Below are 114898 nucleotides of genomic sequence, written 5' to 3'. Positions count from 1 at the left end.
CGGGCCAACGGCGAGCCCACGTATTTTGCTGCCGATGCCGCGTACTACCTCTCCAAGAAGGACCGTGGCTTCATCGAGAAGATCTACCTCCTCGGTGCCGACCACCATGGATACATCAACCGGCTCAAGGCGATTGCGGCGTGCGCCGGCGATGATCCGGAGGTCAACATCGAGGTGCTGATCGGCCAGTTGGTGTCCATCAACGGTGCCAAGTTGTCCAAGCGCGCAGGAAACATCATCGAGCTCAAGGACTTGATTTCCTGGCTTGGCAAGGACGCCGTCCGGTATTCGCTGGCCCGCTTCCCGGCCGATTCGCCGTTGACGCTGGATCCTGAACTGCTGAAGAAGCACAGTAACGAGAACCCGGTGTTCTACGTGCAGTACGCGCACGCCCGGTCCCGCGGCACGGCCAGGAATGCAGTGGCCGCAGGTGTGGAGCGCGTAGTTAACGGAAAAGATGCGTTCGACGCCGCACTACTGGACCATGCGACCGAGAACGAACTGCTCTCCTACCTGGGCAGTTACCCCTCCATCGTTGCCAAGGCTGCGGAGCTGCGCGAGCCGCACCGGATTGCCCGGCACCTGGAAATCATCGCAGGCGCCTACCACCGCTGGTATGACGCCTGCCGGGTAGCGCCGATGGGCGAGGAACCTGTGACCGACCTCAACCGCACCCGCCTGTGGCTCAACGACGCCACCAGCCAGGTGTTGGCCAACGGACTGGACCTGCTGGGCGTTTCGGCGCCGGAACGGATGTGATTCCCGTGAACCCTGAGGGCGCCGCAAACACAGGACACCATGCCGCCGGGGCATCGCCGCTGGCTCCGGAATGGCTGGACCTTCCCGCAGACCTGAACGCGTTGCATTCACCCATGTGGGCTGCGGGGGTTGAAAGGAACAGCGCCGGTGTCCTGACGGTGGACGGCGTGTCCGTGGACGCCTTGAAGCAGCAGTTTGGTACGCCGCTGTTCGTGATGAGCGAATCCGATTTCCGTGCCCGGGCCCGGTCCTTCAAGGATGCTTTTGATGAGGCATTCGCGGACATCTGTGGGGGAGTGGACGTCTACTATGCGGGCAAATCGTTCCTCTGCACCGCCGTCGCGGCTTGGGTTGCCGAGGAAGGCCTCCGCCTGGACACGTGCTCCGGCGGCGAGCTTGCAGTGGCCGAACGCGCCGGCATTCCGGGCGAAAACCTGGGCCTGCACGGCAACAACAAATCAGACGCCGAGATCAACCGCGCCCTGGACCTGAAACTGGGCCGGATTGTGGTGGATAGCCTGGAGGAACTGGAGCGGGTGGCAAAGATCGCCTCCAGCCGCGGCGACAAAGCCAACGTGATGCTGCGGCTGACTCCCGGAGTCCACGCCCACACGCACGAATTCATCGCCACTGCCCATGAGGACCAGAAGTTCGGTCTCTCCATGGCAGAAGACTCCACCGAGGAAGCAGGCCTGTCTGCGGCCGAGGAAGCGGTAGCGGCCGCCACATCCTATGACAGCGTGGAATTGCTGGGGCTGCACTGCCACATCGGGTCCCAGATATTCGAGCCCGACGGGTTCGCCGTAGCCGCGGACAAACTGCTGCGCTTCCTTGCCCGCATGCAGGAGCAGTACGGCATCGTCCTGCCTGAACTCGACCTGGGCGGCGGCTATGGCATCGCCTACACCCCCGTAGATACCCCGCGCCCGCCAGCGGAGATCGCACAGGCTATGGCCGCCGTCGTGCGTTCCACGTGCGCCGAGCTGGGGCTGGTGCCGCCGCGGATCTCGATCGAACCCGGCCGGGCGATCGTGGGCAGCACCACCTTCACCCTGTACGAGGCGGGAACCCGTAAGAGTGTCCGCGTGGACGTGGGCGCCCCTGAGGGCGCAGACGCCGGAAACAACGTTACGTATCCGCGCCGGTATGTGTCGGTGGACGGCGGCATGAGCGATAACGCCCGACCGGTGCTCTACGACGCCGATTATTCGGCCGTTCTGGCCTCCCGGACATCGGATGCCGATGCCGTGCTGTCCCGAGTAGTGGGCAAACATTGCGAGAGCGGCGACATAGTTGTTAGAGATGTATATCTGCCCGAGGACGTGGCAGCCGGTGATCTGCTTGCTGTACCGGGTACCGGCGCCTACTGCTGGGCCCTGTCAAGCAACTACAACTATCTGGCCCGGCCGGGCGTCGTTGCTGTGCGCGACGGTGCCGCCCGGCTGATTGTCCGCGGCGAAACCGAACAAGACCTGCTCAACCGCGACATGGGAGTCTGAATGACTGGAATGCGAACCCTTAAGGTGGCCCTGTTGGGCTGTGGCAATGTAGGGGCCCAGGTTGCGCGGATTCTGATTGATGACGCTGAAGCCCTCGCTTCGAGGACCGGTGCACGCCTGGAACTGAGCGGCATTGCCGTGCGCAACGTTGACGCCCCCCGCGACGTCGAACTTCCGAGGGAACTCTTTACTACCGACGCCGACACCCTGGTCAAGGATGCCGACCTGGTGATTGAACTGATGGGTGGCATCGAGCCGGCCCGCTCGCTGATCCTCGCCGCCTTCGAAAACGGCGCCTGCGTGATCACGGGCAACAAGGCGCTGCTGGCCCAGGATGGTCCCTCGCTGTACGAAGCTGCCGACAAAGCCGGCGTCCAACTGTCCTACGAGGCTGCTGTCGCAGGCGCCATTCCCATCCTGCGGCCTATCCGTGACAGCCTCGCCGGTGACCACATCACGCGTGTGCTGGGCATCGTCAACGGAACCACTAACTTCATCCTCGACCAGATGGACTCAACGGGGGCCCAGTTCGCGGACGCCCTCGCCGAAGCCCAGCGCCTCGGGTATGCGGAGGCGGATCCCACGGCCGACGTCGAAGGCCACGACGCCGCTGCCAAGGCCGCGATCCTGGCATCCCTGTCCTTCCACACGCGGTTCGCGCTCGAGAACGTCCACTGCGAAGGCATCAGCTCCGTCAGCGCGGCGGACATTGCCGCCGCCAAGGACGCCGGCTTTGTCATCAAGCTGCTGGCCATCGCGGAAAAGCTCAAAGACGCTGACGGCACCGAGGGCGTCTCCGTCCGCGTGCACCCCACGCTTCTGCCACGTGAACATCCCCTGGCAGCTGTCCGTGGCGCCTTCAACGCAGTATTCGTCGAAGCGGAAAACGCCGGCGAGCTGATGTTCTACGGCCAGGGTGCCGGTGGCACGCCCACGGCGTCGGCAGTCCTGGGCGACCTTGTCTCCGCCGCGCGCCGTCTGGTCCTGGGCGGCCCTGGCCGGACCGAGACCACCACTGGCCAGGTCCCGGCACTCAGCATCGACCTCGTCAACACCAGTTACTACATTGGTCTGGACGTGGCCGACCAGCCCGGCGTCCTGGCCCGGATTGCCCAGCTCTTCGCCGAGCACGGGGTGTCCATCGAGATCATGCGGCAGACCATCCACCGGGAAGCCGATTCCACTGTGGAATCTGCCGAACTGCGGATTGTTACGCACCGCGCCACCGAGGCTGCACTCGCAGCCACCGTCCAGGCCGTGAAGCGCCTGGATGTCATTAATTCAGTTACATCCGTTCTGCGGGTAGAAGGAGTCTAAGTGGCTCACCAATGGCGCGGCGTCGTCCGCGAATACGCCGACCGCCTGCCTGTCACCGAATCCACCGAGATCATCACGCTGGGCGAGGGCGGGACACCGCTGGTGCATGCGCAGAAGCTGTCTGAACTGACCGGGTCCACCGTGTATCTCAAGGTGGAAGGCATGAACCCCACAGGTTCCTTCAAGGACCGCGGCATGACCATGGCAATGACGGCGGCAGTAGCCGCCGGGGCCAAGGCCGTGGTCTGCGCGTCCACCGGCAACACGTCCGCGTCGGCGGCTGCCTACGCGACCGCTGCCGGCCTTAAGTGTGCGGTGCTGGTTCCGGAAGGCAAGATCTCCATGGGCAAGCTCAGCCAGGCAATCGCCCACGGCGCCACGCTGCTGCAGGTGGACGGCAACTTTGACAACTGCCTGGACATCGCCCGCAAGCTGGGAGAGTCCTACCCGGTATTCCTGGTGAACTCCGTGAACCCCGCCCGCATCGAAGGCCAGAAGACCGGCGCCTTCGAAGTAGTCGACTCCCTGGGCGATGCCCCGGACATCCACGTACTTCCGGTGGGTAACGCCGGTAACATCACCGCTTACTGGAAGGGCTACAAAGAGTATGCCGCGCCATTTGAGTCCCTTACCGCAGGCACGCTCCCTGCCGTTTCCACCAAGACTCCGGTCTTGTGGGGCTTCCAGGCCGCGGGTGCCGCCCCGTTCGTTGCCGGCCATCCCATCACGGACCCGGACACCATCGCCACTGCCATCCGCATCGGCAACCCGGCGTCCTGGGACGGTGCCGTTGGCGCGCGGGATGAATCCGGGGGGTTGATTGAAGCCGTGACGGATGACGAGATCCTTGCGGCTCACCGCTGGCTGTCCGCCCGTGAAGGTGTGTTTGTGGAGCCTGGTTCGGCTGCCGGCGTTGCCGGCCTGATCAAGAAGCACGCTGCCGGCGAAGTCCCCACAGGCAAGACCATCGTCATCACGGTGACCGGTCACGGCCTCAAGGACCCGCAATGGGCGCTGCGCACCGAGGACGGCTCGGATGTCCAGCCGGTCAAGGTCTCCAATGACGTCGTCACTGTCGCTGCCGAATTGGGACTGGAAGACAAATAACAGTGGAAACCACCATGTCCACGTCGGTCGAGCTTCCGCTTGTTGCCTCCGGTCAGAGGGTCACCGTCCGGGTGCCGGCCACCAGCGCCAACCTCGGCCCGGGCTATGACAGCCTGGGCCTTGCTTTGGCAATGCATGACGTCTTGACCATCGAAACCCTCGCCGGCGGGGAGCTTGAGTTCGAGCTTTCCGGCGAGGGCGCTGATACGTTGCCCCGCGACGCCGGACATTTGGTGGTCCGCGCGATGGAGGTTGCCTTCGAACGGTTGGGTTACCGGCGGTCCGGGCTGAAGATTATTGCGGAAAACGTCAACCCGCATGGCCGCGGCCTGGGGTCGTCGGCATCGGCTGTTGTTGCTGCCGTATCCGCCGCCAACGCACTGGTTCCGGAAGAGTCACGGCGCGGCAGGGACTGGATCCTGCAGGTCACCAGTGAAATGGAAGGCCACCCGGACAACGTGGCACCGGCTATTTTCGGCGGGCTGGCCCTGTCCTGGCAGGACGGTGAGCACTACAGCAGCACGGCAGTGCCTGTTGCTCCGGAGGTTATTCCGGTTGTTGCCGTTCCCGACTACGAACTCGCCACCGAGGCCGCCCGGGCGCTGCTTCCGGCGTCGGTGGGCCATCACGCTGCGGCAATGAACTCCGGCAGGGCAGCCCTGCTGATCCACGCCTTGACGGCGCAGCCGCAGTTCCTGCTGCCAGGCACCGAGGATTACCTGCACCAGAGCTACCGGGCCGCCGCCATGAGACCCAGTGCCAACCTCATTGCGGCGCTGCGGAATGCGGGCCATGCCGCTGTGGTTTCCGGCGCCGGTCCCACCGTGCTGGTCCTCGCCAATGGGGCAGAAGCAGCAGACCGCGCGGGGCAATTCATCACCACTTTTGCGGCCGCCAACACGCCGGGAGCCGGGTGGCGGGTGATGAAGCTGGCAGTCGACGTCGAAGGTGCTAAAGTGGAAGTGCACCGGCGGTAATTCCGTACTGGATGTTGGCCATTGTTGCCTCTCAATTCTCCTACTGCGCAATAGTTACCGGTGCCGCCTGCTTGGTCTGACGCAGGAACCCGCAGAAAATTCCCTGCCCGTGAACCGTCAGCCTTCGCTCCGCTCATTTACGGGGTGAGGTGTATCAGTATCAGGCTGTCCTGGCCCTGGCCGTCAGTTCCGCCGAAATGTGGCCGCAGATCTGAACTGCGGCCCAGATCAAATCATCGCGTCCAGCTCCCAGTCTGGACGCCGTCGAGGGGGAAGGATCCTTCGTGACCGAAACCACTGAGCTGTCGCCAGCTGTGGAAACACTATCTTCTGCAGCCGCTGCAACGGCTGCACCCGCAAAGAGCAGCGGCCTTGCAGGCCTGAAGCTCGCCCAGTTGCAGGCTCTTGCCAGCCAGCTGGGAATTTCGGGCGGATCCCGCATGCGGAAGGGCGATCTGGTCTCGGCCATCTCCGCCCACCGTGCCGGTACGCCTGCCACCAAGGCCAGTGCACCTGCCAAGGTCCAGTCGGCCGTGGCACCTGCCAAGGCCGAGGCTGCTGTTCTTGTAGCGGCACCGGAAAAGGCCGCCCCGGAAAAGGATGAAGCGCCTGCCGCCGACACCTCCCGGGCTCGTACCCGCGGACGCAGCCGCCGCGCTGGAAGCGACGGAGTCGTCTCCACGGGCGCCGCAGCGCCTACCGGCACCGGGACTGCTGAGGCAACTGCCCCGGCTCCCGCCGTCGAAACCGTTCCTGCAGCCGCTGAAGCTCCGGCCGAAGCTGCTACGGACCGCCGCCAGCCCCGCACCCGCAACCGCCGCCGGGGCGAAGCTGCGGCCGCATCGCCGGAAGAAACTTCTGCTCCTGAAGCGGCAGCAGAACAGCGTGTTGCCGAATCGCGTACCGCTGAGACGCGCACTGACGACGCCGATCAGGGCCAGCGCAACGAGCGCCGCGACAACAGCCGCACCCGTAACGCTGACCGCGCTGCCGGTAACGCAGGTGCTGTGGATACAGACCGCCGCGACGATTCCCGTAACGCCGGCAATACCCAGGACGACGCCGACGGCGGCAACCGTCGCAACCGTCGCAACCGCCGTGACCGGAACGATCGCAATGACCGTTCGGGCGGCCAGGACAACCGCGACAGCAGGGACGGCCGGGACAACAACTCCCGCAACGACCGCTTCCGTGACCGCAACGACCGTCGCCGCGGACGCAACCAGGGCCCTGACGTCGACGATGTCGAGGTCACAGACGACGACGTACTGCTGCCCGTGGCTGGAATCCTGGACGTCTTGGAGAACTACGCGTTCATCCGTACGTCCGGCTACCTGCCCGGACCCAACGACGTCTACGTCTCGCTCGCCCAGGTCAAGAAGTACAACCTGCGCAAGGGTGACGCCGTTGTCGGAGCCATCCGCGCACCCCGCGAGGGTGAGGACCGCAGCCAGCAGTCGGCCCGCCAGAAGTTCAACGCCCTGGTTCGTGTCACCTCGGTAAACGGCAAGACGCCCGAAGAGCTCAAGGACCGCGTCGAATTCGCCAAGCTGGTCCCGCTGTACCCCTCGGAACGCCTGCGCCTCGAAACTGATCCGAAGAAGATCGGCCCGCGTGTCATTGACCTCGTGGCCCCGATCGGCAAGGGCCAGCGTGGCCTGATTGTCTCGCCACCCAAGGCCGGCAAGACGCTCATCCTGCAGTCCATCGCCAACGCGATCACCACCAACAATCCTGAGGTCCACCTCATGATGGTTCTTGTTGACGAGCGTCCTGAAGAAGTTACGGACATGCAGCGCACCGTCAAGGGCGAGGTCATTGCCTCCACCTTCGACCGTCCCGCTGACGACCACACCACCGTGGCCGAGCTTTCCATCGAGCGTGCCAAGCGCCTCGTGGAAATGGGCATGGACGTGGTGGTCCTTTTGGACTCCATGACCCGCCTGGGCCGTGCCTACAACCTGGCAGCACCGGCCTCCGGCCGCATCCTGTCCGGTGGTGTTGACTCCGCAGCGCTGTACCCGCCGAAGCGCTTCTTCGGTGCAGCCCGCAACATCGAAAACGGTGGGTCCCTCACCATCCTGGCAACCGCCCTCGTGGAGACCGGTTCCAAGATGGACGAGGTCATCTTTGAGGAATTCAAGGGCACCGGCAACATGGAACTGCGTCTGTCCCGCCAGCTGGCGGACAAGCGCATCTTCCCCGCCGTTGACGTCAACGCCTCGGGTACCCGACGTGAAGAGAACCTGCTTTCCCCTGAAGAAGTCAAGATCATGTGGAAGCTGCGCCGCGTCCTCTCCGGACTCGAGACCCAGCAGAGCCTGGAACTGCTCACCAACAAGATCCGGGAAACCCAAAGCAACGTCGAGTTCCTCATGCAGGTCCAGAAGACGACGCTGGGTGCAAAGTCGGATAACGACAAGTAGCTGCGCTTACCGCTCAAAATATGCCGGCCCCGCCTACGGGTGGTGCCGGCATATTTTGAGCGGTTTGTCGTTAAGTCCCTTTCGCGTTAAGTCCCTTTCGCGATAACTAGACTTGGAAAAGTCGAAAGAGGTTTTAAATGTTTGATTCCGTACAGGGCCTGCTTGATGAGCACGATGCGATTCAGGCGCAGCTGGGGGATCCTGCTGTTTACGCCGACCAGCGCCTTGCCCGGAAACTGGGGCGGCGCTCTGCCCAGTTGAATGGCATTGTTGAGGCCTATCACCGGTGGGAAGCCATTCGCGACGATCTCGCTGCTGCCAGGGAAATGGCAGCCGAGGATCCTGAGTTTGCGGCGGAAGTTCCCGAGCTCGAAGCGTCCCTGGAAGCGGCAGCTGCGAAGCTGCGCCGCCTGCTCATCCCGCGCGATCCTGACGATGCCCGCAACGTGATCCTGGAGGTCAAGGGTGGCGAAGGTGGCGATGAAGCTGCCCTTTTTGCCGCTGACCTGCTGCGGATGTACACCCGCTACGCGGAATCCCGCGGCTGGAAAACAGAGATCATTTCCGCCACCGAGTCCGACCTCGGCGGCTACAAGGATGTGCAGATGGCCGTCAAGGGCAACTCGAATGATCCTGCAGAAGGAGTGTACGCCCGCCTCAAGTTCGAGGGCGGCGTCCACCGCGTGCAGCGTGTTCCCGTGACTGAGTCCCAGGGCCGTATCCATACCTCTGCTGCGGGCGTGCTGGTACTTCCGGAGGTGGACGAGCCCGAGGAACTGGAAATCAACCAGAACGATCTTAAGATTGACGTCTACCGGTCCTCGGGACCCGGCGGTCAGTCCGTTAACACCACTGACTCGGCAGTCCGCATTACCCACCTGCCCACCGGCATTGTCGTAGCCATGCAGAACGAAAAGTCGCAGCTGCAAAACCGGGAGGCCGGCATGCGCGTTCTGCGGGCCCGTATCCTGGCACACCAGCAGGAGCAGATTGACGCCGAAAACTCCGCCCAGCGTAAGTCGCAGATCCGGACCATGGACCGTTCCGAGCGCATCCGCACCTACAACTACCCGGAGAACCGGATCGCAGATCACCGCACCGGTTACAAGGCGTACAACCTGGATCAGGTGATGAACGGCGATTTGGAACCTGTCATCCAGTCAGCCATCGAACTGGACGAACAGTCCCGACTCGACGCTATCGGCGAGTAGTCCGATGGCTGGCCGGACACTGGGGGAAGCTGTGCAGGCGGCTGCCGCTTTACTGTTGGAAGCCGGGGTGCCCAGCCCCAAGGTCGACGCCGAAATCCTCGCCGCCCATCTGCTCGGCATCGGTCTGGGGGAGCTCCGTGCCCGGATGCTTGGAACGGCCGAGGCACCTGACGGTTACGATGAGCTCGTTGCCGAGCGCGCACAACGTATCCCTCTCCAGCACATCACCGGCGTGGCCCATTTCCGTTACTTGGAACTCGCCGTCGGACCCGGTGTTTTCATACCGCGGCCTGAGACTGAATCAGTGGCCCAACTCGTGATCGACCACGTTACTGGGATGACCCGTCCGCGGATCGTGGATCTCGGCACCGGATCGGGGGCTATTGCAGGTTCGATAGCCCACGAAGTCCCCGGAGCTGAAGTGCACGCCGTCGAATACAGTCCCTTCGCCCATGCCTGGGCGGAGAGGAATCTGGCGCCGCTGGGCGTCAATCTGGTACTGGGGGACCTGCGCAACGCGTTGCCCGAACACAACGGAACCTTCGACGTTGTGGTGTCCAATCCGCCCTACATACCTGCAGAAGCCGTCCCGCAGGAACCTGAAGTGGCGCTCCACGATCCGCCGGAGGCTCTATACGGCGGGGGAGCGGACGGCATGGAACTTCCGACGGCGGCCGCTGCCTCTGCAGCCCGGCTGTTGGTGGACGGGGGCTACTTCGTGATGGAGCATGCCGAAGTCCAGGCAGGCTGGATTGCTGCCATGCTCAAACGGTCAGACTGCTGGACCAGAGTCACCACCCACCAGGACCTCAACGGCCGGGACCGCGCCACGAGCGCCGTGTTTACGCCCGGCCTTGCCAAAGCATCCTCCCAAGTGATGAAAGAATAGGCCAGTGACCACGAGCTACGACTGTACTTCCGAAGATCAACGGGCCAAAGCGCTTGAGCATGCACAGCGCGCCATAGCCGAAAAGAAATGCATAGTTTTCCCGACCGACACGGTCTACGGGATAGCGGCTGACGCTTTTTCCCCGCAGGCGGTCACTATGCTCCTCGTCTCCAAGGGCCGCGGCCGGCAGATGCCACCGCCGGTCCTTATTCCACGGCTGAATGCCCTGGACGGACTGGCTACCGACATTCCCGCGGAAGCCCGCGCGCTGGCCGAAGCTTTCTGGCCGGGCGGGCTGACCTTGATCCTGCACACCCAGCCATCGTTGGACTGGGACCTCGGGGATACAAAGGGCACTGTTGCGTTGCGGATGCCGGACGACGAGATCGCCCAGGAAATCCTGACCCTCACCGGGCCGTTGGCCGTTTCCTCCGCCAACCGCAGCGGACAGCCTGCAGCGCGCACAGCCGCGGAGGCTTACGGGCAACTCGCCGAATCTGTAGAGGTCTACCTTGAAGGCGGGGAGCGGCCACTTGGCGGCGGAGAGGCGTTGGCTTCCACCATCGTGGATGCTACCACCACACCGCTGCGCGTTGTCCGCGACGGTGCCATCAGCCTGGAGAAGCTCCGCGGCGTCGTCCCGGGCATTTTGGGTATAGGCGAGGTCCCGGAAGCCGGAGAAGAAGCCGGATCAGACGAACCTGTTGCTGAGCCGGCCAAGGCCGGCGCCAATCCTGCGGCCGAACCTGAAGCGGCGGAAGCGGCTCCCGGACAGGTCCCGGGCCCCGCGCATCCGGGCGACGGGACCGGTTCCGGCGCCGTGGAAGGCGGCGAGCCGCCCGCGGACACCGAAACCGCCGCTGATTTGGAACCACGCAACACATGAGCCTGCAGCGGCAGGCAATCCCGGTGCTTGACGTTGATGCCACGCCGTTGGACGTTGACGGCCTGATGGAGGTTCTGCAGGGCTTCGTTGACGGCGGCGCTGCACCTGGTGGGGTCCATGGCAGCGGGGCGCGGCATCTGGTGCTGGGCCACAATCTGCACAGCGTGACCCTCTGCCACTCAGACGAACGGTTCCGTGCGCTCTACGACGATGCCGACGTCGTACTCATCGACGGCGCTCCGGTGCTGTGGCTCTGGAGCCGCGGACGGGAGCTGGAACGGCCGGCGATGGATTACCGCCTGGGCTCAACTGACTGGATTCCGGCACTGGGCAGGCTCGTTGGGCTGGACCGCATTGCAGTGATCGGAGCGGGCCCGGAAGCCAACACAGGTGCAGTCCGCCGGCTGCGGGAAATCGTTCCAGGGGCCGAAATAGTTGGGATCGCCGGCGAAGGTTGGGACAGCGCCGTTGAATCAGCCGCCCTCAAACGCCTGCACAGCCTACGGCCCCAGATAGTGTTCCTGGGCCTGGGAATGCCGTTACAGGAAGAAGTGCTTCAGCGCTGGCTGCCCACCCTGCCCCCGGCAACGTACTGCACTGTGGGCGGAGCCATTGAGCAATTGGCCGGGGTGCAGAAGCTGGCGCCGCGCTGGTTGGGCCGGCTGGGCCTTGAATGGGCCTGGCGTCTGCTGCTTCACCCGCGGCGTGTGGCCTACCGGGTTTTCGGCGAGCCCTGGGTCCTGCTGGGGCTTCTGGCAAAGCGTCGCCTGCGCAGAGGCTGATACGTCCGGTCCCTAAATTCCTAGAACTTCTGGTCCTCCAACGGGGCGAAGCCCTTGCCGCGCAGGCCTTTACTGAAGGCACGGGCCCATTCGGACAGTCCTTTGATGTCACCCCGGCGCAGAAAATACCCAAGGTAGCCTCCGACGTCGGCCACGAAGGACTTCAAGCGGAAGTAGCGGCGGATCATGTAGCCGCGGTTCCGGTAGTAGTAGAAGCGCTTGAAGGCCGACTCCGGAACGATCACGTGCCAGCGGGCGCCGAACACGTGTTGGGTCTCGGTGAAGGCATGCGGGTGCGTAATTGCAGTGCTGGTGACCGTGCCGAAGCGGATTCCCGCCTGCCGCAGCCGGAGGGTGAAATCAACCTCGTCACCGCGGATGAACAACCGCATGTCCGGCAGGCCCACCTTGAAGAACACGTCAGAGCGGATCAGGGCACCGTTAAAGAAGTGCCCGTCGTCGGGCAGGAAGCCGAGGCGCTCGACGGCGGCACGATCGTGGGTCACTTTTCCGTCCAGCCGGAAGAAAAAGGACAACTTCTCAGGATGTCCGGGAGCTACTACCAGCGGCAGCACGGCTTCAAGGTCCCGGGCCTCCGCCTCCCGCAGCAGGGTGGCCAGGCATTCCGGATCCGCTGGTTCAGCATCATCGTCCATCATCCAGATCCAGCGGGCGCCGCTGGCCAGTGCCTTGAGGGTGGCCAGAGCAAAGCCGCCGGCACCACCCAGATTCGCTTCCGACCGGACATAGTCCACATTGCCGTGCCCGGCCGCCACGTCCTGTGCAGGCCTGGTGCCGCTGTCTACCAGGCAGATGGTGTCCACCACGGCCGTCTGCGCATTAATGGCGTCCAGCAGGGTTGCCAACTCAACGGGCCGGTCAAAAGTGACGGCGGCGACTGCAACCGGGTTCTGCATGGATTTCCCTTCAGAGACCGCCGGCAGATTCCCGGACGGCAGTGTGGCGCGGAGGGTGAAGGCCCATGGGCGCTAGTATCTTGACTAGAGTCCACTGTAATACAGCCCTGTTTGGCACCTCGCACTGCCTGCTGTGAGCCCGGCGACGGAGATCTTTCATCCAACCTTCCACACGAACACCCAGGTCAAGCACATGATCATGTACTTGCTGATGGCGCTCACTGCTGCCATCGTTTCCTACGCTGCAACATGGGGGGCGAGGCTGGTAGGTAACCGCCTTGAGTTGTTCCTGCCGATCCGCAGCCGGGACATGCATGCCGTCCCGGTCTCCCGGCTTGGCGGAGTAGGCATCTTCCTCGGCGTGGTGGTGGCTTTGATTGTGGCCAGCAAGTCATTTTTTGTGCAGGACATCTACCGCAACAACGACGCGCCGTGGGGCGTGCTGGCAGGAGCAGCGGTCATCGTCCTGGTGGGCGTAGTGGACGATCTGGTGGACCTGCGGTGGTGGATCAAGCTCATCGGGCAGGTTGCGGCTGCCATGGTGGTGGCTGTCTGGGGCGTGCGGATGACCATAGTTCCATCATTCTTTTCGGAGCCAATCGTCCTCGAAAACGAGACGATGAGCATCTTGTTGACGGCTTTTCTCATCGTCACCACCATGAACGCCTTCAACTTCATTGATGGTCTCGACGGGCTGGCCGCCGGCGTGGCAATCATCGGCGGCACCGCCTTCTTCCTGACGGCGTACTGGGTGCACCGAACGGCCACCATTCTTGACAAGTCGGACCTGGCCACGCTCTTGACGGCTGTCCTGGTAGGCAGTTGCGTCGGCTTCCTGCCGCACAACTGGTTCCCGTCCAAGATTTTCATGGGCGACTCCGGAGCCATGCTGATCGGCCTGGTGATGGCCGCCGCCGGCATCGTTTCCACTGGCCAGATCACGTCGGGGTTGTATGACCGCGCCAACGGTATCCCCACGATCATCCCCATCCTCCTGCCCTTCGCGGTGGTGTTCCTGCCGCTCCTTGACTTCGGCCTCGCGGTGATCCGCCGGACAGCGAAGGGCCGATCACCCTGGTCCGCAGACCGGGGACACCTGCACCACAAACTGATGGACATTGGCTACTCGCACCGGGCTGCGGTGATCCTCTTATACCTGTGGACTGCTGTGCTGTCCTTTGGAGGCCTGGCGCTGGCAATATTCCCGTGGCAGATCGTGCTTCCGGTGGACATCCTGGCCGCGGTGGCAATGACGGTTGTTACCGCATGGCCCTATCTCCGGCGTGGCAGTGACGACGTCGTGACGTAGCTTTCTGAATTATTTCTATCTCGTGTAGAATTCAGGTGCGGCCCTTCGCCGCGTGACCTTCCCGCCTGCACACCCCGACGATTGGGATCTCCATGACCTCCAACGCCGATTCCGGACGCACGTCCGGCAACGGATCCGTTGGAGTTGCCGGACCCACGCCATCGCTGTGGCTGAGGCTCCTGAAGATGAGCACGCTGGCCGCTGCGGCGGGGCTATTGGTGGCCGCGGTGCCTGCAGTGCTCCTGAATGGGGCCACGGGCGCAGTATCCAGCACTTTCGCGGGTCTGCTCGTCATGCTGTTTTTTGGCATCAGCCTGCTGGTGGGCCACTTTGTGGGACGACGGAATCCATCGGGAGCCATCGGGCTGTTCGTCGCCACGTACTTCGTCAAGGTTGTCGGATTTGCCGTGGTGCTGTTTGTCCTCGGCAGGCCGGACTGGCTCCACGCCAGGTGGTTCCTGATCGGAGCTGTCACAACCGTTGTTCTATGGCAGGCTGCTGAGCTGTACGGCTTCAGCAAGGCCCGCCTGCAGATCTTTAACGACCCCACTCAGGACCAGGGGAGCCAGAATGCCTGAACGTAACCCCGACCCCAAAAACCCCAGCCCTGACAACGGAAACGGTGGCGCCGGATACAACGACGGCATGGCCGTCTTCAGCTACATCATTGGCGGAATCATCGTCTGGAGTTTGATAGGGTGGGGTCTGGATAATCTGTGGGATACCCGCTGGATTGTGCTCGCAGGCGCTCTGCTTGGAGCTCTCGGAGGATTTTACCTGTCCTACATGCACGGCCTCACCAGTAGCAAAAAACGAACTGGTGGCCGCAGTGCTGCCAGCGGACCGTCGAAGGACGGACCCAACAATGCCAAATAATTTCACAAGGGGACCAGCAGGCCAGACTGCTGCAGGAACCCGACCAACGCCCAACGATGGACACTGCAGAGAGGAAACGCGTTGATCGCGCTTGCGCTCCCGGCCCAAGATTCAGGAGAGTTCACTCCTCCTGGTATTAACGAAATGCATCTGCCGGCGGTCCTGCCGTGGGGTGCCGCAGATGGCTTCTCCAAGCAGATGCTTCTGGTGATCCTTTCGGTCGTCATTATTGCCACGTTCTTCGTGCTTGCTGCCCGTAAGCAGCAGCTCGTTCCCGGCAAGCTGCAGTTTGCAGGCGAGATGGCCTACGGTTTTGTCCGTAACGGCATCGCCAAGGACATCATCGGCGGCAGGGACTTCATGAAGTACGTCCCGCTGTTGTTCAGCCTGTTCTTCTTCATCCTGGTGAACAACATCTACGGCGCAATCCCGTTGATCCAGCTTCCCAGCTTCTCGCACGTCGGCGGCGCCTACGTCCTCGCGGGCATCGTCTACATCACCTGGATCGTCATCGGCATCAAGAAGAACGGGCTTCGCTACTTCAAGCTGGCCACCGTTCCTTCCGGAGTGCCGGTCTACATCCTGCCGCTGATCATTCCGATCGAAATCATCTCCAACTTCCTGGTCCGCCCGGTTACGCACAGCCTCCGTTTGTTTGCGACCATGCTGGCCGGCCACCTGATCGTGATGATCGCCGGGTCGGGCATTGAGTTCCTCGTCATGCAGGAGAACATCCTGCTCCAGGGCACGTCCCTCCTCGTCCTGGTCGGTTCGATTGCCATGTACATGCTGGAAGCCCTGATCATGGCACTGCAGGCATACGTCTTCACCCTCCTGACGGCTATCTACATTGAAGGCGCGCTCCACGCCGACAGCCACTAGGCTCCCCTAAAACTTCCCCCATAGCGGGGATGAAGCAACCCAAACAACCTGCCACAGAGTTGGCATCTTGAAAGGAAGAAAAATGGAAGGCTCCATCAACGGCTCTCTGAACCTCATCGGCTACGGTCTCTCCGCAATCGGCGGTGGTATCGGTGTTGGTCTCGTGTTCGCGGCTTACATCAACGGCGTAGCACGCCAGCCGGAAGCCCAGCGCGTCCTGCAGCCGATCGCATTCCTGGGCCTCGCCCTGACTGAAGCCCTCGCCATCCTCGGCCTGGTCTTCGCCTTCGTTCTTGGCTGATCTCAGAACAAGCGAATATCCAGAACCGAGTAGAAAAGGACGGGTGAAATATGAATCAGCTGATCATCTCAGCCGCCACTGAGGGCGAAGTTAATCCTCTCGTTCCCAACGTCTGGGAAATGGGCGTTGTCCTCATCAGCTTTGCCGTGCTCATGTACATCGTGGTCAAGTACGTTGTCCCGATGTTCGAGAAGACGTTTGCAGAGCGTGCCGAAGCCATCGAAGGCGGCATTGCCAAAGCTGAGAAGGCCCAGGCTGAGGCATCTGCTGCACTCGAAGAGTACAAGCAGCAGCTGACTGACGCCCGCGCCGAAGCCAACCGCATCCGTGAGGAAGCGCGCGCCGAAGGTGCACAGATCCTGGCGGACCTGAAGGAGAAGGCGGGCGCAGAATCGGCCCGTATCACCGCTCAGGCCTACACCCAGATCGAAGCCGAGCGTCAGGCGGCAGTTGTGTCCCTGCGCTCGGAGGTGGGCACCCTCGCCACCACCCTGGCAGGACGCATTGTTGGTGAAGCACTTACCGATGATGAGCGTGCAGCACGTGTTGTTGACCGCTTCCTGGCAGATCTGGAGAGCCAGAACGCAGGTGCAGCTAAGTAATGGCAGGTGTATCGAGCGAATCGCTGACCACAGCGCTGACAGAACTGGAAGCCAAGCTTTCAGATGCGTCGCTGCAGTTGGCTACGGAACTCTTCGGAATCCTGGGAACGCTGGACAGTTCGGCCGGCTTGCGCCGTGCCCTGACTGACCCGTCCCGCAGCGGTGAGGAAAAGTCTGCGCTTGTCAGGCAGCTCGTTGGCGGAAAGGTTTCCGCCGATGCTGCGGATATCGCAGCCGGATTGGCCAGCCTGCGCTGGGCCTCGGCACGCGATATTGGCGATGCACTCGAGACGCTTGGGGCAACGGTTGCAATAGCCGTTGCTGAAAACAAGTCGGCCGTTTCTGCCTCCGGAATCACCGGCCTGGAAGAGCTGGAGAATGATTTGTTCTCCTTCAACCAGGTTGTGGCTTCCAGCCACGAGGCACAGCGTGCTCTGTCTGAGCCGCAGGCCAGTGCAGCTGCAAAGATCACTTTGGCGCACAAGCTTGTGCCGGGTGCCTCCGAGGAAGCAAGGGTCCTCATCGCGCAGGCCGTATCGAACCCGCGTGGGCTCAAGCCCGGCCGCCTCGTGAACCGTTTTGCAGAGCTTGCCGCCAAACGGCAGCAGCGCTGGATTGCGACCGTCACTGTGACGCGTTCCCTGACAGACACCCAGTTGGGCCGGCTTCAGTCGGCACTCAACGCCCTGTACCGCCGTGAGCTGAAGATCAACGTTACCGTTGATCCCGCGCTTATCGGAGGTATCCGGGTGCAGGTGGGCGACGAAGTACTGGACGCCTCCGTGGTGGCCCGGCTGGGTGAACTTAACCGCCAGCTGGCCGGCTAGCCGGACAAGCACAACTTAACGAAACGAAACCCCGGTCATCGTGAGCAACGATGATCACGAAAACAGGAGAGCAGGGACTGCAGATGGCCGAATTGACCATCAACGCCGACGACGTCCGTAATGCGCTGAACGAGTTCGCGGCGTCCTACGAACCCGGAAACGCAGAACGCGTAGAGGTCGGCCGCGTAACCACCGCAAGTGACGGCATCGCCCGTGTTGAGGGCCTTCCCTCGGTCATGGCGAACGAGCTGCTTCGCTTCGAGGACGGCACCCTGGGCCTGGCCCAGAACCTCGACGTCCGCGAGATCGGCGTCATCGTACTCGGTGACTTCACCGGCATCGAAGAAGGCCAGGAAGTCCACCGCACCGGGCAGGTTCTGTCCGTACCCGTGGGCGACGCCTTCCTCGGCCGTGTTGTCGACCCGCTGGGCGTGCCCATCGACGACCTCGGCGAGATCAAGGCTGAGACCACCCGTGCACTGGAACTCCAGGCCCCGGGCGTAACCCAGCGTAAGTCGGTCCACGAGCCGATGCAGACGGGTTTGAAGGCCATCGACGCGATGATTCCGATTGGCCGTGGCCAGCGCCAGCTGATCATCGGTGACCGCCAGACCGGCAAATCCGCCATCGCGATCGATACCATCATCAACCAGAAGGCCAACTGGGCTTCGGGAGACGTGACCAAGCAGGTTCGCTGCATCTACGTGGCTATCGGCCAGAAGGCGTCCACCATCGCCGCTGTCCGCCAGACCCTCGAGGACAACGGCGCACTGGAATACACCACCATCGTGGCTTCCCCCGCCTCGGACCCCGCCGGCTTCAAGTACCTTGCACCGTACGCCGGTTCGGCTATCGGCCAGCACTGGATGTACGGCGGCAAGCACGTCCTCATCGTGTTTGATGACCTGTCCAAGCAGGCTGAGGCTTACCGTGCAGTATCACTGCTACTGCGTCGTCCGCCGGGACGCGAAGCCTACCCCGGCGACGTCTTCTACCTGCACTCCCGCCTCCTGGAGCGTTGTGCCAAGCTCTCAGACGAGCTGGGTGCCGGCTCAATGACCGGACTGCCGTTGATCGAGACCAAGGCGAACGACGTTTCCGCCTACATCCCGACCAACGTGATCTCCATTACCGATGGCCAGATCTTCCTGCAGTCTGACCTCTTCAACGCCAACCAGCGCCCCGCTGTTGACGTGGGTGTTTCCGTCTCCCGCGTTGGCGGTTCGGCGCAGGTGAAGTCCATGAAGAAGGTCTCCGGTACGTTGAAGCTGGAGCTTGCCCAGTACCGGGACATGCAGGCATTCGCCATGTTCGCCTCGGACCTGGATGCGGCTTCCCGCCAGCAGCTGACCCGTGGTGCGCGCCTGATGGAACTGCTCAAGCAGGGCCAGTACTCACCGTTCCCGGTCGAGAACCAGGTCGTGTCCATCTGGGCCGGTACCAACGGCTACCTGGATGACGTTCCGGTTGAAGACGTCAACCGCTTCGAGACTGAGTTCCTGGAGCACCTGACCCACAAGTCCTCGATCCTCACCACGCTGGCACAGACCAACGTCATGGACGACGACACCGCAGAGGCACTGAAGACCGCGATCGTGGACTTCAAAAAGGGCTTTTTCGGCGAGGGTGACAACCACCTGGTAGGAGCCGGCCACGAGGAGCACAACGCTATCTCTGACGCCGAGGTCGACCAGGAAAAAATCGTCAAGCAGAAGCGCTAGTTCCGCTTTCCTGATGTGCCGGGCCGCCCAGGTCCGGCACATCGGGTTTACGGAATCTTAGGAAAGGATAAGTATGGGAGCCCAGATTCGGGTCTACCGCCAGAAGATCAGCTCGACCACGTCGATGCGCAAGATCTTCAAGGCGATGGAACTGATCGCTACCTCGCGCATCGGCAAGGCCCGTGCGCGCGTAGCAGCTTCACTGCCTTACGCGAACGCGATCACGCGTGCCGTTTCTGCTGTCGCAAGCCAAAGCGAAATCGACCACCCGCTGACCACTGAGCCGGAGCAGATCCGCCGCGCCGCCGTCCTGGTAATCACCTCGGACCGTGGCCTTGCAGGTTCTTACTCGGCAAGTGTGCTCAAGCAGGTGGAAGGTCTCAATGAGCTGCTCCACGCCGAAGGCAAGGAAGTTAAGACCTACCTCGTCGGCCGTAAGGCGCAGGCGTATTTCGACTTCCGCAACCGTCCGTCCGAGCAGGTCTGGACCGGCGGAACGGATGCTCCGGAGTTCAAGACCGCCCGCGAAATCGGCGAAGTGCTGCTGGCCGAGTTTGCCAAGGACTACGAGGACGGGGGAGTGGACGAGATCCACGTCGTCTACACCCGCTTCAAGTCAATGGTGACGCAGGAACCGACAGTCATCCGCCTGCTGCCGCTTGAGGTCGTGGAGGAGGAGGCTGCTTCGGAAACGGAGCTGCTGCCCCTCTACGAGTTCGAGCCGGAATCCGAGCGGGTTCTTGATGCCCTGCTTCCGCGGTACATCGAGTCCCGACTCTTCGCAGCCATGTTGCAGGCAGCAGCTTCGGAGCTTGCCGCACGCCAGCGGGCCATGAAGTCCGCGGGCGACAACGCTACGGACCTCATCAAAAAGTACACGCGTCTGCGCAACACGGCCCGCCAGGCTGAAATTACGCAGGAGCTTTCCGAGATTGTGGCCGGTGCCGACGCCCTCGCGTCGTAGCCCCCGCTTCGGGCACAGCTAGTCCTGCACCAAAGATAGAACTTAACCCCACGCCATCTACTGAGTGAAGTGAGAGAGATGACTGCCACTGCTACCGAACACGTAGCCGCCACGTCCGGTGCTACCGGCCGTATCGCCCGTGTTATCGGCCCGGTTGTCGACGTCGAATTCCCGGCTGACGCAATCCCGTCGATTTACAACGCCCTCACCACCGAGATTACTCTCAACGGTGAGACCAAAACCATCACGTTCGAGACCTCCCAGCACCTGGGTGACAACCTCATCCGCGCCATCTCGCTTCAGGCAACCGACGGACTCGTCCGCGGCACGTCGGTCGTCGACTCCGGCGCTCCAATCTCCGTGCCTGTTGGCGACGGCGTCAAGGGCCACATCTTCAACGTCCTGGGCCAGCCCCTGGACGTTGCAGAGTCGGAACTGGACATCAGCGAACGCTGGCCCATCCACCGCAAGGCTCCGGCCTTCGCGACGCTCGAGGGTTCCACCGAGATGCTGGAAACCGGCATCAAGGTCATCGACCTTCTCACCCCGTACATCAAGGGTGGAAAGATCGGCCTCTTCGGCGGCGCCGGCGTGGGCAAGACCGTTCTGATCCAGGAAATGATCACCCGCGTTGCGCGTAACTTCGGTGGTACTTCCGTCTTCGCCGGTGTTGGCGAGCGTACCCGTGAGGGCAACGACCTCTGGGTTGAAATGGAAGAGGCAGGCGTTCTCAAGGACACTGCCCTTGTATTCGGCCAGATGGATGAGCCGCCGGGAACGCGTCTGCGCGTTGCACTGTCCGCACTGACCATGGCGGAGTACTTCCGCGATGTGCAGAACCAGGACGTGCTGCTCTTCATCGACAACATCTTCCGCTTCACGCAGGCAGGTTCTGAGGTTTCCACCCTCCTCGGCCGTATGCCGTCAGCTGTGGGCTACCAGCCGAACCTGGCAGACGAGATGGGCCTCCTCCAGGAGCGCATTACGTCCACCAAGGGCCACTCCATCACCTCGATGCAGGCCATCTACGTTCCCGCAGATGACTACACGGACCCGGCTCCGGCAACGACCTTCGCACACCTCGACGCGACCACGGAACTTTCCCGTGAAATCGCCTCCCGTGGTCTGTACCCGGCCGTTGATCCGCTGACATCCACCTCCCGCATCCTGGATCCCCAGTACATCGGCAAGGATCACTACAACACCGCTGTGCGCGTGAAGCAGATCCTGCAGAAGAACAAGGAACTCCAGGACATCATTGCGATCCTCGGCGTGGATGAACTGTCTGAGGAGGACAAGATCGTCGTGTCGCGTGCACGCCGTATCCAGCAGTTCCTCTCGCAGAACACCTACACCGCCAAGCAGTTCACCGGCGTCGAAGGCTCCACCGTGTCCATCAAGGACACTGTTGAAGGCTTCACGGCGATCTGCGACGGCGATCTCGACCACGTGGCAGAGCAGGCGTTCTTCAACGTTGGTGGACTTGATGACGTCGAGCGCCAGTGGGCCAAGATCCAGGAACAGACTAAGTAATATGGCTGAGCTTGAGGTTGAGATTGTCGCGGCGGACCACTTTGTGTGGTCCGGAGCGGCCAAGATGGTGAAGGCCCGTACCAGCGATGGTGAAATTGGGATCCTCCCCGGCCACTCGCCACTGCTGGCGATCCTGGCCGAAGGTGAACTGGCCATTGAGCCGGTTTCCGGTGACCGCCTGTCGGTAGCTGTAGACGGAGGATTCTTTTCCGTAGACAACGACCGGGTGGTTATTGTTGCCGACAACGCCCAGTTGGGTGAAGCGGCTACTGCAGGGATCCGCTAGTACCACCTTGATGGACGCACCGGGTTTTCCGTTCATCGCCATAGCAGTAGCTCTGGGACTGCTGATTATTGCACTGTGCCTCTCCGGGGTGCGCCGCATAACATTGCGGCGCGCCTTGGGCACCGTGGACGCCTCCATTTGCCTGTCGGGAGACCGCTGGCAGATGGGGGTTTGTCGTTACCAGGACAACGAGCTGGAATGGTTCAAGCTGCTGTCACTGAACGTGCGGCCGCGGTATACCTTCAAACGCAGCTCCCTGGAGCTGCTGGGCCGCCGGGCACCCACTGAGGGTGAACTGGTGAAGGTTCAGCCCGGGGTCGTGATTGTAGATCTTCGCTATGAAGGCCGCGAGGTCCGGCTCGCCATGAAGTTCGACGCCTACACCGGACTGTCGTCCTGGTTGGAGGCAGGGCCGGTCATTGGAGTAGGCACCTGGCGTTAGGCGCCGGCAACGGACCCCGGCGCCGCCACCGCAACGCCCAAAAAATGATCCCCGGTATATATACCGAGGATCATTTGGTAGTGGCTGCCAGCGAACTGCTGGAAACCGCCGAGGCTAGACCAGCGTTACACCGGTGGCCTGCGGACCCTTGGCGCCCTGACCGATTTCGAACTGAACCCGCTGGTTCTCATCGAGGGTCTTGAAGCCGCCCGTCTGGATTTCGGAGTAGTGAACGAAGACGTCTCCATCGGAGTCGTCCGGCGTGATGAAGCCGAAACCCTTTTCAGCGTTGAACCACTTGACGGTTCCCAGTGCCATTTATTTCTCCTCATTGTGGAACTAATTTCAGTCCAGCACACTGCGTGCTGCCCTGGTTACTCCGCGAGAAGAATCCTGACCTGCTGTCCCCCAAAGGTTCCGGCGTTGCAGGAGCTTCGCGCTCGCAACATGTCTTGCGAGCATGAAAAACACCTACACAAAGACTGCTCTAAGAATTCCACGGCAGATGCTTCCGGGTCAACGGTTTCGGTGGCCGTAAGGACAAATTTTCCGTAAAAAACAGGTAAACCCGGTGGTCAGGGCCTGATGGGCTAACTGTGTGCCCCGGCGGACGGCTCAGGCTGCGGGCGCATAAGCCACTTGCCATGCCGGAGAACGCTGCAAAGCTCCAGCCCCTCGCGAACCACAACTGCGTCGGCGCGAAGGCCGCGGCGCAGCCCGCCTGCTTCATCTGAGAGCCCCAGGACAGCGGCCGGCACCGCGGTGGCGGAAAAGACCGCATCGGGCAAGGGGATCCCGGCTGACACCGAGCGACGGACTACATCGAGCAGGGTTGCCGTACCCCCCGCGATCGAGCCCGTGGCATCGAGGATGGCGACACCGGAAGTCACAGTCACGGGAGACGGTCCCAGCATGTACCTTCCGTCAGAAAGCCCGGCGGCCGCCATCGAATCCGTCACCAGGGCGATGTTGGCACGCCCCACCAGCCCAAAAACTGTGGCGACCGTCTCCGGAGCAAGATGGGTGCCATCGGCAATAAGTTCCACAATGGCGTGGCCGGCGGCAGCGCTGCGAAGGCACGCAGCGACGGGACCGGGTGAGCGGTGATGGAGCGGAGGCATGCCGTTGAAGAGATGGGTGACGGTGGGCAGAGGACTGCTGCCGTCAAAACCGGCGGCGGCGAGTCCGTCCCGAGCAGCGGCCAGGGATGCGGCGGTTGTAGCGTCGTCCGCATCGGTATGTCCCAGTGAGGGGATAACACCGTGGGACGTCAGTAGATCCACGAGGTCGCCTGCCCCGGGCAATTCGGGGGCATAGGTCATAGTGGCCAGCTTGCCGCGGGCGGCTGCCAGCAGGTCCGCGGTGAGCTCAAGGTCCGGATTCAGGAGGTAGTGAGGATTCTGGGCGCCGCAGCGCGCATGCGAGAGGAAGGGGCCCTCGAGGTGGATCCCGGCGAGGAGGCCCTCTTCCGTGAGCCTGCTGAAAAGCTCGACTCCCTGCAGCAGCATCTCTCGCGGCGCAGTGACCAGGCTGGCGAGCAGGGTCGTCGTTCCGGAGCGGTGCAGGAAGTCGATCGCGTGCCGCGCGGATGATTCGTCACCGGCCGGGAAATCGCCGCCATTGCCGCCGTGGCAGTGGATATCAATAAGCCCGGGGAGTAACTGGCTGCCCTCGGGCAGGAACGTCGTTTCCACTCCGGCAAATCCAGTGGCTTCCGCCGGGAATCCCTCCCTGGGGCCGGCATAGGCAATCCGGTCACCGTCCACAGCCAACAGGGCGTCCGGGATGGACTGACCGTCCGTGACGATACTCCCTGCCAGGATAAAGCGTGAAGACGCGGGTGGGACAAAGGACGCCGGGCTGGAAGTCATGGACTGATTCTAGAGGTGCCTTACCTTAGAACAGCCGGGACCCGCTGTCGTCAACACCCCGCATGGCGTCGTAGTCCAGGGTGATGCAGTCGATGCCGCGGTCGGCTGCCAGGACCTTCGCCTGCGGTTTGATCTGCTGGGCTGCAAAAATGCCGCGGACCGGTGCCAGCAGAGGGTCGCGGTTGAGCAGTTCCAGATACCGGGTGAGTTGTTCGACGCCGTCAATGTCGCCCCTGCGCTTAAGCTCGATGGCTACAGTGGAACCGTCGGCGTCCCGGGCCAGGATGTCCACTGGCCCGATCGCCGTGAAGTACTCACGGCGGATGAGTGAGAACCCGGTACCCAGGGTTTCAATCTGTTCGGCCAGCAGGCGCTGCAGATCCGCCTCCACACCGTCCTTGATCAGGCCGGGATCAACACCAAGATCGTGCGAGGAATCGTGCAGCTGTTCATGGATGTTGATGATCAGCCGGTCGTCGGTTTTGGTGGACTGGACCGTCCACTGCTCCATTACGCCCGTTTCCAGCTCCACGTCCTCGGGGGAGGCCACGCGGAGCGTGGCAGGCGGGCTCATCCAGTTCAGCGGCTTGTAGGAGCCGCCGTCGGAATGGACCAGGACGGAGCCGTCGGCCTTGACCACCAGCAGCCGGGTGGCAAGCGGGAGGTGGGCCTTCAGACGGCCGACGTAATCAACTGAGCAACGGGCAATGACTAGACGCACGCGGACAAGACTACCGGGTTGTACCGTAGAGGAATGCCACGTTCGAACCGACCACGCCGGCCCGGTGTATGGAAGAATAACCCCCTGAACACCGTGCCCGAGCTGGATCTGGAGCGCGCACGTTCCGGCATTGCGCGGCGTGAGAGCGCTCCGGACGGCGACTGGATAGTCCGTACCATGACCGCACGCAACGCCGAGAAAACCTACATCTGCCCCGGTTGCTCCCGTCAGGTCCCGCCCGGAATCGCCCACCTGGTGGTGTGGAAGGACGACCACATTTTTGGCAGTTCGGTCGGCTTGGCCGAGCGGCGGCACTGGCATGCAAACTGCTGGCAGGGCCGCACCTACCGCTACCGCTAGGCCCTGCCAACAGCGCGGCAGCCGCGGACTGTCGCTAAGCCCTGCCGCTGAGCCATGCGGCACCCGGCTAAGCTGTAAGGCATGACTTTTGACCCGTCGTCGTACGTTTTCCAACAGCCTTCCGCCGCTGCCCCCATCCGGGCGGCCACGGTCCTTCCGGCCAAACGGGAGAACGTAGAGCTGCATACGGAAGACGGCCTCACCCTGGTGGGGGAGCTGGCGATGCCTGAGTCGGGAACCGTGACGGCCACCCTGATCACTCTTCATCCGTTGCCCACCCATGGCGGCTTCATGGATTCGCACGTGTACCGAAAGGCCTCCTACCGGCTGCCTGCGCTGGCCGGAGTGGCAGTGCTCCGGTTCAACACGCGTGGCACCTCCTCGCCGCGTGGAACCAGCCAGGGCGAGTTCCAGGACGGCAAGGGCGAAAGATACGACGTCGAGGCTGCCGTTCAGTTTGCCGTCGACCGCGGGCTGCCGAACCGCTGGCTGGTGGGCTGGAGCTTCGGCACGGAGCTGGCGCTGATGTACGGGGCTGTGGAGCCGGTGGCCTCGCAGACGGAAGGCGCCGTGCTGCTTTCCCCGCCGCTGCACCGGGCCGGCGACGGGGACCTGGATGCCTGGGGCGTTTCAGGGAAGCCGTTGACTGTGCTGGTGCCGGAGCACGACGACTACCTCAAACCGGACGAAGCGCAGGCGCGCTTCGGCAAGGTGCCGCAGGCCCGGATCCTGGGCGTCAATGGTGCGAAGCACCTGTGGGTAGGGGAGAAGTATGCGGCGCGGGTCCTCAACGAGATCGTCGACGACGTCACGCCCGCCGGTGCCGGCCCCACAGGCCTTCCCCAGGAGTGGTCCGGACCGATGGCCACCGCACCCGCCTGAGCCGCCCAACGTTCGAGCTGGCGCCGCCCACCGGATGGAAAGGCTGTCCGCTAGTGGCTGTCCTGGCGGACGATGAAGACTTCCTTGACCAGCAGCAGGACGGCCGCTGCGGTGGGGATGGCGATCAGGGCACCGAGGATTCCCAGGAGGGACCCGCCGGCAATGACTGAGATCACGGCAACGGCGCCCGGGACGGCCACTGCCTTCTGCATGATGCGCGGCGAGATGAAGTAGGCCTCAAACTGCAGGTAGGCGAAGTAGCAGACGGCGTAGATGACAGTGGTTTGCCAGCCGACGGTCAGCGAAATCAGGAGGACGACTACGGCTGCTATCAATCCGCCCACCAGCGGAATGAAGGCCAGCAGGGCAACCACAAACGCCAGCAGAACGGCGAACGGTATGCCCAGGATGGACATCACGATGAAGGCGAAGGTGGCGTTAAGTACGGCAACGCACGCCTGGCCGATGACGTAATTGCCCACCGAGCGGGTGATCTGCTCCGACAGTACTTCCACCCGGGCACGGCGGGACCGCGGCGCGAGCCGGTAGCCCCACCGTTTCATGGAGGGCATAGCCGCCAGGAAGTACAGGCTCAGGACCAGCACGATCAAGGTGCCGAAAAGGCCGTTTGCCACCGTTGACCCAAAACCCACCACGCCGCCGAAGATCCCGCTCATTGCCTGGGGATCATTGGCGAACTTTTCGAGTTCTTCGTTGATCCGGTCACGGATGCCGAACTGGTCGTCAGCACTGCGGAAGAGATCGGAGTTGATAAAGTCCCGGATCCAGGTGGGCGCCTGCTCCACGACTTCCGTGACTTGTTCCACGATGGTGGGAATGAGGATGGCGATAAATCCGGCCACCGATGCAGCCAGCACACCAACGGACACCAGGATGCCGGCCGGCCTGGGAATCCTGCGCCCTTCCAGCCAGCGGACCACCGGATCCAAACCAAGCGCGATAAACAGGGCGGTGACGATCCAGAGCAGCAGCTGTGTGATGTTGCTCCCGATCCAGAAGAACAGGAGCGCACAGCCCACACCCACTGTTCCCATAAAGCCGAAATACAGCGGGTGCTGGAACGGCGTCCGTACACCGGCCGGGACGAGGGCGGTGTCCGGTCCTTCAGCAGCGGGATCGCTCCCGGAGGACGGGCCAGCCGGACGCTGTTCCGGCGGCATTTCGAAGCGCCGCCGCGGCTGGGCGCCGGGGAGGGGCTGCCGCAGCTTTTGCACCAGGGCCCCGAACGCCGCCTGCGGGAAAGGACGCCTCCCGGCGGCCTGGGCAGCGGCCGGAACGGCAGGCTCGGGTTGTTCGGGCTCGGTGGCTGTTGGGCCTGCCACGAAGTCGACTGAAGAGTCTGCCGAGGAGTCGGATTGCGGGTTCACCGCGGGCGATTCCTGATGTTCAGTCACTGGAGTTTAGTGCCCTTACCGTGCATGGCACCGCTGCCGCGGGCCTGATGTGATGATCATCGCAAACACTATCAGCAGCCTTGCCATCGGCGGGATGGAACGTTTTCACGGACCCTGCCGCGAGCCATGTTTGGCTCGCCGACTGAGGTATTAGTAATAAAACCGTTACCATTGAAGATAAACCCCCGCTGATGATAGGTGATTCCTTGCGTTTCAAGACTGCAGCCGCACTCGTGCTGCTCGGCCTCCTTACTCTCCTGGCCGGAATCGGACAGAAGACCATCTGGGCTCCTTCGGAGACTTTCACCGCCTCGGTAGCGGGTGAACCGGCCGCCGCTCCGCTGACAGTGATCGACGAGAAACTCCGCACCATCCATGGTGGAACCGTCAAGATCAACGTCAAGGGCGACGGCGGCTTCCTCCTCGCTGTAGGCCGTCCGGGCGACGTTGATGCCTGGGTTGGCGGGACAAGCCATAACACCATAAGCGGTGTCTCCGAAGACCAGAAGTCACTGCAGGTGGAACACACTGACGGCGAGGCCACAGCGCCGACGCCCGCCGGATCCGATTTGTGGGTATCCAGCGAAAACGCCAACGGGCAGCTTGACTACACCTGGACGGCTCCGGCCGACGGCGAGTGGTCCCTGCTCCTGGCCGGCGACGGTACTGCCGCCGCACCCACGGAGATTTCCATGACGTTCCCCAATGACACCTCCACCCCGTGGGCAGTTCCACTGATTGTTGCAGGCTCGCTGATCCTCTTCGCCGGGCTCGTTCTTCCGGCCCTCGGCTTGTTCCGTGGCAAGGGCGGCGGCCGGGGCACGAAGGACTCCGGGAAAAACGGCGACGGCGGCAACAAGACCCGCAGCACTGCCAAGTCGCCTTTCGTTCCCCATGATCCATCCGCTGCGGGTACCCATGTCCCCGCCGCTGGAGGCACCGAAAACCCGGACGCCGGGAAGCCCGGCGCCCGCCTTCGCTTGGTGGTCGCTGCCGTGACGGCCGCCGTTGTGGTAGGAACCGGCGCTCCGGCTCTTGCTGCTACTCCGGCGCCCACGGACTCCACCGGAGCGCCATCAACGGAAGCCGCAGGGGCGGCTGCTGCCCCGGTGCTGCTCGAAGCGCAGCTGCGCCGCGTCCTGGAACAGGTGGCCAGCACCGTTGACGCCGCCGATGCCGCGAAGGACGCCAGCAAGCTCGGACCGCGGGTGGCGGAAACGGAACTTGAAGTACGTACCCAGAACTACAAGATCAGTGCAGCCGTCGGCTCCTATGCCGCCCGGACGCCCGTCCGCTCCACCAAACTGCTGACCAGCGTCGTGACGGAGCAGCCGCAGTGGCCACGCTCCGTGCTGGCAGTGACCCAGGGCGAAGGAAATGCTGTTCCCCAGATTCTGACGTTGGTCCAGAACTCGCCGCGTGAGAACTACAAGCTGACCAAGACCACGCTGCTCCAGCCAGGCGTCACCCTGCCGTCCCTTGACCGCGACGGCGCTGCGCAGACGTTGGCTCCCGCCGACAAGTCCGGGCTGCTCTACAGCGGCGATGAAGCCCTCGCCGGCCTGGCCGACCGCCTGACCACTGCCGAATCGGCGTTCAAGGACAAGCTGGTGGACGGAGCCGCCTCGCCGTACATCGCGGACACGCTGTCATACCAGAATGAGGTTGTCACCGCCGGAACCAACGGTACGTTTGCCTTCACCCACAAGGTTGACCCGGAGAGCACCACTGTGTTCCGGACCGGCGACGGCGGTGCGCTGGTGCTCGGCAGGCTCACTTTTGCCTTCGATGGCACGCCCAAGGCCGAAGGTGACAAGCTGACCATCGGTGAAGATGCTGCTGTCCTGGCCGGCGGCACAGAAACTACAACAGGTATGGTGCTGAACTTCGCGGAGTCCGTAGCCGTCTACGTTCCGCCGGCTGGTTCCGCGGATCCCATGCAGCTCATTGCCGCAAACCGTGGACTGGTAGGGGCCAGCTTCAAGTAGCGGCAGTTGTGCGCGTCATGCGGCGCAGTGCCCCAGTGGCGCCGGCCGGGCATGGAGTGGCTAAAGTGGGAGGCATGAGTTCGCCTGCTTCCCGTCCAGTCCAGCCCGCCGGCGCCAGCCAGCTTAACCTCCGTGGCGCCGTCGACCTTTCCTCCCTGAAACAGCGGCCTGCACCTCCGGCTGCACCGCCCGGTGCATCGTCTGTCCAGAGCAGTGCTGGAGCACCGGGAGGTGAAACTTCAGCAGGTGCCGGCGCCGCCGGCCGCGCGCCCGGTGCGCAGCCCTCGCTGAGGGTTGAGGTTACCGAACAGAACTTCCAGGGCCTGGTGGAACTCTCTGCCCAGGTTCCCGTCGTCTTTGTCCTGTGGTCGACGCTTGCGCTTGAGTCAGCAGGCCTGCGTGACACCCTGGGAATGATCGTGGACAGCTACGACGGCAGGCTCGTGCTGGGCGCAGCCGACATCGACTCCTTCCCGCAGCTGGCTCAGGCCTTCCAGGTCCAATCCGTGCCAACCGCCGTTGCAGTACTCAAGGGCCAGCCCGTCCCGCTGTTCCAGGGTTCCGCGGATGAGGGCCAGATCCGGAGCCTGCTGGACGAACTCCTCAAGGTCGCCGCGGCCAACGGCGTCGCCGGCAACGTGGGCGGGGGAGCTGCCGAAGCCGACCAGCCTGCACCACTGCCGCCGCTGCATCAGGAAGCCTACGACGCCATCGAGGCCGGGGATTTTGCCGCCGCAGCAGCTGCCTACCGCCAGGCCCTCCGGGAGGCCCCGGCGGACACCCAGGCGAAGGAAGGCCTGGCCCAGGTGGAACTGATGGCCAGGCTGCAGGTCCTGACTGCCGAGGACAGCGAGGCTCTGCGCACCCTTGCAGCCAACGAACCGGACAACCTTGATGCCCAGCTTGGCGTGGCTGACCTGGACATCGCCGGCGGGCACGTCGAGGACGGGCTCAACCGGGTGGTTGCATTCATCGGCCGGAACTTCGGCCCGGACCGCGAGGCCGCCCGCGTCCGCCTGCTTGAGCTCTTCGACGTCGTGGGTGTGTCCGATCCGCGGGTGGTCGCGGCCCGCCAGGCCCTGGCACGCGTGCTGTTCTAGTGGCAGATCCGCTGCTCTTCGCACCGCTGTCCTTGCGCTCGCTGGAACTGCCCCACCGGGGCTGGGTGTCGCCAATGTGCCAGTACAGCTGTGAGCCCGAAGCGGAGGGAGTTCCCACAGACTGGCACCTGGTGCACCTCGGTTCCTTCGCGATCGGCGGCGCTGCCCTGATCCTTACGGAGGCTGCCGCGGTTAACCCAGCGGGCAGGATCAGCCCCAGGGACGCCGGGATCTACAACGATGCCCAAGTGCAGTCCTGGCGCCGGATCACCGATTTCGTCCACAGCAACAGCAATGCCAAAATCGGTGTCCAACTGGCGCACGCGGGGCGGAAGGCCTCTACCTATTGGCCGTTCTCGGGCAGTACGGGCAGCGTCGGAGCTGCCGACGGCGGCTGGGAGACAGTAGGCCCGTCGCCGGTGGCATATGACGGCTACGCAACACCCAGGGAAATGACCGAAGAGGACATCCTGGCCGTTATCGACGACTTCAGGTCGGCCGCCCTGCGCGCGGTGGAAGCCGGGTTCGACACCGTGGAGATCCACGGCGCCCACGGCTACCTGCTGCATCAGTTCCAGAGTCCCCTCATCAACCAGCGCAGCGACTCCTGGGGCGGCAACGAGGCCAGTCGCAACCGATTGATGCTGGCCGTGGTGGACACCGTCCGCGAGGCCATTCCGGACGGCATGCCGTTGCTGCTCCGGATATCCGCAACGGACTGGGCCGACGGTGGCGTGGACATTGACGCGTCCGTGCGGCTTGCGGCTCAGGCAGCTGAGCGCGGCGTTGATTTAGTTGACGTTTCCAGTGGCGGCGCCGTTGCCCACCAGAACATCCGCCCGGGGCCTGGCTACCAGACCGCGTTTGCGGCGAAAATCCGGGAACAGGCCGGCGTCGCTACCGGGACTGTCGGCATGATTACCACGGCCGAACAGGCAGAACACATCCTCGTCAGCGGCCAGGCCGACGCCGTGTTCCTGGCCCGCGCGGCCCTGCGCGATCCGCACTGGTGGCAGCGCGCCGGCGTCGAGCTCGGCTTCCGGCAGGACTGGCTTCCGCAATACCAGCGGGCGTATCCCCGGCGTTCGTTTTAGGCGTTTGTTATTGCCCTGAATTTACTGCCCAGGTACTGCCGATGTTCCTCCGGAACCGCCGGCTCACCATCCTCCGTACGCCTGAAGCGCTACTCCTCCGGGAGGACTCTCCCAAGGGATGGAGCGGACTAGGCTGGCACCATGACAGCTCAATACCCGCTACCGGACCTGCCCACGCCACCGCCGGACGGTGGCTCCGTACCCGCCCTCGCTATCCGTGGACTGGCCAAGCGCTTCGGTGACAAGGTCGCCGTCAACGGCATCAGCCTGGATGTTCCCGCCGGTTCATTTTTCGGCGTCGTCGGCCCTAACGGGGCCGGCAAGACCACCACACTGTCGATGGCTACCGGCCTGCTGCGTCCGGACCTCGGATCGGCGGCTGTCCACGGAGTCGACGTCTGGCAGCGGCCGATCGAGGCCAAAAAGCTGCTGGGTATCCTCCCCGACGGTGTCCGGCTGTTTGACAGGCTCACCGGCGAACAGCTGGTCACCTACGCCGGCCTGCTGCACGGTATGGACAAGGACACCGTAGCCGCCCGCGTTGCTGACCTGATGGCTGCCATGGACCTGGTCAAGGACGCCGGAACCCTTGTGGTTGATTATTCCGCCGGCATGACAAAGAAGATTGCCCTTGCCTCGGCGCTGATCCATGCGCCGCGTGTGCTGGTCCTCGATGAACCCTTCGAATCGGTGGATCCTGTGTCCGCAGCGAATATCCGCTCAATCCTGGATGGCTACGTGACGTCCGGCGGCACCGTTATTGTTTCCAGCCACGTGATGGACCTGGTCCAGCGGATGTGCGACCGCGTTGCCGTCGTGGCCGGGGGCCGGCTTCTGGCGTCAGGGACCATTGATGAGGTCCGGGACGGTGCTTCCCTGGAAGACCGGTTCGTGCAGCTGGTAGGCGGCCGCCACACCACGGAAGGGCTGGAATGGTTGCGCACCTCCTAAGGCTCAAGCTCACCCTGCTGCGCAACGGACTGCGGCGCAGCCCCTGGCAGCTGGTGGGCATCGTCATCGGCGCCCTGTACGCAGTGGGGATCGTCGTCACTCTGGTGGTTGGCCTGGTGATGCTGCGTCAGGCAGATATCGCCCTTGCCCAGACAATCATCGTGCTCAGCGGTTCCGCTGCAGTGCTGGGCTGGGCCGTGATTCCGGTAGTTCTTTCCTCCGTGGACCTTACCCTCGACCCATCACGCTTCACCACCTACGCCATCCCCATGCCCCAGATGCTGGTTGGACTTGCGCTGGGTGGGCTGATCGGGATTCCCGGGGCCGTCACCGCTCTGACCTCACTCGGCACCGTGGCCACATGGTCGCATGGTGTGTTGCCGGCCGCAGGAGCCCTTGTTGGGGCGGTGCTCGGAACCATGACGTGCATCGTCATCGCCCGGGTGACCACCACTGCCACGGCAGGCCTGGCGTCTTCACGGAAGTTCAAGGACGTCAGCGGCGTCATTGCCTTCATCCCATTGATGCTGCTTGGCCCCATCGGCGTCGGCGTGACACAGGGGATCAGCAGCTCGGCAGGGTTCCTGCCGGTCCTGGCACAGGCACTTTCCTGGAGCCCACTAGGGGCGGCATGGTCCGTCGGGGGCGATCTCGCCGCCGGGGATGCCGGGGCGGCCGCGCTCAAATTTCTACTGGCCTGTGTGTACCTTGCCGTGCTTGCCTGGGCCTGGAATGGCCTGCTGGCCCGGGCCCTGGTGACACCCGCTTACTCGGGAGGATCTACTAAACGTGGCCGGAAACTTGGTTTCTTCAGCTTGATGCCGGCCACACCGGCCGGAGCTGTGACGGCCCGGGCACTGACATATTGGTTCCGCGACCCGCGGTACGGCGGCTCCCTGGTGGTTATCCCCCTGCTGGCCGTTGTGCTGTTCTTCCAGTCCGCGCAGAACGGTGGCGCCGGAAGCCTGGTGATCATGGGTCCGCTCACGGCATTCCTGATGGCCTGGTCCATTTCGGCCGATATCTCCTACGACAACACCGCCTTTGCGCTGCACCTGACCACAAGCGTCGGCGGCCGGGCAGACCGGCTGGGCCGCGCACTTGCCTGCCTCATTCTGTCGATTCCCCTGGTGGCTTTCTTTGTCGTCTTCCCGTTCGTCATGAGCGGCGACTGGAGCTGGCTGCCGGGCATCCTGGGCTTGTCCTGCGGCCTGCTGTTGACCGGCCTGGGGCTGTCTTCAGTGGTGTCGGCCCGCTACAACATCGCCGTCCCGCTGCCGGGTGACAGCCCGTTCAAGAAACCCCCGGGCAATGCTGCCCAGACCATGTTGGTGCAATTTGGCGGCATGTTGGTCCTGGTGGTGCTGGCGCTGCCTGAGATCGGGTTGATCATTGCGCAAAGCGTCACGGGCGATGCCGTGTTCGGATGGATCAATCTGGCCGTGGGACCGATACTTGGACTGGCGCTCTTTGTGGCGGGCATCAGGCTTGGTGGCCGCTGGCTGGATGCCCGCGGCCCCGAACTGCTGGCCGAGCTCAGCGTGAACCGTTAGCCCCAACGCACCAGGACAGAAGGAAAGTGAATCGTGGAGGTTGTCATCCTGCCAGGCAGCAAACAGATCGGCAGGCTTGCTGCCGATGCCATCGAAGCGTTGGTCCGCCGCAAGCCCGATGCTGTCCTGGGGCTGGCCACGGGATCCTCCCCGCTGCCTGTTTACGATGAGCTGGCCTTGCGCCATGAGCGGGACGGCCTGGATTTCAGCCGTGCCCACGGCTTCGCGTTGGATGAGTATGTCGGACTTCCCGGCGGGCACCCGCAGTCCTACCGCGAGGTGATCCGCCGGGAGTTCACCAACCGGGTGAACATTGCGCCGGAGAACGTCCATGGTCCAGACGGTGCCGCAACCGATATCCCCGCGGCATGCCGGGCCTACGAGGACGCCATCAAGGAGTTGGGCGGGGTCGACCTGCAGATTCTGGGCGTTGGAACGGACGGCCACATCGGGTTCAACGAACCAGGGTCGTCTCTGGCGTCGCGCACCCGGATCAAGACCCTCATCGAGCAGACCCGGCGCGACAACGCACGCTTCTTCGACAGCATTGCGGAGGTCCCGCACCACGTCATAACACAAGGGCTGGGGACCATTATGGATGCAAAGCACGTAGTCCTGGTGGCTACCGGCGCGCAGAAGGCGCAGGCCGTGCGGGACTTCGTGGAAGGGCCGGTAGCTGCCATTTGCGCAGCCTCCATCCTGCAGTTCCACCCGCACGCCACCATCCTGATCGACGAGGCCGCTGCGTCCTCCCTGCGGCTGGCCGACTACTACCGGCATGCTTACGAGGACAAGCCCGACTGGCAGGGGCTCTGAGTCAAGCGGCTAAGATGGAAGGCATGACCAGCATGACGGACCCCCTTGAAAACGACCCCATGCGCGAGCTGTCCGGAGCCGGCACGTCCACGGCAACCATAGAGCGCGAGGAACTGCGCCAGGAAGTCGAACCGGGCGACCGCGAGCGCTTCGCGCACTATGTCCGCAAGGAAAAGATCATGGAATCGGCCATGACCGGAGATCCTGTGATCGCACTTTGCGGCAAGGTCTGGACACCGGGAAGGGACCCGAAGAAGTTTCCGGTTTGCCCGGAGTGCAAAGAGGTCTATGAAGGCCTCCGCCCCGGCAAGGACGGCGGCAGTGGTTCAGGAGATTCGGGCAACAAGAACTAGTGGCTGACACTCTCTTTGGCGGTCCCGCTCTTCCCCCTGCTTATCCGGAGCGGGCAGCGTGGGGCACCGCCCCGAAGCTGCGTGCCTGGCAGCAGGAAGCACTCGATCTCTATTTCAGCCGCAATGCGCGTGACTTTCTTGCGGTGGCTACTCCCGGAGCAGGCAAGACCACCTTTGCGCTCCGGGTGGCCTCCATGCTCATCGAGTCCGGCGTCGTTAACCGCATTACCATCGTGGCACCCACAGACCACCTCAAGCGGCAGTGGGCTGACGCTGCAGCCAGGGTTGGCATTGCCATCGATCCCAACTTCAAGAATGCCGACGGCCAGCATGGCCGCGGTTTCATTGGCGTCGCGGTAACTTATGCCCAGGTTGCCAGCAAGCCGTTGTTGCACCGGGCCAAAACCGAGGCGGCGCGGACCCTGGTGATTCTGGATGAGATCCACCACGGCGGCGAAGCCATGTCCTGGGGTGACGGCCTGCGTGAAGCATTCGATCCTGCCATCCGTCGGCTTGCCCTCACCGGGACGCCGTTCCGGTCTGATACGTCACCCATTCCGTTTGTTGACTACGTGGAGGACCGGGACGGCATCAGGCGCTCCAAGTCCGATTACACCTACGGTTACGGCAATGCGCTGCGGGACCATGTGGTCCGCCCGGTAATGTTCATGGCCTACTCAGGGCAGATGCGCTGGCGCACAAGCGCGGGTGAGGAAATGGCCGCCTCGCTGGGCGAAGCGGCAGTCACCAAAGACATCACCTCGCAGGCCTGGCGCACAGCACTGAATCCTGCTGGCGAGTGGATCCCGGCGGTACTGGCGGGAGCAGACAGGCGGCTGAGCGAAGTACGCCGGACGGTTCCTGATGCCGGGGGACTGGTCATTGCCACGGACCACGAGGATGCGCGGGCCTATGCGGGGCAGCTGAAACGCATCACGGGCGAATCACCCACCGTGATCCTGTCCGACGACGCCAAGGCCTCAAGCAAGATCGAAGAGTTTACGGTCAGCGACAAACGCTGGATGGTAGCCGTTCGCATGGTGTCAGAAGGCGTTGACGTGCCTCGCCTGTCTGTGGGTGTCTACGCCACATCCACATCGACGCCGCTGTTCTTCGCCCAGGCCGTGGGTCGCTTTGTGCGTGCCCGCAAGCGCGGTGAGACCGCGTCGGTGTTCCTTCCGTCCGTGCCCCAGCTGATGGCACTGGCGAACTCCATGGAAGCCGAACGCGACCATGCCCTGGATCGGCCGGAGAAAGACGACGACGGCCTGTTTACTCCAGAGGATTCGTTGATGGCCGAGGCCAACAGTGAGGACAAGGCCTCGGATTCGCTGACTAAGGGCAAATTCGAGGCCCTCGATTCGCAGGCGTCCTTTGACCGGGTACTGTTCGACGGCGGCGAGTTCGGCACCGGGGGAGAAGTGGGCTCGGAAGAGGAACTGGATTTCCTCGGCATTCCCGGCCTGCTGGACGCCGAACAGGTGGGCACCCTGCTGCGGCAGCGCCAGCATGAGCAACTGAACCGGAGGAAAGGCCGCGCCCCGGCACAGGAGGCCGCCCCGGCTGTGCCCGATCACCGCATGCTCATGGACTTGCGCAGTGAACTGGCCAAGAACGTTGCCGCGTGGTCTGCCCGCACAGGCACCCCCCACGGAGTAATCCACACCAAGCTGCGAACCATCTGCGGGGGTCCGCCCGTGGCCCAGGCAAACGAGGAACAGCTGCAGAAGCGGTTGCGGAAGCTGCAGGACTGGTTCATCGGCCGGACCTAGGTGTCCGGCGGCGCAGGCCGCATAGCTGCGGCGTTAGATCAGTTCGACTCCGCCCAGCTCCATCTCGGCATAGGCGTCAGAGGGGTCCTCAGCAATGCTGGCCGTGAGTTTCCGGACCACGGCCACACCATAGCCGGCCTGCACGGCATCCAACGCAGTGGACATCACACAGTAATCAGTGGCCAGGCCCACCACTACAACATCCTCGACGTCATGGCTCTGGAGCCAGTCATCCAGCCCGATAGCGTCTTCCAGGTCCTCGGCGGACACGGCGGCCGGCGAAGAGCCGGATAGCGAACCGGCAGGCCGCTCGCCAACCGGAACCTCGTCCTCGGGTGCCATGAGTCCTTCGAAGCCGGAGTATGCGGCGGCGTACTGGCCCTTGCGGAAGAACGCCTGGATGTATTCGGTGTCCAGGTCCGGATGGAAATCGGCGCCCTTAGTGCCGGCTACGCAGTGCGGCGGCCAGCTGTCCACAAAGTCCGGCGTGTCCGAGAAATGTGCACCCGGATCGATGTGCCAGTCCTGGGTGGCCACGACGTGGTCGAATTCGATGCGATGACGGTCAAGGTATTCGCTGATGGCTCCCGCGACTGCGGCGCCACCGGAAACCGGCAGGCTGCCGCCTTCGCAGAAATCATTCTGGATATCAACGATGATCAGTGCCTTGGACATCAGTCCTCCTCGTAGCTGGTGGGAATAGCGGCTTCGCCACGCTGCAGCCGGTTGACGACGGCGGGAAGTTCCCGCATCGAATCCGCATGGCGCCGGCGGGCACGCTCAACGCCCTCCGGACCGGTCCAGCCCGGGACCACCTCACCGTTTTTGACAAAGTGCTGCAAGAGCTCACGGTCGTTGCCGTCGTTGTCCGGCCGCTGGCCGATGCCCACGATCTCATGTGTGGCCACGCCGCGCTCATTCAGCCGGCGCAGGGCATACTTTCGTCCGCCGACGCTTGCCTTGTTCTTGGCTGACTTTGCCACTGAGACGAAAGTGCCGGCGTCATCCTGGCGGCTGACCAGCTTGTAAACCATGCTGGCCGTGGGGGCGCCCGAGCCGGTCACCAGCGACGTGCCCACGCCGTACGCATCAACCGGTGCCGATGCGAGCGAGGCGATGGCAAATTCGTCGAGGTCGGAGGTCACCACGATTTTCGTGTTCTCGTTGCCCAGACTGTCCAGCAGTTGCCGCACCCATTGGGCCTGTGCCACGAGGTCGCCGGAGTCCAGCCGGACCGCACCCAGCTTGTCGCCGGCCAGTTCGACGGCGGTACGCACCGCTGTTTCGACGTCGTACGTATCCACCAGCAACGAGGTTCCCGCGCCCATCGAGGCGATCTGCGCCTCGAATGCGTCACGTTCGGTGTCGTGCAGCAGCGTGAACGAGTGCGCCGCGGTGCCGACAGTCTTGATGCCGTAGCGGAGGCCTGCCTCCAGGTTGGAGGTGCTTGCGAAACCTGCGATGACGGCGGCGCGGGCGGCGGCGACGGCAGCTTCCTCATGGGTACGGCGGGAGCCCATCTCGATGCACGGCCGGTTGCCGGCGGCGCTGATCATCCGGGATGCCGCGGATGCGATGGCGCTGTCGTGGTTCAGGACGGAGAGGATGAACGTCTCCAGGATGCAAGCCTCGGCGAAGGTGGACTCAACAATCAGGATGGGGGAGTTGGGGAAATAAGCCTCGCCCTCCGCGTAGCCCCAGATATCACCGGAGAACCGGAAGTCGGCCAGGAACTCAAGGGTTTCCTTGTTGACCACGCTCGTGGCCTCCAGGAATTCAAGTTCCGGCTTGGTGAACCGGAAATGCGCGAGGCCTTCGAGCAGTCGTCCCGTTCCACCAACAATCCCGTAGCGCCGGCCGTCGGGAAGGCGACGCGCGAAAGCTTCGAAGACCGACTTGCGGTGCGCGGCTCCGGAGTGGAGGGCTGCCTGCAGCATGGTCAGCTCGTAATGGTCGGTATACAAGGACGCGCGTGGGTGGTTCCAGCCGGCTGATGTACTCACAAATTCACTCTAGTCCCCGCCGGCTCCCACGTCTCGCTGCGCTCAACGCGGGACCCTCGCCGGCATGGGCACAGCGCCACCATAGAATGAACAGATGAGCTTAAGCGTTGCGATCGACCCCCAAACCCGGGAGGGGACCCGGGCCGGAACAGAAGAGTCCACCTCCTCCCTGACGGCTCCGGACATCCCTTGGAACCTGGTGGTCTGGAATGATCCCGTGAACCTGATGAGCTATGTCAGCTTCGTCTTCCAGAGCTACTTCGGCTACCCGGAAAGCAAAGCGAACAAGCTCATGATGGAAGTCCATAAGAAGGGCCGGTCCATCGTTGCCCACGGCAGCAAGGAACAAGTGGAACGGCATGCCGTGGCAATGCATGGCTTTGGCCTCTGGGCAACGGTGGAGAAGGCCGGCGGCGGATCCGGCAAAGGCAAGAGCGGTTCCGGAGATGATGCCGGAAGCAATTCCGGGAAGGGTAAGGGAAACCGTGGCTAAGGCGTTCAAATATGGAGTCAAAGGCATTTCCGGATATTTGGAGCCAGCCGAACGTGAACTGCTCCGCGGCCTGATCGGTGATGTCATTTCCATGCTGGAGCCGCACGACGCAGCGCACGAAGACCCGCTGGCCGCCATGATCGGGCTGGATATGCAGGTGCGTGAACCCACTGATTCCGCTGTGCGGAGGTTGCTCCCCAATGTCAGCAGGGATGACAGTGCTGCCTCCCTGGAGTTCCGTCAGCTCACTGAGCGGTCGCTGCGGGAAACAAAGATCGGAGCACTCAAGGCTGCAGCCCTTGACCTGGACAAGGATGAGATCCTGTTGAGTGATACCGGTGCCCGGCACTGGTCAATGGCGCTCAACGATATCCGGCTGGTCCTGGCCGAGCGGCTCGATATCCGGGATGAGGAAGATGCCGAGCACGTCCACCTGATGCAGGACTGGTCCCAGGCTGAAGATGTGGGAAGCTACCTGGCCCTCGTCTATAACTTCACTACATGGCTGCAGGAATCATTGGTCCAGGCGATGCTCCAATCGCTGGGCACCTCACGCTGACCGGGCCTGCTCCGGCGTTGGCTATCCTCCCGCAATGTGACAAACGAGACAGAAGTAGCGACGCAATGTGATGGCCGCACCCGCAGCGAAGACCTATCCTCGAATAACAATGACTACAGCCTCGAATACGGATCTGTCAGCCGCACCCGCAGCGAAGACCGAGTCCACAGCCAGCAGCACCGCCGGCGGCCGGATGGCGTCCCGTCCCATTGGCGTGTTCGATTCAGGCGTGGGAGGGCTGACTGTAGCGAGGTCGATCATTGACCAGCTGCCCCACGAATCCATCCTGTATGTAGGAGACACCGCCCACGGGCCTTATGGTCCTCTGCCCATAGCGGAAGTCCGTGCGAACGCGTTGGGCGTGATGGACGAACTGGTGGATTCCGGGGTGAAGCTGCTCACCATTGCCTGCAATTCGGCGTCGGCGGCTGTTTTGCGGGACGCCCGGGAGCGCTACACCGCGAGGTACGGCATCCCCGTGATCGAGGTCATCCAGCCGGCAGTGCGCCGTGCCGTGGCAGCAACGCGTCGCGGCCGCGTAGGCGTCATCGGCACTTCGGCCACGGTGGGGTCCCGGGCCTACGAGGATACCTTTGCCGCAGCGCCTGACCTTCGCATCACCTCGGTGGCTTGCCCTGAATTCGTGAACTACGTCGAGGCGGGCATAACCACCGGACCCGAACTCCTCGCGGTGGCACAGGAATACCTGGCCCCGCTCAAGGACGCCGGCGTGGACACCGTCGTGCTGGGCTGTACACACTACCCGTTGCTGACCGGCGTCATTTCCTACGTCATGGGCGAGGACGTCACGCTCGTGTCCAGTGCGGAGGAGACCGCCAAGGATGTGTACCGCGCCCTGGTTAACAATGGACTCCAGCGCACGAATCCTGCCGCGCCCGAGCACCACTTCATAGCAACCGGTGACGCCAGCCACTTTGAAGCCCTGGCGCGCCGGTTCCTCGGCCCGGAAGTCTTGTCCGTCCAGCACGTGGACCACGTCTCAGCCCAGTACCCCACCGGCAGCCTGGCCCGGATCACCCCGGAGATGATCGCTGCCGCGCAGGACGCCTCACCACGCAGGCGCACGTCTAACTTTGTGCGGAGCTCCGGGTTCGCCGCGGACACGGGCGGGGGGATCCGGCGGTGAAACTCACTATTGTTGGCTGCACAGGATCGTTCCCGGGACCCGGATCGCCGGCGTCCTGCTACCTCCTGACCGCTACGGATGGCGAACGTACATGGAAGATCGTCCTTGACCTGGGCAGCGGGTCCCTGGGGGCGATCCAGCGTTACACGGACCTCGAGGACATCGATGCCATCCTGTTGACCCACTTGCATCCGGACCACTGCATGGACCTGTGCGGGCTGCACGTGGCCGTCCGCTGGAAGCCCGGAGGTTGGGATGCCGGGCGGATTCCTGTGTGGGGGCCGGCGGCGACGGCAGACCGGATGGCCACTGCCTACGGCTTGGAGCTGGACCCCGGGATGCACGACGAATTCGACTTCACGAACTGGGCCGAGCGTAAACCTGTAGTGGTGGGCCCGTTTACCGTCACGCCTTATGCCGTAAACCATCCCATCGAAGAGGCCTACGCCCTGCGCGTGGAGGTCACCGAACCGGGGAAGGACGGCGTTCCCGTCTCGAGGATCCTCACATACTCCGGCGACACGGATTCCTGCCAGGGGTTGGAGGATGCCGCGCGCGGTGCCGACCTTTTCCTCTGCGAAGCAGCCTTCGAAGAGGGACGCGACGACGCCGTAAAGGACGTGCACCTGACCGGGAAGCGCGCCGCGGAGGCGGCAACCGCAGCGGGCGCCAAGCGATTGCTCCTGACCCACCTTCCGGTATGGACTTCCGCAACCACGGTGATGGCCGAGGCCCGGCCGGCATTTGCCGGAGATGTGGCCATCGCTGTCGCCGGTGTCCACTACACCGTCTGAGCCGGCTGGACACCCAGGGCGGGCCGTGGCGACCGGGCCGGTCCGCCGGATGGATATGCTGGAGCCATGACTTTTGAAGCAACAACCGCTCCGGTGACGCGCGCCGACGGCCGTACCCCTGACCAGCTCCGTCCCATCAGCATCACCCGCGGCTGGTCAAAACAAGCCGAAGGTTCGGCCCTGATCGAGTTCGGCAACACCAGGGTGCTGTGCACAGCTTCATTGACGGCGGGCGTCCCGCGCTGGCTCAAGGGTGAAGGCCGCGGCTGGGTCACCGCAGAGTACGCGATGCTTCCCCGGGCCACGAATACCCGTTCCGACCGCGAATCAGTGAGGGGCAAGATCGGCGGCCGCACGCATGAAATCTCCCGGCTGATCGGTCGTTCCCTCCGGTCCATCATCGATACGAAAGCGTTGGGGGAGAACACCATCGTCCTGGACTGCGACGTTTTGCAGGCCGACGGCGGCACCCGCACCGCCGCGATCACCGGCGCCTACGTGGCACTTGCCGACGCTATCCGCTTCGCGCGCGACAACAAGCTGATCGCCAGGAACGCCCAACCGTTGATCGACACCATCGCCGCCGTCTCCGTGGGCATCATTGACGGTATTCCCATGCTTGATCTGCCCTATGTGGAGGATGTACGGGCAGAGACCGACATGAACGTTGTTGTCACCGGATCAGGCAAGTTTGTCGAGGTACAGGGAACTGCCGAAGGCGCACCCTTCGACCGCGATGAACTCAACAAGCTGTTGGACCTCGCGCTGCTGGGCACCAGCCAGCTTGCTGCCATCCAGCGCGAGACGCTCGCGGATTCGCTGTGACCGGCTCGGGTCCACGCCTGGTCCTTGCCACCCACAACCAGGGCAAGTTGCGCGAACTGCGTGAAATCCTCCGCGGCCAGGTGCCAGGGCTCGACGTCGACACCCAGGTGGTGGACGCTGCTGTTGCAGGTGCCCCGGACGTCGTCGAAACAGGTACCACCTTCGCCGAGAATTCACTGCTGAAGGCACGGGCCGTCGCCGAGGCCACCGGATTGCCCGCCATCGCTGATGACTCCGGCCTGGCCGTCGATGTGTTGGGCGGAGCTCCGGGAATCTTCTCGGCCCGTTGGTCCGGCCGCCACGGTGACAACCACGCAAACCTGCAACTGCTGCTGGCTCAGCTGGCCGACATTCCCGACCCCCACCGGCATGCGGCCTTCGTATGCGCTGCCGCGCTCGCAGTGCCGGGCCCTGGGAATGGCCGCGAAGTGGTGGAGTATGGCCAGCTGGAAGGCCTGCTGTTACGGGAACCCCGCGGGGAGGGCGGCTTCGGCTACGATCCCATCCTGCAGCCCGCCGGCGAGTCGCGCAGTTGCGCGGAGCTCAGTGCTGAGGAGAAGAACGCCATCAGCCACCGCGGCAAGGCCTTCCGGGCGCTCCTGCCGGCCATAGCCGAGGTGCTTACTCCCGCGGTTACGGCCTGACAGCGGAGCACCCACACATAACAGGAGAGGCTCCCTGCGCACCGTTACCGGTGGGCAGGGAGCCTCTACTGTTCGTGCGTCAAGCCTGTGCGGGCCGCTACACGTCCCGCGGCGTCTTGTGCTCGTCCTCTGGCCTGTGCTCTTCAATGAATTCGTGGACCGGGTCCGTGCCGTAAGCCTTGGCCTGGCGCTTGGCGGACATACCGCGAAGTACCTCGACGCCGATGGGCATTACCGAGACGAGCACGATCGCGATGAAGATGATGTCAATGTTGTCCCCGACCCAGGCAAACTGGCCAAGCCAGGCACCCAGCAGCGTGACGCCGCCACCCCAGAGGAGCGCACCGATGACGTTGTAGAGAAAGAATTTCCGCTTATCCATCTGGGCTACACCCACAATGACCGGCACGAAGGTGCGGATGATGGGCACGAACCGGGCCAGGATCAGGGCCTTGCCACCGTGCTTTTCGAAGAAGGCGTGTGCGCTCTCCACGTTCTCGCGCTTAAACAGCCGGGAGTCGGGTTTGTTGAAGATGGCGGGACCGGCCTTGGAACCTATGAGGTAGCCGGTCTGGTTTCCCAGGATGGCAGCGACAATGATGAGCCCGCACATGGCCCAGAGATTGAACTGGATGGCTCCGGTGGCAACCAGCAGCCCCGCCGTGAACAGCATGGAATCGCCCGGGAGGAAAAACCCCACTAACAGGCCCGTTTCAGCGAAGACGATGGCGCAGACCAACAGCACGACCCACGGCCCCAGCGGCGAATCACGGAGGAAAACATCCGGGTTGAGCCAGTCAGGCAAAAACGAGGCCATTTGCGGCTGGATCGGTCCGGCACCGCCGATCATGGCTACGGCAAGGTCAGTCATCACAGGAAAGTTCACCTTCCTAGGGTACTTGACCTGCTCTGGCCCGTTAGTCGTTCGGCCGTCCCGCGACCTGGTTCAGGTATGTCGTGAGTGCTTCCACCACCAGCTCGTGGTCGGCCTTCTGGGGCAACCCGGAAACGGTGACGGTCGCGACAGGACCGGTTCCCTTCACGCACAGCGGGAACGCTCCACCGTGTGCTGCGTACAGAGACTGGTCGAACCAGGCATTGTCTTCCATGCGCCCGCCTCCCACGCGGCCCCGCAAGCCAACCAGCAGCGATGGCTCGCAGTAGCGTGCAGCGGTGCGGCTCTTTTTCCCGATCCAGATCCCGTTGTCAGGAGTAGCTCCCGGCAAGGACGCGTGAAAGAGGACATGCCCGCTCCGGCGGATGTCAATGGCGATGGGCAGGCCGCGCTCTGTGCCGAGGTTCACAAGCAGCAGCCCCAGGGCAAGGGCGTCGGCCTGGTTGAAACTACTGAATTGAAGAGCCTGGATCTCGCCCTCAATACGTTCTATCAGCGACTGCAGGATGGCCTCGGGCTGTTCCAGGTGCGAGTCCGGGTCGAATTCCGCCCCGGGGGTGATGTCGGGGCCGGTGTGCTGGTCTGCCATGATTACCTGCCTTCGTTCGTGCCGTGGGTCGGCCATCCTGGAGGGGCGCCACTCCATGATGGCTGACTCTACCAATATGCATCTCGCGGCAACGGCGGCTGGTCGGGTTCCTTGGGTCCGGCGATTCGCGCCATACATGGGCCGGGGGCTTTTGTGCCGGCGGTAGGGTGGAGCCGTGGCTTTGGACTTTACGGCGATTGACTTTGAGACTGCGAACGGATTCCGGGGCTCACCGTGCGCTGTTGGGTTGACCAAGGTCCGCAGTGGCAAGGTAGTGGAGGAAGCCTCCTGGCTGATGCGCCCGCCCGCAGGCCACGACCACTTCGATCGGCAGAACATTGCCATCCACGGCATCGAGCCCGAAGTCGTAGCGGGGATGCCGCGGTTCGGTGAACTTTTCGGTGAGATTGCACAATTTATCGGCACTGACATCCTGGCGGCCCATAACGCAGCGTTTGACCTCGGCGTTATCAGGTCCGGGCTGGAGGTCTCCGGAATGCCGGGTCCGGGTTATGAATACGTCTGCACCGTGATGCTTTCCAGGCGCTGCTATTCGCTGGTCTCGAATTCGCTTCCGTTTGCCGCTGAGGAAGCCGGCGTTCCGCTGGTCAATCACCATGATCCAGCAGAGGATGCGCGCGCCTGCGCGGGGATCCTCGTGGACATCGCCGTCCGCAACGGGGCGAACAGCATCGCTGAGCTGTACTTGTCGCTGGGGCTGGACATCCCTCGCCAGCCGGCCTTCCACCCGGCAATGGACAAGCTGTCCAAGGCAACCCTCGCAACACTGCGCGCAGGCACCCGGGCGGGTTCCGGCGTCGTACGCGCCGGCGGCGGGTGGCCTGAGGAAGGCCCCAACCCGGCACCCAACCCGGCAGCAGATCCTGGCCACCCGCTGTTCGGGCAGACAGTAGTGTTCACCGGCCAGCTGAAAGAGCTTGGCCGCCCGGAAGCAAAACTGCTGTCCGCGGAGGCAGGGGCAACCACCGAAAGCCGGGTGACCGGCCGCACTACGGTGCTGGTGGTCGGGGACGGCTTTGTGGCCTCTGATCTGCGGTCCGGACGGATCACCGGCAAGGCACGCAGGGTCCTGGAGCTACATGAGCGGGGCCAGCACGTCGAGGTCCTGTCCGAGGGAGAGTTCCTGCAGATGGCGTCAAGGGCCCCCGGAACACTGGAACCAGCGTCCTAGAGTTCACGCGGCGCAATATAACTGTTCCTGCAGCGTCTGCGCTCCTACCCTGACTGGATGGGAACACAGCAAGCACCGGAACCGCTGCAAACACTGGAACGAACGGATACTGCGTCCGGACTGCGCAGCCTTTTCGCATTTCCCAACCCGGTCAACGAGTATGCGGCGCGCATTACGGCGGGGCTGGTGGTCCTCGTGGCCCTGTTGGCCCTGGCTACCGGATCCGGCTGGTTCGTGGGCCTGATTGCTGCCGGGTTCTGGTTGCGTGTTCTGTTCGGCCCCAGGGTCTCGCCGCTGGCGCTGTTGTCCGTCAAAGTCCTGGCGCCGTTGCTGGGCAGGACGAAGCTGGTTCCCGGTCCGCCCAAGCGATTTGCCCAGGGGATCGGTGCGGCGCTGTCCACGGTTGCGGCAGTCCTGCTGGCGTTGGGGGCCGCTCCGGCGGCCTGGATCCTGATCGCCGTGCTGGTGGTTGCGGCGTCGTTGGAGGCGTTCGCCGGCTTCTGCCTGGGTTGCAGGATCTTCGCCTTGCTGCAGGACCGGGGCTTGATTCCGGACGATGTCTGCGAGGCCTGCAACAACATCAATCAGCCGCGACGGTGACCTTAAGCAGCTGATCCACCATGGTGCGGAGGACATCGCGTCCTTCCAGCGCCTCAAGCCACTCCGCCGGAAGGCACTGCTCGCCGTAGCGGGCCCCCAGCATGGAACCTGCGATGCTGCCGATGGCCGGGCCGGCTTTTCCGTAACCGGCAGCAATGGACAGGGAAGCACGGAAATGCTCCTGGGGAGTATGCGGCCCGTCAGCACCTTCTGCGCTGGTCAGCACGGCATAGAGCCCGACGGCGAGGGCTTCTTCGGCGCTATCTCCCTCACCCAGTTCCTTCAGCACCCCTTCCCGCGGCAGCTGCGGCGATTCCGCCAACCGCCGGGCGGACTCCAGGCGCTCGACCAGTTCCGGAATCGGCTTGTCCGTTTTCCTGGCAGCGTCAAGGACCATGGCCGCTGCCTCAATCAGCCCCGTGCCTGCGCACAGGTGATGGATAAGGCTGCTGAACAGCCCGGCGGCCTGGCGCGCTGAAGGATGCCCGTGGGTCAGTGATGCGGCGTCGGTGCTGATTTTGAACACCATGGGCGACTCGATGTGCGGAATTAGCCCGAACGGGGCGGAACGGCTGACCGTCGCGGAGCCCTTCGCTTCCGGGTTGACCGGGCGGAAGGACGTGCCCATGTCGCCGGTGGCCAATCCACTAAGGGACGTCCCGTCCGGATCGCGGCGCTGCTGCAGGAGCTCCTGGCCGTCGATCCATCGGGGCTGCGGGGACGGAGCCGACGGCGGCAGCGAACCTTCCTGCGCGAGGTACCAGCGGAGATAGGCAAGCCAGATGCAGGCGTTGACGTCCGCCCCTGTTCCCGCGTTGGCCCATTCGAGGGCGTCCAGCAGCCCGTCCAGCGAATACAGCGCCAGCTGGGTTGTTCCGGAAAAATGGAGCAGGCCATCTCCGGCAGGGGCAGAACCCAGCGCATCACCCAGCGCCCCGCCCAAAAGAGCGCCGTAGGCGCGGGAGGATTGGTCAGGGGCGGAGTGTTGGGGCTCAAAGCTCATGCGCTTTAACTTACCGCGCCCCGAATGACGCCCGTGGCATCCGGCGGGAAGCAAGAATGTCAGCGGCAGCCGATACCGTAAGAGCATGCGGTTGCTCCATACATCTGACTGGCACCTTGGCCGGTCCTTCCACGGCGTCGGGATGCTTGCTGCCCAGAAGTCCTTCGTGGACCAGCTCATTGCCACCGTTCGCGACAAGGCAGTAGACGTTGTCCTGATTGCCGGTGATGTGTACGATCGCGCCCTGCCAGGCGTCGACGTCGTCAATCTTCTGGACGACGCCCTGGTGCGGCTCACCCAGGCGGGAGCCAGGGTGGTCCTGACCAGCGGGAACCATGATTCGGCCATCCGGCTGGGGTTCGCTTCCCGGCTCCTGGAGCATGGCGGCGTGCACGTCCGCACCCGGGTAGCGGAACTGGACCAGCCGTTGGTCCTGCCGCTTGCCGGTTCCGGGACCTCCGCCGCAGATGACGCGCCGGTGCTCGCCATCTACGGAACACCCTGGCTGGAGCCGCGTCTTGTTGCCCCTGCGCTGGGAGTTGAAACCGCAAGCCACTTTGAGGTGACCCGGGCGGCCATGGAGCTGATCCGCGCCGATCTGGCCCGTCGAAGTGCCGGCCGGAGCGTGCATTCAGTGGTGCTTGCGCATACCTTTGCCAGCGGCGGCATCACCTCGGACAGCGAACGGGACCTCAGCATCGGCGGCGTTGGTGCTGTTCCCCTGGACCTCTTCGATGGTTTCACTTACACAGCGCTGGGCCACCTTCACGGTCGCCAGGCATTGTCGCCTTCCGTCCGGTACTCAGGATCACCACTGGCTTATTCCTTTTCGGAGGCTTCCCATCGCAAGGGCGCGTGGCTGGTGGATATCGGCGTGGACGGCCTCGAAACCATCGAAGAAGTCTCCTGGGAAGCGCCACGCAAGCTGGCAGTGCTTCGCGGACGCCTGCATGAGTTGCTGGAGTCCGAATCCCATGCCTGGGCAGAGGATGCCTATTGTCAGATCACCCTGACAGATGCACAGCGCCCGGCCCAAGCCATGGAAAGGCTGCGGGCCCGTTTCCCGGACACGCTGGTGCTCGGCTTCGATCCGGTGGGCGTGGCCGCCGTCGAATCAAAAAGCTACAGCAGCCGTCTTGCCGAGGCCGTTGATGATTTATCGCTTTGCTGCGGCTTCCTGGAACACGTCCGTGGCCGTTCAGCGGATGAGGCTGAGCGCAAGGCACTGGCCCTGGCCCTGGACAACGTCCGTCTCCAGGAGGCATCGCTGTGAGGATCCATCGGCTCCGGATGTCCGCTTTCGGCCCCTTTGCCGGTACTGAAGAAGTGGACTTTGAAAGGCTCGGTGCGCACGGGCTTTTCCTGCTGAACGGTGCAACCGGCGCCGGGAAAACCAGCGTGCTGGATGCCATCTGCTTCGCACTCTACGGTTCCGTCCCGGGCGCACGCCAGGAGAGCAGGCGGCTGCGCAGCGACCATGCCGAGGCTGCCACTGAACCGGCCGTGAGCTGTGAGTTCACGGCTCAGGGGCGGCATTTCGAGGTCACGCGGTCTCCGGCCTGGGAGAAGCCCAGCGCCCGCGGCAAGAATGGCTTCACCACCCAACAGGCCAAGACGTTGCTGCGCGAGCGGGTAGACGGTGCGTGGGTGGAAAAGACCTCGCGCAATGATGAGGCCGGAGCCGAGATCACCGCGTTGCTTGGTATGGACCGCGAACAGTTCACCAGGGTGGTCATGCTGCCGCAAGGTGATTTTGCCGCTTTCCTGCGATCCAAGGCAACGGAGCGGTCGGAGCTGCTGCAGAAGCTGTTCGGCACCCATCGGTTTGAAGCAGTGGAAAAGGAGTTGGCTGTCCAGGCACAGGCAGCCAGGGCCGCCGTCGAACGCTATGCCGACCGCACGGCGATGCTCGTGGCACAGGCCCGTTCGGAAGCCGCATCCCTCGCCGTGGACGGTGGGCCTGCCCACCACGGCACAGACAGCGATGTCGAGCCGGACGCCGGCAGTGCGGCCCTGCAAGGAACAGCCGCGTCCCTGGTCGGGGGTTTGCACGTTGTTGCCCTCGAGGCTTACGCCGCCGCTAAAGAACGGGCTGTTGAAGCGGAAGCGGGACGGGCCGGCAAAGCCGCCCTGCTGGCTGACATCACCGCCCGGGCCGAGCGCCAGAGCAGGCTGTTGTCCGTCCTCGAACGGCAGGCGCTCGCCGCCGCAGCGGCTCCTGAATTGGAAGCGGCCGCACAACGCCTGGCTCAACATCGGATGGCTGAGGTCCTGGCCGGGCAGCTGGCAACGCTTGAGGCAGCAAGGACGGGAGATCACCATGCCGCCATGTCGCTCGCGGAAGCCATGGGAATGCTCAGGATGGATATTAGCGATGATCCTGAGCTTGCCGGGATGGACGCTGAGGTGCCCGACGTCGAAGCTGAACTGGAGCGGTTGAAGTCACAGCAGGTGGTGATTGAGGCCCGTCTTCCGGATGAGCAGCGGCTGGACGATCTCAGGGCGCGGGAGCAGGAACTGGACCGCACGAAGGTCAGGCTCCGGGAATCAGTTGCAGGACTGAAAGAACAGGCTTCGGTGCTGACGGCAGAACTGGCTGTGCTGGTCACACGCGTGGCCTCGCTCGAGGAGCCGGCAGCGGAGGTTCCCTTGCGGCTCAAGGAAGCGGCGGCTGCCCGGGACCTGGTGGCGGTGGTGCGCAGCCATGAGGCCGCCACGGTTCAGCTGGCGAAGGTTCAAGAGCGGCACCGGACTGCTTTGGACCATCATTTGTCCTGCCGTAAGGACTGGCTGGACCTGCGGGAGCAGCGGCTGGCCAATGCCGCTGCCGAACTTGCCGGGCAGTTGCAGGCGGGGGAGCCGTGCCCGGTGTGCGGCAGTGAAGATCACCCGGCGCCGCCGCCTGCAGCGCGGGCGGCTTTGGAACTTGCCCGTGAGGAAGAGCAGGCACAGCAGCTTGCGGACACCGCTGAACGCGCCCTGGAAACCGTAGCCGCTGAGCTCATGCATGCCCGGCAGCAGCTCGCTGTACTTGCCGGGCAGGGCGGCGACACTCCGTTGGAAGCTGCCACTGAGGCGGAGGCCGGCGCTGCAGTGGCCGCCCGGCGGGCCGAAGAGGCAGCGGAGCAGCTCGCCGTCCTTCGCCGGCGCAAGCAGGACTGTGAGGAATCTCTTGCCGGTATTTCTGCCGCCTCAAACGAGGCGGCGGCAAAGTTCGCCGAGACGGACGCTGCTCTGGCGGAAGTCACCCGGCAGATAGCCGAGATCGACCCCGCTCTGGCGGAGCTGAGGGGAGTCCACTCCGGGCTGGGGCAGCGCCTCCGGGCGCTGCGTAAGTCCCTGTCCACCCTCGACGCAGCCCATCGCGCCCGGGTGCAGGCTGAGGCCGCTGCTGCACGGCTGGCCGAAGCCGAACAACAACTCGAAGCGGCCTTGCCCGGTTCCGGCTTCAGCAGCGAAGGGGAAGCTGCAGAAGCCCTGCTGCCGGCTCCTGAAGCCGCAGCTCTTCAAGCCAGGATCCGCGCGGGCCAGGACGAGGAGGCCCGGCTGGCTGAACTGCTGGACAGCGCAGACCTTGTCCTCGCCCGTACTGAAGTGGACAGCGGCCACGTGGTTGATGCATCAGACCTTGAACAGGCTAGAACACTGGCCGGAGAGGCCGAGGAAGGAGCCCGGGAGGCCGGACTCGCGGCAGCTGTAGCAGCCCGCAGTGTGTCCTCCCTGGAACGGATCCGGACCGAGCTTGAATCCCTGCTGGAAGAATCCCTGGAGCCCCAGGAGAAGGCCCGTACCCTCACGGCGCTGGCGGATGCAGCGGCAGGGCGGGGAGAGAACTCCTACCGGATGAGCCTCAACAGCTACGTTCTGGCAGCGCGGCTCGAACAGGTGGCCGCTGCCGCTTCGGAGCGGCTCGTCGCCATGAGTGATGGACGTTACCTCCTGAAATACACGGACGCGAAAGCTGCGCGGGGAGCCAAATCAGGCCTTGGCCTGGAGGTTGTGGATCAGTGGACGGGCCATCGCCGCGACACTTCAACATTGTCCGGCGGCGAATCCTTTATGGCTGCCCTGGCGCTGGCCCTGGGCCTCGCGGACGTCGTCCAGCAGGAGGCAGGCGGGGTGGACATCGAAACCCTCTTTGTGGACGAAGGCTTCGGCAGCCTTGATGAGCAGTCACTGGAACAAGTCATGGATGCACTCGAAGGGCTGCGGGACGGCGGTCGCGTTGTGGGGCTGGTGAGCCATGTGGCGGAGATGAAGCAGCGGATTGGCGTTCAGCTGCAGGTGGTGAAGGGAAGGACCGGCTCCACGCTCCACATTTCCGACACCGTTGCCGCCTAGCGCCCTTGCCCGGCTATCGGCATAGAATGGGGTAGTTACCGGGTCGCGCGCATCGGGAGGAGGGACGATGCGCAGAATGAAGCGAGCCCGGAACCTTGATTTTCTCTCCAGATACACCCACTCCGCAGAATCCGGAGACTGTAGCCGAACGCAGGCAAGTCACCGAAGCCGAACCCCCGCGTAGCCAAAACCTGAGCAGTGCAGTTGCTGACAGTGAACCTGTAGCCGGCTGCAAGCCCTTAGTTGGCAAGGGTCCGGGTAACCGTTTCGGCCGCCTGCAACAACTGGCCGGCCGCAGCTTCATTCCCATCGGGCTGGTAGCCCGGCTGCCACTGGCCATGCTGACAATCGGCGCCCTTACCCTTGTAACCTCGGCTACGTCCTCGTACGCCCTGGGCGGCGCGGCAGCCGGCGCCGTCGGCATCGGCTCCGCCATTGGTGGTCCCGTGGTGGGTTCCATGGCCGATCGGTGGGGACAGCGCCCCGTCCTGCTGCTGGCAGCGGGCTTGAATGCGCTTGCCGTAACGGTCCTCCTGCTGAGCGTCCAGTTGGTTGCCGGTTCAGCCCTGGTTATCCTGGCAGCATCCTTTGCAGCCGGCGCCTCCTGCCCCCAGGTAGGTCCGCTGGCCAGGGTGCGGTGGATGGTCCTGACGGCGGAAAAGCAGTCGAATGCGCCCGGCGGGCAGGTGCAGAACCGCGACCTGGATACGGCGCTGTCCTACGAAAGCACCGCCGACGAACTGACCTTCGTCCTCGGGCCGGCCTTAGTGGGCATCCTCGCCAGCCTGGTAGCGCCCTGGCTGCCTCTGGCTCTGGCTGCAGTGCTCACACTGGGCTTTGTGCCCGCCTTTGCCCTCCACCCCACTGTCCGCAAGATTCCCCGCCGTCAATCGGCCCGTCGTCCAAAAGGCAGCTCCCGTCAAGGTCCTGGCAAAACGGCAGATGGCAGCCGCCTGATAGCCGCGCTGATTCTGCCGGTAACCGGGATGGTGTGTATGGGAGCCTTCTTCGGAGGTACCCAGGCTTCCCTGGCCTCCTTCGCCGACCGCTTTGGCGGCTCCGAGCTGGCCGGGCTCCTGTACTCGGTGATGGGTGTCAGTTCGGCTGTCACTGCCCTTTCGGTAGCCTACTGGCCACCGTCGTTCCTCCTCCGGTTCCGTTGGCCGGTCTGTGCTGCGGCGATGGCGGGCCTGTCATTGCTGCTTCCGGTCGCCCACGACGTAGGGTCGATGCTGCTGATTCTGCTGGTGCTTGGACTCCCGGTGGGCCCCGTGATGGTTACTGTTTTTGCTATTGGCGGCCGCCTTGCACCCCCGGGCCGCCTGGGAACGGTCATGACTTCCCTGGCCAGCGGAGTGGTTGCCGGGTCTGCTGCCGGAGCAGCCAGCGCCGGCGTCCTGGCGCAGGGTGCAGGCAGTGCGCAGGCATTCCTGGTCCCGGTTGTGGCGGCAGCGGCTTTGGCGGCGGCCGGTGTACTCTGTGCGCTGCTTCTGGCGAAGTACCGGCCAGAAAAGTCCTGATCCACCCAGGCACGCGTGCTGTCAGCCCAGCTGGCTCTCAATCCGTGCGGCACTGGCCGCGACCGTCGCCCCTACTGTCCCTGAATCCTGCGTTGAGCCGATGTATACCACTGCGAGGGCGGCAGGGCGTCCGGACGGCACGCGGATGGGTGCAGCCAGCGACGAAAGGCCGGGGATCACTTCATCGTGGCTGGCAGCGTAGCCGCGGGAGCGGGCTTCCGTTGCTTCACGGCGGTACGGGACGGTGGGTGCCAGCCGGTGCCATTCCTCCTCGGTGAGGGCCGACTGGATGGCGATGCCCGGCGCTCCGGTATGGATCGGATGACGGGTACCGGGGTGCTGGGCAACGGCCCCACCGGTGTGCCGGGGTTCAACGGTTACAAGGGTGATGCAGTCCTGGTGGTCCCATACTGCAATGAAGGCCGTCATGTTCAAGACGTTTGCCAGTTGCGTCAGCTCCGGAAGTGCCGCCTGCTGGAGGTTGCGGGAAACGCCGCGGGCAAGCACTGCCAGGCCAGGGCCAGGCTGCACGCGGCCGGCATCGTCGCGGACCAGCAGCGAATGGTCTTCCAGGGTGCGCAGGATCCGGTAGGCCACGGAGCGGTGGACGCCTAAAGCTGCAGACAGTTCGGCAATGGTCAGCGGATGCCCTGCCGCTGCGAGGATTTCGAGGGCCCGGATTCCCCTGGAAAGGGTCTGTGAGGGGGAGGCGGTACTTCCGGCTGCCGGCGTCGTTCCCATGGCGGATGGCTTCATGGCTCCATCGTAGGCCGGACCAACGCAGGGGCAGATATCGAAAGTAAAGCGCAGGGCGACGTATTGAGTGCGCTGCATCACATACCGTAGTACAGTTTTATCCGACTGACCGTTCTGTCGGTAATGTCCCAGCCGGTCGCACTTCGGTCGGGGCACTGTGGATGGACGGGAAGGTTCCCGGCCGCACAAAAACAATGGAGTTCAAATGACCGCGTCAACAGTTGACTCAGAAGCAGGGCCAAGCACCAAGCGGGAAGAACGCCGGGTCCTGGCGGGCACGCTGGTTGGCACCACCATTGAGTGGTACGACTTCTTTATCTTCGCCCAGCTGACGGCGACGCTTCTGTCGCCGCTGTTCCTGACCCCGCTGCAGGAGTCCTCCCCGGGCCTGGCCCAGATCCTTTCCTTCGCGCTGATCGGCATCAGTTTCCTGTTCCGGCCGCTCGGCGCCATTGTTGCCGGACACCTGGGCGACCGGCTGGGACGCAAGTCCATGCTGGTCTTCACGTTGGTCATGATGGGGGCGGCCACGTCACTGATCGGCATGCTGCCCACCTACGCCACGATTGGTGTCTGGGCGCCGATCCTGCTGATCACCCTGCGGGTTATCCAGGGATTCTCCGCCGGCGGCGAGTGGGGCGGAGCTGCCCTGATGGCCGTTGAGCACGCACCCCGGAGCAAGCGCGGTTTCTTTGGTGCATATCCGCAGATCGGCGTTCCCATTGGCATGATCCTGGCTACCGGCCTCCTGTACTTCCTCAACAGCAGCATGTCCAGGGAAGACTTCGCCGCCTGGGGCTGGCGCGTACCGTTCCTGCTCTCCGTTGTGCTGATCGTGGTTGGGTACCTGATCCGCCGCGCAGTGGATGAAAGCCCTGTCTTCAAAGAGCTTGCCCAGCGCAAGGCTGAAAGCAAGGCGCCTCTTGGTGAACTGTTCCGCCACAACACCAAGGAAGTCGTCTTCTCGGCCATGATCTTCATCGCGAACAATGCCGCGGGCTACCTGCTGATCGCCTTCTTCATCTCCTACGCCACCAGGACCCTGAAGATGGAGACCCCCCAGGTGTTGCTGGCCACCACCCTGGCATCATTCGGCTGGCTCATCTTTACCCTGTTCGGCGGCTGGCTGTCGGACCGGATCGGTCGTGTCAAAACCTTCCTGACGGGCTACGGCATCATTTTTGTCTGGATGATTCCCCTGTTCGCCCTGATCGACACCGCTAACATCTGGCTCTACGGGCTGGCCCTCTTTGTCCTGACCATCGGTCTCGGCCTGTCCTACGGCCCGATGTCCGCCATGTATGCCGAGATGTTCCCGGCCAACGTCAGGTACTCCGGAATTTCGATCGGTTACGCCTTGGGCGCCATCCTGGGTGGAGCATTTGCCGCCACCATCGCGGAATGGCTGCTGCAGAGCACCAAATGGTCAGGTTCAGTCGGTATCTACATCATGGTGCTGTGCGTCATTTCCTCCGTCGGCGTCCTGCTGGCGAAGGAGACCAAGGGGCGGCCGTTGGGTGTGAAGGCACCGGCATCAACGGCTAAGTAGGCTGATGGCCTCGTCGTCGCCAACCTGGTCGAAGTGGTGGTAAAAGCTGCCCACCGCGCGGAACTTTCCGGGCAGGTGCAGGCAGAGGACGGCGTCACTAACCCTCGCCAGGGAAGCTTCGGCTTCGACTGACCCCACCGGAGCGGCGACGACGACGGCGGCAGCGCCTGCGGAGCGCACGGCCTCAATGGCCGCCCGCATGGTCGCTCCGGTGGCCAGTCCGTCGTCCACCAGCAGGACGGTTTTGCCCCGGACATCGCTGCTGATTCCTGGGTAGCTGCCTGCGCGCCGGGCAAGTTCCGCCCGCTCGCGTTCCTCCACCTGATCCAGCCATTCCGGGCGGACGCCGTGTTCCAGGACCCGGTCCACGAGTGGCTTGTTGAGCAGTTTGACCACGTGACCGTCCCACCAGGCAAGGGCGCCGTAGGCTGTTTCGTCGTGTCCGGGGATGCCGAGCTTGCGGACCAGGACCGGGCCTAAGGGCAGGTACAGGTCGCGGGCAACGGCAGCTGCAACGGGAATTCCGCCACGTGCCAGCCCCAGGACAACGGCGTCCGGGCGTTCGCGGAACTGGGTCAGGACGGCGGCCAGCCTGCGGCCGGCATCGTCACGGTCCTCGAAGCGCGTGCTCATGGCTGCCTCGTTACGTGGTTGTACACGTCATCCAGCCTACCCGCAGGCTGCCGCCATGACGGGCGGCACCCCGCTACCGCCAATGACGGCGGACAGCCGGAAGCCCGCCGGAATCTATGAGGCTGCCAGGAACTCGATTGCCGCCTGCTTGAATGCCCGGCTGGTGATCGTGTTGTTGTGGTTGCGGCCCGGAATCATTAACTGCTCCACCATGGAGCCGGCGCCCCTGGCGAGTTCGGCCAGTTGCGGCATGCTGACCGCCCGTTCGTCCTGATCTCCGGCCACCAGCAGCATAGGCATGTGCGGCACCGCTTCGGCGGGGTCGTAGGGTTCTGCCTTGATGGCTTCAATAAGGGAGAGCATGGCAAAGGTGTTGTTCCCGGGAACCATTTGGACCATCCGGAAAAGGCCGGCCGTGGACTCATCGGCAATAGGCGTTCCGTCTGCCAGGTAGCGCTGCGCTGCGGAGAGGTCGAAGGCAGCCAGCGGATCGGCGACGTTCGGTCCGCCCAGGACCAGGCGATGCACCAACTCCGGCTGGGTGGCACCAAATTCCCAGGCGAGCCGGGACCCCAAGGAATAGCCGATCACGTCCAGGCCGCTTTCGGGATGGCCACCGAGCAGGGGCCGCGCTCCGGCGTCGAAAGCTATCTGCAGAAGATCCGCGCGGATGCGGCTGGGGGAGTAGGAGTCAAGGTCTTCGGGCACGCCGCTGCGGCCATGGCCCGGCAGGTCCACGGTGATGACAGTGCGTCCTGCCTCCCGGAGTGCGCCAAGCCAGCCCGTGTTCTCCCAGTTGAGTTTGCTGGAGGAGGAGAAGCCGTGAATCAGCAGGACCGGCCGTGTTCCGGCGTTGATTTCGGGCGTGTGGACTTCGAAGTAGAGCTGGGGGTCAGTGCCCTCCACTGTGTGGGGATGCTGCCCGACGCTGTGCCTGCCGCTCATGATGCTGTACCTCCGGTTGCCGCTTGGAGCGCTGTGGTTCCGTCCCCAACGCTGGGGTACCGCTCACTTTACCTGCCGCCGTCATACTGGCGTCGGGATTTTGCGCCGTGCCGCGCCACGCGTAACCTTAGTTCAGGTCAATATGACTATAACTAATGGTAAGCTGGGCCGACAGGCGGGAACACGGATGGACCTCCCCGCGATGTTGCCCAAACACCGGATGGACGGAAGGCAGGTGATCGTGTGTATACGAGTTCTGCGAACGTTTCCGAACGCCTTGCAGCCCCGCCGTCATTGGCCATTTCCACAGTGATTTTTGCCTTGCGTCCCAGCGCGGCATCCGGCCGCCCCACCCTCTGGATGCCGTTGGTCCGGCGCATCCGGGAGCCCTTCAAAGGGCAATGGGCTCTCCCTGGCGGCCCGTTGAGCCACACCGAGTCCCTGCAGGACGCCGCCTCCCGGAACCTGCGCGACACCACCGGCCTGGCACCCAGCTACCTCGAACAGCTCTACGCCTTCGGCGGCCTGCACCGTTCTCCCACCCAGCGGGTCGTCTCCATCGTCTACTGGGCATTGGTCCAGCCCACTGAGGCCGCGCTCGCTGCGGAATCAGAAAACGTGAAGTGGTTCCGCGCCGACCGCCTGGGGGAGCTGGCCTTCGACCACAACGACATTGTGGACTACGCACTGGGCAGGCTGCGCAGCAAGGTGGCCTACGGATCGGTGGCCTACCATCTGCTCGGCGAGTACTTCACCCTGGCTCAACTCCGTGAAGTCTACGAAGCGGTCCTTGACCGTGAACTGGACCCCGCCAACTTCCGCCGCCAGGTCAAAGCCACCCCGGAAATCCAGGAAACCGACAGATACCTGCAGGGCGGCAAACACCGCCCTCCACGCTTGTACCGCTTCACCGGCCGTCCCGGCCTTGACCAAGACAACAGGAGCACACCATGAGCAGCGTCAACACAGCGATCCAGCTGATCACGCGCGAGCAGGCTGAAAAAGCCGTGCCTGCAGGGAAGAGCGCCGGGGGCACCTGCAGCCCGGACCTTTCCCGTGGTCCCTGGGACTACGACCTCGCCGAGGCGCTCGCCGGGACACCCGCTTACGGGCCCGGCGCCTCAAGCTCCGATGTTGCTCCCGCCACAACACCGAGGCAGGGCCAGCTTCCGGAAAAATACAAGGCAGCCAGCGACGCCGAACTGGATACCTTGATCCGCTCGGCCAAGGAACGCCTGGGAAACCGGGCCGTCATTCTGGGCCACTTCTACCAGCGGGACGAGGTGATCCAGTACGCGGACTTCGTGGGCGACTCCTTCCAACTGGCCAACGCAGCGCTGACCAGGCCTGACGCCGAGGCCATCATCTTCTGTGGTGTGCACTTCATGGCCGAAACCGCTGACATCCTCTCCACCCCTGAGCAGGCCGTGATCCTGCCCAACCTGGCTGCCGGTTGCTCCATGGCGGACATGGCGGATGAAGATTCAGTGGAGGACTGCTGGGAACAGCTCACCGAAATTTTCGGGACAGAGCCCGACGCCGCGGGCCGGGTTCCGGTCATCCCCGTCACCTACATGAACTCCTCCGCAGCACTGAAGGCGTTTTGCGGCCGTCACGGCGGTGTGGTGTGCACGTCCTCCAATGCGCGAACGGTGCTGGAAGAGGCCTTCGAACGCGGACAGCGGGTCCTGTTTTTCCCGGACCAGCACCTGGGGCGCAACACTGCCAAGGCCCTGGGGGTCCCGCTGGAGCAGATGCCCATGTGGAATCCCCGCAAAGAGTTGGGCGGCAACGATGAGCGGGCAATACTGGACTCGCGGGTGATCCTTTGGCACGGCTTCTGCTCGGTGCACAAGCGCTTCAACGTGGCCCAGATAGACAAGGCGCGGGCGGACTTCCCCGGCGTCAACGTCATCGTCCATCCGGAATGCCCCATGGAGGTGGTGGACGCCGCGGACTCCGCCGGTTCCACCGACTTCATCAAGAAGGCCATCGCGGCGGCAACTGAACCCACCACGTTCGCCATCGGTACCGAGATCAACATGGTCAACCGGTTGGCCGCTGAATATCCGCAGCACACCATCTTCTGCCTCGACCCGGTCATCTGCCCCTGCTCCACCATGTACCGCATCCATCCCGGTTACCTTGCCTGGGTGCTGGAGGAACTCGTGGCAGGGCGCATCGTCAACCGCATCACTGTGGATGCAGCGGTACAGGCCGATGCAAAGGTGGCCCTGGAACGCATGCTGGCGGCGAAGCCGAAATGACTGGCCGGCAGAGCTGGAAGGCGCCTCCCGGGAAGGCGGCAAGAGCCATGGCACCGCGGCTCATCGTCGTAGGCAGCGGCGTGGCGGGACTCTACGCCGCCCTGCTCGCAGCTGATGCCGGCGTGGAGACCGTGCTGCTGAGCAAGGGCGCCCTGGCCGACAGCAACACCTCCCATGCCCAGGGTGGGATTTCCGCCGTGCTGGAGCAGCCGGCCCCGGGCGATACCGTGGCGGCCCATATTGCTGACACGCTGAGGGCCGGAGCCGGGCACTGCAACGAGGAAGCCGTCCGGATCATGTGTACAGAAGCGCGCCATGACATTGCCGGCCTACGGCGTTTTGGCGTCTCCTTCGACCTGGAGCCCGACGGAGATCCCTCCCTTGGCCTTGAAGGAGCCCACTCTGCCCCCCGAATCCTGCACTCCGGCGGTGATGCCACCGGCGCAGGCGTGTCCTCGGCCCTCATCGCCAGCCTGCTGGACGCCCAGTCCCGGGGCAGCCTCCGCGTGATCGCCCACGCCCAGGTCACTTCGCTCCTGCTCGACGGCGGCAGGGTCACCGGGGTGAACTACCTCTTCGGCGGCCGGACGGCATCACTGGAAGCCGATGCCGTCCTGCTCGCCACAGGTGGCGCTGGCCGGTTGTTTGCCCAGACCACCAATCCTGCGGTGGCCACAGCTGACGGGCTGGCGCTCGCCTGGCGGGCCGGTGCAGCCGTTACGGACCTCGAGTTCTTCCAGTTCCATCCGACCTGCCTGGTCCGCCCAGAGGAAGCATCCGCCGGTCTCTACCGCCGCGGCAACGAGCCCCTCCTCATCTCCGAGGCCGTCCGCGGTGAGGGCGCCATCCTTGTCGATGCCCACGGAACGCGGTTTCTTCCCGGGTACCATCCGGATGCCGAACTGGCGCCCCGCGACGTGGTGTCCCGCAGCATTGCCCTGCACCTGGCCGCTCTGGGCGACCCCACCGGCCATGTGTTCCTCGACGCCCGAATCATCGAGGAAACTCGTGGCACCGGCTTCCTGGAACACCGTTTCCCCACCCTCAGCCGGCGCACCCGCGAAGCCGGCGTCGACTGGACCCGCGAACCCGTTCCCGTTGCCCCTGCCGCCCACTACTGGATGGGCGGTGTCGCTACCGATCTCAACGCCCGCACCAGCCTTCCCGGGCTGTACGCTGCCGGCGAAGCGGCCTGCACCGGCGTCCAGGGCGCAAACCGGCTTGCCAGCAACTCGCTTCTTGAAGGGCTTGTCTTCGGGCGCCGGGCAGTTGCCGATTTTCTTCGTTCCTCTTCCGGCGCTAACTCCGTGGTTGCCTCCGGGTTGGCGGTACCCTGGGCGCCTGCGCTCGGCTCTCGCGCCGGCAACCCCCTCGCAAGCTCGGCGGCCGGCGCGGATCCTCACGCAACAACGGCGCTTTCGGGAGCCGCCAAGCCTCTCCGGGAAACCGATCAAGCGCCTCCCGGGAGCACCGAAACGTTCTCCCGCGATGCCCTGCGCTCGCTGATGACGGCCAAGGCCGGGGTGATCCGCGATAGCCGGTTGCTGCGGGAGGCGGCCGACGAACTCACGGTGTGGGCCGGCGTCGTTGTTCCTGAAGCCGTTCCTGACTCAGACGATCCCCAGGTGCACGAGGACGCCAACCTGCTCCTGGCTGCGCAGCTGCTGGTGGATGCTGCCCGGCAGCGGCGCACCTCACTGGGTGCGCACTACCGGAGCGACTTCCACCCCGGACCCGCTGCCGCCGCCGTCGAAGAATATGACCAGCGCTATACCCTAAGCCGGAAGTGAGCCTGCGCATGACCAACCCGATGACCAGACTGACCCTCCCCGCGGCACCCGTCCGCGAAATCCTGGAACGCGCCTTCGCAGAGGATGCGCCCAGCGGAGACATCACCTCGCAGCTGCTGATCCCTGCCGACGCGAAGGCCAGTGCGGTGCTCAACGCCCGGGTGCCCGGCGTCTTCAGCGGCGGGACCGTCTTCCGGGACGCCATGGAACTGATCGATCCGCACACCGTCGTGGACCTCCTGGTGCCCGACGGAGCCACGTTCGACGCCGGGACGCACCTCGCCAGGGTCAGCGGCAACGCCCGCTCGGTGCTCCTGGCCGAGCGCGTGGCGTTGAACCTGGTCCAGCGGATGAGTGCCATTGCCACCAGGACCGCTGAATTCGTCAGGCTCGTGGAAGGCACTGCCTCCCGTATCACCGATACCCGCAAGACCACGCCCGGGCTGCGCGTGCTGGAACGGTATGCGGTGCGATGCGGCGGGGGAGCGAACCACCGCTACAGCCTGTCCGACGCCGTCCTGGCCAAAGACAACCACCTGGCAGTGATGACCGGCGGGGATTCCGCCAGACTTACCGCGCTCCTGGCTGCCGCAAAGGCGCAGTTGGGCCACACCACGCACTTCGAAGTGGAGGTCGATAGCGCGGAACAGATCGAACCCGTGCTTGCCGCCGGCGTGGACACCATCATGCTGGACAACTTCTCCCTGACTGCGCTCCGGGCGGGTGTGCAGCAGGTGGCCGGCCGTGCAGTAGTGGAAGCCAGCGGGAACGTAAGCCTGGAGACTGTGGCGGCTATCGCCGCAACCGGCGTCGACGTCATCTCGATCGGCGCCCTGACCCATAGTGTGGCCGCGCTGGACCTGGGGCTGGACGTGGAGCTTGTTGTCGACGCCGCCGAACCGATGGTGGCAGTCGCAGGGGCAATTGCCGGCACGGGGGACTGAGCGCCGTGATTTTCCTGGACGCCGCTGCCACCACCCCCGTCCGCCGCGAGGTGATTGAGGCCATGTGGCCGTACCTGACCGGCGAGTTCGGCAATCCATCCAGCCATCACACACTGGGCGAGGCTGCGGCCGCCGCGCTCGGAGAGGCCCGGAAAACCACGGCAGACTTCCTGGGCTGCCGGAGCAGCGAGATTACGTTCACCTCCGGCGGGACGGAGGCGGACAACCTGGCCGTCAAGGGCATCGCGCTGGCCAGGCAGGCTGCCGATCCCACCCTGGACAGGGTGGTCATCAGCGCGGTGGAACATCCCGCCGTGGAGGAATCCGCCCGCTTCCTGGAGAGGTTCCACGGTTTCCACGTGGACGTGGTAGGTGTGGACCGGCACGGCCTGGTGACTGTCGAAGCCCTGGAACGGGTTCTCCGGCCGGAGACGGCGCTGGTGAGCATTATGTACGCCAACAACGAGGTGGGCAGTGTCCAGCCCATCCGGGAGCTCGCCGGCATCGCACGCGGGCACGGGGTTCCGTTCCACAGCGATGCTGTGCAGGCAGCGGGCTCGGTCCCCCTCGACGTCAAGGGCCTGGGTGTTGATGCCTTGAGCCTGTCCGGTCACAAGCTGGGTGCGCCCAAAGGCTGCGGCGTACTGTTTGTCCGCGGCCGGCTGGGCCTGGAGCCGCTGATCCACGGCGGCGGCCAGGAACGCGGCCGGCGCTCGGGCACAGAGAATGTTGCCGGGGCGGTGGGCGTTGCCGCGGCGCTGAGCCTGGCCGGTACCGGCGTGGACATCGCAGCCAAAGCGGCCGGACTCGCGGAACGGCGGGATGGTTTTATTGCCCAGGTGCAGGCCGGCCTGCCGGAAGCCCTGCCCACCGGCCACCCCGTCAGCCGCCTGCCCGGACTTGCCTCATTCTGTTTCCCGGGCACCAGCGGCGAGTCCCTGCTGCTGGAACTGGAACGCGCCGGGGTGGTGTGTTCCAGCGGTTCCGCCTGCGCCGCGGGTTCCGATGCACCGTCGCCGGTCCTGCTTGCCATGGGTATCAGCCGTGAGGTGGCGCAGACAGCCGTGCGTTTCAGCTTCGATGCCACCACAACAACTGCGGAACTTTCGACGGCGGCACATGCGGTAGTTGCCGCCGTCGGACGTGTCCGGGGACTGGGTGTCCCTACCTGACGTCAGGCTGTAGCCACCAGCTCGCCGGCGGGGATTTCGACTGCCAGCCGGTTCGCAGGGCCCGGCAACGGGCACGCCCACGCTTCGTTGTACGCACAGGACGGGTTGTAGGCGAAATTGAAGTCCAGCACGAAGCTGGCGTCCGGCCCTGAACCGCGGACGCCGTGGAAGGCGCCCTTGATGGTGTCGATGAGGTACCTGCCCCCGCCGTAGCTGCCGCCCGCCTGGCCCGCAGTGGCGTCACGGAACGGGACAAAGATCCCGCCGCCGTAGCCCCGGACCTTCCAGACGGCCAGCTGGCCCATCTCCGGGAGATCGAAGGTGCCCAACCGGACGAAAGGAACAGCACCGTCTGTTCCTGTCTCCACGGTCATCTCCCGCCCGGCGCCTTCCAGCGTCAGCGGCACATGGAACCGGTAGATGGGATCGTAGTGGGCGGTCCTGAGGCCGGAAAACTCGGTCTTGTCCTTGGCCGACAGTGCCGAGGCCGGGTGGGTGGCGAACATGCGGTCGCGTTCGTGCCGCCAGTAGCTGTGCGCTTCTGCGGGATCCGCGGCAGCCAGCGTGCGCACTCTGTCGTACAGGGCAAAGGTCCGCAGCCGCCAGTCGGCAATATCCAGGGCAGACATACCCGGAACTGTCTCGTCGACTGCGACGCCGTGCTCTTCCGTCATGCTCCCACCCTAGCGCCGGAATGACCAAAGAATGTCCCCGGCGGGCGGGCCGGCGCGATTAGGCTGAATCCATGAACTGGACAATATCCACCAGCTCGGCCACCTGCCGGAGGGCACCTGCCACGCGATCGGCTGCCGCACTTGCCGCCGTCGCCGTCCTCGTACTTCTTTCAGGATGCAGTAACGACGGCGGCGGGCAGCCTTCGTGGACCGCGCAGCCCGATGCCACCGGCACCGCCTCAAGCCAGCCGCCGTCGTCGGCTTCTGAAGGGCCAACGGGCACGACGGAGACACCCGGCCCTTCGGCAAGTACCGGAACCTCTGACACTCCTACGGCAGCGGCATGGAAGACATATACCGATCCCGGGCGGAAGGTGAGCTTCGATCTGCCGGCTGACTGGATCGCGCAGTCGGTGCCGCCGGATGCCGGTGCGCTTCCTGGTGCTTTGAAGGTGGAGGTCAAGACAGCGGACGGTACGGTACTGGCCACCTTGAAAACCGGCCTGCCGGAAACTCCTGCTCCGGAATGCCCGGACCCGGAACGGAAACCCTACATTGTGCTCAGCAGCGACCCGGTGGAACTCCCGTCCAGCGATGCGGCAGCCATCGACCCGCGGGTGGTGTTCCGGGTCATCCAGGGGTACCGGTACTTCGGCTCGTACGGGATAACCAACATGGCCGGCGGAGCGGACGGAAGCGCCTGCACCCTGGTAAACGTGGTCAGTGGCCCGGCGGGCACGGGCAATTACTCCTTCGGCGACATGGACACCTTCAAGGCCTTTGCCCCGGATGAAAAGGTAGCTCCCGCCAAGGCGTTCGACACCTTGGACCAGGCCGAAAAGTACGTCAGCCAGGGGAGCGAATTTGCCAACGTGCAGCGGATGCTAATGTCGCTGGTGATCAACACCTAGCCCCCTTCGGAGATTCATGGAACGCTCTGTTTCAACAAGCCTTGTTTTCAGCACCATCGCAGACACGAAAATTGCGCTGGCAGTCGCTGCTGCGCGCAACCCGGGCTATACCTCGTTCTCGGAAGTGCTTACAGTCAGGGCGAATGAAACAGAGGTGCCGGTCCAGGAGATTACGGATGACCATGGTGGCAGAATCCATTATCTCGAGATAGCGGAACCAGCTGAGGTGACCGTTGACTACTCAGCAACTCTTGCCGGTCAGGCAATGCCAGCGGAGGTTATGGCGGTGGACCTCATCCGCTACGTCCGGCCCAGCCGGTATGCGGAGTCGGACCGGATTCTGCCTACCGCCTACGCCGAACTCGGCGCCCTCACGGGCAAGGACCTCATCCTGGGCGTCCGTGACTGGGTGGCGAACGAACTGGCGTATGTCAGCGGTTCATCACGCGTGACGGACGGCGCAGTGGAAACCCTGCTGCACCGCCGGGGCGTGTGCCGTGACTTCGCGCACCTGGCTATCGCCCTGCTGCGGGCACGGGACGTTCCGGCCAGGCTGACCGCTGTATACGCCCCGGGGCTGACGCCCATGGACTTCCACGCCGTCGCCGAGGCCCATGTGGACGGGCAATGGCACGTCATCGACCCAACCGGCCTTGCTCCCCGTGCGTCCATGGTCCGGATCTCAGTTGGCCGTGACGCCGCTGACACCGCCTTCCTCTCCACGGTGGGCGGGCGGCTCACCCTGAAGAAGATGCAGGTGACAGCGGTGGTCAACGGCGACCTGCCCGTGGAGGACTACTCCCGCCTGGAGGTACTGGGCTGATACCTAGCGGGTCTTGATGGAGTCCCGCAGCTTGTCCGTCAGGCGTTTGAGCTCGCGCTGCTCCGCCGTAGTCAGGGCAGGTTTCACGATTCCCGCAATGTCCCGCACGTGGCTGAGGCCGACTTCCCTCTGCAACGCCCTGCCGGCCTCGGTCAGCGACAGGAGGACACCGCGGCCGTCTTCGGGGGCGGTGGTCCGCTCTACCAGCCCGCGCTTCTCCAGCCGCTCCACCATCCTGCTGAGACTGGACTGGCTCAGCAGGACGTGGTGGTTGAGCTCATTGAGCCGAAGCCAGCCGGACGGACACTGCGAGAGCGTGAACAGCACGTCGTATTCGTTCACCGGGATGGTCTTGAAAGCCGCCCCGGCCTGCAGTTGGCGCATGACCGCCACCTGGGCCCGGAACAGCGATTCCCATGTCTCGGCAGCCAGCCGGGTAGCCGATTCCTGAGGTCCGGTACCCACTAGGAATCCGTTCCGGCTGCCTGGGTTGCGGGTGCAGTTTCCTGTGCCTGGTCCTGGCGCGCCAGCAGCGCAGCTACGCGTCCGGCATGGGTCGGCGGGTCCGGCACATGTGCCGGCTTCTTTGCGGCGTATTCCTTGCGGAGGACGGGCAGCACTTCCTCGCCAAACAGGTCCAGTTGCTCCAGCACCGTCTTCAGCGGAAGTCCGGCATGGTCAATCAGGAACAGCTGGCGCTGGTAGTCACCGAAGAACTCGCGGAAGGTAAGGGTCTTTTCAATGACTTCCTGCGGGCTTCCGACGGTCAGCGGCGTCTGCGAGGTGAAATCCTCCAACGACGGTCCGTGGCCATACACCGGCGCGTTGTCGAAGTAGGGCCGGAACTCCTTGACGGCGTCCTGGGAGTTCCTGCGCATGAAGAACTGGCCGCCCAGGCCTACAATCGCCTGGTCTGCCTTGCCGTGGCCGTAGTGCTCATAGCGCTCGCGGTAAAGGCCGATCAGCTGCTGGTAGTGCTCCTTGGGCCAGAAGATGTTGTTAGCGAAGAAGCCGTCCCCGTAGTAGGCAGCCACTTCGGCGATCTGTGGCGTCCGGATGGAGCCGTGCCACACAAAGGGGGCGACGCCGTCCAACGGCCGGGGCGTGGAGGTGAAGTTCTGCAGCGGGGTGCGGAACTTGCCGGACCAGCTGACGGTGTCTTCGTCCCAGAGGCGGCGGAGCAGGCTGTAGTTTTCGATAGCCAGTTCGATACCGTCCTGGATGTTCTTGCCGAACCAGGGGTAGACGGGGGCGGTGTTGCCGCGTCCCAGGACCAGGTCAACCCGGCCGTCAGCCAGGTGCTGCAGCATGGCGAAGTCCTCGGCAATCTTCACAGGATCATTGGTGGTGATCAGCGTGGTGGCCGTGGAGAGGGTGATGCGCTCGGTCTGGGCGGCAATGTAGGCAAGGGTTGTGGTGGGTGAGGAGGAGAAGAACGGCCGATTGTGGTGCTCACCGATGGCGTAGACATCCATGCCGATCTCTTCGACTTTTTTGGCGATTGCCACGGAGGCCTTGATGCGTTCGTTCTCTGTGGGGATGCGGCCCGTGGTGGGGTCCGTGGTGATGTCGCTGACACTGAATACGCCGATTTGCATGATTTGCCTCCCGTTATGTGGCTGTGGCTTGCTTCCACTCTACACCAATATAGATGCATTTGCATCTATTGCCCGGTGTAAGCTCCGGGACGGAAGATATTCCCCCTGTCAGTGCTGGGCGCGGCGGCCGGTGGTCTTGGGAATCATGCCGGTGGTCCAGTCCGCGGATTCAGGGCTATCCCGTGAACCGTTGGTGGACGGTACCTGCTGCAGGTCGGCCAGGAGCTCACGGCGTTCCCTTCGGCCCTCCACCAGCCGGTACAGCACGGGCACCAGCACCAGGGTCAGGGCAGTGGAGGAAACCAACCCACCGATGACGACGACGGCCAGTGGTTGGGAGATGAAGCCGCCGCCGCCTGTCAGCCCCAAGGCCATTGGCGTCAGTGCAAACACCGTTGCCAGGGCTGTCATGAGGATAGGCCGAAGCCGCTGGCGCGCACCGTGGCGGATCGCCTCGGCGACGTTCATGGCGGCGCGGCCTTCATGGGGCAAGCGATACTGGTTGATCAGGTCGATCAGGACGATCGCATTAGTCACCACGATCCCCACCAGCATCAACATGCCGATCAGGGACGGCAAGCCCAGCGGGACTCCGCTGATCAGAAGCATCGCCACGGCGCCGGTGGCTGCAAACGGAACGGAAACAAGCAGGATGAGCGGCTGGATCAGCGATTTGAACGTCGCCACCATAATCACGTAGACAATGGCGATAGCTGCCAGCAACGCGAGCCCCAGTTGCTGGAAAGACTCCGCCTGCGCGGTGGTGGCGCCGCCGATTTCCGCGGTCATTCCCGCGGGGAGCCTGACGCCGTCAAGGCGTTCCTGGACGGCGGCACTCACGGCGCCAAGATTGGAGCCCGACGGCGTCAACGACACTTTGGCGGTGCGCTGGCCATTGGTGGAGGTAACGGAGACGGGCACCGCCACCTGCTCCACTGCGGCGATGGAAGCGAGAGTCCCTGCCCCGCCGGGCAGCGGCAGGTTGCGGACCCCGTCGATGCTGGTGAAGTCAGTGCCCCGGCCAATGCGCACCGGGAAATCGGTGGTATTAAAACGGACGGTTCCTGCCGGAAGCGGGCTGATGGTGGAAGCCAGTATCCCGGCTACCTGTTCCTCGTTCAGCCCTGCCGCAGTGGCTTTGGCCCGGTCGATCCGGACCTGCACCACGTCCTGGCTTGCCGCCAGGTTGCTGGCCACCTCGGTGGTTCCGGGCACCCCGGTCATGGCGCTGACCATTGCGTCACTGGCCTGCTGCAGGTCCGCGGACGTGGCAGCCTTGAGCGTGATGTCGACTGTGTTGGAGGCGCCGAAGCCACCCTGCTGGGTGCCCACGGTGATCTTGCCGGCCCCGGACAGCGCGGTCAGCTGATTCCACACCGTGTCCTGAAGCTCCGCCTGATCAGCTTGCTCGTCAGTGACTATCGTGAACGTGGAGTTGGACGCTCCAGTCGACGTGAGAGCGGCAAAGCCCGTCTGCGCATTGCCGGAGGTCACTTGTACGGTTTCTACACCGTCGATCCCGCGCAGTACCTCCTCCACCCGGATCGCCTGGGCATTGGTGTCGGCCAAACTGGTACCGCCAGGAAGCACCTGGCGGACGGTGAGGCTGTTCTGGCCGGACTGGCCCAAGAGATCGGTAGGCAGCAGCGGCGTCATGGCAGCGGTGGCACCCAGTACCAGGCCGGCCGCCACCAGCGTCCAGACAGGATGCTTCTGCGTCTTGGCGAGGATGGGAAGGTAGCCGCGTTGAAGGAAGCTCTTCTCCTCTGCGGCCTCCGCCCGCCGGCGCGCCTCAGCGGCCGCCTCACGGACTTCAGCCGCCGAAAGCCCTGTCTGCGCAGGTGTCTTCAGAAACCAGTAGGCCAGCACCGGCACGATCGTGAGTGAGACCAGGAGCGAGGCCAGCAGTGCCATGGTTACGGTCAGGGCGAAAGGCCGGAACAGCTCACCAGACAGCTCGCCCACGAAGGCAATAGGAAGGAAAACGGCCACGGTTGTCAGGGTGGACGCAGTGATGGCGCCCGCCACCTCGCGGATTGCCGTCAGGATCGCCGGGACTTTGTCCTCGCCGTAGTTCAGGTGCCGCTTGATGTTCTCAATCACCACGATTGAGTCGTCCACCACCCGTCCGATGGCAATGGTCAGGGCTCCGAGGGTGAGGATGTTCAGTGAGTAGCCGGTAGCGGCCAGGCCGATGAAAGTGATGAGCAGGGACAGCGGGATGGAAACCGCCGTAACCAGCGTGGAGCGCGCGGACATCAGGAAAACCAGGATGACGGCCACGGCGAAGCCCAGCCCCAGCAGCCCTTCGGTGGTGAGGTCCTTGATGGACTTCTCAATGAACGGCGCCTGGTCGAACACGGCGGTGAACCTGGCATTGGAACCGAGCTCGGCCTCCAGCTCCGGCAGGATGCCGTTGACAGCATGCGAGATTCCTACGGTGTCGCCGTCTGGCTTTTTGGTCACTGACACAGCGAGCGTTTCTTCGCCGTTCGTGCGGGTAATCGAGGTGCGTTCATCGTCCTTGACGGCGGTGTCGGCAACGGAACCGATGGTGGTGGGCTGGTTGGTGCCGGCCAGCGGCAGGGCCTGGATTGCCTCGAGCGAATCGACCGGGCTGCCGATCTGCAAGGAGAGCGTCCTGCCCTGGTCCTCAATGGTGCCGGCAGGAATCAGATCGCCGTTGTTCGCCAGGGCATCGTTGATGGCGCTCAGGGTGGCACCGCGGGCCGCCATGGCGTCGGCGCGGGGAAGGATCTCCACGTGTTGGGTGGCCCCGCCCGTTACATCGGCGCTGCGGACGCCGTCGAGCTTCTGGAGGCGGGGAACGCTCAACCGCTGCAGGTCAGCGTTTAGCTCGCTGAGCGGCTTGTCCGAGGAGACGGCCAGGAACACAATGGGGAAGTCGCTGATGCTGCCGGCTACTGCCTGCGGTTCCACGTCCCCGGGCAGGATCCGTTTGGCATTGGAGATGGCGCGGTCGATCTGGTTGCGGGCGCGGTCCAGGTTGGTCCCGTACCGGAAGACGAGGCTGACCTGGGAGACACCGCTCCTCGAAGTTGACGACGTCGATTCGAGCCCCTCAACGCTGTTAAGCGCCGTCTCCAGCGGGGTGCTGACCTGTTTATCCACCACTTCGGGCGATGCGCCGGGCATAGAGGACAACACGGTCACCTGCGGGAACTCGATGGAAGGGATGAGTTCCTGTTTCAACGATGACATGGTGATCACGCCGAAAACCGACGCGAAAACAGTAACCAGCGCGATCAGTGCCCGGTTGGCCAGTGAAAGTTGTGCCAGGCGGAACATCCCGCGACTCCTGTGGTTTTGCGATGCGTGGAAATGGACCCCGCCGGGCGGCCGGCGGATCAGCGGGCCGTTGAAATGCTTTCCAGCTCGAGGGTGTCAGCAGTGTACTTCTCAATCTTCGCGGCGAGCTCAGGGTTTTCATCGAGCTTCACCCCGTAGCCGGGCATCATGTCCTTCAGCTTGCCCTGCCAGCCCTTGAAGTTCTTGGGGAAGGACTTTTGCAGCAGCTCTATCATGATGGGAACAGCCGTGGATGCTCCGGGGGAGGCGCCCAGCAGTGCGCCGATGCTGCCGTCCCGGCCAGCGATGACCTCGGTGCCGAACTGCAGCACACCGCCCTTTTTGGGATCCTTCTTGATGATCTGGACCCGCTGGCCGGCGGTGATGAGCTCCCAGTCCGTTTCCTTGGCCTCCGGGTAGTACTCGCGGAGGGACTCCACTTTGTCCGAATGGCTCTTCGCCACCTCCTTGATGAGGTAAGTGGTGAGGTCCATGTTGTCTTTGCCCACCGCCAGCATGGGGATGATGTTGTGCGGACGGATGGACAACGGGAGGTCAAGGTAGGAGCCGCGCTTGAGGAAGTTGGTGGAGAATCCCGCGTAGGGGCCGAACAGGAGTGACCGCTTACCCTTCACATAGCGGGTGTCCAGGTGCGGAACGGACATGGGCGGCGCACCAACAGAGGCCTGGCCGTAAACCTTGGCGCTGTGCTGGGCGGCAAGCGACTCATCCGTGCAGCGGAAGAACTGGCCGGAAACCGGGAACCCGCCGAAGCCCTTGCCCTCCGGAATCCCGGAAGCCTGCAGGAGGTGGAGGGCTCCGCCGCCGGCGCCGACAAAAACAAACTTGGCATGAATGGAGCCGCGTTCGCCGGAAGCGGGGTGCTTCAATGACAGGTCCCAGCCGCCGTCGGAGGCCTTGCGGATCCCGGTGACCGTGTGTCCGTAGTTGACCTCAACACCGTTGGCGCCGAGGTATCCGGTGAGTTCGCGGGTCAACGCCCCGAAGTCGACGTCGGTGCCTTCCGGAGCATACGTGGCGGCCACGCTCTGCTTGGGGTCGCGGCCCTTGACGATCAGCGGAGCCCATTTCCCGATCTGGCCCTGTTCCTCGGAGTACTCCATGCTGCGGAACAGCGTGTGCGGCTTCAAGGCTTCATAGCGCCGCTTCAGGAACGCGCTGTGCTCGTTGCCGATGACGAAGCTCATGTGCGGAACGGTGTTGATAAAGCCTTTGGGGGAGCCGATCAGGGAGTTCTTCACCAGGTGTGACCAGAACTGGCGGGAGAGCTGGAACTGTTCGTTGATGAGCAGCGCCTTGGTGGGGTCCACCGAGCCGTCTTTGGCTGCGGGGGAGTAATTCAGTTCACAGAGAGCCGCGTGGCCGGTACCTGCGTTGTTCCAGGGATCCGAGCTCTCCAGTCCGGCCTGGTCCAGCTTTTCGAAGAGGGAAATGTTCCAGTCCGGCTCAAGCTGCTTAATAAACGCACCGAGGGTGGCACTCATGATTCCGCCGCCGATCAGGACGACGTCGGTGCGTTTGGTTTTGGATATGAAAGTCACAATCAGTCTCCGATAGCGGCGGCGGCTCTGGCTGTCACAGAATATCCCCGCCACGCCTACATACTGAAATTGGTCAGCTCCGTCAAGGCTTCAGGCGAACCATTGTGAAAACTTCATTCAGCACCGGCGAAGCGGGGTATTGGAGCACCCGGTCGGACAATGCCAGAGCGGAGATGGGGAAGGCAATGGGGACGGCCGGGATGGCGGCAGCGACTTCCTTATTGATGGTGTGATAAAGCTCATCCCGCTCGTCGCTCTCCGGAAGCCCGCGGGCCCGGTTGATCTTGGCAATCACCTGCGGGTCCTGGAAGCCGAATTCACCGGTCTTTGAACCAAACAGCGGGCCAACAAAATTGTCAGCGTCCGAATAGGATCCGTTCCAGCCCAACAGGTGCAACGCGTGATCGCCCGGTGTGGTGATTTTCTGGAGATAACCGTCCGCCCAGTCGACCGGCACCGGTTTGATATTGAACCCGACGGCGGTCAGTTGGCGGCTCAGCTCCGCGTACACCTTTTCCGGGGTGGGAAGGTAGGTGCGGGTGGCGTTGAGGGGGTAGTAGAACTTAAGCTCTTCGCCCTTGTAACCGGCCTCAGCCAGCAGTTTGCGCGCGTCCTCCGGGTTATAGCCCAGCGAAGGCGCGTTGTTGTTGAAGCCGCTGATCTTGGGCGGCACGAACTGCGTGGCCGGGGCGGTGTTGTCGATGAAGAACTCCCGGATGAGGGTTTCCTTGTCGATTGCCATTTCCACGGCCTGGCGGATCTTAATGTCCTTCAGCAGCGGCACTTCCTGGTTCAACCCCAAGTACATGACGGAGAAGGGATCGCGCTGGACTATCTGCATGCCGCGCCTGATCAATTGGTCGAAGTTCCCTACGGTGACGCCGTCAAAACCGTCAATCCTTCCGTCCAGCAGGGCTTGCAGCCGGGTCTCGGGATGGTCGTATGTGACAAAGCGGATGGTCCCGATTTCGCCCCTGTCCGCCCAGTACCCGGGGTTGCTGAGAAGGGTTATCCCGGTGTCATCCCATGTGGACAGCGTAAAGGGGCCGGTCCCGATCGGCTTCGATGCGTATACGGAAAGGGGCTGGCCTGCGCGCATTTGATCAAGGACATCGGCCCGGCCTGCTTCGAGCGCGGCGGGGGAGGAGATGGCGAAGGCGGGCAGGGTCAGGGCCTGCAGGAAGCCCGTGAAGCGTTGGGTGAGCTCGATCCGGACGATGTTCGCCGCCACCGCTGTGCAGGACTTGAAGATTGAGAGCTCCGGCTGGTCGGCATGGGCCTTGAAGACGCTCTTGAAGGAACTACCAGGTGTCTGGGAGCGAAGTTCCTCAGGGAAATTGAACCAGCGGTTGAAATTGACGCACACAGCGTCGGCGTTAAAGGGGGTTCCGTCATGGAAGGTGACACCGTCCCGCAGCGTGAAGGTGTAGGCACGGCCGCCATCCGATTCTTCCCACTCCGTGGCGAGCAGCGGGGTGGGATTGCCGGTGGTCTGGTCTACGCCCACCAGTCCCTCGAGGATTTGCCGGGACACGCGGTAGGACTCGAGGTCGCTGTTCAGGGCCGGGTCCAGGCCCAGGGGCCCTGAGGCGGTACCGAAGGTAAAAAGTGCCTGGGGCTCTACGGGGGTGCTGGGACTGCCTGTGGACGTGGACGTGGATGGTGATGGTGCGGGATTTCCGGTGCAGGATGTGACTGCCAAGGCCAGCAACGCGGTGCCGGAAGCAATGACTGCTCGTCGGGAAGGACTGCTGGGCACTCGTTTTCACCTCTGGCTGCTGGCCGGCGCCACTGACTGCGGACTCGGAACAGTCTAATTGACAGCCCGGCTGATTTTCCTGCGAAAAGGAACACCCCCGGCCCGCCGGACCGGGGGTGTGGAAGTGCGCAAGGGGGGACTTGAACCCCCACGCCCGAAGGCACAGGAACCTAAATCCTGCGTGTCTGCCAATTTCACCACTCGCGCCTGCACCGCTCCGAGGCCATGAAGGCCCGGGCGCTGATGCCAGCATTCATTGTACCTGTCGCTGTGTCCACTGATCGCTGTGTCCACTGGGCGGTATCCGTGAAAGGAGTCAGTCCAGCTTCAAGTCCCGCCGGAGCTTGGCAACGTGGCCTGTGGCGCGCACGTTGTACTGCGCCAGGACGATTTGGCCGTCCGGGTCAATGACGAACGTGGAACGGATGAGTCCCTGGTAGGTCTTTCCATAGTTCTTCTTCTCACCCCATGCTCCGTAGGCTTCCGCCACCGCATGGTCGGCGTCGGAGAGGAGTGGAAAGGTCAGGCCCTCTTTATCGGCGAAATTGGCCAGTTTAGGCACCGGATCCGGCGATATTCCCAGGACGTTATAGCCGGCGGCCTGCAGGGATGCCAGGGAGTCGCGGAAGTCGCATGCCTGCTTGGTGCATCCCGGCGTAGACGCCGCGGGGTAGAAGTACAGCACGGTGCTGCGGCCTGTTTCGCCGGGCTGGGACTGCAGTGAGACGTTGGCGCCAGTGGAATCAGGGAGGGTGAAGTCCGGTGCCGCAGTTCCTGGCGAGAGTCTGTTAACCAAGTTTGTACTCCTTGTTGGCTTGTTGAACAGCTCAGCTTAGTAAGATCGCCCGCACCGAAACGAATCTCGGCTTGGTTATACTGGATGCTATGCCTGATATGGAACGCTGGCCCACGGGACGTCTCTTGTCCACGGCGGCCCGCCTCGTCGAACACTCCTGGAATGAAAAGCTGGGAGCTATCGGCCTGACCCATGCCGGGGTGATCGCCATTGAGGTCCTGGCTGCCAACGGGCCCATGACCCAGGCCCAGCTGGCCCAATTGGTGCGCGTCCAGGCCCAGACCATGGGGAAGACCCTCAGCCGTCTTGAGAGCCATGGCCACATTGCCCGAGTCCGCAGCAGCACAGATCGCCGCAGCCATGTGGTCTCCCTCACCGAACAGGGGAGGGAAGCCGTGGCTGCCGCCGTCGATATGGAACGTGCCGTATTGGCTGCCGCGTCGATCGATCCGGATATCCTCCGGCAGGAGCTGCAGTCAGTGGTCCGCGAGCTGGCAAACCGGTATTCCTCGCCCATGACTAAAGCAATGGTTGAAAACAACAACTAGCAACTACTGAAGAGGCCGCTGGTTAGCGGCCTCTTTTTTGCGTGGTTTCCAGGCACAAAGTACGTCCGGACAAAACCAAAAGCCGGCCCAGGCTCAGCATTTCTGCTTTGCCTGGACCGGCTTTCTGATGGGTGCACCCCCCGGGACTTGAACCCGGAACCCATTGATTAAGAGTCAATTGCTCTGCCAATTGAGCTAGAGGTGCAGGTGTTGATTAGCCGCCATGGGCTTTTTCTTTCCCTCGGCGATCTCCGCAACGACATGTAACTCTACACGAAGTTTCGGTCCAAGTGAAATCCACATTCCCCAGCAGTTGACGCCTAACCAGCAGGGCGGACAATCAGCGCAAAATCGGGGTTCTGACCATTACTGAGCACCCAGATTTCACCGCCAGGGGCCCTTGCAACGTCACGCAGCCTGCCGTACTCGCGGGTGAAGTGGCTCACAGGCTCACCTGCCGATTCGCCGTCCAGCGGGACCGTCCATAGCCGTTGGCCGCGAAGGGCACCCAGGTAGGCGGTGGTTCCGATGATCTCCAGCCCGCTCGGCGAGGATTCGGCGGTCTCAGGCCAGACAACCTTGGCATCCATGTAGGGGCTGCGGCCGGGCGCGCCCGTGACAACCGGCCAGCCGTAGTTTCCACCGGGCACAATGAGGTTCAGCTCGTCATCCACAGTGGGGCCAAACTCGCTGGCCCACAGGCGTCCGGTGTTGTCCCACGCCAGGCCCTGGACGTTCCGGTGACCCAAGCTGTAGACGGGGTTGTTGCCGAACGGATTGCCCGGTGCCGGTGTTCCATCCGGGGTGAGGCGCAGGATCTTGCCGCCCAGTGCTTCGCGATCCTGGGGCTGGTCCCGGCGCTGTGAATCCCCTGTAGCCACGTAAAGCATTCCGTCTGGGCCGAAGCGGATCCTGCCGCCATTATGGGTGGTCGCTTTGGGAATGCCGCTGAAGATCACCTCCGGGGCTCCGGCAGTCAGTCGTCCGTTGTCATCAGCCTGCAAGGCCAGCCGGGCAATCCGGTTATCGCTACGGGAGGTGAAATAGGCGTACAGGTAGCTGTCCGTGGCAAAGTCGGGGGAGACCGCCAGGCCCAGCAGCCCGCCTTCACCGCCGGGAACGACGCCGGGCACCTCGCCGACGGTGCTTGCCCGGCCGTCCTTCACGGATTTGAGAAGGGCCGTGTCCCGCTCCGAGATAACGGCGGTACCGTCCGGCAGGAAAACCACTGCCCAGGGAGTGTCCAGCCCAAGGTCCAGGCGCCGCAGCAGCTGCGGTTCCCCTGCCGCCGTCGGAACCGATTGTTGCTGGCCTGCAGTGGGATTTGCGGCGGGAGTGGAAAGTGGTGCAAGGGGAGAGGACGGATCCGGGAGCGGTGAGCTGCCGGTGCACGCCGCCAGGGCGGTTGCCGAGGCTATGCCAAGTCCCACGGTAGCGATCCACTTGCGGAAATTCATGGTGAGGCGGTGGACGGGGCGGCACTGTCCTGGCGGAAGAACCGGCGGGCCGGTGCCCATCCCGCCCGGCGCGCTCATCGCCGCATGCGCCTCGGCTCGCGGAAGCCCGCTGCCTCAGCATGCGCGGCCGAAAGGAACCACACGTTGCAGGCTGCTTCCTCGTAGCCGGGATCGGTTTCGTCGTAGTAGACCATTGCGGATGCGTCACCCTTAACCGAGTAGCCGGAAGGCGGTCCGCCATCGGGTCCCGGAGACGCCGATCCTTCACCATACGGCTGCTCGGCGGCCAGGTGCCCGATGGATTGCGCTGGCCCCGCCGGGTCCTGGCCCGGCGAGCCCTGGGTAGGCTCAGCAGCGCCCGTTTCCACGTCGGAAAGTGTTGGGGCGTGCGGCGTGGTGTGTTCACTATGGTGATCGGACGGTGGCAGGGTGGGCTTTCCCTCGGCATCAGACCATTGCGCTTCCCATTCGGCCTGGTCCTCAGCCGCGCGCTCCTCGGTCGCCCGCCGTTCTGACTCGCGGTCCTCCTCCCTGTGCTCCCCGGCGGTGCTTGTGGTTATGGTGCTGGAATCTACGGCGGTCTGCGCTTCCGGGGGTGCCATTTCCAGCGGGCTGGCACCTGCGGGGTCGGGCTCTGGACGGAGTTGCCGGTCGGGTACGGCCGTTGACCCCGCTGCCGTCGCGGTGGACGCAGGAGTTCCGGCCGTCCAGTCGTCCACGTCGCCCTCTCCGGCGGAACGTTCCGCCTCGGCACCCGAGGAGGATGACATCATGTCCGGGCGGCCCGCGTTCTCCGCAGGAGCGCTGCCCGCTCCTGCGCTGTAGGCGACGGCGGCGTCATGTTCGTCCTCTGGCGTGACGGGCGGGGTGGAGGACGAGGCTGAACCGTATCCAGCCGTTCCGGGAATACCGGCCCTGGCCGCCGCTTCCGCAGAGGGACTTGCAAGGCTGCCGGGAGACATTGCTCCTCCAGGGGACTCGCGCTCACCGGCAGGCCGGTCCTCGGACGCCGGGGGCTGGTTGTTCGGGCCTTCCTGGCCCGAGCGCCTGCGGTTGACCAGCCACCAAATAATGGCGACTGCCAAGACAATGGCAATAAGCCCGATAACAATCTCCATGGCAGAGCCCTCTCTTCGCCAGGCATGGTTGCCGTGCAATGACCGTACGTCCGTGCGATCTGGCCTGTCCAGCATCCGGGCGGTCCGGACGTACCGCTGTGTCCCACATTGTGAGACGCCCGTCCATGATTCGATCGAAATATTCTCTTATTTGGGCTTCCATAGCCGGTTAAGGTCGTTCGCTGCCGCCGGGGAGCCATAGACTTTGAACCATGAGTCAGGACACCCAGATCGCTACCACCACCTCGCCGGACATCAAGCCACGCAGCCGTGTTGTCACGGACGGAATCCACGCAGCGCCCGCGCGCGGCATGTTCCGGGCCGTCGGCATGGGCGATGACGACTTCGCCAAGCCGCAGATCGGCGTCGCCAGTTCTTGGAACGAAATCACCCCCTGCAACCTTTCCCTCAACCGCCTTGCCCAGGGAGCCAAAGAAGGCGTCCACGCGGGCGGAGGGTTCCCCATGCAGTTCGGCACCATTTCCGTTTCCGACGGCATCTCCATGGGCCACGAGGGCATGCACTTCTCACTCGTCTCCCGCGAAGTCATTGCTGACTCCGTGGAAACCGTGATGCAGGCTGAGCGCATCGACGGCTCGGTGCTGCTGGCCGGCTGTGACAAGTCGCTTCCCGGCATGCTGATGGCCGCTGCCCGCCTGGACCTGGCCAGTGTGTTCCTCTACGCCGGCTCGATCATGCCCGGCTGGGTCAAGCTGGAGGATGGTTCCGAAAAGGAAGTCACCCTGATTGACGCCTTCGAAGCCGTCGGCGCCTGCGCCGCGGGCAAGATGAGCCTGGAAGACCTCACCCGCATCGAAAAGGCCATCTGTCCCGGTGAAGGCGCCTGCGGCGGCATGTACACGGCCAACACCATGGCATGCATTGGCGAGGCGCTGGGCATGTCACTGCCGGGTTCGGCAGCTCCGCCTTCAGCAGACCGCCGTCGTGATGAGTTTGCCCGTAAGTCCGGTGAAGCGGTGGTTAACCTGCTCCGCCTCGGCATCACCGCCCGTGACATCATGACCAAGAAGGCGTTCGAGAATGCCATCGCAGTCACCATGGCTTTCGGCGGTTCCACCAACGCCGTGCTGCACCTGCTCGCCATTGCCCGCGAAGCTGAAGTTGAACTGACGCTGGACGACTTCAACCGCATCGGCGACCGCATCCCGCATCTGGGCGACCTCAAGCCGTTCGGCCGTTACGTCATGACCGACGTCGATAAAATCGGCGGTGTGCCTGTCATCATGCGTGCACTGCTCGACGCAGGCCTTCTGCATGGCGACTGCCTCACCGTCACCGGTAAGACCGTTGCGGAGAACCTCGCCGCCATCAACCCGCCGGACCTCGACGGCAAGATCCTCCGGGCGATGGACAACCCCATCCACAAGACCGGCGGCATCACCATCCTGCACGGCAGCATGGCACCTGAAGGCGCCGTGGTGAAGAGCGCAGGGTTCGACGCAGACGTTTTCGAGGGCACAGCCAGGGTCTTCGAACGCGAGCAGGGCGCCCTCGAGGCCCTCGATAACGGTGAGATCCACAAGGGCGATGTAGTGGTCATCCGCTACGAAGGACCCAAGGGTGGTCCCGGCATGCGCGAGATGCTGGCCATCACCGGCGCCATCAAGGGTGCGGGGCTGGGCAAGGATGTCCTGCTGCTGACCGACGGACGGTTCTCCGGAGGCACTACGGGCCTCTGCATCGGCCACGTTGCCCCGGAAGCGGTCGACGGCGGTCCCATTGCCTTTGTGAAGGACGGCGACCGGATCCGGGTAGACATCGCAGCTCGCAGCTTCGATCTCCTGGTGGATGAGGCCGAGCTCGAATCCCGCAAAGTCGGCTGGGAGCCGCTCCCGGCCAGGTACACCAAGGGCGTGCTCGCCAAGTACGCCAAGCTGGTGCACAGCGCCTCCACGGGTGCATACTGCGGGTGATTCTTTCCCTTGTGGCGCTGCGCGGGGCGCCGCGCCACAAGGGGCCCTCGGAATCGCCTTTATTTAGCCCTTCCGCCAGAGGCGGTAGGGGAGCCTTCCGCTTCAGCCGGGCAGTGGGTTCTCAAACGGGCGATGGACCAGTGGGTGGACAATGGTGTCCACATGGTGAGACGTTGAAGGGGTCGCGTTGACACGTTTCCCACCAGAGGGAAAACTGATCGCATGATCAGTTTCGTTACCGTTGGCGTCGTCCTTACCAGGCGCGTGGCTCAATAGCCCGACTGGTAACGAACCGTCACGCGCAACCCCTCGCAGAGCCTTTCGGCTGAGGGGTTTTTTTATTTTCCGCAGTTTCCAGGCAACACCCATGATCCACAAGGAAGAGTCCGATGAGCAAAGGATCGCCGATCAGCCCCTCGCTGATGGCTACAAAGTCCACAGGAGCCCCCAAGGCTCCGGAACGTGCCGATCGAGCGGCTGGCACCGCCGTCGTCGTCACCGATCTTGCTGCTGTCTCTCCTGTACTTGGGCCGAACAACGTCGTACCCCCGACGGTGATGACCGGCTCACAAGCAATCGTCCGCTCGCTCGAAGAACTCGGCGTCGACGACATCTTCGGTTTGCCCGGTGGCGCGATCCTGCCCACCTATGACCCCTTGATGGCATCCAGCATGAATCACGTGCTGGTGCGTCACGAACAGGGAGCCGGCCACGCCGCGCAAGGCTACGCCATGGTTACCGGCCGGGTAGGCGTCTGCATCGCCACCTCCGGCCCCGGAGCCACCAACCTCGTCACCGCCATCATGGATGCCCACATGGACTCCGTACCGATGGTGGCCATCACCGGCCAGGTCTCCAGCGGGGTGATCGGCACCGACGCCTTCCAGGAAGCGGACATCGTGGGCATTACCATGCCCATCACCAAGCATTCCTTCCTGGTGACCGATCCCAATGACATTCCGCACGTGATGGCAGAGGCCTTCCACCTTGCGTCGACGGGCCGCCCAGGCCCGGTCCTGGTTGACGTTGCCAAGGACGCACAGCAAGGCCAGATGACCTTCTCCTGGCCGCCGCGGATTGACTTGCCCGGCTACCGCCCGGTCACGCGCGGCCACAACAAGCAGGTCCGCGAAGCCGCCAAACTGATTGCTGCGGCCAAGAAGCCGGTCCTCTACGTGGGCGGCGGTGTTGTTAAGGCCCATGCCTCCGCGGAGTTGCTTGAACTGGCCGAAGCAACCGGAGCCCCCGTGGTCACTACCCTGATGGCCAAGGGAGTGTTCCCGGACTCGCACCCTCAGCACATGGGGATGCCAGGTATGCACGGCACCGTCTCCGCCGTAACGGCGCTGCAGCAGTCCGACCTCCTGATCACGCTGGGCGCCCGCTTTGATGACCGGGTCACCGGCGTGCTGAAGACCTTTGCGCCGCTGGCCAAGGTCATCCACGCTGACATCGACCCTGCGGAAATCTCCAAGAACCGGACGGCCGACGTTCCTATTGTCGGCTCGGTCAAGGAGATCATTCCGGAACTGACCGAGGCCGTGAAAGCCCAGTTCGGAGCCACGGGTACTCCGGATCTGGGTCACTGGTGGACCTTCCTGAACAACCTGAAGGAAACCTACCCGCTGGGCTGGACCGAACCGGATGACGGCCTGACCGCTCCGCAGAAGGTCATCGAGCGCATTGGTGCGCTGACCGGACCGAAAGGCATTTACGTTGCCGGCGTGGGCCAGCATCAGATGTGGGCAGCCCAGTTCATCAAGTACGAGCGCCCGCACGCCTGGCTCAATTCCGGCGGCGCCGGGACCATGGGCTATGCCGTGCCGGCAGCAATGGGCGCGAAGGTGGGCGAGCCGGACCGTGTGGTCTGGGCCATCGACGGCGACGGATGCTTCCAGATGACCAACCAGGAACTTGCTACCTGCGCCATCAACAAGATCCCCATCAAGGTCGCCGTCATCAACAACTCATCGCTGGGCATGGTCCGGCAGTGGCAAACCCTCTTCTACGAGGGCCGCTACTCCAACACCGACCTCAATACCGGTCATGACACCATCCGGATCCCGGACTTCGTCAAGCTGGCCGATGCCTACGGCTGCGCATCCTTCCGGTGTGAGCGCGACGAAGACATCGACGCAACCATCCAGAAGGCGCTGGAAATCAATGACCGTCCCGTGGTTATCGATTTCGTGGTCAGCCCCAACTCCATGGTGTGGCCAATGGTGCCCGCCGGCGTCAGCAACGACCAGATCCAGGTTGCCCGCAACCTGACCCCGGATTGGGAAGAGGAAGACTGAACATGCCCCGCCACACACTCTCCGTCCTGGTTGAAGACAAACCCGGCGTACTGACCCGGGTAGCCAGCCTCTTCGCCCGCCGCGCCTTTAACATCAACTCGCTGGCAGTAGGCCCCACCGAAGTCCCGGGCATGTCCCGGATGACAGTAGTGGTCGACGCCGACGGAGACCTGATCGAACAGGTCACCAAACAGTTGAACAAGCTGGTCAACGTCATCAAGATCGTTGAGCTGACCTCCGAATCTTCCGTGCAGCGGGACCACATCCTGGTCAAGGTGCGTGCGGATGCCGGAACACGCCTGCAGGTGACCCAGGCTGCAGACCTGTTCCGCGCTTCAGTTGTCGACGTCTCCACCGAGTCCGTCGTCATTGAAGCCACCGGCCACCCGGATAAAATCAATGCACTCCTTTCGGTGCTTGAACCGTTCGGTATCCGCGAAATTGTGCAGTCCGGCACCTTGGCTGTTGGACGGGGATCCCGCTCCATGAGTGACAGGGCCTTGCGCAGCGCTTAGTACCGCTTCATGCACAGGGAAGGGCCATAGCCCTCCGGTGACGCAAATCCCGCGCAGTACCAAGAAACCGCAACACCACAGAACTAATTACCTAAGAATCCACTCAAGAGGAGAAACCCCAAGTGACTGAAATGTTCTATGACGATGACGCCGACCTGTCGATCATCCAGGGTCGCAAGGTCGCAATCGTCGGCTATGGCTCACAGGGTCATGCCCACGCCTTGAACCTCCGCGACTCCGGTGTCGAGGTTGCCATCGCCCTGAAGGAGGGATCCTCGTCGATCGCCAAGGCCGAAGAGGCGGGCTTTACGGTTAAGAACGTTGCCGACGCTGCTGAATGGGCCGACGTCATCATGATCCTGGCGCCGGACCAGCACCAGCGCTCGATCTACAACGACTCCATCAAGGACAAGCTGACGCCGGGCAAGGCACTGGCCTTCGCACACGGCTTCAACATCCGCTTCGGCTACATCGAGGCGCCGGAGGGCGTTGACGTCATCCTCATCGCACCGAAGGCCCCCGGCCACACCGTGCGCCGCGAATTCGAAGCCGGCCGTGGCATCCCGGACATCATCGCCGTCGAGCAGGACGCCTCAGGTTCCGCCTGGGAACTGGCCAAGTCCTACGCCAAAGCAATCGGCGGCACCCGCGCCGGCGTCATCAAGACCACCTTCACCGAAGAGACCGAAACGGACCTCTTCGGCGAGCAGGCTGTCCTGTGCGGCGGCGTCTCCCAGCTGGTCCAGTACGGTTTCGAGACCCTGACCGAGGCCGGTTACCAGCCGCAGATCGCCTACTTCGAGGTACTCCACGAGCTCAAGCTCATTGTTGACCTCATGTGGGAAGGCGGCATCGCCAAGCAGCGCTGGAGCGTTTCTGACACCGCGGAGTACGGCGACTACGTCTCCGGCCCGCGCGTCATCACCCCCGAGGTGAAAGAAAACATGGAGGCTGTCCTCGCCGACATTCAGTCCGGTGCATTCGCCAAGCGCTTCATCGAGGACCAGGACAACGGCGGCGTTGAGTTCAAGGAGCTGCGCGCCAAGGCAGAGCAGCACCCGATCGAGGCCGTTGGCCGCGAACTGCGCTCCTTGTTCTCCTGGCAGCAGCAGGACGTGGACTACGTGGAAGGTTCAGCAGCCCGCTAAGCTGCGTCCCACCACCTTCGCAACCCTTACGCAAGACTGAGGCCGGGTTCACACTTAACAATGTGGGCCCGGCCTTCGTGTAAGCCTAGACTTTAATTTATCCCCCGGACTGCAACGCAGAGGATCACCGTGTCAAAACCTGTAGTACTTCTCGCTGAAGAACTTTCGCCCGCCACCATTGAGGCCCTTGGCCCGGATTTCGAGATCCGCCAGACCGACGGCGCGGATCGTTCCCAGCTGCTGGCGGCCATCGTCGACGTCGACGCCATCCTGGTCCGCTCCGCAACACAGGTTGATGCCGAGGCCATTGCAGCAGCCAGGAACCTCAAAGTCATCGCCCGCGCCGGCGTAGGCCTGGACAATGTGGACATTAAGGCAGCCACCCAGGCAGGGGTCATGGTGGTCAACGCCCCGACGTCGAACATCGTCTCGGCGGCGGAACTGACCGTGGGCCACATCCTGAGCCTGGCCCGCCACATCCCGCAGGCCAGCGCAGCGCTCAAGGGCGGCGAATGGAAACGCTCCAAGTACACAGGCATTGAGCTCTTCGAGAAGAAGATCGGCATCATCGGCCTGGGGCGGATCGGCGCGCTCGTTGCCGCACGCCTTCAGGGCTTCGACACCGAGATCCTTGCCTACGACCCCTACATCACCTCGGCCCGCGCCGCTCAGCTGGGCGTCAAGCTGGTCACGCTCGATGAGCTCCTGAGCCAGGCTGACTTCGTCACTATCCACATGCCGAAGACCCCGGAGACCGTCGGGATGCTGGGTGCTGATGCCTTCACCAAGATGAAGCCCAGCGCCTACGTCGTCAACGTCGCGCGCGGCGGCCTGGTGGACGAAGCCGCATTGTTCGAGGCCCTGCAGGACCGCCAGATCGCCGGTGCCGCCGTAGACGTCTTCGTCAAGGAACCCAGCACAGACCTGCCGTTCATGAAGCTGGACAACGTGATAGTCACCCCGCACCTGGGTGCATCCACTGACGAGGCGCAGGAGAAGGCCGGCGTTTCGGTGGCCAAGTCCGTCCGCCTGGCCCTGGCCGGTGAGCTGGTCCCGGACGCCGTCAACGTCGCCGGTGGCGTCATTGCTCCGGACGTCCGACCCGGCATACCGCTGATCGAAAAACTGGGCCGCATCTTCACCGCCATGACCCACGCCTCCCTCACCCAGGTGGACGTAGAGGTGGCCGGAGAGATCTCCACCCTTGACGTCAAGGTTCTTGAACTGGCAGCGCTCAAGGGCATCTTTGCCGATGTTGTGACCGAGCAGGTCTCCTACGTTAACGCGCCGGTGATCGCGGAGCAGCGCGGAATCAACGTCCGGCTCATCACCACACCGGACACCGAGTCGTACCGCAACGTTTTGACCCTGCGCGGCGCCCTCAGCGACGGCAGCCAGATCTCCGTTGCCGGTACCTTGACCGGTCCTAAGCAGATCCAGAAGCTGGTGGGAATCAACGGTTTCGAGATGGAAATCCCCATCAGCGAGCACCTGGTGGTGGTGGCGTACTCGGACCGCCCCGGCGTCATCGGCACGATCGGCCACATCCTGGGCATGAACAACATCAACATCGCAAGCATGCAGGTTGCCCGCCAGGCAGAAGGTGGCCAGGTTCTTGCGCTGCTGACCATCGACAGTTCTGTGCCGCAGCAGGTTCTTGACGCGATCAAGGCCGGCATCGGCGCTGACATGGTCCGTGAAGTGGACCTCGAAGACTAGATTCACGACGCGTGTTCCTCCGCTTTGCGACGCGCCCATGCGACGCGCCAGGGCGAGGCACGTATGATTGGCCGGTCTGCTTACAATGGCATCGTCCCTTTGCGGGACCATGCCGGGCAGGCCGGCCGATACCTTTTGCACCCCCGCCAGGGACACGACCCTTCACTTCCCCCGGAGGGTTGTGGCGTGCGTACGCAATCCAGCTTTCAGGAGCCCAATGAACGCCGTCCAGAGGTTCATCAGAAGCCGTGTGCTGCTGTTGACCGCGGCCATTTTGATCATCGCCATGGGACTCTCCGTCCTGGTCCAGGGACAGTCGCAGGCCGCGCTGGACCGGACAGTGGATGAGAATTCCCGCGGACTCTACGACATCCTCGTACAGCCGAAAGCGGATTCCGGAGTACTGCTGCAGCCGGACATCGCCAACGGTTCCGGGGGCATCAGTTTTGAACAGCTGGAAAGCATCCGTGAGCTCGGCGGCACCTCGGTGGCGGCCCCCATCAGCCTTGTCTCCCGGGTCACACAAAACGTGCAGGCACCGCGGCTGGACGCCATGGACTACCTGGGTTACAACCCCGGCCTGGTGGGCACCGCGACAGTTGAGCAGCCCGGCGGGACGAGTCCGTCATCGTGGCCCGCTGCCGAGTCCGTACTGACGGACGAAGCCAAGAAGTACCGGTTGACGGCCTCTGCCGTCAGCTCCGACGGATCCAGCCAGCAGACCCTGTTTGAGACATCCGCTGAGGGCTCGCTGGGCAAGGCCCGCATCGTGGAGACCACCACCCCCGGCGGCACCAGCATCCAGATTGCTCCCGCCGAAAGCGAGACCGGCATCAAGTTCCCGTCTCCGGCCGGCGGCTCCGTCCACAACCTGTTCAATCTTTCAGTGTCGCTGCCCACGGCGCCGGAAATCACCGAATCAGTTGTGGCCGTTGACCCCATTGCCGAGCGTGCACTGCTCGGTACGGCCGGCGATTTCCTGGCTCCGCTGGAAAAAGCGCCTCCCGCCGATGCCCGTAACGCCGGTGCAATCGGCCGCCACTTCGAAAGCCTCTTCACCAGTGGCATCACGCCCAAGGAACTGGAAGAAGGCCCTGATTTCCTGGGCGTCAAGCTCAAGTACTGGGCCCCCCTGATGTCCCAGTACCAGCAGGCCAAAGCCAAGGGCCACATCACTGCAGACTCTCAGGCCATCCCGTTGATTGTCCGCTCCGGGACCACCCTTGACCTGACATACAACGTCAAGATCGAGGAACTCGACGCGGCCGGAAACGTGGTCAAGGACATCGGCACTGCGACCAGATCGCTCGGAGAAGGCTACCTGCCGTTCGTATCCGATGATCCCTTCGCCTTGTCCTGGCCTGGATCCAAGGACCACTCCGGCCTCTTGGGCGCCGGCGGAAACTTCAACCAGGGCCTTTACGAGCCGGCCAAGTGGAGCACCGACTTTGCCGCCGCCCCCGACTACACCGATTCCGGGACTGCGCCCAACGGGGCAGTAGCGAAAACCGCAGTTCCCCGCGATTGGGTCACCGTCAACCGGCTCCCGAGCACGGGAGTGGATGGTTCGCCCGTGGATCAAACCCAGCGCGATCCGGTGGACGAGCGCGCCTACCGTGAAGACCTCGAGACAGGCGGGAAGCTGGCGGCACCGCTGCCCATGGTCTATGGCACTTTTGATCCCGCTGCCGTCCAGGAAGCCGCCGGCGACGTCAACCGCCTGCCGTTGGGCGGCTACGATCCCACGCCGCTGACGCTGACGCGTGATGCGGACGGCAACACTGTAGAGGCCACCACCCTGAAGCCGTCGCTGAGTGCGACGGGGCTGGCCAGCCAGTCGGCGGGCGCCATCACTGACTACTACGGCCTCGCGGCTGCCCGCGGCTACGCTGAGAACGCGGACGTCATCGACGCCATCCGGGTACGTTCCTCCGCAGGCGGCAGCTGGAAGCAGGCCCAGCCTGAGGTCGAGGAGCTGGCGGACCAGATCCGCGGCCTCGGCCTGGAGGCCACCGTCGTGGCCGGTTCAGCCCGCGAGGACGTGAGCATCTTCGTTCCGGGGTACTCCAAGGATGACGCCGGCAAGGAGTCCGCGCTGGGCACCGTCGAGCAGTCGTGGGTCAGGCAGAACGCCGCAGACGCAGTGTCCGGTTCCTTGACCAGCACAAACATCACCTTGCTGTTCCTCACTCTCTGCGGCGCAGCGTTGCTGACCGGTGCCTCCACCGTCAGCTATGTCCGGAAGCGCCGGACAGAAGCGGGCATCCTGCGTGCCATGGGCTGGACACAGGCAAGGATCCGCTCCTGGGTCCTCGCTGAGTTCGGTGTGGGGGCAGGCATGCTCGCCCTGTCCGGCCTGATCCTGAGCCTGGTCAGCTGGAGCCTGGTGACCGCCGTCGTCTCTGCTTCCGTCCTGGTCCTGTACGCCGCCGCGGCCTTCTTCGCCGCCCAGCAGCTGCGCCACCGCGACGTCATCGACCAGGAGCCGCAGCATGATGAGCGGCTTATTCCCGTCGACTCCGCGCTGACGTTTGCCAACCGGCAGCTGAGTACCAACAAGTTCAACACCGTGGCGCTTGCCGTGGCCGTTGGCGTCTTTGGAGCGGCAGTCGGTGGTCTGATTGCGCTGCTTATCGATATTCCCAGGGCGGCCGGTGCCAGCGCCCTGAGCGGCCTGGCGGCGGCGAGCATCGCCGCTCCAAGCGTTATCCTGGCCCTCGCCGGGGTCCTGGTGGGACTGGTCCTGACGCTCGTCACGGGTCGGTTTGAACTCCAGGCCAAACGCCAGTACCTTTCCATTTTGGAAGCGATGGGCTGGAACCCTGACATGCTCCGCCAGGTGCGCCTTTTCGAAAATGCCCTGGTGGGAACCGTGGCCGTTCCGCTGGGCGTTCTGGGAGCGCTGGGGATCGGCCTGCTGGTGGCCCCGTACGCTGTCCTGTGGGCGGGCCTGGCCGGCCTGGTCGCCGTACTTTGCTGGATTCCAATTGCAACGAAAGTGGTCCAATGACACACGAGCCCAATCTTCAACGGACCCGTCGGGGCGCCAACGGCGATGTCGCCCTGCAGACCAGGGCCAACACCATAGTCAAGTCCGCCGACCACGCGACCCCGATGGAATTGGACGGCATCACCATCCGCTACGGCGGCGGCAAGGGCGGCTCCGAAGCCGTCTCGGTGGTCGAGAACTTCAACCTGACACTCCACGCCGGTGAGATGCACTGCGTCGCCGGCCGCAGTGGCTCCGGCAAGACCAGTATCCTGACGGTCGGCGCCGGACTGTCCCTGCCGACGTCGGGCAGGGTTTTCTGGGAAGGCGATTCCCTCGAAACAATGGGCGACGACGAAATTGCCGACCGCCGTCGTGCCCTGATCGGGTATGTGGACCAGGGCGGCGCGCTGATCGACGGAATGAGTGCGCTGGAGAACGTGCTGTTGCCTGCGGTTCCCGACGGAGAGGTCAAACAGCGCCACGACATGGCAAAGGACCTGCTGGACCTGGTGGGGCTGGGCCGCCGCATGCGGCACCGCCCCGCGCAGCTGTCCGGTGGCGAACGCCAGCGGGTGGCCATTGCCCGCGCGCTGATCCTCGGCACGCGTGTCCTGGTGGTGGATGAGCCCACGGCCAGCCTCGACCGGGCCTCGGCCAACCGCATCATCAGCATCCTGAAGGACACCACCAACGACGGCATCGCCGTCCTGGTGGCCTCCCACGATCACGAGCTGGTCCGCCAAAGCGACACCCTCACCGAACTGATTTAGTTCCCCCTCTGCACACCGAAGGTAATCTCCGCCCGTGACTTCCCCCGCAAAAACGCCGTTCTACATCACCACCGCCATTACCTACCCCAATGGCGTGCCGCACATCGGCCATGCCTACGAGTACATCGCCACGGACGCCATGGCCAGGTTCAAGCGCCTGGACGGCTACGACGTGATGTTCCTGACGGGTACCGATGAGCACGGGATGAAGATCGCCCAGGCCGCGGAGAAGGAGGGCATTACGCCCAAGGAGCTGGTGGACCGTAACGCTGAGGTGTACAAGGCTGCGCATGCCGCCCTGGGAATCACGTACGACCGCTTCATCCGCACCACGGACGCCGACCACTACGCGGCGTCCCAGGCCATCTGGAAGAAGATGGAGGAGAACGGCGATATCTACCTCGATAAATACGAGGGCTGGTACTCGGTCCGCGATGAGGCGTACTACGTCGAGGACGAGACCGTGGTCAAGGACGACGGTGTGCGCTACTCGAAGGAGACGGACACCGAGGTGACGTGGACGGCTGAGGAGAGTTACTTTTTCCGGTTGTCCTCCTACCAGGACCGGCTCCTGGACCTCTACGAGGCGCACCCGGAGTTCGGCGCCCCGCAGTCCCGTTTCAACGAGGTCATCAGCTTCGTCAAGCGCGGCCTGGATGACCTCTCGATCAGCCGCACCACCTTTGACTGGGGTGTCCCGGTGCCCGGCAACGACAAACACGTGATGTACGTCTGGGTCGATGCTTTGACCAACTACCTGACCGGCGTTGGCTATCCGGATGTTGAGTCGGCATCATTCCGGAAGTACTGGCCCGCAGATGTCCACGTGATCGGCAAGGACATCTCCCGCTTCCATGCCATTTACTGGCCTGCGTTCCTGATGAGCGCAGGGCTGGAGTTGCCCAAGCGCGTGATGATCCACGGCTTCCTGCACAACGCCGGTGTCAAGATGTCCAAGTCGCTGGGCAACGTGGTGGCACCGGCCGACTTTGTGGAGCAGTACGGCCTGGACCAGGTCCGCTACTTCTTCCTGCGTGAAGTACCGTTCGGAGCGGACGGCAGCTACCACCATGACGCCATCGTGGGCCGTATGAACGCAGACCTGGCCAACAACTTCGGCAACCTTGCGCAGCGGTCGCTGTCCATGGTCGCCAAGAACTGCGGCGGTCAGGTGCCTGCCCCGGGGGCTTTCAGCGCCGCGGATGAGGCGCTGCTGGCACAGGCCAACGGGCTGCTTGAGGCATCCCGGGCCGCCTTCGAAAAGCAGGAATTCAGCCGCGCCCTCGAAGCCATCTGGAGTGTCCTCGGCGACACCAACGCCTACTTTGCTGAGCAGGCGCCCTGGGTGCTGCGGAAGACCGACGTCGAACGCATGAACACGGTCCTGTACGTCACGCTGGAAGTTCTTCGGATCGTTGCCATCCTGGTCCAGCCCGTGATGCCCGGTGCGACCGGAGCCGTATTGGATGCGCTGGGCCAGCCGAAGGGCGATGCCCGTCAGTTCGCAGCGCTGGGGACGCCGATTGTTCCGGGTACTGCCCTGCCGGCTCCCACGCCGGTGTTCCCGAAATACGAAGAGCCTGCCGAGGCCTGATCAAGCCGGGCAGCCCAATCGGGCGGCAGCAGGCGTCTCTCATGAGTGCGCCTGCTGCCGCCCGATGGCGTCCTACGCCGTCGCCAGTCCCGCCACCGGGGAGAGCCGCGCGGCACGCCGGGCCGGAACTACCGATGCCAGCAGTCCCGCCACCACTGCCACGGCCAGCACGGCCAGGAGCTGCAGCCAGGGGATCGACGGCGCCACGGTGGCCACGCTGCCCAGAGCGGACATGGCGCCCAGCCAGCCATAGATGCTGCCAAGTGTTGCGCCGATCAACGCCGCAACTCCGGCAACCAGGACCGCTTCCAGTGCCAGCATGGCGCGCAGCTGGCCGCGGGTCAGCCCCAGGGCCCGGAGCAGCGAGTTCTCCCTGGTCCGCTCCAGGACCGACAGGGACAAGGTGTTGGCCACCCCGATCAGGGCGATGACTACCGCCACGGCAAGCAGCCCGGTGACTACCAGCAACAGGACGTCGATGATTTCGTTGAAGGTGACCCGCTCCAGGGCGGCACCATTCACAGCACTCTCCGGCATGCCCAGAGCCTGGGCTACGGACGCCTGGATGTTCCGGACGTCGTCGCCGGACAGCTTGTTGTCCGATTCCCCGAGGCTGATCCACATTGCTTCTCCGGAGGTGGGCGAGGCGCCTTCCAGCAGCGGCTGGGCCGTCTCCGTGCTGATGAACGGCGGCAGGCCGCGGGCTTCGAGGACGACGGCGTCGAGGTCCAGTGTGGCCGTGCTTCCCTTCACGGTCGCTGGCCCGGCGGCGGAATCTTCCGGAAGGTAGATCTTGCCGGGCTCAACTGCCATCGACTGGTCGAGCAACAAGGCGGCTGCGCTGTCCGCGGGAATCGCGTAGACCGGCGTGCTGGCGCCATCCACGTCCAGCTGACCCACAATGGGCAGCAGTTCCGCTTTGGAGACACCGGAGATGGCACGGACCGCGTCGCGCTGCGCCACCGTCATGGCCGGGGCGGCGGGCTCTGTGCCTTCCGATGTGGCCGGGGAGGAGAGCGATACGGCGAGGTCCACCGGGTAGTTTTTGGCCAGCATCTGGTCAAAAGCGGTCCGTGACGAAGCCGCTCCGGTCATCATCAGCGTCACCAGGGTGACGCCGATCAGCAGTGCGGCAGCGGTCACGGAAGTCCGCCCGGGGTTCCGGACGGAGTTCAGCGCTGCCAGCCTGCCGGGAACTCCGGCCGGGGCAGCCAGTTTGCCCACCAGGGAAACCAGGCGCGGAATGAACAGGGTGGAGCACATCAGGACACCGAGGAATGACAGCAGGCCCCCGCCAAAGCCGATCACCAGCTGGCCCAGCAGGGCGCCGATCACCAGCAACGGAACGCCCAGAACAATGGCCAACAGCCCCAAGACCAGCCGCAGCTTGCCCTTCGTATTGCCCAGGCTGGCATCGTCGGCTGGCCGGAGCGCGGCCAGGGGCGCCACGGCAGTCGCCGCCCGTGCAGGGACATAGGCTGCTGCCACCGTCAGCAGGACGCCTGCCAGGAGGCCAACAATAATGGCCGACGGCGGGACGGCCAGCGTGGCAAACTGCCGGTCCGGCTGGGCTGCGGCCCATGACACCAGGCCGGCCATGAGCCCTGTTCCGGCGAGCACACCCAGCACGGAGGCCACGAAGCCAACCACCAGGGCTTCGGCCAGGACGGAGTTGCGCACCTGGTTCCGGCCGGCGCCGAGGCAGCGGAGCAGGGCAAGCTCCCGGGTCCGCTGTGCTACCAGGACGGCGAAGGTGTTGCTGACAACCAGTCCGGAGACCACCAGGGCGACAGCTGCGAAAGCCAGCAGGATGCCGGTCAACTGGTCCTGGCCCCCGGTCATTGAGGCCACTTGGTAGGTGACCTGTTCCGCGGCGGTCCTGACGGTGACGCCGGACTGTCCGGTGGCGCCGATGGAAGAAGTAAGTGCGTCTTTGAGTTGGCCGGTGTTGGTTCCCGGCAGTGCCGTGAGCTGGATGCTGTCCAGGGAAGTTTCACCGGCCGCGAGCGTCCCCACCGTGGGGGACAGTGCCAGAAGCTGGGGCAGCGCGGCACTGAACGGATCGGCGCTGGGCCGCAGCAATCCCGTGACCTGTAACGAAACGGTGGTTGGACCGTCCAGGGCCTGGAGCGCCAGGGTGTCACCGGTCTTGATCTCCAGCCGTTGCGCGGTGGTTGCGTCGACGGTGATGTCCGACGGCGTAGCCGGATAGGTGCCTTCGATCAGGACGGCGGTCTCAAGGCCTTCCGGGGCAAGGTTCCGGACCATCCCGACCGCTTCCTCACCCTTGGCGGTGAAGGCGGCGGGAGTGCGCTGGCTGCCATAGGTGGAGTCCACGCCTGCGGTGCCGGTTACGGCATCTAGAGCATCCTGGTCCAGGCTGTCGCCGTTGGGAACAATAACGAGGTCCGCTTTTTTGTAGGCCTCGCCGAGACTGGCGCCCAGCGAGGCGCTGGTGCTGGCGTTGACCATCAGTGTGGTGGAGAGGAATGCCACGGCAAGCATGACCGCGAGCCCGACGGCTACGAACCGCCGGCTGTGGGCGGTGAACTGGGAAAGTGCAACGCGAAGCATTGGCTATGCCCCCAGCTTGCCGAGGGCGGTCAGGACCGAGGCAGCGGTCGGCTCCAGTACCTCGCCCACCAGTTTTCCGTCACTCATCAGGACCACGCGGTCGGCGTAGCTGGCTGCCACCGGATCATGGGTCACCATGATGATGGTCTGGCCCAGCTCCCTGCTGCTGCGGCGCAAGAGGGCCAGTACTTCGCCGCCGACCGTCGAGTCCAGGTTTCCCGTGGGTTCGTCACCGAAAATGACGTCCGGGCGGGTCAGCAGGGCACGGGCCACAGCTACCCTTTGCTGCTGGCCGCCGGACAGTTCGTGCGGGCGGTGCTTGAGGCGGTCCTGCAGGCCCAGGGTGGTGACCACGTAGTCCAGCCACTCAGTGTCGCTGCGGCTGCCCGCCAGTGCCAGCGGCAGGGTGATGTTTTGTTCGGCAGTGAGGGTGGGAACCAGGTTGAACGCCTGGAAGACAAAGCCGATGCGTTCACGCCGCAGTGCCGTGAGTTCTTTGTCCTTGAGCCCGGTAATGTCTGTTCCGCCAACCAGGATGCTGCCGGTATCTGCGGTATCCAGGCCGGCAAGGCAATGCATGAGTGTTGATTTTCCCGAGCCCGATGGGCCCATAATCGCAGTAAAGCGGCCTGTATCGAAGTTGACGGAGACATCGCGGAGGGCGGTGACCCGCGTTTCGTTCCGGCCGTAGGTCTTTGAAACGGAAATGGCTTGGACGGCGGGTCCGGCGGCTGGTGCCTGGACGGGCCCGCCGTGGCTTGTGGGGGACTGTTGAACATTCGCGGAAGTGGTCATGATTCCACGCTATGTACCGCCGCCCGCACGGGAATCCTTCCGGGGGCCTGCTTTCGCGGACGCCGCCTCATACCGGGGTCTGAGACTGTACGCGGCCCGGGGTGTAAACGCTCCAGGCGGCACTGTCGGGTCCAGTGCCGGCGTCGCAGAACTCCGCCGTCCCTGGCCCGGTTTACGTCTTAGACGATGCTCCTTTGGCTGCTGTCCTTATGTTGTTGAGCGGGATCGTTCCGCGGCCGTTGTAGGGTCGTGGCTACCCAGGGGAGGCGGGTATGGCTTTGGTTGCCGTGCCGGACGGCTCGTGCGTGATGGCTTTGAAAGATGAATTCCGCGATTTCGTCCGCGGCGACTTCTTTGCAGCGCTGGCCGATGATGGCGCACAGTTCGGCTTCAAAAGTCACCTCTGAGGAGAATTTCAGGAGCATGGCCGGTTCATTCGGTCCGACTATGGCGGTGTTCGGTTTTGTAGCGGGAAGTTGTGGGGTTTATCCCTTCAAGGAAGGGGTCACCGTCGATGGCGGTGATCTCTTCGTGCCCCGCGGGGCCTTCGGCGACGCCGAAGAAGGGCTCAGCGCCGCCGGTTGAGAATCTGGCAATACGCGCATGCAGGTCCTGTTTACGTGTCGGCCGTGGCCGGGAAGCGGCTGGGTGCTCCGCTTGATTGGCGGGGGATCAGCGTTGGCAGTGACTTCCTGACCCGGGGTTCTTTCCCCGGATCGATGATGAGGTCGATGGCTGCTGTGGCGATTTGGTCGAGATGGACGTGGACGGAAGTCAGGGGAGTGGGGAGTCTGGAGGCGAGTGGGGTGTCGTTGTAGCCCACGAGAGCAAGGTCGTCCCCTACCCGGACGTTCTGATGGTGGGCGGCAGCCATGATTCCCATGGCGGTGTTGTCGTTGGCTGCAAAAATCGCTGTGGGGCGGCGGTTGGGGCTGAGGAGAGTTTCACCGGCGGTGTACCCGTTTTCGATGCCGTACCCTGCGGCGATGAGCCAATTGTCGGGCGGGTTGATGCCGGCTTCTTTCATCGCGCGGCGGGCGCCGGCGAGTCGGGCGGTGCCGGTGGAGGTAAAGGAAGGTCCTGTCACGACGGCGATGTCGCGGTGGCCGAGGTCGATCAGGTGGCGTGCGGCAAGGTATCCACCCATCTCGTCATCACCTAAGGCAGAAGGGCTGAAGCCGTCCGTGCGCAGCACCAGGGCGTGGGCCACGCCGCGTTCGCGTAAAAGGCGGGGGAGCTCATCGTCGAGCCTGGCAGTGGCCAGGATGAGGCCGTCCACGTTGCGGTCAAGCAGGGTTTCAGCGGCGCGGCGTTCGTCGTTGGGATCATCTCCGCTGGTCGCCACCATTGCAAAGTAGCCGCGGGAGGAGGCGGCCCGTTCGAGCTGTTCGAACATCAGGGCCATAACGGTGTCGCTGAGGCGGGGGACAAGAACGCCGAGGGTCCGGGTTTCACCCCGGCGGAGGCTGGAAGCGAAAGAGTTCCGGCGGTAGCCGAGTTCTTCGGCGATTTTTCGGACGTGCGCCGCCGCCGCGGAACGTGAAGTAGTGCGCTCATCCAGGGCACGGCTGGCGGTGGAGATGCTCACGCCGCTGGCTGCTGCGACGTCCTTCAGTGTGACGGCAGTGCCGTGGGCTACCGGTTCCATGGGCGTTCTCCTCTTTAGCAGGGGTCTAACAGACACTCTATTCCTCCTTCTTGCAAACGTTCTCTTGACAGTGAGCTGCGACACGTGCAAAATTGAAAGCGTTCCCGCAAACGTTTTCATTCGAGCGGGACTGCCGACCATCAATGAAGACAAGAAGGTAGCTGAAATGACACTCGATCTCCGCGGACTCAGCCCCGCACCTGTCACCCCGTTCACCGAAGATGGCGCTGTCGACTTCGCTGCAATCCAGCGTCTGGGTTCGTGGCTCGGATCGATTGAGGGCGTGAAGAGCCTCGTCGTCCTGGGGCACGCTGGTGAGGGTACGTTCCTTACCGAAGAAGAGCAGCTGGACGTCATCCGGGCGTTCGTGGCGTCGACCGACGGCCGTGTGCCGGTCGTGGCGGGCATCACGAAGGAGGGCAATAAGACCGCGGCTCTCGAGGCCAAGAAGGCCGCCGAGGCCGGCGCAGCGGCTGGTCTCGTCTACCCCTCGCACGGGTGGCTGCGCTTCGGCTTCCAGAAGGGCGCGCCGCAGGCGCGCTACCAGGAAATTTATGACGAGTCCGGTCTGCCGCTGATCATGTTTCAGTACCCCGACAACACCAAGGCGAACTACGACCTGGACACCCAGCTGGAGATCGCCGGCCAGGAGGGCGTCTTTGCCACGAAGAACGGTGTCCGGAACATGCGCCGGTGGTATACCGAGATCCCCGCATTGCGGGCCGCGTACCCTGAGCTGCAGGTGCTGTCCTGCCATGACGAGTACCTTCTGCCGACAATGTTCGATGTCGACGGTCTGCTCGTCGGCTACGGCAACATCGCCCCCGAACTGCTCGTCGAACTGATCGAGGCCGGCAAGGCACAGGACTACCCGCGTGCCCACGCAATCCATGAGCGGTTGCTCCCGGTGACCAAGAACGTTTACCACCGCGGCTCCCACATGGAAGGCACCGTGGCCTTGAAGTGGGGCCTCGTGAACCGAGGCATTCTGGACCACGCCACAGTGCGCACCCCGCTCCTGCCCCTGCCCGAGGGTGCCGATACCGAAATCGCGGAGGCCTTCGCCGCCGCAGACATCGGCAAGGTCACCGCCGCCGTCTAACTCGGCCCCTCCAGGGTCCTTTACGGGTGGCGGGCTCCTCGGCCCGCCGCCCGTTTCCCAGCTTTTTGCTCTCCACCCCGGGCCAATGACGCCCCCCAGCAACGTCGCTGTATAAGGAGGACTCGCCGATGCGCGAGCAGAATAAGACCATCACCAGCCCTGGACCTTGGGAAGAAGAGATGGCCACCCAGCAAGGAAACCAGCCCACCGGGACCACCAGGAAACGCACTTTCCTGGGCTACCTTGCCCTGATGGGCCCGGCTTTCGTCGTCGGAGCCTGGCAGTTCGGACCCGGCAATCTCACCACCGCGGTACAGGCCGGAAGCAGGTTCGACTACAGCCTTGTCTGGGTCATCGCAATCTCAACCATCCTGATGATCTTCTTCACCGATATGAGCGTCCGGCTCGGCATCGCAACGCCCACCTCCCTGATCACCTCCATCAAGGAACACCTGGGTAAGTGGGTTGGCGTCCTCGCAGGGTTCGGCGTCTTCGGCATCACGCTGATGTTCTCTGTCGGCAACGCGGTCGGGTCCGGTCTCGGACTCTCCCTGGTCTTCGGCGGATCTCCGATCGTGTGGACGGTCGTGTGCACTGCTGCAGTCGCCTTCGTCCTGGCCTTCAGGAACGTCTACGGGATCGTGGAAAAGGCCCTGCTGGTCATCGTTGTCCTCATGGGCCTGGCCTTCGTCGCCAGCACCGTCGTCGCCCAACCGGACTGGTACCGGTCCATGGCTGGTATGGTCCCGACGCTTCCCCCTGGCAGCGAAATCCTCATTGTCGCCCTCGTCGGCACCAACTTCTCCATCAACGCCGCCTTCTACACCTCCTACGGCATCAAGGAACACCGCCGCACCCGCGCCGACTACCGCGATATCACCCTCGTGGACACCATCCCCGGTATTGTCGCACCCGGCATCATGACAGCACTGGTCATCATGGTCGCCGCCGCAGTCCTGGGCAAAACCGGGGCGGAAGCAGGAACCATCAACGCCCTCGCCTCCGTCTTCGCACCTCTGGCAGGGCCTATCGGAGCCAAGGTCTTCGCCCTCGGCCTCTCCGGAGCAGCCTTCTCCTCCATGATCGCCAACGCCACCGCCGGCGGCACCATGCTCTCCGACGGCCTGGGCCGCGGGTCCAAAGCAGGATCACCCACCGCCCGCATCATCACCGGCATAATCCTCGCCTTCGGACTGATCATTACCCTGTCCTTCCAGTCATCACCCATAGGCCTGATCGTCATCGCCCAGGCCCTCACCGTACTCATCGCACCCCTGCTCGGAGTCCTCATCGTCATCATGGCCAACAAGACCGCCGTCATGGGGGAGCTCCGCAACAAATGGTGGCACAACCTCTTCGCCGCCATCGGCCTCATCGCGATCATCGCTCTGTCTATACGGCTCATCACACTCCTGATCAGTTAGCCGCCACCCACACCAGAAATGAACAGGAGTGATGCCCCCACCCATGATGGTGGGGGCATTACCCATGACCCCCAATGGTTAACCGCCGTGCGCGGTTAACCACCCATAACAGGGAAACCCTGACTTGAGATGAGCGTCCGGAACTCGTCAAGCATGACCGTGATTTGGCGATCAACGTCAAACTCATCTTCAACTGTCGCTGTGTTTAGTTCAGCGTCGAGCAGCACATTGAAGGCGTTGTAGGTGAAGTATAGCCGCCCGGTCTGCAACTGTTCGATTGCTGTGAGGAGTTGAGCTCTGACGAAGTCGTTCAGCTCCCCGGTCAAAAACTCGTCTAGGGGTGGCCGCAACATCAACCATCACCAAGCATGGTTTTCAGTGTCAGGATCACGCGTTGATTCAACCACATACGGTCGTCGAGACTGCCCAGTGCCTTCAGTGCCTTATCCCGAACGGTCAAAACTCTCTCAACTTAAGAAGGTAAACGGCGACCGGTGATGGATCGTTGACCAAGACCGTCGAGAGGGGTTTGGGCGCCGTTTACCCGCCCGGCAACAGGTTCAACTATCTTCGACCAACGCATGCGTCCTCAAAAGCGTGGGTGCCGGGCTGCTAGCGACCCGTCTGTGTGCGACCCGGCGGCGTCTGGTGGGGCCGCACAACTTTAGGCTCCGGAGGTGCGCTCCTCGATCATTCGGTCCACTTCCTCATCAGGCGGGCACGGCTGGTCGTCAATCGGGCACTGACGTTCACCGACGACCACGCCCATGCTTTCGACCGTCTCCACGCACATCGTGCAGATGTTGTGGGAGTGATGCATGATCGTCGGATTTTCCTCGACGTAGCCACAAATGGCCTTTCGCCAGTCCAGATCACGGCAGCAGACCATATGGGCGAAGTCCTCGGGGTTCTCGCCCAGCTCGTACTTGGTCTCCCACGCCGGGGCGCGGACCTGCTCCAGCCCTCCGGCTTCTTCCAGAACCCGCGGGTCCTCGGTTGCTGTCTCAGTCATTGCTCCCCCGTGTGTCGCCGTTTCTAGGAGAGCCTATGTTGCCTGCGGGGTTTCCAACAGCAGGAGGCGGGATAAGGAATCGACGTACGTGCGAAGCAGCTTAGATGAAGCATCAGAAACCTAGAAGACGCTCGCTATTTAGCAGGCCGTCACGGGTCCAGCTGGCTTTACTCCGCCGTTCTCTCCTCGCCACGAGAGATGTACTCGTCCAAGGCGCGCGCCTCAACACGCCACTGCCCCGACCCCAACCTGAATGGCAGGCAACTCACCAGAGCACACCAGGTCATAAGCCTGCGCGAAGGCAATATTCAGAACCTCGCAGACGTCAGCCAAGGTCAAAAATGCCCAACAGTCACAGTAAGCGGCCCTTGGTGAGTTCTTCAGTCACCCGGCCATCTTATGAGCTGATCACGGGCAGGGGAGGTCGACGCCAGTCAACAACGTCCGGATCGTGCTGCACCAGGAGACTCTCAAACGCCTCCCAGCCGTGCGTGCGAGCGAAGCTGGCCTCCTCTGGGAACAGAGGTACGAGCCCGGCCATGATGATCGGGCCGTCCGCGTCCTCGCAGGCGGCAAACCCATCGGGTTGGTAGTAGGGGCTGTATACGAGGAAGGCTTCGAGTCGGGTATCAGGATCGAGCGGCCCTCTGGGACCGATGACTTCTCCTCGAAGCGGAGCGCGCCCTTCGTGGATCACTTCCTCCACGAGCCGCTGCATGATCGAAGGAACGTACCGCTCAAAGTGGCCGCGGCGGACCATCATCAGGAATTCCATCCGAATCGACGCCTTGCCCGGCAAGGCCAGTGCATGTCGACTCAGTCCCAGGGTCGAGTAGGCAGCAACGCCGTCCAAGGGTCCGTTATCGAATTTGAGGACTTGGGCGCGCTGCGGGTTTCCGTCCGCATCTTTGGACCAGCCCCCGGAGATTGTGCCCAGATAGCGTTCAAGGTGCTCGACAAGGTGTGGCATTACTGTTCCTTCCTAACCTCGTTGCCCGCGGCACCCAACCCAGGGAATTTTGGCGATGACTCCGAGAGCAAGCGGGACGACCTGCCTGCCCCATGGCCAGCAAACGGGGGAAGATGTTTCATCGGCCAGCCTACCGGCGCCCCGACATCCTCACGAGCCTCGCACAAACATACGCAGCTAATGGCGCTCCTCCCCTTTCATTCCGGGAACAAATCGCACCAGTCCCGAAAACGGGCGAGATAGCTGCGTCCTCCGACCGGAATGGCGGCGTACCCAGTGCTGTTCTGACGCTTCGAAACTCTAGCGATATGGCACACCTAGATTATGAGGCACGTCTGAGGGCTTGTGGTGCGACTTGGCATCGCGTAAGCGAAACCCTCTACGGGACAGTTCGCCGAGGTTGGGGACGATCTGGTTGAAGGTTAGGACTGGGTTAGGTAGACGATGGTCATCCCTGAGAAACCCAGGACCCCTGAGGTGATCATGAGTGGAACAAGAATGCCTCATGTTCAACGAAGATCTTCTCGCATCCGGCCGCTTCGAGAACGTCTGTTTGTCCTTCTGGAACAGACCCAGTTCAGGTATTCGGTAAACGACTTCGCGAAGATGCGCCATAGGGACGGTGTCGGACGAAAGAAGGGCCAAGGTCCATCGGCAGAATACGCTGACGGTTCACGATGCATCTACAGCAAGGCACACAACCGCCACGTCTACACGCAGGCCTACATTGCCGCGCTGATCCAGGAACTCCGCGACCCCGCCCGGCACGAAGCCGCTTTGGGAAGGGCGCCCGAAGTACCCGTCTCCCCCGCCTAGTCCGATGCTTTACAACCGGAATCTTCCATGCTCATCAGAGGCTCTGTTGTCACTTGTTGAGAATAATCGGAATGATACACATTGGTGAGACGAACCGCAGGAATTTCACCGCAGATGCTGGGCTCTGAACCGCAGCGGTAAGTGGCCTGGTTCTCGCAGCGTTATTTGTCGCGCTCCACGGGAGGACGCGATGAGTCTCGGTCAGCGAGCTCCCCGGGCGAGAACGCCCGAGATGAGTAGCTGAACGAGAACGGCGGCCTCATACCGGGCGTCACCCGCTGCGCCAATGCAGAGGTTCCCGATGCCTTTGAGCACGTTGTAAGCATCAATCGGCGGCGTCTCCCCAACGGACTCGAGCGCTGCATCGAGGAGCGAGCCGCAGACAGGGACGAGGCGGTCGACGAAGTAGGTGTGCAGGGCGTCGGAACCCGCGCTGTCACCCTGCATCGCGCCGGCGAGCCCATGCTTGGTGACCAGGAAATCAACGAATAAGGCCACCCAGGCCCGCAAGGCTGCCTCGGGCGTTGCGCTCTCCGTCAGCAGGCGCGGGCCGGCGTCTGCGCACGTCTCGACCTGGTGCCGGTACACCGCAACCACAAGCTCCGAACGCGTCGGGAAGTGACGGTAGATGGTCCCCACACCGACGTCAGCTTTCGCGGCTATCTCCCGCACCGGGGCATCGACACCGGATGTCACGAACACGGCTGCTGCTGCGTCGAGTAACGCCTGCTCACTCCGACGCGGACGACCCACTTGCTTGGGCCGTGCAGCGCGCGACTGCTCACTCTGGGCCTCAGCCATGCGCCCTCCTACCTCACTCGACGACCGATACTTGAATTACGGAGCATAGTTCCGTAATGTTGCGGAACGACGCTCCGATACCCAGTATCGCAGAGCGCAGCAACCCTTAGGAAGGAACTTGCCATGACCTCATCCATCGTCGACACACTGAACGGCATTATTGGCGCCGGCACTCCGGTCGTCTCTGTCGCCCCGGTGGAGTTGTCCGCGCCCGGCCGGGCGGTCCCGCTGGAAGTGCGAGTGTCAGCCCCAGCGACGGGTTCGAACCTCCCCGTCGTGGTGTTCTCCCATGGCAACGGCTGGAACCTCGACGGTTACGCGCCGCTCACGGCGTTCTGGGCCTCTCGTGGGTTCGTCGTGATCCAGCCCACGCACCTGGACTCTCGCCGGAACGGGTTCGGGTTCGATCACACGGTGTTCCCCACGATCTGGACCGAACGGATCGCGGATCTCACGCGCATCCTTGACCAGCTCGACACCATCGAGGCCGCCGTCCCCGGACTTGCCGGCCGCATCGACCGCAGTCGCGTTGCCGCGACCGGTCACTCCTGGGGCGGACAAACCGCGCAGTCGCTGCTCGGCGCACGAATCTTCGATGAAGCGGGTCAGGTCGGCGAGGACATGTCAGACAGCCGCGTCACCGCAGGCATCCTCTTCGCAGCAACCGGTGTCGGCGGCGACGATCTGCACCCGTTTGCGCAGGCGAACTTCCCCTTCATGCGCCCGTCGTTCCAGGAGCTCACCGCGCCGACCCTCGTCGTCGCTGGTGACCACGACCAGTCCAAGATGTCCAGCCGCGGACCGGACTGGTTTACCGATGCCTACACTCACAGCCCCGGCGCTACGGACCTCCTCACTTTCTACGGTGCCGAGCACGCGCTAGGGGGGATCGTCGGATACGAAGTCGCCGAGACCACCGACGAGAACCCCGAGCGGGTCGCCGTCATCCAGCGGATGAGCACCGCCTACCTGCGCGCCGCTCTCCACGTCGACGAGAGCAGCTGGCCCACTGCCCGTGCCGCATTCAGTGACAGCACCGATCCGATCGGCCGCGTCGACAGTAAGTGATAGCTGCGGTTCCGTCGCTCGCCATGTGCCCCGGCTCCTGGGGAGGGGCCGGGCGTCGGGACTCAATGAAACGAACACGTTGCGCTGGCGTCCGTGAACGACCGTTCAAGAGACATCGACAAACCTTGCTCCCGGTTCCGGCGTGTCCTGTCTCATGACCCGTGTCCACTTTCTATGTATCGGCGGCGGCGTTTGCGTTACATTTGAGCGTGGCTTTAATCGGAAAGCGCGTGTATCAACCAGGGACCAGAATCCCGAAGGACAAACGGACGTTCTCAAAGCTGCCGGATGCGAGAAAATCTTCGTTGAACATGCCTCCGGTGTCCTCGCCCGACGGCTGGCTCTTGACCAGGTGCTTGATTACGTCCGGGACGGCGACACCTTGGTCGTCACAAAGCTGGACCGGCTGGGCCGCTCGGTGCGTAACCTCAAACGGGTCGCAGAGGAACTGCAGCAGCGCGGGATCGGCCTTCGTGCACTGTCGCAGGGAATTGACACGACGACACCCGGCGGCCGTCTGTTTTTCCACAGGTATCGGGAGGGTGGCACAGTCGCCAGCCTGGAGCGTCTGCCTCGGTCTGATCGGGGCAAGCGCGAGCTCCCACAAGAGTTCATCGACGCGGTCGAAGGACTTGCTTTGCGCCGTCCCGCACCAACAGCTGCATTCATTTACCGCAGGATCGCCGACATTGCTTCAGCCCGCGGTATCCCTGCCCCGAGCTATTCGACAATCCGGACGCTGGTAGCTGGTATCGATCCGGGCCTCCGAACGCTCGCGCAGGACGGTGACGCCGCCTATCGGGACACCTTTGAGCTGGTCTATCGCCGTACCGCCGGCCGCCCGAACGAGCAGTGGCAGGCCGACCATACACTCCTCGACATCGAGATCATCGACGCCAAGGGAGGCACTGCGCGGCCTTGGCTCACGGTCGTTCTCGATGACTACTCCCGCGCAGTTGCCGGCTACACAGTATTCATCGGGGCGCCAAGCGCTGAGCAGACTGCCCTGGCGCTTCACCAGGCCGTACGTGGAAAAGGGAACCAGTGCTGGCCCGTCATGGGGTTACCGGACTTGCTGTACAGCGATCACGGCACGGATTTCACCTCCGCCCGACTGGAGCGAGTCTGCCTCGATACCCACATTCAACTGATCCACTCCAGACCCGGGGTACCGCAAGGCCGAGGAAAAATCGAACGGTTCTACCGCACCGTCACCACAGAACTCCTGCCGCACCTTCCCGGCTACATCCCGCACCACACGCGAGGTCGGCCAACCAGCCCACCTGAACTGACCTTGCAGCAACTCGATCGGATCCTCGAGGCATTCATCGTCTCGGAGTACAACCACCGTCGGCATTCATCAACGAATCAGGCGCCCGTGCAGCGGTGGTCCGCTTCAGGGTTCATTCCCAAAATGCCGACGCACCCGGAAGACCTCGACTTGCTCCTGCTGACCGTAGCCACGGCCAGGAAAGTGCAGCGCGATGGCATCCAATTCGCCTCCACCCGCTACGTTTCTCCCGTGTTGGCCGCCTACGTAGGTGAACAGGTCACCGTCCGTTATGACCCTCGGCACATCGGAGAAATCCGTGTCTACTTCGACGACACGTTCCTTTGCCGGGCAATCGCCCCCGAGCTGGCAACAGAATCGATCACCCTTGAGCAGCTACGCGACGCCAGGGCCAACCGGAAACGCGAGCTCAAACACCAGCTGCACGAGCGGCGTAGCCTGGCCGACGCTCTGCCCGCTGACACCCGCTACGCACCCACGACGCCCGAAGTGCTTCCAGCCCCCTCTGAAGCCCCACCCGTTCCCGAACCTGCTCAACGACACAAGCTGCGTGTTTATGAAACCGATTAATCCTGGCAAGCGCACGCTTCTGGACGGAAAGGATGATGGCAGTAGATTCCTAATGTACAAACTAGGCGAGATAAACAGCGCGGCCCCACCACCGCCTTCTGACCAGCCAGCCTTCCTGGCTACCAGAGAACACCGCCGCTTCACCGAGTTTGCCAACACCGTTCGCACCCACCGTTACATCGGCCTCTGCTGGGGCCCGGCAGAAGTCGGCAAAACACTATCGGCCCGCCACTACGCAGCATGAATGAATGGGACGCCTGGCAATCCGCCCTTACTGAAAAGGTTGCACCGGTTCCGGAGAGAATCCTTGAAGCACGGACAGCGTTTTACACCCCCACCGTCGCCGCAACCGTCCGGCAAATCGACCAAGGGCTACCGAACGCGTGCCAGCAGATCTCTTACGCGGTGGACTACGCCGAACATGGACCCTGAAGACAACCTCGGGTACTCAACCGCTGTCGCGACCATCGCCAGAATTACAGGCGGAAACTTCCGTCTCGTGGATAGGCTGCTCACCCAAATACGGAGGATACTAACGCTCAACCACCTCGACGCACTCACACCGGAAGTCGTCGACGCAGCCAGGGAAACACTCCTTATAGGCCACTAAGCCGTGCATTTTTCGGGCCAAATAGCTCTGCGATTCACACTCACTGCCCAGGCGGCGTCACTCCGGCCACCGTGGAGCAGACTGTAGCTGCGGAGACGAGCTCCCTCAGCTACAATGCGGACTCCGCTACCTACACCTTCGTGTGGAAGACACAGAAAACTTGGGCGGGAACCTGCCGGCAGTTCGAACTGCGGCTGGATGACGGCACCCTGCACACGGCGCTGTTCGACTTCCGAAGGTGAGAGGTTCAGCCCAACTTCAAAGAACGGCGATTCCGCAGGCAGAGCCGCACCCGCGCTGCGGCTCTGACTTCACTTCGTCCCACACCAATGACCGCTGTAGAGGCTCGAAAGCGACAATTTACCGGCCGGTGGAGGGGGCGCGGCGTCTCAAAAAGCTGTAATTGTCTAAGACAGGCCGGTCTGTCCGCCCAGAGGCATCAGGAGCCGGGAGTGACGACACCTGTCTCGTAGGCGATCACCACCGCCTGCACCCGGTCCCGCGCGCCCAGTTTGGCCAGGATGTGCCCAACATGGGTTTTGACCGTTGCCTCTGAGACAAACAGCCTGGTAGCAATCTCGGGGTTGGACTGGCCCAGTGCGATGAGTTCGAAGACCTCCCGTTCGCGGGCAGTCAGGCGTTCGACGGCGGCATGGTGTTCCGGGCTCTGCGAACCCTTGGTGCGGAGCAGGGGAGCAACGTGGTCCAGCAGCCGCCGGGTGGTTGACGGCGCAATGACGGCATCGCCGCGGTGGACCGTGCGGATGGCCTCCAAAAGTTCCTCCGGGGGCGCGTCTTTGAGCAGGAAGCCGCTGGCGCCGGCCTGGATGGCGGCCAAAGCGTATTCATCCAGATCGAACGTGGTCAGGACCACCACCTTGAGTTCACTTCGGCGGGACCCTGCCGGAGCCGCGGTCGCCTGCTCCATTAACTGCCGCGTGGCCTCGATGCCATCCATGCCAGGCATGCGTACGTCCATGAGCACGACGTCAACAGCCGTAGCTGCCAGGGACTGGACCGCTTCGATCCCGTTTCCGGCTTCCACGACCACGGATAGGTCTGGCTGGGAGTTGATCAGCATGCCCAGCCCGGACCGCACCAATTGCTGGTCGTCCACAAGGGCCACCCTGATTTTTCCGTTTTCTGTGCCGTTGGCTGCTTCTGGGGCCATTATCACGCTTCCGTGTAGGGGATAAAAGCGGAAACCCGGAAGCCGCCGCCGGGGGCCGGTCCGGCCGTCAGTGTCCCATCGTAGAGGGCCACGCGTTCGGCCATGCCCCGCAGGCCGTTACCGGTTGATTCCGGAGCGTCGGCCGAGGCTCCGCGACCGTCGTCCTGGATGTCCAGCTGCAACCCCCTGGCCGTCCACACCATGGTTGCATCAGCCTGCGCGCCGGGGCCGGCATGCCTGAGGACGTTGGTCAGGCCTTCCTGGAAGAAACGGTAGGCAGTGAGTTCCGCTCCGGCAGGAAGCGGCCGGCGCGCCTGGCCTTGCTGGCTGAAACGCAGCGGCAGGCCTGCGGCGCGCAGGCTTAGGAACAACTCGTCGAGGTCGCCCAGCCCGGGCAGTGGCCTGGTTGTGCCCGGGTCGTCATTGCGAAGCACCCCCAGCAGGCGCCGCATTTCAGCCAGGGATGTCCTGCCGGTGGCGGCAATTGTTTCCAGCGCCTGGGTAGCGGCGGCAGGGTCGACGGCGGCAGCGTACCGTGCGCCGTCGGCCTGGGTGATGATGACGGACAGGGAGTGGGCGACGATGTCATGCATTTCCCGGGCAATGTGGGAGCGTTCGTCGGCCGCCGCAAGCGCGCGCTCCTGCCGGTGTTCGATTTCCAGTCGCCTGGCGCGGTCCTCGAGAGCCTGCAGTTGGAGGCGGCGGACCCGCGTGAGGTCGCCAAGGGTCCAGCTGAACAGCACCAGCATCCAGATCAGGACTGTGTACAACGAGCCAATGGTCAGCCCCAGAACTCCCGTCTCTGCCGTGTTGGCGGAAAAGGTGCGGGTGGTCAGGAGGACCCCACCAACGAGACCGAGCACAAGAACCGTCCGGCTGGCCCAGGCGGGGCCGTAGGCCGACACGGCGTAAATAATCATCGGCACGGCGATCTGGCCTGCAACCGCCTCAATGCCCAGAGCCCATTGGATCAGGCAGACCACCGTCATGACAGCTGCGGCAGCAACAGGATTGGTGCGCCGCCAGGCGAGCGGAACCACGAGGCTGCAGGAGACCAGGAAAAGTTCTGGGCGGTCAGCCAGCAGGTAAACAGGGCCCAGGAACAGCAGCAGAACGATCATCACTGCTGTATCTACCTTGAAGGGGTTGTCCCTGAGCCATTGATACATGCTGTGCCGTCTGTCCACGCAGGAAACTCTAGTTCCCGGGGGGCAGGCGTACATCATGCCACGGGTGGAGCCTGGGTTGAACACTGAGGGCCGACCATATTATGAGACAGATTGCCCAGCATGTGGATGCCATTACTAATCTAGGAGCATGAGCGCATCCACGATTAATCTTGCCGTCATTCCCGGTGACGGCATTGGCCCGGAGGTCATCGCCGAGGCACTGAAGGTGTTGGACAAGGCTGCGGCCGCAGAAGGCATCACTGTTGAGCCCACGCATTACAAGCTGGGCGCGGAGCACTGGCTGGAAAGCGGGGAGACCTTGCCCGAGAGGGTCCTTGCGGACCTGCGCACCCGGGATGCAATCCTCTTTGGCGCCGTGGGTGCGGCCCCGGGCGACACGCGGATCCCGTCCGGGATCATCGAGCGTGAGATGCTCCTGAAACTGCGGTTCAGTCTGGACCACTACGTGAACCTGCGCCCGTCGCGCCTGTACGGGTCGGTAGGCAGCCCCCTGGCTAACCCCGGAACCATTGATTTTATTGTTGTCCGCGAGGGCACGGAGGGCCCGTATGTCGGCAACGGTGGCAGCCTCCGGACCGGCACGGCCCATGAGGTGGCCACCGAGGTTTCGCTCAACACTGCCTACGGTGTGGAACGTGTTGTGCGCGACGCTTTCCGCCGCGCAGCAGCACGTGAGCGAAAGCACGTGACACTGGTCCACAAGCACAACGTCCTGGTCTACGCCGGCCACCTGTGGAAGCGGACCGTTGAGGCCGTCGCTGTTGAATATCCGGAAGTCTCCCACGACTACCTGCACGTGGACGCAGCCACCATCTTCATGGTCACCGATCCGTCCCGCTTTGATGTCATTGTCACTGACAACTTGTTTGGTGACATCCTGACGGACCTCGCCGCGGCTGTTACGGGCGGCATTGGCCTGGCAGCATCCGCCAATGTCAATATGGACCGCACCGCGCCGTCCATGTTTGAACCCGTGCACGGCTCAGCCCCGGATATTGCCGGCCAGCAGAAGGCCGATCCCACCGCGGCCATCCTTTCGGCGGCTATGCTCCTTGATCACCTCGGCTACACCAGCGCCGCCCGGAAGATCGAGGCCGCAGTGGCAGCCGACGTCGAAAACCGCGACGGCGGAAGCCGCACCACCAGCGCCATTGGCGATGCCATTGCGGCGGCGCTTTAGCACACCCCTGCAGGCGTAAGCTTGTGTCGAATCACCAAATGCTGCCGGCGGATCTCAGCGTCGACACCCGGTAAACGGCAGCCGATTGTGGAGGAACCATGACTCAGACTGCCCACGGCGTCGAATTCACCCGGCAGCTTTCGGCCACCCCGAAATCTGCTGAAGAGCGTGCAGCCATCCTGGCAAACCCGGGGTTTGGCAACCATTTCACTGACCACACCGCGATCGTCGACTACAGCGTCGACGCGAACGGCGCTGGCGGCTGGCACCATCCGCGGTTGGAAGCCTATGGTCCAATCGCCCTGGACCCTTCCGCAGCGGTGTTCCACTACGGCCAGGAAATTTTTGAAGGCCTGAAGGCCTACCGCCACGCAGACGGTTCCATCTGGACTTTCCGTCCGGAAGCCAACGCTGCACGGCTGAACAGCTCGGCCCGCAGGATCGCCTTGCCCGAACTTCCGGCCGAGTACTTCCTGGGTGCCCTGCGCGAACTGGTCACCGCTGACAAGGACTGGGTTCCAACAGGTGACGGCGAAGCCCTGTATCTGCGGCCGTTCATGATTGCCACTGAGGCCTTCCTGGGCGTGCGCGCCGCCAGGGAAGTTTCGTTCCGGGTGATTGCGTCGCCTGCCGGCAACTACTTTGGCGGTGAACTGAAGCCGGTGTCCATCTGGATATCCCGCGACTATGCACGCGCCGGGCGTGGCGGCACCGGTGCCGCGAAGTGCGGCGGCAACTACGCTGCCTCCCTGATCGCACAGCAGGAGGCCGAAGCGCACGGCTGCAAGCAGGTGCTTTTCCTGGATTACTTCAATGATGACGCCGTGGAGGAACTGGGCGGCATGAACGTGTTCTTCGTGATGAAGGACGGTTCCCTTGCCACTCCTGCTTTGACGGGAACCATCCTCGAAGGCATCACCCGGTCTTCGGTCATCCAGGTGGCCAAGGACATGGGACGTGACGTGACGGAACGCAAGATCACTCTCGACGAATGGCGCGACGGCGTGGCATCCGGGGACATCACCGAAGTTTTCGCGTGCGGTACTGCCGCCGTCATCACCCCTATCGGGCTCCTTAAAGACGCCACCGAGCATATCGGTTCCGAAGATGCCACCGCGGGGGAGACCACCATGGCCATCCGCGAGAAGCTGCTGGGCATCCAGACGGGTGTCGAGGAGGATGTGCACGGCTGGTTGACCCGGCTCGCCTGACCCGGCCTGAAGCGCGCACGCGAGGAAGAGGGCGCATAACTTGCTGCCTGCCGCGGCAAGGTTATTTCCCTCTTCCTCCCTGCGGGTTTGCCGGTGGCAGTGCGCGGCGGCCGGGCGGGGCGCTGTTCTTGAGCAACCGTTCGGCGGCGCCCCGGGCTACGGCGAACGGACGCTCGAACGTCCCCATCCCCAGGGTCGCGAGCCCGCCATCGTGCAGCAACATCAGTGTGTCGGCCATCGCATCGGCGTCGGCCACTCCGGCGTCACGGCACAGCTCAGCAAACAGCTCACGCATCCACTTCTTCTGCCGGACCGCCTCCGCTGAAATCGGATGCGATACCGACTCGAATTCGGCCCGGGCGTTGATCGCACCGCAGCCCTTGGGGTTGTTCTCGCGTGCCCAGGCCTCAGTCAGGTCGAACACTGTCAACACGCGATCAATGCTGCCTTTCTCCACCTCTTGCAGCCCGTCCGCAAGATAAGCCCGCCACCGTTCATCGCGACCCTGCAGGTAGGCCAGGGCCAACGCCTCCTTCGAGCCGAACCGGTCGTACAGAGTCTTCTTGGTTGTTCCGGCAGCAGCGGCAATCGCATCTACTCCCACCGCATGGATTCCCTCGCGATAGAAGAGCCCGCTTGCCGCGGCTAAGACCTTCGCAGCGCCGGCCGTCAGCGTCGGCAGTGCCTCAGGTTCGTACTCTTTTCTCATTCACTTAGTATACCGTCCTGTATAGTCGAAGCATGAGTAAACAGATCGGTATACCGAAGTCACTCGTTTTGGCCGTCGCGTCAACGGCTTTCATCGTGAGCTGGAGTTCCGGGTTCCTCATCGCAAAAGTTGGAACGGCCGACGCAAACCCCCTCACCCTCATCCTCTGGCGCTTTGTCGTCGTGGTGGGACTGCTGGCCGCGGCGTCTCTCGTCGTCACCTTGCGTGGTCGGTTCGTCTTGCCATCGTGGCGTGACATTCGACCGCACCTCGCCATCGGCATTTTCGCCCAGTTCGGTTACGTCGTGCCCATCTACCTCGCTATCGCGGCGGGTGTCTCTTCAGGCACCACGGCACTCATCGATGCCATCCAGCCCCTCGTGGCGGCAACCCTCGTCGGTCCGCTCCTCGGCCTGCGGGTCCGTGCCCGGCAATGGGTTGGCCTGGCCCTGGGGGCGGTCGGGGTGCTCTTCATCGTGTGGGCGGATGCCTCGGCCGTAACATCCTCGCCCTCCGCGGCATACCTGCTTCCGTTGCTCTCGCTCGCCAGCCTCGTCACGGCGACCTTCCTCGAGCGCCGATCGCCGTCAAACCTGGCGGTTTTCCCCACTCTTGCAGTTCACGCCGTCATCACCCTCGCGGCTGTAGCCATCGTTGCCGCCTGCACCAACACCTGGATTCCGCCGGGCTCCGCCAGCTTCTGGCTCTCCACCGTCACCATCGCCCTCATCCCCACGCTCACCGCATACGCGCTCTACTGGTACCTCCTCCGCCGCCTGGGGATCACCGGCCTCAATGCGCTCCTCTTCCTCGTGGCCCCCGTCACCGCGCTCCTTGGCGCCCTTCTTTTCGGCGAGCCCTTTACCGCTGCAACGGCCGCGGGTCTCGCCCTCGGCGCCGCGGCGATTACCCTCGTTCTCTTCACTCCCGCTCGACGTACCAGGGCTTCGTCGGGCGGAGAAGGTGAAAAACCATCCGAGGTCCGAGCGCCGGTCAGGACGCCGGGCGAGGAACACCCATGCACCCAAAGCGTCCCGCATTCTCCCTCCGAAGACAGATGCTGAAGCGGGGCTTGGCACGTGCGGGATGTCTTGACTCCGAGGTGCCCCGGGCAAGCCCTCGTCAGCGGCGGGCTGCCTTCCGGGCGGCGTTCTTCAGGGCTTTCCGGGACACCGGCTTCAGGGCCTTCCGGGCGGCTTCATCCGCGAGGGCGCGCTTCCGGCGCGCGTCGATGATGTCGTTCCAGAGCGCAGTGGCGAAGGTGCCGCCGTCCTGGGCATAGATCTGGTAAGGGTAGTTGGCGAAGGCTGGCGGCGGCGTTCCGGCGGGAAGGCCGGTGCCGGCGATGCGGGCCACGGCATCGGCGATGGCCCAGGTTTCCGTCAGGTGTGCCGTGAGGTTGTCCTGCACAAAGACGTGTGCATCGGCTGAGCCGGCGGCCCGTTCCAGCAGGGCGTCGAGGCGCTCAGCCAGCAGCGCCGAAGTAGCATCCGGGAGCGCAGTCCCTCCTGATGTGGCGGATTCCAGTGCCGCTTCCTGTTGCGCGACGGCGTCTGTCCAGTCGCTGGTCTGGCGGAACTTCTGCCAGGTGGGGAACCAGACGATGGTGCCGGTGGCGTGGTTGTGGATGTGCTGGAGGCCGCTGTTCTTCTCGGTGACGGCGTGGTCGTGCCCGGCGGCCTCGGCGTCCGCCAGGAGGCCGGACAAAGTTGTGGTGGGTGAATCGCTCATGACGGTGCCGGTACTTCCTGTAGTGGTGATGGATCCAGTAGTGGTGATCCAACTGCAACAACCTCCGCCCCGTACCGGCTTATTCCACCCCGCCGTACTCCAGGGCGCCCTGCAGTGCGAAGATTGAGCTGTGACTGTTGCCAAAGACGCCGTGATCCACCGCAGTTCAGCGCTGACGGAATACCTCCTCGCGCCAAATCCCGGCCCCATGAGCCTGGAAGGGACCAACTCCTACCTGGTCTCGGCAGCGGAAACCGCAGGTGTGGTGGTGGTTGACCCAGGGCCCTTGGACGAGGGTCACCTGCAGGCGCTGGCTGACGCCGGCCGGGTGGAGCTGATCCTGATCACCCACCGCCATCACGACCACACGGAGGGCGCTGCCAGGCTGTCGGCGCTCACCGGAGCGCCGGTGCGGGCCGCCGATCCTGTCCACTGCCACAACGGCGGCAGCCCGTTGCTGGACGGGGAAGCCATCAGGGCCGCCGGTGTCCGGATTCAGGTCCTCGGCACACCCGGCCATACGTCCGATTCACTCTGTTTCCACCTTCCGGAAGACGGCCCGGCGGGCTCCGTCCTTACCGGAGATACCATCCTTGGCCGCGGCACTACGGTGCTTGACTACCCGGACGGCACCCTGCGGGACTACCTTGCCAGCTTGGACACCTTGGAGACGCTGGGGGCGGCCGCCGTGTTGCCCGCCCATGGACCGGTGCCTGCCTCTGCAGATATCGGCACCATGGTGCGCGCCTACCGCGACCACCGGCTGCAGCGGCTGGAACAGGTCCGCCAGGCGTTAACCGGACTCGCTCCGGAGGCGTCAGCGCGGGAGGTCGCCGCAGTGGTGTATCACGACGTCGACCCTTCCGTCCGGGGGGCAGCAGAACTGTCCGTAGCCGCCCAGCTGGATTACCTCCGGAGCTGAACTCCCGGGCGGGACGGTAGGCTGGGACGCATGCGTATTGCCCGGTTTGTAGTCGATTCTGATCCCCTCTACGGAATTGTTGTAGGACAGCCAGGCAGTGAGGAAATCACTGTCATCAACGGCGACCCCTTCTTCAACGGAGTAGAGCCCACAGGCGTTCGCCACAAGTTGGAGGACGTCCGTCTGCTGGCTCCGATCATCCCACGCAGCAAGGTCATCGGTGTGGGCAGGAACTTTGTGGAGCACGCCAAGGAACTGGGCAATGAGGTTCCCGCCCAGCCGCTGCTGTTCCTCAAGCCGAACACCGCCGTCGTTGGTCCGAACGATCCCGTCGTGTTGCCGGACTTCTCCGAGGAGGTGTCCTTCGAAGCCGAACTTTGCGTAGTCATCGGCCGCATCTGCAAGGACGTCCCCGAAGACCGTGTTGACGACGTCGTCTTTGGCTACACCTGCGGCAATGACCTCACCGCCCGTGATGTCCAAAAGTCAGACCTGCAGTGGGCCCGGGCAAAGGGCTTCGACACCTCGG

General features: G+C 63.7%; 105 protein-coding genes, 2 tRNA genes and 1 pseudogene (2 of these 108 running past the window's edge). 71 read left to right on the top strand and 37 right to left on the bottom strand.

The genetic code is table 11. The annotated features are described in order from the left end of the window. The 10 genes from argS to AC50X5_RS02115 all read left to right on the top strand — a co-directional run. Nucleotides 1–759, top strand: the 3' portion of a protein-coding gene (gene argS / locus AC50X5_RS02160; RefSeq protein WP_494974518.1) for an arginine--tRNA ligase. Its footprint begins 906 nt before the window's first position; the window shows 759 of its 1665 coding nt (coding positions 907–1665); its start codon lies off the left edge, out of view; it ends in the stop codon at nucleotides 757–759. Nucleotides 760–764: 5 nt separating this feature from the next. Beyond that, nucleotides 765–2258: a diaminopimelate decarboxylase gene (gene lysA, locus AC50X5_RS02155; protein WP_494974517.1), complete on the top strand. Its 1494-nt coding sequence runs from the start codon at nucleotides 765–767 to the stop codon at nucleotides 2256–2258. Continuing rightward, nucleotides 2259–3575, top strand: coding sequence for a homoserine dehydrogenase (locus AC50X5_RS02150; RefSeq protein WP_494974516.1), 1317 nt, complete (start codon nucleotides 2259–2261; stop codon nucleotides 3573–3575). Next, entirely contained in the window at nucleotides 3576–4682 is a 1107-nt protein-coding gene (thrC, locus tag AC50X5_RS02145; RefSeq protein ID WP_494974515.1) for a threonine synthase, read from the top strand. 14 nt (nucleotides 4683–4696) lie between these two features. Next, entirely contained in the window at nucleotides 4697–5659 is a 963-nt protein-coding gene (thrB, locus tag AC50X5_RS02140) for a homoserine kinase (protein ID WP_494974514.1), read from the top strand. A gap of 284 nt (nucleotides 5660–5943) precedes the next feature. Beyond that, on the top strand, nucleotides 5944–8085 hold the full coding sequence (gene rho, locus AC50X5_RS02135; protein ID WP_494974513.1) for a transcription termination factor Rho: 2142 nt from the start codon (nucleotides 5944–5946) through the stop codon (nucleotides 8083–8085). Between the two features lie 137 nt (nucleotides 8086–8222). After that, a complete protein-coding gene (prfA, locus tag AC50X5_RS02130; RefSeq protein ID WP_494974512.1) occupies nucleotides 8223–9296 on the top strand; it encodes a peptide chain release factor 1 in 1074 nt (357 codons plus the stop codon). A 4-nt stretch (nucleotides 9297–9300) separates the two neighbouring features. Beyond that, nucleotides 9301–10185, top strand: a complete 885-nt coding sequence (gene prmC, locus AC50X5_RS02125; protein WP_494974511.1) for a peptide chain release factor N(5)-glutamine methyltransferase — start codon at nucleotides 9301–9303, stop codon at nucleotides 10183–10185. Nucleotides 10186–10189: 4 nt separating this feature from the next. After that, entirely contained in the window at nucleotides 10190–11071 is an 882-nt protein-coding gene (locus AC50X5_RS02120) for an L-threonylcarbamoyladenylate synthase (RefSeq protein ID WP_494974510.1), read from the top strand. Beyond that, nucleotides 11068–11853 carry a WecB/TagA/CpsF family glycosyltransferase gene (locus tag AC50X5_RS02115; protein ID WP_494974509.1) on the top strand — a complete coding sequence of 262 codons (786 nt, stop codon included), beginning with the start codon at nucleotides 11068–11070 and terminating at the stop codon, nucleotides 11851–11853. The genes AC50X5_RS02120 and AC50X5_RS02115 overlap by 4 nt, the downstream gene beginning before the upstream one ends. Before the next feature lie 20 nt (nucleotides 11854–11873). Here AC50X5_RS02115 and AC50X5_RS02110 read toward each other — a convergent pair whose 3' ends face one another. Next, a complete protein-coding gene (locus tag AC50X5_RS02110) occupies nucleotides 11874–12770 on the bottom strand; it encodes a glycosyltransferase (RefSeq protein ID WP_494974508.1) in 897 nt (298 codons plus the stop codon). 193 nt (nucleotides 12771–12963) lie between these two features. Between AC50X5_RS02110 and AC50X5_RS02105 the strand changes: the two genes are divergently transcribed. From AC50X5_RS02105 to AC50X5_RS02050, 12 genes are all read left to right on the top strand, one after another. Then, on the top strand, nucleotides 12964–14079 hold the full coding sequence (locus AC50X5_RS02105; RefSeq protein ID WP_494974507.1) for an MraY family glycosyltransferase: 1116 nt from the start codon (nucleotides 12964–12966) through the stop codon (nucleotides 14077–14079). Between the two features lie 92 nt (nucleotides 14080–14171). After that, nucleotides 14172–14657 carry a Cg1360 family ATP-synthase-associated protein gene (locus AC50X5_RS02100; RefSeq protein WP_494974506.1) on the top strand — a complete coding sequence of 162 codons (486 nt, stop codon included), beginning with the start codon at nucleotides 14172–14174 and terminating at the stop codon, nucleotides 14655–14657. Then, nucleotides 14650–14955, top strand: a complete 306-nt coding sequence (locus tag AC50X5_RS02095; RefSeq protein ID WP_494974505.1) for a hypothetical protein — start codon at nucleotides 14650–14652, stop codon at nucleotides 14953–14955. Before AC50X5_RS02100 ends, AC50X5_RS02095 begins: the two co-directional genes overlap by 8 nt. A gap of 81 nt (nucleotides 14956–15036) precedes the next feature. Continuing rightward, a complete protein-coding gene (atpB, locus tag AC50X5_RS02090; protein ID WP_463934271.1) occupies nucleotides 15037–15837 on the top strand; it encodes a F0F1 ATP synthase subunit A in 801 nt (266 codons plus the stop codon). An 82-nt stretch (nucleotides 15838–15919) separates the two neighbouring features. Beyond that, nucleotides 15920–16138, top strand: a complete 219-nt coding sequence (locus AC50X5_RS02085; protein WP_463934270.1) for an ATP synthase subunit C-like protein — start codon at nucleotides 15920–15922, stop codon at nucleotides 16136–16138. A gap of 50 nt (nucleotides 16139–16188) precedes the next feature. After that, nucleotides 16189–16740, top strand: a complete 552-nt coding sequence (locus AC50X5_RS02080) for a F0F1 ATP synthase subunit B (protein ID WP_463934268.1) — start codon at nucleotides 16189–16191, stop codon at nucleotides 16738–16740. Next, the gene (locus AC50X5_RS02075; RefSeq protein ID WP_494974504.1) at nucleotides 16740–17567 is read left to right on the top strand and encodes a F0F1 ATP synthase subunit delta; all 828 of its coding nucleotides are present in this window, start codon (nucleotides 16740–16742) and stop codon (nucleotides 17565–17567) included. Before AC50X5_RS02080 ends, AC50X5_RS02075 begins: the two co-directional genes overlap by 1 nt. 83 nt (nucleotides 17568–17650) lie before the next feature. Continuing rightward, nucleotides 17651–19288: a F0F1 ATP synthase subunit alpha gene (gene atpA / locus AC50X5_RS02070; protein ID WP_463937917.1), complete on the top strand. Its 1638-nt coding sequence runs from the start codon at nucleotides 17651–17653 to the stop codon at nucleotides 19286–19288. A 73-nt stretch (nucleotides 19289–19361) separates the two neighbouring features. Continuing rightward, complete coding sequence (locus tag AC50X5_RS02065) at nucleotides 19362–20252, top strand: F0F1 ATP synthase subunit gamma (RefSeq protein WP_494974503.1); 891 nt, start codon at nucleotides 19362–19364, stop codon at nucleotides 20250–20252. A 78-nt stretch (nucleotides 20253–20330) separates the two neighbouring features. Next, entirely contained in the window at nucleotides 20331–21785 is a 1455-nt protein-coding gene (gene atpD, locus AC50X5_RS02060; RefSeq protein ID WP_463934262.1) for a F0F1 ATP synthase subunit beta, read from the top strand. Nucleotide 21786: 1 nt separating this feature from the next. Beyond that, complete coding sequence (locus tag AC50X5_RS02055; protein WP_463934260.1) at nucleotides 21787–22071, top strand: F0F1 ATP synthase subunit epsilon; 285 nt, start codon at nucleotides 21787–21789, stop codon at nucleotides 22069–22071. Between the two features lie 10 nt (nucleotides 22072–22081). Further along, on the top strand, nucleotides 22082–22513 hold the full coding sequence (locus AC50X5_RS02050; RefSeq protein WP_494974502.1) for a DUF2550 domain-containing protein: 432 nt from the start codon (nucleotides 22082–22084) through the stop codon (nucleotides 22511–22513). A 114-nt stretch (nucleotides 22514–22627) separates the two neighbouring features. On the opposite strand, the gene AC50X5_RS02045 is transcribed toward AC50X5_RS02050, so the two are convergent. The 3 genes from AC50X5_RS02045 to nucS form a co-directional block, all read right to left on the bottom strand. Further along, nucleotides 22628–22831: a cold-shock protein gene (locus tag AC50X5_RS02045; RefSeq protein WP_330187749.1), complete on the bottom strand. Its 204-nt coding sequence runs from the start codon at nucleotides 22829–22831 to the stop codon at nucleotides 22628–22630. Nucleotides 22832–23103: 272 nt separating this feature from the next. Further along, entirely contained in the window at nucleotides 23104–24384 is a 1281-nt protein-coding gene (locus tag AC50X5_RS02040) for an N-acetylglucosamine-6-phosphate deacetylase (protein WP_494974501.1), read from the bottom strand. A gap of 25 nt (nucleotides 24385–24409) precedes the next feature. After that, nucleotides 24410–25105, bottom strand: a complete 696-nt coding sequence (nucS, locus tag AC50X5_RS02035) for an endonuclease NucS (protein WP_494974500.1) — start codon at nucleotides 25103–25105, stop codon at nucleotides 24410–24412. 33 nt (nucleotides 25106–25138) lie between these two features. Here nucS and AC50X5_RS02030 point away from each other — a divergent pair, with 33 nt between their 5' ends. Next, a complete protein-coding gene (locus tag AC50X5_RS02030; protein WP_494974499.1) occupies nucleotides 25139–25465 on the top strand; it encodes an Rv1322 family protein in 327 nt (108 codons plus the stop codon). An 81-nt stretch (nucleotides 25466–25546) separates the two neighbouring features. Next, entirely contained in the window at nucleotides 25547–26347 is an 801-nt protein-coding gene (locus tag AC50X5_RS02025; RefSeq protein WP_494974498.1) for an alpha/beta hydrolase, read from the top strand. Nucleotides 26348–26397: 50 nt separating this feature from the next. On the opposite strand, the gene AC50X5_RS02020 is transcribed toward AC50X5_RS02025, so the two are convergent. Then, nucleotides 26398–27762, bottom strand: a complete 1365-nt coding sequence (locus AC50X5_RS02020) for an AI-2E family transporter (protein WP_494974497.1) — start codon at nucleotides 27760–27762, stop codon at nucleotides 26398–26400. 191 nt (nucleotides 27763–27953) lie between these two features. Between AC50X5_RS02020 and AC50X5_RS02015 the strand changes: the two genes are divergently transcribed. The 8 genes from AC50X5_RS02015 (at nucleotide 27954) to AC50X5_RS01980 (ending at nucleotide 37389) form a co-directional block, all read left to right on the top strand. Continuing rightward, entirely contained in the window at nucleotides 27954–29750 is a 1797-nt protein-coding gene (locus AC50X5_RS02015; RefSeq protein ID WP_494974496.1) for a DUF8094 domain-containing protein, read from the top strand. A 74-nt stretch (nucleotides 29751–29824) separates the two neighbouring features. Beyond that, complete coding sequence (locus tag AC50X5_RS02010) at nucleotides 29825–30850, top strand: co-chaperone YbbN (protein ID WP_494974495.1); 1026 nt, start codon at nucleotides 29825–29827, stop codon at nucleotides 30848–30850. Further along, nucleotides 30850–31944 (top strand): NADH:flavin oxidoreductase/NADH oxidase, encoded by a 1095-nt coding sequence (locus AC50X5_RS02005; protein WP_494974494.1) that lies wholly within the window; start codon nucleotides 30850–30852, stop codon nucleotides 31942–31944. The genes AC50X5_RS02010 and AC50X5_RS02005 overlap by 1 nt, the downstream gene beginning before the upstream one ends. 141 nt (nucleotides 31945–32085) lie before the next feature. Further along, complete coding sequence (locus tag AC50X5_RS02000) at nucleotides 32086–32895, top strand: ABC transporter ATP-binding protein (protein ID WP_494974493.1); 810 nt, start codon at nucleotides 32086–32088, stop codon at nucleotides 32893–32895. Further along, nucleotides 32877–34448, top strand: coding sequence for a transporter (locus tag AC50X5_RS01995; protein ID WP_494974492.1), 1572 nt, complete (start codon nucleotides 32877–32879; stop codon nucleotides 34446–34448). Before AC50X5_RS02000 ends, AC50X5_RS01995 begins: the two co-directional genes overlap by 19 nt. A gap of 33 nt (nucleotides 34449–34481) precedes the next feature. Further along, nucleotides 34482–35264 (top strand): glucosamine-6-phosphate deaminase, encoded by a 783-nt coding sequence (nagB, locus tag AC50X5_RS01990; RefSeq protein ID WP_494974491.1) that lies wholly within the window; start codon nucleotides 34482–34484, stop codon nucleotides 35262–35264. Between the two features lie 14 nt (nucleotides 35265–35278). Continuing rightward, complete coding sequence (locus AC50X5_RS01985) at nucleotides 35279–35617, top strand: DUF3039 domain-containing protein (protein WP_463934236.1); 339 nt, start codon at nucleotides 35279–35281, stop codon at nucleotides 35615–35617. Beyond that, nucleotides 35617–37389, top strand: a complete 1773-nt coding sequence (locus AC50X5_RS01980) for a DEAD/DEAH box helicase (protein WP_494974490.1) — start codon at nucleotides 35617–35619, stop codon at nucleotides 37387–37389. Before AC50X5_RS01985 ends, AC50X5_RS01980 begins: the two co-directional genes overlap by 1 nt. Before the next feature lie 33 nt (nucleotides 37390–37422). Here the strand turns inward: AC50X5_RS01980 and AC50X5_RS01975 are convergent, their stop codons facing one another. Together AC50X5_RS01975 and AC50X5_RS01970 are read right to left on the bottom strand one after the other, a co-directional pair. Beyond that, on the bottom strand, nucleotides 37423–38064 hold the full coding sequence (locus tag AC50X5_RS01975; RefSeq protein WP_494974489.1) for an isochorismatase family protein: 642 nt from the start codon (nucleotides 38062–38064) through the stop codon (nucleotides 37423–37425). Next, nucleotides 38064–39392: a nicotinate phosphoribosyltransferase gene (locus AC50X5_RS01970; RefSeq protein ID WP_494974488.1), complete on the bottom strand. Its 1329-nt coding sequence runs from the start codon at nucleotides 39390–39392 to the stop codon at nucleotides 38064–38066. The genes AC50X5_RS01975 and AC50X5_RS01970 overlap by 1 nt, the downstream gene beginning before the upstream one ends. A 94-nt stretch (nucleotides 39393–39486) precedes the next feature. On the opposite strand from AC50X5_RS01970, the gene clpS reads away from it, so the two are divergent. The 6 genes from clpS (at nucleotide 39487) to rdgB (ending at nucleotide 43854) form a co-directional block, all read left to right on the top strand. Continuing rightward, the gene (clpS, locus tag AC50X5_RS01965) at nucleotides 39487–39885 is read left to right on the top strand and encodes an ATP-dependent Clp protease adapter ClpS (protein WP_493984588.1); all 399 of its coding nucleotides are present in this window, start codon (nucleotides 39487–39489) and stop codon (nucleotides 39883–39885) included. After that, complete coding sequence (locus tag AC50X5_RS01960) at nucleotides 39878–40444, top strand: DUF2017 domain-containing protein (protein ID WP_494974487.1); 567 nt, start codon at nucleotides 39878–39880, stop codon at nucleotides 40442–40444. The genes clpS and AC50X5_RS01960 overlap by 8 nt, the downstream gene beginning before the upstream one ends. A gap of 109 nt (nucleotides 40445–40553) precedes the next feature. After that, entirely contained in the window at nucleotides 40554–41591 is a 1038-nt protein-coding gene (murI, locus tag AC50X5_RS01955; protein WP_494974486.1) for a glutamate racemase, read from the top strand. After that, a complete protein-coding gene (locus AC50X5_RS01950) occupies nucleotides 41588–42385 on the top strand; it encodes an MBL fold metallo-hydrolase (protein WP_463934222.1) in 798 nt (265 codons plus the stop codon). Before murI ends, AC50X5_RS01950 begins: the two co-directional genes overlap by 4 nt. A 66-nt stretch (nucleotides 42386–42451) precedes the next feature. Further along, nucleotides 42452–43210, top strand: coding sequence for a ribonuclease PH (rph, locus tag AC50X5_RS01945; RefSeq protein ID WP_494974485.1), 759 nt, complete (start codon nucleotides 42452–42454; stop codon nucleotides 43208–43210). Then, a complete protein-coding gene (gene rdgB / locus AC50X5_RS01940) occupies nucleotides 43207–43854 on the top strand; it encodes an RdgB/HAM1 family non-canonical purine NTP pyrophosphatase (RefSeq protein ID WP_494974484.1) in 648 nt (215 codons plus the stop codon). Before rph ends, rdgB begins: the two co-directional genes overlap by 4 nt. Before the next feature lie 97 nt (nucleotides 43855–43951). Here the strand turns inward: rdgB and AC50X5_RS01935 are convergent, their stop codons facing one another. Then, complete coding sequence (locus AC50X5_RS01935) at nucleotides 43952–44725, bottom strand: VTT domain-containing protein (RefSeq protein ID WP_494974483.1); 774 nt, start codon at nucleotides 44723–44725, stop codon at nucleotides 43952–43954. Nucleotides 44726–44771: 46 nt separating this feature from the next. Then, nucleotides 44772–45338 (bottom strand): heme-degrading domain-containing protein, encoded by a 567-nt coding sequence (locus AC50X5_RS01930; RefSeq protein WP_494974482.1) that lies wholly within the window; start codon nucleotides 45336–45338, stop codon nucleotides 44772–44774. 175 nt (nucleotides 45339–45513) lie between these two features. Between AC50X5_RS01930 and AC50X5_RS01925 the strand changes: the two genes are divergently transcribed. Together AC50X5_RS01925 and AC50X5_RS01920 are read left to right on the top strand one after the other, a co-directional pair. After that, nucleotides 45514–46530, top strand: coding sequence for a 3'-5' exonuclease (locus tag AC50X5_RS01925; protein ID WP_494974481.1), 1017 nt, complete (start codon nucleotides 45514–45516; stop codon nucleotides 46528–46530). A gap of 120 nt (nucleotides 46531–46650) precedes the next feature. Then, on the top strand, nucleotides 46651–47130 hold the full coding sequence (locus tag AC50X5_RS01920; RefSeq protein ID WP_494975205.1) for a DUF4395 domain-containing protein: 480 nt from the start codon (nucleotides 46651–46653) through the stop codon (nucleotides 47128–47130). Here AC50X5_RS01920 and AC50X5_RS01915 read toward each other — a convergent pair. Then, nucleotides 47111–48133 carry an ADP-ribosylglycohydrolase family protein gene (locus AC50X5_RS01915; protein WP_494974480.1) on the bottom strand — a complete coding sequence of 341 codons (1023 nt, stop codon included), beginning with the start codon at nucleotides 48131–48133 and terminating at the stop codon, nucleotides 47111–47113. The two genes, AC50X5_RS01920 and AC50X5_RS01915, sit on opposite strands and share 20 nt — an antisense overlap. A gap of 85 nt (nucleotides 48134–48218) precedes the next feature. On the opposite strand from AC50X5_RS01915, the gene AC50X5_RS01910 reads away from it, so the two are divergent. From AC50X5_RS01910 to AC50X5_RS01900, 3 genes are all read left to right on the top strand, one after another. Then, nucleotides 48219–49406 (top strand): exonuclease SbcCD subunit D, encoded by a 1188-nt coding sequence (locus tag AC50X5_RS01910; RefSeq protein WP_494974479.1) that lies wholly within the window; start codon nucleotides 48219–48221, stop codon nucleotides 49404–49406. Beyond that, entirely contained in the window at nucleotides 49403–52474 is a 3072-nt protein-coding gene (locus AC50X5_RS01905; protein ID WP_494974478.1) for an AAA family ATPase, read from the top strand. The genes AC50X5_RS01910 and AC50X5_RS01905 overlap by 4 nt, the downstream gene beginning before the upstream one ends. Before the next feature lie 191 nt (nucleotides 52475–52665). After that, complete coding sequence (locus AC50X5_RS01900) at nucleotides 52666–53994, top strand: MFS transporter (RefSeq protein WP_494975204.1); 1329 nt, start codon at nucleotides 52666–52668, stop codon at nucleotides 53992–53994. A gap of 21 nt (nucleotides 53995–54015) precedes the next feature. Here the strand turns inward: AC50X5_RS01900 and AC50X5_RS01895 are convergent, their stop codons facing one another. Continuing rightward, nucleotides 54016–54750: an IclR family transcriptional regulator gene (locus AC50X5_RS01895; protein WP_494974477.1), complete on the bottom strand. Its 735-nt coding sequence runs from the start codon at nucleotides 54748–54750 to the stop codon at nucleotides 54016–54018. Nucleotides 54751–54955: 205 nt separating this feature from the next. Between AC50X5_RS01895 and AC50X5_RS01890 the strand changes: the two genes are divergently transcribed. After that, entirely contained in the window at nucleotides 54956–56299 is a 1344-nt protein-coding gene (locus tag AC50X5_RS01890; protein ID WP_494974476.1) for an MFS transporter, read from the top strand. Here AC50X5_RS01890 and AC50X5_RS01885 read toward each other — a convergent pair. Both AC50X5_RS01885 and AC50X5_RS01880 read right to left on the bottom strand, forming a co-directional pair. After that, a complete protein-coding gene (locus AC50X5_RS01885; RefSeq protein WP_494974475.1) occupies nucleotides 56285–56932 on the bottom strand; it encodes a phosphoribosyltransferase in 648 nt (215 codons plus the stop codon). The two genes, AC50X5_RS01890 and AC50X5_RS01885, sit on opposite strands and share 15 nt — an antisense overlap. A gap of 114 nt (nucleotides 56933–57046) precedes the next feature. Next, nucleotides 57047–57877 carry an alpha/beta fold hydrolase gene (locus tag AC50X5_RS01880; RefSeq protein WP_494974474.1) on the bottom strand — a complete coding sequence of 277 codons (831 nt, stop codon included), beginning with the start codon at nucleotides 57875–57877 and terminating at the stop codon, nucleotides 57047–57049. A gap of 243 nt (nucleotides 57878–58120) precedes the next feature. Between AC50X5_RS01880 and AC50X5_RS01875 the strand changes: the two genes are divergently transcribed. The 5 genes from AC50X5_RS01875 to AC50X5_RS01855 are packed head-to-tail and all read left to right on the top strand — an operon-like array spanning nucleotide 58121 to nucleotide 64050. After that, a complete protein-coding gene (locus AC50X5_RS01875) occupies nucleotides 58121–58831 on the top strand; it encodes an NUDIX hydrolase (protein ID WP_493984600.1) in 711 nt (236 codons plus the stop codon). Beyond that, a complete protein-coding gene (gene nadA, locus AC50X5_RS01870; RefSeq protein WP_494974473.1) occupies nucleotides 58828–60144 on the top strand; it encodes a quinolinate synthase NadA in 1317 nt (438 codons plus the stop codon). Before AC50X5_RS01875 ends, nadA begins: the two co-directional genes overlap by 4 nt. 47 nt (nucleotides 60145–60191) lie before the next feature. Next, on the top strand, nucleotides 60192–61934 hold the full coding sequence (locus AC50X5_RS01865; RefSeq protein ID WP_494974472.1) for an L-aspartate oxidase: 1743 nt from the start codon (nucleotides 60192–60194) through the stop codon (nucleotides 61932–61934). Nucleotides 61935–61954: 20 nt separating this feature from the next. After that, nucleotides 61955–62878, top strand: coding sequence for a carboxylating nicotinate-nucleotide diphosphorylase (gene nadC, locus AC50X5_RS01860; protein WP_494975203.1), 924 nt, complete (start codon nucleotides 61955–61957; stop codon nucleotides 62876–62878). A gap of 5 nt (nucleotides 62879–62883) precedes the next feature. Next, nucleotides 62884–64050, top strand: coding sequence for a cysteine desulfurase family protein (locus tag AC50X5_RS01855; RefSeq protein WP_494974471.1), 1167 nt, complete (start codon nucleotides 62884–62886; stop codon nucleotides 64048–64050). Nucleotides 64051–64052: 2 nt separating this feature from the next. On the opposite strand, the gene AC50X5_RS01850 is transcribed toward AC50X5_RS01855, so the two are convergent. After that, nucleotides 64053–64724 carry a DUF1684 domain-containing protein gene (locus tag AC50X5_RS01850; protein ID WP_494974470.1) on the bottom strand — a complete coding sequence of 224 codons (672 nt, stop codon included), beginning with the start codon at nucleotides 64722–64724 and terminating at the stop codon, nucleotides 64053–64055. A gap of 71 nt (nucleotides 64725–64795) precedes the next feature. On the opposite strand from AC50X5_RS01850, the gene AC50X5_RS01845 reads away from it, so the two are divergent. Both AC50X5_RS01845 and AC50X5_RS01840 read left to right on the top strand, forming a co-directional pair. Further along, nucleotides 64796–65635, top strand: a complete 840-nt coding sequence (locus AC50X5_RS01845; RefSeq protein ID WP_494974469.1) for a hypothetical protein — start codon at nucleotides 64796–64798, stop codon at nucleotides 65633–65635. Nucleotides 65636–65651: 16 nt separating this feature from the next. Further along, nucleotides 65652–66458: a transglutaminase-like domain-containing protein gene (locus AC50X5_RS01840; protein WP_494974468.1), complete on the top strand. Its 807-nt coding sequence runs from the start codon at nucleotides 65652–65654 to the stop codon at nucleotides 66456–66458. 3 nt (nucleotides 66459–66461) lie between these two features. Here AC50X5_RS01840 and AC50X5_RS01835 read toward each other — a convergent pair whose 3' ends face one another. The 7 genes from AC50X5_RS01835 to bcp form a co-directional block, all read right to left on the bottom strand. Beyond that, nucleotides 66462–66923, bottom strand: coding sequence for a MarR family winged helix-turn-helix transcriptional regulator (locus AC50X5_RS01835; protein ID WP_494974467.1), 462 nt, complete (start codon nucleotides 66921–66923; stop codon nucleotides 66462–66464). Further along, a complete protein-coding gene (locus AC50X5_RS01830; RefSeq protein ID WP_494974466.1) occupies nucleotides 66923–68056 on the bottom strand; it encodes an LLM class flavin-dependent oxidoreductase in 1134 nt (377 codons plus the stop codon). The genes AC50X5_RS01835 and AC50X5_RS01830 overlap by 1 nt, the downstream gene beginning before the upstream one ends. A 108-nt stretch (nucleotides 68057–68164) precedes the next feature. Beyond that, a complete protein-coding gene (locus AC50X5_RS01825; RefSeq protein ID WP_494974465.1) occupies nucleotides 68165–71365 on the bottom strand; it encodes an efflux RND transporter permease subunit in 3201 nt (1066 codons plus the stop codon). A gap of 59 nt (nucleotides 71366–71424) precedes the next feature. Beyond that, entirely contained in the window at nucleotides 71425–72927 is a 1503-nt protein-coding gene (locus AC50X5_RS01820; protein ID WP_494974464.1) for a malate:quinone oxidoreductase, read from the bottom strand. An 82-nt stretch (nucleotides 72928–73009) separates the two neighbouring features. Continuing rightward, nucleotides 73010–74686, bottom strand: coding sequence for an ABC transporter substrate-binding protein (locus AC50X5_RS01815; protein ID WP_494974463.1), 1677 nt, complete (start codon nucleotides 74684–74686; stop codon nucleotides 73010–73012). A gap of 125 nt (nucleotides 74687–74811) precedes the next feature. Beyond that, nucleotides 74812–74893, bottom strand: a tRNA-Leu gene (locus AC50X5_RS01810). A gap of 109 nt (nucleotides 74894–75002) precedes the next feature. Next, nucleotides 75003–75482, bottom strand: coding sequence for a thioredoxin-dependent thiol peroxidase (bcp, locus tag AC50X5_RS01805; protein ID WP_494974462.1), 480 nt, complete (start codon nucleotides 75480–75482; stop codon nucleotides 75003–75005). Between the two features lie 98 nt (nucleotides 75483–75580). On the opposite strand from bcp, the gene AC50X5_RS01800 reads away from it, so the two are divergent. Further along, a complete protein-coding gene (locus tag AC50X5_RS01800) occupies nucleotides 75581–76030 on the top strand; it encodes a MarR family winged helix-turn-helix transcriptional regulator (protein ID WP_494975202.1) in 450 nt (149 codons plus the stop codon). 132 nt (nucleotides 76031–76162) lie between these two features. Here the strand turns inward: AC50X5_RS01800 and AC50X5_RS01795 are convergent. The 3 genes from AC50X5_RS01795 to AC50X5_RS01785 all read right to left on the bottom strand — a co-directional run bounded on the left by AC50X5_RS01795 (nucleotide 76163) and on the right by AC50X5_RS01785 (nucleotide 78605). Then, nucleotides 76163–76235 (bottom strand) — tRNA-Lys (locus AC50X5_RS01795). Nucleotides 76236–76350: 115 nt separating this feature from the next. Next, on the bottom strand, nucleotides 76351–77565 hold the full coding sequence (locus tag AC50X5_RS01790) for a PQQ-dependent sugar dehydrogenase (RefSeq protein WP_494974461.1): 1215 nt from the start codon (nucleotides 77563–77565) through the stop codon (nucleotides 76351–76353). Further along, on the bottom strand, nucleotides 77562–78605 hold the full coding sequence (locus tag AC50X5_RS01785) for a sunset domain-containing protein (protein WP_494974460.1): 1044 nt from the start codon (nucleotides 78603–78605) through the stop codon (nucleotides 77562–77564). The genes AC50X5_RS01790 and AC50X5_RS01785 overlap by 4 nt, the downstream gene beginning before the upstream one ends. 212 nt (nucleotides 78606–78817) lie before the next feature. Here AC50X5_RS01785 and ilvD point away from each other — a divergent pair, with 212 nt between their 5' ends. The 8 genes from ilvD (at nucleotide 78818) to metG (ending at nucleotide 91574) form a co-directional block, all read left to right on the top strand. After that, nucleotides 78818–80539 (top strand): dihydroxy-acid dehydratase, encoded by a 1722-nt coding sequence (ilvD, locus tag AC50X5_RS01780; RefSeq protein ID WP_494974459.1) that lies wholly within the window; start codon nucleotides 78818–78820, stop codon nucleotides 80537–80539. Nucleotides 80540–80928: 389 nt separating this feature from the next. Next, the gene (locus AC50X5_RS01775; protein WP_494974458.1) at nucleotides 80929–82836 is read left to right on the top strand and encodes an acetolactate synthase large subunit; all 1908 of its coding nucleotides are present in this window, start codon (nucleotides 80929–80931) and stop codon (nucleotides 82834–82836) included. A 2-nt stretch (nucleotides 82837–82838) separates the two neighbouring features. Beyond that, the gene (gene ilvN / locus AC50X5_RS01770) at nucleotides 82839–83351 is read left to right on the top strand and encodes an acetolactate synthase small subunit (protein WP_494974457.1); all 513 of its coding nucleotides are present in this window, start codon (nucleotides 82839–82841) and stop codon (nucleotides 83349–83351) included. A 122-nt stretch (nucleotides 83352–83473) separates the two neighbouring features. Then, on the top strand, nucleotides 83474–84499 hold the full coding sequence (ilvC, locus tag AC50X5_RS01765; RefSeq protein WP_494974456.1) for a ketol-acid reductoisomerase: 1026 nt from the start codon (nucleotides 83474–83476) through the stop codon (nucleotides 84497–84499). A 129-nt stretch (nucleotides 84500–84628) separates the two neighbouring features. Continuing rightward, nucleotides 84629–86218 (top strand): phosphoglycerate dehydrogenase, encoded by a 1590-nt coding sequence (gene serA, locus AC50X5_RS01760; protein ID WP_494974455.1) that lies wholly within the window; start codon nucleotides 84629–84631, stop codon nucleotides 86216–86218. 217 nt (nucleotides 86219–86435) lie between these two features. Then, nucleotides 86436–89228 (top strand): ABC transporter permease, encoded by a 2793-nt coding sequence (locus AC50X5_RS01755; RefSeq protein ID WP_494974454.1) that lies wholly within the window; start codon nucleotides 86436–86438, stop codon nucleotides 89226–89228. Continuing rightward, nucleotides 89225–89980 (top strand): ABC transporter ATP-binding protein, encoded by a 756-nt coding sequence (locus AC50X5_RS01750; protein WP_494974453.1) that lies wholly within the window; start codon nucleotides 89225–89227, stop codon nucleotides 89978–89980. Before AC50X5_RS01755 ends, AC50X5_RS01750 begins: the two co-directional genes overlap by 4 nt. A gap of 34 nt (nucleotides 89981–90014) precedes the next feature. Next, nucleotides 90015–91574, top strand: coding sequence for a methionine--tRNA ligase (gene metG / locus AC50X5_RS01745; protein WP_494974452.1), 1560 nt, complete (start codon nucleotides 90015–90017; stop codon nucleotides 91572–91574). A gap of 72 nt (nucleotides 91575–91646) precedes the next feature. Here the strand turns inward: metG and AC50X5_RS01740 are convergent, their stop codons facing one another. The 5 genes from AC50X5_RS01740 to AC50X5_RS01720 form a co-directional block, all read right to left on the bottom strand. Next, the gene (locus tag AC50X5_RS01740; RefSeq protein WP_494974451.1) at nucleotides 91647–94148 is read right to left on the bottom strand and encodes an ABC transporter permease; all 2502 of its coding nucleotides are present in this window, start codon (nucleotides 94146–94148) and stop codon (nucleotides 91647–91649) included. Nucleotides 94149–94151: 3 nt separating this feature from the next. Then, nucleotides 94152–94943 carry an ABC transporter ATP-binding protein gene (locus AC50X5_RS01735; RefSeq protein WP_494974450.1) on the bottom strand — a complete coding sequence of 264 codons (792 nt, stop codon included), beginning with the start codon at nucleotides 94941–94943 and terminating at the stop codon, nucleotides 94152–94154. 179 nt (nucleotides 94944–95122) lie between these two features. Continuing rightward, nucleotides 95123–95368, bottom strand: coding sequence for a hypothetical protein (locus tag AC50X5_RS01730; protein ID WP_494974449.1), 246 nt, complete (start codon nucleotides 95366–95368; stop codon nucleotides 95123–95125). A 7-nt stretch (nucleotides 95369–95375) separates the two neighbouring features. Then, complete coding sequence (locus AC50X5_RS01725; RefSeq protein WP_494975201.1) at nucleotides 95376–95540, bottom strand: Rv2993c-like domain-containing protein; 165 nt, start codon at nucleotides 95538–95540, stop codon at nucleotides 95376–95378. A 19-nt stretch (nucleotides 95541–95559) separates the two neighbouring features. Next, on the bottom strand, nucleotides 95560–96591 hold the full coding sequence (locus AC50X5_RS01720; protein ID WP_494974448.1) for a LacI family DNA-binding transcriptional regulator: 1032 nt from the start codon (nucleotides 96589–96591) through the stop codon (nucleotides 95560–95562). Between the two features lie 166 nt (nucleotides 96592–96757). On the opposite strand from AC50X5_RS01720, the gene AC50X5_RS01715 reads away from it, so the two are divergent. Together AC50X5_RS01715 and AC50X5_RS01710 are read left to right on the top strand one after the other, a co-directional pair. Beyond that, nucleotides 96758–97693: a dihydrodipicolinate synthase family protein gene (locus tag AC50X5_RS01715; protein ID WP_494974447.1), complete on the top strand. Its 936-nt coding sequence runs from the start codon at nucleotides 96758–96760 to the stop codon at nucleotides 97691–97693. A gap of 128 nt (nucleotides 97694–97821) precedes the next feature. Then, complete coding sequence (locus tag AC50X5_RS01710; RefSeq protein WP_494974446.1) at nucleotides 97822–99117, top strand: Nramp family divalent metal transporter; 1296 nt, start codon at nucleotides 97822–97824, stop codon at nucleotides 99115–99117. 664 nt (nucleotides 99118–99781) lie between these two features. Here the strand turns inward: AC50X5_RS01710 and AC50X5_RS01705 are convergent. The 3 genes and pseudogenes from AC50X5_RS01705 to AC50X5_RS01695 all read right to left on the bottom strand — a co-directional run bounded on the left by AC50X5_RS01705 (nucleotide 99782) and on the right by AC50X5_RS01695 (nucleotide 101099). Continuing rightward, on the bottom strand, nucleotides 99782–100129 hold the full coding sequence (locus AC50X5_RS01705; protein ID WP_494974445.1) for a hypothetical protein: 348 nt from the start codon (nucleotides 100127–100129) through the stop codon (nucleotides 99782–99784). A 167-nt stretch (nucleotides 100130–100296) separates the two neighbouring features. Beyond that, a pseudogene (locus AC50X5_RS01700) lies at nucleotides 100297–100513 on the bottom strand (helix-turn-helix domain-containing protein). A gap of 13 nt (nucleotides 100514–100526) precedes the next feature. Then, nucleotides 100527–101099: a suppressor of fused domain protein gene (locus AC50X5_RS01695; protein ID WP_494974444.1), complete on the bottom strand. Its 573-nt coding sequence runs from the start codon at nucleotides 101097–101099 to the stop codon at nucleotides 100527–100529. 606 nt (nucleotides 101100–101705) lie between these two features. Here AC50X5_RS01695 and AC50X5_RS01690 point away from each other — a divergent pair. Further along, nucleotides 101706–101915 (top strand): hypothetical protein, encoded by a 210-nt coding sequence (locus AC50X5_RS01690; protein ID WP_494974443.1) that lies wholly within the window; start codon nucleotides 101706–101708, stop codon nucleotides 101913–101915. Between the two features lie 201 nt (nucleotides 101916–102116). On the opposite strand, the gene AC50X5_RS01685 is transcribed toward AC50X5_RS01690, so the two are convergent. Beyond that, the gene (locus AC50X5_RS01685) at nucleotides 102117–102716 is read right to left on the bottom strand and encodes a TetR/AcrR family transcriptional regulator (RefSeq protein WP_493983462.1); all 600 of its coding nucleotides are present in this window, start codon (nucleotides 102714–102716) and stop codon (nucleotides 102117–102119) included. A 123-nt stretch (nucleotides 102717–102839) separates the two neighbouring features. On the opposite strand from AC50X5_RS01685, the gene AC50X5_RS01680 reads away from it, so the two are divergent. From AC50X5_RS01680 to AC50X5_RS01670, 3 genes are all read left to right on the top strand, one after another. After that, nucleotides 102840–103784, top strand: coding sequence for an alpha/beta hydrolase family protein (locus tag AC50X5_RS01680; protein ID WP_494974442.1), 945 nt, complete (start codon nucleotides 102840–102842; stop codon nucleotides 103782–103784). A gap of 154 nt (nucleotides 103785–103938) precedes the next feature. Beyond that, nucleotides 103939–105645, top strand: a complete 1707-nt coding sequence (locus tag AC50X5_RS01675) for a TnsB C-terminal domain-containing protein (protein WP_494974441.1) — start codon at nucleotides 103939–103941, stop codon at nucleotides 105643–105645. A gap of 642 nt (nucleotides 105646–106287) precedes the next feature. Next, entirely contained in the window at nucleotides 106288–106497 is a 210-nt protein-coding gene (locus tag AC50X5_RS01670; protein WP_494975200.1) for a PxKF domain-containing protein, read from the top strand. Between the two features lie 197 nt (nucleotides 106498–106694). On the opposite strand, the gene AC50X5_RS01665 is transcribed toward AC50X5_RS01670, so the two are convergent. Beyond that, the gene (locus tag AC50X5_RS01665) at nucleotides 106695–107426 is read right to left on the bottom strand and encodes a response regulator (RefSeq protein ID WP_494974440.1); all 732 of its coding nucleotides are present in this window, start codon (nucleotides 107424–107426) and stop codon (nucleotides 106695–106697) included. Between the two features lie 2 nt (nucleotides 107427–107428). Next, nucleotides 107429–108613 carry a sensor histidine kinase gene (locus AC50X5_RS01660; RefSeq protein ID WP_494974439.1) on the bottom strand — a complete coding sequence of 395 codons (1185 nt, stop codon included), beginning with the start codon at nucleotides 108611–108613 and terminating at the stop codon, nucleotides 107429–107431. 130 nt (nucleotides 108614–108743) lie between these two features. Here AC50X5_RS01660 and AC50X5_RS01655 point away from each other — a divergent pair, with 130 nt between their 5' ends. Next, on the top strand, nucleotides 108744–109796 hold the full coding sequence (locus AC50X5_RS01655; RefSeq protein ID WP_494974438.1) for a 3-isopropylmalate dehydrogenase: 1053 nt from the start codon (nucleotides 108744–108746) through the stop codon (nucleotides 109794–109796). A gap of 98 nt (nucleotides 109797–109894) precedes the next feature. After that, nucleotides 109895–111007 (top strand): branched-chain amino acid aminotransferase, encoded by a 1113-nt coding sequence (locus AC50X5_RS01650; protein WP_494974437.1) that lies wholly within the window; start codon nucleotides 109895–109897, stop codon nucleotides 111005–111007. Between the two features lie 61 nt (nucleotides 111008–111068). Here AC50X5_RS01650 and AC50X5_RS01645 read toward each other — a convergent pair whose 3' ends face one another. After that, nucleotides 111069–111716, bottom strand: a complete 648-nt coding sequence (locus AC50X5_RS01645; protein ID WP_494974436.1) for a TetR/AcrR family transcriptional regulator — start codon at nucleotides 111714–111716, stop codon at nucleotides 111069–111071. 32 nt (nucleotides 111717–111748) lie between these two features. Here AC50X5_RS01645 and AC50X5_RS01640 point away from each other — a divergent pair, with 32 nt between their 5' ends. Continuing rightward, nucleotides 111749–112780: a DMT family transporter gene (locus AC50X5_RS01640; protein WP_494974435.1), complete on the top strand. Its 1032-nt coding sequence runs from the start codon at nucleotides 111749–111751 to the stop codon at nucleotides 112778–112780. 58 nt (nucleotides 112781–112838) lie between these two features. Here AC50X5_RS01640 and AC50X5_RS01635 read toward each other — a convergent pair whose 3' ends face one another. Further along, nucleotides 112839–113447 carry a hypothetical protein gene (locus tag AC50X5_RS01635; protein ID WP_494974434.1) on the bottom strand — a complete coding sequence of 203 codons (609 nt, stop codon included), beginning with the start codon at nucleotides 113445–113447 and terminating at the stop codon, nucleotides 112839–112841. A 130-nt stretch (nucleotides 113448–113577) separates the two neighbouring features. Between AC50X5_RS01635 and AC50X5_RS01630 the strand changes: the two genes are divergently transcribed. Both AC50X5_RS01630 and AC50X5_RS01625 read left to right on the top strand, forming a co-directional pair. Further along, entirely contained in the window at nucleotides 113578–114369 is a 792-nt protein-coding gene (locus tag AC50X5_RS01630) for an MBL fold metallo-hydrolase (RefSeq protein ID WP_494974433.1), read from the top strand. Nucleotides 114370–114399: 30 nt separating this feature from the next. Continuing rightward, on the top strand, nucleotides 114400–114898 hold the 5' portion of the coding sequence (locus AC50X5_RS01625) for a fumarylacetoacetate hydrolase family protein (protein WP_493984640.1). It continues 278 nt past the right edge of the window; 499 of the gene's 777 nt are visible here — the first part of the coding sequence; its start codon is at nucleotides 114400–114402; its stop codon lies beyond the right edge, outside the window.

This window comes from Pseudarthrobacter sp. MDT1-40-2 (genome assembly GCF_059383595.1).
This window is presented reverse-complemented; position numbering and strand designations above follow the sequence as displayed.

Excerpts from the sequence above, each read along its gene's own strand:
- AC50X5_RS01750 (WP_494974453.1), top strand. The coding sequence starts at position 89,225 with ATGACACACGAGCCCAATCTTCAACGGACCCGTCGGGGCGCCAACGGC.
- AC50X5_RS01645 (WP_494974436.1), bottom strand. The coding sequence starts at position 111,716 with ATGAGAAAAGAGTACGAACCTGAGGCACTGCCGACGCTGACGGCCGGC.
- AC50X5_RS02055 (WP_463934260.1), top strand. The coding sequence starts at position 21,787 with ATGGCTGAGCTTGAGGTTGAGATTGTCGCGGCGGACCACTTTGTGTGG.
- AC50X5_RS01800 (WP_494975202.1), top strand. The coding sequence starts at position 75,581 with ATGGAACGCTGGCCCACGGGACGTCTCTTGTCCACGGCGGCCCGCCTC.
- rph (WP_494974485.1), top strand. The coding sequence starts at position 42,452 with ATGACTTTTGAAGCAACAACCGCTCCGGTGACGCGCGCCGACGGCCGT.
- AC50X5_RS01865 (WP_494974472.1), top strand. The coding sequence starts at position 60,192 with ATGGCACCGCGGCTCATCGTCGTAGGCAGCGGCGTGGCGGGACTCTAC.
- nadA (WP_494974473.1), top strand. The coding sequence starts at position 58,828 with ATGAGCAGCGTCAACACAGCGATCCAGCTGATCACGCGCGAGCAGGCT.
- AC50X5_RS01890 (WP_494974476.1), top strand. The coding sequence starts at position 54,956 with ATGACCGCGTCAACAGTTGACTCAGAAGCAGGGCCAAGCACCAAGCGG.
- AC50X5_RS02085 (WP_463934270.1), top strand. The coding sequence starts at position 15,920 with ATGGAAGGCTCCATCAACGGCTCTCTGAACCTCATCGGCTACGGTCTC.
- AC50X5_RS01910 (WP_494974479.1), top strand. The coding sequence starts at position 48,219 with ATGCGGTTGCTCCATACATCTGACTGGCACCTTGGCCGGTCCTTCCAC.
- atpA (WP_463937917.1), top strand. The coding sequence starts at position 17,651 with ATGGCCGAATTGACCATCAACGCCGACGACGTCCGTAATGCGCTGAAC.
- AC50X5_RS01675 (WP_494974441.1), top strand. The coding sequence starts at position 103,939 with ATGACCCGTGTCCACTTTCTATGTATCGGCGGCGGCGTTTGCGTTACA.
- ilvN (WP_494974457.1), top strand. The coding sequence starts at position 82,839 with ATGCCCCGCCACACACTCTCCGTCCTGGTTGAAGACAAACCCGGCGTA.
- AC50X5_RS01985 (WP_463934236.1), top strand. The coding sequence starts at position 35,279 with ATGGAAGGCATGACCAGCATGACGGACCCCCTTGAAAACGACCCCATG.
- AC50X5_RS02045 (WP_330187749.1), bottom strand. The coding sequence starts at position 22,831 with ATGGCACTGGGAACCGTCAAGTGGTTCAACGCTGAAAAGGGTTTCGGC.
- AC50X5_RS01845 (WP_494974469.1), top strand. The coding sequence starts at position 64,796 with ATGAACTGGACAATATCCACCAGCTCGGCCACCTGCCGGAGGGCACCT.
- AC50X5_RS01705 (WP_494974445.1), bottom strand. The coding sequence starts at position 100,129 with ATGACTGAGACAGCAACCGAGGACCCGCGGGTTCTGGAAGAAGCCGGA.
- AC50X5_RS02030 (WP_494974499.1), top strand. The coding sequence starts at position 25,139 with ATGCCACGTTCGAACCGACCACGCCGGCCCGGTGTATGGAAGAATAAC.
- AC50X5_RS01735 (WP_494974450.1), bottom strand. The coding sequence starts at position 94,943 with ATGACCACTTCCGCGAATGTTCAACAGTCCCCCACAAGCCACGGCGGG.
- AC50X5_RS02025 (WP_494974498.1), top strand. The coding sequence starts at position 25,547 with ATGACTTTTGACCCGTCGTCGTACGTTTTCCAACAGCCTTCCGCCGCT.
- AC50X5_RS02150 (WP_494974516.1), top strand. The coding sequence starts at position 2,259 with ATGACTGGAATGCGAACCCTTAAGGTGGCCCTGTTGGGCTGTGGCAAT.
- AC50X5_RS02075 (WP_494974504.1), top strand. The coding sequence starts at position 16,740 with ATGGCAGGTGTATCGAGCGAATCGCTGACCACAGCGCTGACAGAACTG.
- AC50X5_RS01775 (WP_494974458.1), top strand. The coding sequence starts at position 80,929 with ATGAGCAAAGGATCGCCGATCAGCCCCTCGCTGATGGCTACAAAGTCC.
- AC50X5_RS01830 (WP_494974466.1), bottom strand. The coding sequence starts at position 68,056 with ATGCAAATCGGCGTATTCAGTGTCAGCGACATCACCACGGACCCCACC.
- AC50X5_RS01755 (WP_494974454.1), top strand. The coding sequence starts at position 86,436 with ATGAACGCCGTCCAGAGGTTCATCAGAAGCCGTGTGCTGCTGTTGACC.
- AC50X5_RS02015 (WP_494974496.1), top strand. The coding sequence starts at position 27,954 with ATGATAGGTGATTCCTTGCGTTTCAAGACTGCAGCCGCACTCGTGCTG.
- prfA (WP_494974512.1), top strand. The coding sequence starts at position 8,223 with ATGTTTGATTCCGTACAGGGCCTGCTTGATGAGCACGATGCGATTCAG.
- AC50X5_RS01650 (WP_494974437.1), top strand. The coding sequence starts at position 109,895 with ATGACTCAGACTGCCCACGGCGTCGAATTCACCCGGCAGCTTTCGGCC.
- AC50X5_RS01975 (WP_494974489.1), bottom strand. The coding sequence starts at position 38,064 with ATGTCCAAGGCACTGATCATCGTTGATATCCAGAATGATTTCTGCGAA.
- AC50X5_RS02065 (WP_494974503.1), top strand. The coding sequence starts at position 19,362 with ATGGGAGCCCAGATTCGGGTCTACCGCCAGAAGATCAGCTCGACCACG.
- AC50X5_RS01635 (WP_494974434.1), bottom strand. The coding sequence starts at position 113,447 with ATGAGCGATTCACCCACCACAACTTTGTCCGGCCTCCTGGCGGACGCC.
- AC50X5_RS01935 (WP_494974483.1), bottom strand. The coding sequence starts at position 44,725 with ATGACTGACCTTGCCGTAGCCATGATCGGCGGTGCCGGACCGATCCAG.
- AC50X5_RS01995 (WP_494974492.1), top strand. The coding sequence starts at position 32,877 with ATGGTTGCGCACCTCCTAAGGCTCAAGCTCACCCTGCTGCGCAACGGA.
- AC50X5_RS02105 (WP_494974507.1), top strand. The coding sequence starts at position 12,964 with ATGATCATGTACTTGCTGATGGCGCTCACTGCTGCCATCGTTTCCTAC.
- thrB (WP_494974514.1), top strand. The coding sequence starts at position 4,697 with ATGTCCACGTCGGTCGAGCTTCCGCTTGTTGCCTCCGGTCAGAGGGTC.
- AC50X5_RS01790 (WP_494974461.1), bottom strand. The coding sequence starts at position 77,565 with ATGAGCGCGCCGGGCGGGATGGGCACCGGCCCGCCGGTTCTTCCGCCA.
- AC50X5_RS02100 (WP_494974506.1), top strand. The coding sequence starts at position 14,172 with ATGACCTCCAACGCCGATTCCGGACGCACGTCCGGCAACGGATCCGTT.
- AC50X5_RS01715 (WP_494974447.1), top strand. The coding sequence starts at position 96,758 with ATGACACTCGATCTCCGCGGACTCAGCCCCGCACCTGTCACCCCGTTC.
- AC50X5_RS02095 (WP_494974505.1), top strand. The coding sequence starts at position 14,650 with ATGCCTGAACGTAACCCCGACCCCAAAAACCCCAGCCCTGACAACGGA.
- AC50X5_RS01740 (WP_494974451.1), bottom strand. The coding sequence starts at position 94,148 with ATGCTTCGCGTTGCACTTTCCCAGTTCACCGCCCACAGCCGGCGGTTC.
- AC50X5_RS02110 (WP_494974508.1), bottom strand. The coding sequence starts at position 12,770 with ATGCAGAACCCGGTTGCAGTCGCCGCCGTCACTTTTGACCGGCCCGTT.
- AC50X5_RS01825 (WP_494974465.1), bottom strand. The coding sequence starts at position 71,365 with ATGTTCCGCCTGGCACAACTTTCACTGGCCAACCGGGCACTGATCGCG.
- atpD (WP_463934262.1), top strand. The coding sequence starts at position 20,331 with ATGACTGCCACTGCTACCGAACACGTAGCCGCCACGTCCGGTGCTACC.
- AC50X5_RS01930 (WP_494974482.1), bottom strand. The coding sequence starts at position 45,338 with ATGGCAGACCAGCACACCGGCCCCGACATCACCCCCGGGGCGGAATTC.
- AC50X5_RS02040 (WP_494974501.1), bottom strand. The coding sequence starts at position 24,384 with ATGACTTCCAGCCCGGCGTCCTTTGTCCCACCCGCGTCTTCACGCTTT.
- AC50X5_RS01730 (WP_494974449.1), bottom strand. The coding sequence starts at position 95,368 with ATGCTCCTGAAATTCTCCTCAGAGGTGACTTTTGAAGCCGAACTGTGC.
- AC50X5_RS01840 (WP_494974468.1), top strand. The coding sequence starts at position 65,652 with ATGGAACGCTCTGTTTCAACAAGCCTTGTTTTCAGCACCATCGCAGAC.
- murI (WP_494974486.1), top strand. The coding sequence starts at position 40,554 with ATGACTACAGCCTCGAATACGGATCTGTCAGCCGCACCCGCAGCGAAG.
- AC50X5_RS01880 (WP_494974474.1), bottom strand. The coding sequence starts at position 57,877 with ATGAGCGGCAGGCACAGCGTCGGGCAGCATCCCCACACAGTGGAGGGC.
- AC50X5_RS01690 (WP_494974443.1), top strand. The coding sequence starts at position 101,706 with ATGCGCCATAGGGACGGTGTCGGACGAAAGAAGGGCCAAGGTCCATCG.
- AC50X5_RS01680 (WP_494974442.1), top strand. The coding sequence starts at position 102,840 with ATGACCTCATCCATCGTCGACACACTGAACGGCATTATTGGCGCCGGC.
- AC50X5_RS02115 (WP_494974509.1), top strand. The coding sequence starts at position 11,068 with ATGAGCCTGCAGCGGCAGGCAATCCCGGTGCTTGACGTTGATGCCACG.
- AC50X5_RS01665 (WP_494974440.1), bottom strand. The coding sequence starts at position 107,426 with ATGGCCCCAGAAGCAGCCAACGGCACAGAAAACGGAAAAATCAGGGTG.
- AC50X5_RS01915 (WP_494974480.1), bottom strand. The coding sequence starts at position 48,133 with ATGAGCTTTGAGCCCCAACACTCCGCCCCTGACCAATCCTCCCGCGCC.
- AC50X5_RS02050 (WP_494974502.1), top strand. The coding sequence starts at position 22,082 with ATGGACGCACCGGGTTTTCCGTTCATCGCCATAGCAGTAGCTCTGGGA.
- AC50X5_RS01655 (WP_494974438.1), top strand. The coding sequence starts at position 108,744 with ATGAGCGCATCCACGATTAATCTTGCCGTCATTCCCGGTGACGGCATT.
- AC50X5_RS01885 (WP_494974475.1), bottom strand. The coding sequence starts at position 56,932 with ATGAGCACGCGCTTCGAGGACCGTGACGATGCCGGCCGCAGGCTGGCC.
- AC50X5_RS01850 (WP_494974470.1), bottom strand. The coding sequence starts at position 64,724 with ATGACGGAAGAGCACGGCGTCGCAGTCGACGAGACAGTTCCGGGTATG.
- AC50X5_RS02010 (WP_494974495.1), top strand. The coding sequence starts at position 29,825 with ATGAGTTCGCCTGCTTCCCGTCCAGTCCAGCCCGCCGGCGCCAGCCAG.
- AC50X5_RS01710 (WP_494974446.1), top strand. The coding sequence starts at position 97,822 with ATGCGCGAGCAGAATAAGACCATCACCAGCCCTGGACCTTGGGAAGAA.
- AC50X5_RS01720 (WP_494974448.1), bottom strand. The coding sequence starts at position 96,591 with ATGGAACCGGTAGCCCACGGCACTGCCGTCACACTGAAGGACGTCGCA.
- AC50X5_RS02000 (WP_494974493.1), top strand. The coding sequence starts at position 32,086 with ATGACAGCTCAATACCCGCTACCGGACCTGCCCACGCCACCGCCGGAC.
- AC50X5_RS01685 (WP_493983462.1), bottom strand. The coding sequence starts at position 102,716 with ATGGCTGAGGCCCAGAGTGAGCAGTCGCGCGCTGCACGGCCCAAGCAA.
- ilvD (WP_494974459.1), top strand. The coding sequence starts at position 78,818 with ATGAGTCAGGACACCCAGATCGCTACCACCACCTCGCCGGACATCAAG.
- AC50X5_RS01695 (WP_494974444.1), bottom strand. The coding sequence starts at position 101,099 with ATGCCACACCTTGTCGAGCACCTTGAACGCTATCTGGGCACAATCTCC.
- clpS (WP_493984588.1), top strand. The coding sequence starts at position 39,487 with ATGAGCTTAAGCGTTGCGATCGACCCCCAAACCCGGGAGGGGACCCGG.
- AC50X5_RS02080 (WP_463934268.1), top strand. The coding sequence starts at position 16,189 with ATGAATCAGCTGATCATCTCAGCCGCCACTGAGGGCGAAGTTAATCCT.
- prmC (WP_494974511.1), top strand. The coding sequence starts at position 9,301 with ATGGCTGGCCGGACACTGGGGGAAGCTGTGCAGGCGGCTGCCGCTTTA.
- AC50X5_RS01895 (WP_494974477.1), bottom strand. The coding sequence starts at position 54,750 with ATGAAGCCATCCGCCATGGGAACGACGCCGGCAGCCGGAAGTACCGCC.
- AC50X5_RS01785 (WP_494974460.1), bottom strand. The coding sequence starts at position 78,605 with ATGGAGATTGTTATCGGGCTTATTGCCATTGTCTTGGCAGTCGCCATT.
- nadC (WP_494975203.1), top strand. The coding sequence starts at position 61,955 with ATGACCAGACTGACCCTCCCCGCGGCACCCGTCCGCGAAATCCTGGAA.
- AC50X5_RS01640 (WP_494974435.1), top strand. The coding sequence starts at position 111,749 with ATGAGTAAACAGATCGGTATACCGAAGTCACTCGTTTTGGCCGTCGCG.